The sequence below is a fragment of the Micromonospora sp. NPDC048063 genome (assembly GCF_043202855.1).
GTDB lineage: Bacteria > Actinomycetota > Actinomycetes > Mycobacteriales > Micromonosporaceae > Micromonospora.
The window spans coordinates 207,727-320,559 of the sequence record NZ_JBIDBG010000002.1; the positions used below are offsets into that span (position 1 = coordinate 207,727).

At 72.9% G+C, this 112,833-nt stretch carries 100 protein-coding genes and 1 pseudogene (2 of these 101 cut by a window edge); 55 read left to right on the plus strand and 46 right to left on the minus strand.

Going from position 1 to position 112,833, the window contains the following annotated elements; genetic code table 11:
- Both ybaK and ACGFZ2_RS05750 read right to left on the minus strand, forming a co-directional pair.
- Window positions 1–335 carry the 5' portion of a Cys-tRNA(Pro) deacylase gene (ybaK, locus tag ACGFZ2_RS05745; protein WP_350704052.1) on the minus strand. Its footprint begins 145 nt before the window's first position, so the window shows 335 of its 480 coding nt (coding positions 1–335); its start codon is at window positions 333–335; its stop codon lies beyond the left edge, outside the window.
- Between the two features lie 50 nt (window positions 336–385).
- Window positions 386–1,609 carry a methyltransferase domain-containing protein gene (locus ACGFZ2_RS05750; RefSeq protein ID WP_393450584.1) on the minus strand — a complete coding sequence of 408 codons (1,224 nt, stop codon included), beginning with the start codon at window positions 1,607–1,609 and terminating at the stop codon, window positions 386–388.
- 249 nt (window positions 1,610–1,858) lie between these two features.
- Here ACGFZ2_RS05750 and groES point away from each other — a divergent pair, with 249 nt between their 5' ends.
- On the plus strand, window positions 1,859–2,173 hold the full coding sequence (gene groES, locus ACGFZ2_RS05755; protein ID WP_088998427.1) for a co-chaperone GroES: 315 nt from the start codon (window positions 1,859–1,861) through the stop codon (window positions 2,171–2,173).
- A gap of 70 nt (window positions 2,174–2,243) precedes the next feature.
- Complete coding sequence (groL, locus tag ACGFZ2_RS05760; protein WP_393261531.1) at window positions 2,244–3,890, plus strand: chaperonin GroEL; 1,647 nt, start codon at window positions 2,244–2,246, stop codon at window positions 3,888–3,890.
- Between the two features lie 151 nt (window positions 3,891–4,041).
- Here groL and ACGFZ2_RS05765 read toward each other — a convergent pair whose 3' ends face one another.
- Window positions 4,042–4,425 carry a WhiB family transcriptional regulator gene (locus tag ACGFZ2_RS05765; RefSeq protein ID WP_393450587.1) on the minus strand — a complete coding sequence of 128 codons (384 nt, stop codon included), beginning with the start codon at window positions 4,423–4,425 and terminating at the stop codon, window positions 4,042–4,044.
- A 253-nt stretch (window positions 4,426–4,678) separates the two neighbouring features.
- On the opposite strand from ACGFZ2_RS05765, the gene ACGFZ2_RS05770 reads away from it, so the two are divergent.
- A complete protein-coding gene (locus tag ACGFZ2_RS05770) occupies window positions 4,679–5,512 on the plus strand; it encodes a response regulator transcription factor (RefSeq protein WP_393450590.1) in 834 nt (277 codons plus the stop codon).
- Between the two features lie 185 nt (window positions 5,513–5,697).
- On the opposite strand, the gene ACGFZ2_RS05775 is transcribed toward ACGFZ2_RS05770, so the two are convergent.
- Window positions 5,698–6,108, minus strand: a complete 411-nt coding sequence (locus ACGFZ2_RS05775) for a DUF5319 domain-containing protein (protein WP_393450593.1) — start codon at window positions 6,106–6,108, stop codon at window positions 5,698–5,700.
- 185 nt (window positions 6,109–6,293) lie between these two features.
- On the opposite strand from ACGFZ2_RS05775, the gene guaB reads away from it, so the two are divergent.
- From guaB to ACGFZ2_RS05795, 4 genes are all read left to right on the plus strand, one after another.
- Window positions 6,294–7,856: an IMP dehydrogenase gene (gene guaB / locus ACGFZ2_RS05780; protein WP_350704041.1), complete on the plus strand. Its 1,563-nt coding sequence runs from the start codon at window positions 6,294–6,296 to the stop codon at window positions 7,854–7,856.
- Between the two features lie 29 nt (window positions 7,857–7,885).
- A complete protein-coding gene (locus tag ACGFZ2_RS05785; RefSeq protein WP_350704039.1) occupies window positions 7,886–9,004 on the plus strand; it encodes a GuaB3 family IMP dehydrogenase-related protein in 1,119 nt (372 codons plus the stop codon).
- A gap of 49 nt (window positions 9,005–9,053) precedes the next feature.
- On the plus strand, window positions 9,054–10,478 hold the full coding sequence (locus ACGFZ2_RS05790) for a M1 family metallopeptidase (RefSeq protein WP_393450599.1): 1,425 nt from the start codon (window positions 9,054–9,056) through the stop codon (window positions 10,476–10,478).
- Window positions 10,479–10,585: 107 nt separating this feature from the next.
- Window positions 10,586–12,049, plus strand: coding sequence for a M1 family metallopeptidase (locus ACGFZ2_RS05795; protein ID WP_393450602.1), 1,464 nt, complete (start codon window positions 10,586–10,588; stop codon window positions 12,047–12,049).
- 6 nt (window positions 12,050–12,055) lie between these two features.
- Here the strand turns inward: ACGFZ2_RS05795 and ACGFZ2_RS05800 are convergent, their stop codons facing one another.
- Window positions 12,056–13,183 carry an LCP family protein gene (locus tag ACGFZ2_RS05800; RefSeq protein WP_393450605.1) on the minus strand — a complete coding sequence of 376 codons (1,128 nt, stop codon included), beginning with the start codon at window positions 13,181–13,183 and terminating at the stop codon, window positions 12,056–12,058.
- 135 nt (window positions 13,184–13,318) lie between these two features.
- Here ACGFZ2_RS05800 and ACGFZ2_RS05805 point away from each other — a divergent pair, with 135 nt between their 5' ends.
- Window positions 13,319–15,016: an FAD-dependent oxidoreductase gene (locus ACGFZ2_RS05805; protein WP_393450608.1), complete on the plus strand. Its 1,698-nt coding sequence runs from the start codon at window positions 13,319–13,321 to the stop codon at window positions 15,014–15,016.
- Between the two features lie 144 nt (window positions 15,017–15,160).
- Complete coding sequence (gene guaA, locus ACGFZ2_RS05810) at window positions 15,161–16,714, plus strand: glutamine-hydrolyzing GMP synthase (RefSeq protein ID WP_393450611.1); 1,554 nt, start codon at window positions 15,161–15,163, stop codon at window positions 16,712–16,714.
- A gap of 7 nt (window positions 16,715–16,721) precedes the next feature.
- Here the strand turns inward: guaA and ACGFZ2_RS05815 are convergent, their stop codons facing one another.
- The gene (locus ACGFZ2_RS05815) at window positions 16,722–17,054 is read right to left on the minus strand and encodes a PspC domain-containing protein (protein WP_393450614.1); all 333 of its coding nucleotides are present in this window, start codon (window positions 17,052–17,054) and stop codon (window positions 16,722–16,724) included.
- Between the two features lie 144 nt (window positions 17,055–17,198).
- Between ACGFZ2_RS05815 and ACGFZ2_RS05820 the strand changes: the two genes are divergently transcribed.
- From ACGFZ2_RS05820 to ACGFZ2_RS05830, 3 genes are all read left to right on the plus strand, one after another.
- The gene (locus tag ACGFZ2_RS05820; protein WP_393261507.1) at window positions 17,199–18,146 is read left to right on the plus strand and encodes an NUDIX domain-containing protein; all 948 of its coding nucleotides are present in this window, start codon (window positions 17,199–17,201) and stop codon (window positions 18,144–18,146) included.
- Between the two features lie 122 nt (window positions 18,147–18,268).
- Window positions 18,269–19,177, plus strand: coding sequence for an NUDIX hydrolase (locus ACGFZ2_RS05825; protein WP_393261699.1), 909 nt, complete (start codon window positions 18,269–18,271; stop codon window positions 19,175–19,177).
- Window positions 19,178–19,601: 424 nt separating this feature from the next.
- On the plus strand, window positions 19,602–20,519 hold the full coding sequence (locus ACGFZ2_RS05830; RefSeq protein ID WP_393261504.1) for a CDP-alcohol phosphatidyltransferase family protein: 918 nt from the start codon (window positions 19,602–19,604) through the stop codon (window positions 20,517–20,519).
- A gap of 71 nt (window positions 20,520–20,590) precedes the next feature.
- On the opposite strand, the gene ACGFZ2_RS05835 is transcribed toward ACGFZ2_RS05830, so the two are convergent.
- From ACGFZ2_RS05835 to ACGFZ2_RS05845, 3 genes and pseudogenes are all read right to left on the minus strand, one after another.
- Window positions 20,591–21,844, minus strand: coding sequence for a phosphatidylserine decarboxylase (locus ACGFZ2_RS05835; protein WP_393450617.1), 1,254 nt, complete (start codon window positions 21,842–21,844; stop codon window positions 20,591–20,593).
- A gap of 520 nt (window positions 21,845–22,364) precedes the next feature.
- Window positions 22,365–22,607 (minus strand): annotated as a pseudogene (locus tag ACGFZ2_RS05840) (hypothetical protein); the annotation flags it as partial.
- On the minus strand, window positions 22,604–24,265 hold the full coding sequence (locus ACGFZ2_RS05845) for a PspC domain-containing protein (RefSeq protein WP_393450620.1): 1,662 nt from the start codon (window positions 24,263–24,265) through the stop codon (window positions 22,604–22,606). The gene ACGFZ2_RS05845 and the pseudogene ACGFZ2_RS05840, both read right to left, overlap by 4 nt.
- Window positions 24,266–24,437: 172 nt before the next feature.
- On the opposite strand from ACGFZ2_RS05845, the gene ACGFZ2_RS05850 reads away from it, so the two are divergent.
- From ACGFZ2_RS05850 to ACGFZ2_RS05860, 3 genes are all read left to right on the plus strand, one after another.
- Window positions 24,438–25,703 (plus strand): PspC domain-containing protein, encoded by a 1,266-nt coding sequence (locus tag ACGFZ2_RS05850; protein ID WP_393261495.1) that lies wholly within the window; start codon window positions 24,438–24,440, stop codon window positions 25,701–25,703.
- Window positions 25,703–26,389, plus strand: coding sequence for a response regulator transcription factor (locus ACGFZ2_RS05855; RefSeq protein WP_350704013.1), 687 nt, complete (start codon window positions 25,703–25,705; stop codon window positions 26,387–26,389). Before ACGFZ2_RS05850 ends, ACGFZ2_RS05855 begins: the two co-directional genes overlap by 1 nt.
- Window positions 26,390–26,578: 189 nt before the next feature.
- Complete coding sequence (locus ACGFZ2_RS05860) at window positions 26,579–27,736, plus strand: Cys-Gln thioester bond-forming surface protein (protein ID WP_393450623.1); 1,158 nt, start codon at window positions 26,579–26,581, stop codon at window positions 27,734–27,736.
- A 76-nt stretch (window positions 27,737–27,812) separates the two neighbouring features.
- Here ACGFZ2_RS05860 and ACGFZ2_RS05865 read toward each other — a convergent pair whose 3' ends face one another.
- Window positions 27,813–28,547: a PIG-L deacetylase family protein gene (locus tag ACGFZ2_RS05865; RefSeq protein WP_393261488.1), complete on the minus strand. Its 735-nt coding sequence runs from the start codon at window positions 28,545–28,547 to the stop codon at window positions 27,813–27,815.
- A gap of 429 nt (window positions 28,548–28,976) precedes the next feature.
- Here ACGFZ2_RS05865 and ACGFZ2_RS05870 point away from each other — a divergent pair, with 429 nt between their 5' ends.
- The 5 genes from ACGFZ2_RS05870 to ACGFZ2_RS05890 all read left to right on the plus strand — a co-directional run bounded on the left by ACGFZ2_RS05870 (window position 28,977) and on the right by ACGFZ2_RS05890 (window position 34,801).
- On the plus strand, window positions 28,977–30,620 hold the full coding sequence (locus tag ACGFZ2_RS05870; RefSeq protein WP_393450626.1) for an ABC transporter substrate-binding protein: 1,644 nt from the start codon (window positions 28,977–28,979) through the stop codon (window positions 30,618–30,620).
- 146 nt (window positions 30,621–30,766) lie between these two features.
- Entirely contained in the window at window positions 30,767–31,693 is a 927-nt protein-coding gene (locus tag ACGFZ2_RS05875; protein WP_357455435.1) for an ABC transporter permease, read from the plus strand.
- A 75-nt stretch (window positions 31,694–31,768) separates the two neighbouring features.
- Window positions 31,769–32,746 (plus strand): ABC transporter permease, encoded by a 978-nt coding sequence (locus ACGFZ2_RS05880; protein ID WP_350704004.1) that lies wholly within the window; start codon window positions 31,769–31,771, stop codon window positions 32,744–32,746.
- Between the two features lie 26 nt (window positions 32,747–32,772).
- Complete coding sequence (locus ACGFZ2_RS05885; RefSeq protein WP_393261696.1) at window positions 32,773–33,795, plus strand: ABC transporter ATP-binding protein; 1,023 nt, start codon at window positions 32,773–32,775, stop codon at window positions 33,793–33,795.
- Window positions 33,788–34,801, plus strand: a complete 1,014-nt coding sequence (locus ACGFZ2_RS05890; protein WP_393450629.1) for an ABC transporter ATP-binding protein — start codon at window positions 33,788–33,790, stop codon at window positions 34,799–34,801. Before ACGFZ2_RS05885 ends, ACGFZ2_RS05890 begins: the two co-directional genes overlap by 8 nt.
- A gap of 137 nt (window positions 34,802–34,938) precedes the next feature.
- Here ACGFZ2_RS05890 and ACGFZ2_RS05895 read toward each other — a convergent pair whose 3' ends face one another.
- Together ACGFZ2_RS05895 and ACGFZ2_RS05900 are read right to left on the minus strand one after the other, a co-directional pair.
- Window positions 34,939–35,328, minus strand: a complete 390-nt coding sequence (locus tag ACGFZ2_RS05895) for a chorismate mutase (RefSeq protein WP_393261478.1) — start codon at window positions 35,326–35,328, stop codon at window positions 34,939–34,941.
- A gap of 265 nt (window positions 35,329–35,593) precedes the next feature.
- The gene (locus tag ACGFZ2_RS05900; protein WP_393261475.1) at window positions 35,594–37,444 is read right to left on the minus strand and encodes a bifunctional metallophosphatase/5'-nucleotidase; all 1,851 of its coding nucleotides are present in this window, start codon (window positions 37,442–37,444) and stop codon (window positions 35,594–35,596) included.
- A 331-nt stretch (window positions 37,445–37,775) separates the two neighbouring features.
- Here ACGFZ2_RS05900 and pcrA point away from each other — a divergent pair, with 331 nt between their 5' ends.
- A complete protein-coding gene (gene pcrA / locus ACGFZ2_RS05905; RefSeq protein WP_393261472.1) occupies window positions 37,776–40,181 on the plus strand; it encodes a DNA helicase PcrA in 2,406 nt (801 codons plus the stop codon).
- Between the two features lie 58 nt (window positions 40,182–40,239).
- Here the strand turns inward: pcrA and ACGFZ2_RS05910 are convergent, their stop codons facing one another.
- Window positions 40,240–40,989, minus strand: coding sequence for a M23 family metallopeptidase (locus ACGFZ2_RS05910; RefSeq protein ID WP_393261469.1), 750 nt, complete (start codon window positions 40,987–40,989; stop codon window positions 40,240–40,242).
- A gap of 296 nt (window positions 40,990–41,285) precedes the next feature.
- The gene (locus ACGFZ2_RS05915) at window positions 41,286–41,981 is read right to left on the minus strand and encodes a M23 family metallopeptidase (protein ID WP_393261466.1); all 696 of its coding nucleotides are present in this window, start codon (window positions 41,979–41,981) and stop codon (window positions 41,286–41,288) included.
- A gap of 441 nt (window positions 41,982–42,422) precedes the next feature.
- On the opposite strand from ACGFZ2_RS05915, the gene ACGFZ2_RS05920 reads away from it, so the two are divergent.
- The 3 genes from ACGFZ2_RS05920 to sucD all read left to right on the plus strand — a co-directional run bounded on the left by ACGFZ2_RS05920 (window position 42,423) and on the right by sucD (window position 45,395).
- On the plus strand, window positions 42,423–42,827 hold the full coding sequence (locus ACGFZ2_RS05920; RefSeq protein ID WP_350684229.1) for a cobalamin B12-binding domain-containing protein: 405 nt from the start codon (window positions 42,423–42,425) through the stop codon (window positions 42,825–42,827).
- 499 nt (window positions 42,828–43,326) lie between these two features.
- The gene (gene sucC / locus ACGFZ2_RS05925) at window positions 43,327–44,505 is read left to right on the plus strand and encodes an ADP-forming succinate--CoA ligase subunit beta (RefSeq protein ID WP_350684228.1); all 1,179 of its coding nucleotides are present in this window, start codon (window positions 43,327–43,329) and stop codon (window positions 44,503–44,505) included.
- A 2-nt stretch (window positions 44,506–44,507) separates the two neighbouring features.
- Window positions 44,508–45,395 (plus strand): succinate--CoA ligase subunit alpha, encoded by an 888-nt coding sequence (sucD, locus tag ACGFZ2_RS05930; RefSeq protein ID WP_393450632.1) that lies wholly within the window; start codon window positions 44,508–44,510, stop codon window positions 45,393–45,395.
- A 46-nt stretch (window positions 45,396–45,441) separates the two neighbouring features.
- Here sucD and ACGFZ2_RS05935 read toward each other — a convergent pair whose 3' ends face one another.
- Entirely contained in the window at window positions 45,442–45,708 is a 267-nt protein-coding gene (locus tag ACGFZ2_RS05935) for a hypothetical protein (RefSeq protein ID WP_357694308.1), read from the minus strand.
- A 156-nt stretch (window positions 45,709–45,864) separates the two neighbouring features.
- Between ACGFZ2_RS05935 and ACGFZ2_RS05940 the strand changes: the two genes are divergently transcribed.
- Complete coding sequence (locus ACGFZ2_RS05940; protein ID WP_393450635.1) at window positions 45,865–47,169, plus strand: DUF6350 family protein; 1,305 nt, start codon at window positions 45,865–45,867, stop codon at window positions 47,167–47,169.
- Window positions 47,170–47,233: 64 nt separating this feature from the next.
- Here the strand turns inward: ACGFZ2_RS05940 and ACGFZ2_RS05945 are convergent, their stop codons facing one another.
- Together ACGFZ2_RS05945 and ACGFZ2_RS05950 are read right to left on the minus strand one after the other, a co-directional pair.
- Window positions 47,234–47,896, minus strand: a complete 663-nt coding sequence (locus ACGFZ2_RS05945) for a hypothetical protein (protein ID WP_393450638.1) — start codon at window positions 47,894–47,896, stop codon at window positions 47,234–47,236.
- A gap of 20 nt (window positions 47,897–47,916) precedes the next feature.
- Window positions 47,917–48,219 carry a CD225/dispanin family protein gene (locus ACGFZ2_RS05950; protein ID WP_393261458.1) on the minus strand — a complete coding sequence of 101 codons (303 nt, stop codon included), beginning with the start codon at window positions 48,217–48,219 and terminating at the stop codon, window positions 47,917–47,919.
- A gap of 182 nt (window positions 48,220–48,401) precedes the next feature.
- Here ACGFZ2_RS05950 and purN point away from each other — a divergent pair, with 182 nt between their 5' ends.
- Together purN and purH are read left to right on the plus strand one after the other, a co-directional pair.
- Window positions 48,402–49,022, plus strand: a complete 621-nt coding sequence (purN, locus tag ACGFZ2_RS05955; protein ID WP_393261457.1) for a phosphoribosylglycinamide formyltransferase — start codon at window positions 48,402–48,404, stop codon at window positions 49,020–49,022.
- Window positions 49,019–50,590 (plus strand): bifunctional phosphoribosylaminoimidazolecarboxamide formyltransferase/IMP cyclohydrolase, encoded by a 1,572-nt coding sequence (gene purH / locus ACGFZ2_RS05960; RefSeq protein ID WP_393450641.1) that lies wholly within the window; start codon window positions 49,019–49,021, stop codon window positions 50,588–50,590. Before purN ends, purH begins: the two co-directional genes overlap by 4 nt.
- Before the next feature lie 137 nt (window positions 50,591–50,727).
- On the opposite strand, the gene ACGFZ2_RS05965 is transcribed toward purH, so the two are convergent.
- The 5 genes from ACGFZ2_RS05965 to ACGFZ2_RS05985 form a co-directional block, all read right to left on the minus strand.
- Window positions 50,728–51,756 carry an ABC transporter ATP-binding protein gene (locus ACGFZ2_RS05965; protein WP_393450644.1) on the minus strand — a complete coding sequence of 343 codons (1,029 nt, stop codon included), beginning with the start codon at window positions 51,754–51,756 and terminating at the stop codon, window positions 50,728–50,730.
- Window positions 51,740–52,777: an ABC transporter ATP-binding protein gene (locus tag ACGFZ2_RS05970; RefSeq protein WP_393261449.1), complete on the minus strand. Its 1,038-nt coding sequence runs from the start codon at window positions 52,775–52,777 to the stop codon at window positions 51,740–51,742. Before ACGFZ2_RS05970 ends, ACGFZ2_RS05965 begins: the two co-directional genes overlap by 17 nt.
- Window positions 52,778–52,890: 113 nt before the next feature.
- Window positions 52,891–53,847 (minus strand): ABC transporter permease, encoded by a 957-nt coding sequence (locus ACGFZ2_RS05975; RefSeq protein WP_393261445.1) that lies wholly within the window; start codon window positions 53,845–53,847, stop codon window positions 52,891–52,893.
- 63 nt (window positions 53,848–53,910) lie between these two features.
- A complete protein-coding gene (locus ACGFZ2_RS05980; RefSeq protein WP_393450647.1) occupies window positions 53,911–54,849 on the minus strand; it encodes an ABC transporter permease in 939 nt (312 codons plus the stop codon).
- Window positions 54,850–54,934: 85 nt separating this feature from the next.
- Window positions 54,935–56,539: an ABC transporter substrate-binding protein gene (locus ACGFZ2_RS05985; protein WP_393450649.1), complete on the minus strand. Its 1,605-nt coding sequence runs from the start codon at window positions 56,537–56,539 to the stop codon at window positions 54,935–54,937.
- Between the two features lie 429 nt (window positions 56,540–56,968).
- Between ACGFZ2_RS05985 and ACGFZ2_RS05990 the strand changes: the two genes are divergently transcribed.
- Both ACGFZ2_RS05990 and mdh read left to right on the plus strand, forming a co-directional pair.
- The gene (locus ACGFZ2_RS05990; protein WP_393261439.1) at window positions 56,969–57,829 is read left to right on the plus strand and encodes a bifunctional methylenetetrahydrofolate dehydrogenase/methenyltetrahydrofolate cyclohydrolase; all 861 of its coding nucleotides are present in this window, start codon (window positions 56,969–56,971) and stop codon (window positions 57,827–57,829) included.
- A 185-nt stretch (window positions 57,830–58,014) separates the two neighbouring features.
- Window positions 58,015–58,965, plus strand: coding sequence for a malate dehydrogenase (gene mdh, locus ACGFZ2_RS05995; RefSeq protein ID WP_393450652.1), 951 nt, complete (start codon window positions 58,015–58,017; stop codon window positions 58,963–58,965).
- A 59-nt stretch (window positions 58,966–59,024) separates the two neighbouring features.
- On the opposite strand, the gene ACGFZ2_RS06000 is transcribed toward mdh, so the two are convergent.
- A complete protein-coding gene (locus tag ACGFZ2_RS06000; protein WP_393450655.1) occupies window positions 59,025–59,831 on the minus strand; it encodes an MBL fold metallo-hydrolase in 807 nt (268 codons plus the stop codon).
- Between the two features lie 137 nt (window positions 59,832–59,968).
- On the opposite strand from ACGFZ2_RS06000, the gene ACGFZ2_RS06005 reads away from it, so the two are divergent.
- The 3 genes from ACGFZ2_RS06005 to ACGFZ2_RS06015 all read left to right on the plus strand — a co-directional run bounded on the left by ACGFZ2_RS06005 (window position 59,969) and on the right by ACGFZ2_RS06015 (window position 63,044).
- The gene (locus ACGFZ2_RS06005) at window positions 59,969–61,186 is read left to right on the plus strand and encodes an NADP-dependent isocitrate dehydrogenase (RefSeq protein WP_350703963.1); all 1,218 of its coding nucleotides are present in this window, start codon (window positions 59,969–59,971) and stop codon (window positions 61,184–61,186) included.
- 241 nt (window positions 61,187–61,427) lie between these two features.
- Window positions 61,428–62,414, plus strand: coding sequence for a LysR family transcriptional regulator (locus ACGFZ2_RS06010; protein ID WP_393450658.1), 987 nt, complete (start codon window positions 61,428–61,430; stop codon window positions 62,412–62,414).
- Window positions 62,415–62,519: 105 nt separating this feature from the next.
- Window positions 62,520–63,044: a DapH/DapD/GlmU-related protein gene (locus ACGFZ2_RS06015; protein WP_393450661.1), complete on the plus strand. Its 525-nt coding sequence runs from the start codon at window positions 62,520–62,522 to the stop codon at window positions 63,042–63,044.
- 347 nt (window positions 63,045–63,391) lie between these two features.
- Here ACGFZ2_RS06015 and galT read toward each other — a convergent pair whose 3' ends face one another.
- From galT to ACGFZ2_RS06040, 5 genes are all read right to left on the minus strand, one after another.
- Window positions 63,392–64,519, minus strand: a complete 1,128-nt coding sequence (galT, locus tag ACGFZ2_RS06020) for a galactose-1-phosphate uridylyltransferase (RefSeq protein WP_393261428.1) — start codon at window positions 64,517–64,519, stop codon at window positions 63,392–63,394.
- A complete protein-coding gene (locus tag ACGFZ2_RS06025; protein WP_393261426.1) occupies window positions 64,516–65,331 on the minus strand; it encodes a DeoR/GlpR family DNA-binding transcription regulator in 816 nt (271 codons plus the stop codon). The genes galT and ACGFZ2_RS06025 overlap by 4 nt, the downstream gene beginning before the upstream one ends.
- 127 nt (window positions 65,332–65,458) lie before the next feature.
- The gene (gene cysC / locus ACGFZ2_RS06030; RefSeq protein WP_393450664.1) at window positions 65,459–66,988 is read right to left on the minus strand and encodes an adenylyl-sulfate kinase; all 1,530 of its coding nucleotides are present in this window, start codon (window positions 66,986–66,988) and stop codon (window positions 65,459–65,461) included.
- Between the two features lie 114 nt (window positions 66,989–67,102).
- On the minus strand, window positions 67,103–67,657 hold the full coding sequence (locus ACGFZ2_RS06035) for a DM13 domain-containing protein (RefSeq protein ID WP_393450667.1): 555 nt from the start codon (window positions 67,655–67,657) through the stop codon (window positions 67,103–67,105).
- A gap of 87 nt (window positions 67,658–67,744) precedes the next feature.
- Window positions 67,745–69,259 carry a glycosyltransferase family 2 protein gene (locus ACGFZ2_RS06040; protein WP_393450670.1) on the minus strand — a complete coding sequence of 505 codons (1,515 nt, stop codon included), beginning with the start codon at window positions 69,257–69,259 and terminating at the stop codon, window positions 67,745–67,747.
- Between the two features lie 223 nt (window positions 69,260–69,482).
- Here ACGFZ2_RS06040 and ACGFZ2_RS06045 point away from each other — a divergent pair, with 223 nt between their 5' ends.
- The 5 genes from ACGFZ2_RS06045 (at window position 69,483) to ACGFZ2_RS06065 (ending at window position 73,675) form a co-directional block, all read left to right on the plus strand.
- On the plus strand, window positions 69,483–70,397 hold the full coding sequence (locus tag ACGFZ2_RS06045) for an ABC transporter ATP-binding protein (RefSeq protein WP_350703954.1): 915 nt from the start codon (window positions 69,483–69,485) through the stop codon (window positions 70,395–70,397).
- Entirely contained in the window at window positions 70,390–71,268 is an 879-nt protein-coding gene (locus ACGFZ2_RS06050; protein WP_363701158.1) for an ABC transporter permease, read from the plus strand. The genes ACGFZ2_RS06045 and ACGFZ2_RS06050 overlap by 8 nt, the downstream gene beginning before the upstream one ends.
- Window positions 71,265–72,221, plus strand: coding sequence for an ABC transporter ATP-binding protein (locus ACGFZ2_RS06055; RefSeq protein ID WP_393261419.1), 957 nt, complete (start codon window positions 71,265–71,267; stop codon window positions 72,219–72,221). The genes ACGFZ2_RS06050 and ACGFZ2_RS06055 overlap by 4 nt, the downstream gene beginning before the upstream one ends.
- A 2-nt stretch (window positions 72,222–72,223) precedes the next feature.
- Window positions 72,224–72,934 carry an ABC transporter permease gene (locus tag ACGFZ2_RS06060; RefSeq protein WP_393261418.1) on the plus strand — a complete coding sequence of 237 codons (711 nt, stop codon included), beginning with the start codon at window positions 72,224–72,226 and terminating at the stop codon, window positions 72,932–72,934.
- 114 nt (window positions 72,935–73,048) lie between these two features.
- Window positions 73,049–73,675, plus strand: a complete 627-nt coding sequence (locus ACGFZ2_RS06065; RefSeq protein ID WP_393450673.1) for a hypothetical protein — start codon at window positions 73,049–73,051, stop codon at window positions 73,673–73,675.
- Window positions 73,676–73,711: 36 nt separating this feature from the next.
- Here the strand turns inward: ACGFZ2_RS06065 and valS are convergent, their stop codons facing one another.
- Complete coding sequence (gene valS, locus ACGFZ2_RS06070) at window positions 73,712–76,276, minus strand: valine--tRNA ligase (RefSeq protein ID WP_393450676.1); 2,565 nt, start codon at window positions 76,274–76,276, stop codon at window positions 73,712–73,714.
- Between the two features lie 65 nt (window positions 76,277–76,341).
- On the opposite strand from valS, the gene ACGFZ2_RS06075 reads away from it, so the two are divergent.
- Complete coding sequence (locus ACGFZ2_RS06075; RefSeq protein WP_393450679.1) at window positions 76,342–76,992, plus strand: nitroreductase family protein; 651 nt, start codon at window positions 76,342–76,344, stop codon at window positions 76,990–76,992.
- A gap of 63 nt (window positions 76,993–77,055) precedes the next feature.
- Here the strand turns inward: ACGFZ2_RS06075 and ACGFZ2_RS06080 are convergent, their stop codons facing one another.
- The 5 genes from ACGFZ2_RS06080 to ACGFZ2_RS06100 all read right to left on the minus strand — a co-directional run bounded on the left by ACGFZ2_RS06080 (window position 77,056) and on the right by ACGFZ2_RS06100 (window position 84,461).
- Window positions 77,056–78,633, minus strand: coding sequence for a trypsin-like serine protease (locus tag ACGFZ2_RS06080; protein ID WP_393450682.1), 1,578 nt, complete (start codon window positions 78,631–78,633; stop codon window positions 77,056–77,058).
- 136 nt (window positions 78,634–78,769) lie between these two features.
- The gene (locus ACGFZ2_RS06085) at window positions 78,770–80,638 is read right to left on the minus strand and encodes an ABC transporter ATP-binding protein (protein WP_393450685.1); all 1,869 of its coding nucleotides are present in this window, start codon (window positions 80,636–80,638) and stop codon (window positions 78,770–78,772) included.
- Window positions 80,635–82,455 (minus strand): ABC transporter ATP-binding protein, encoded by a 1,821-nt coding sequence (locus ACGFZ2_RS06090; protein WP_393450688.1) that lies wholly within the window; start codon window positions 82,453–82,455, stop codon window positions 80,635–80,637. The genes ACGFZ2_RS06085 and ACGFZ2_RS06090 overlap by 4 nt, the downstream gene beginning before the upstream one ends.
- Window positions 82,456–82,503: 48 nt before the next feature.
- The gene (locus ACGFZ2_RS06095; protein WP_393450691.1) at window positions 82,504–83,004 is read right to left on the minus strand and encodes a methylated-DNA--[protein]-cysteine S-methyltransferase; all 501 of its coding nucleotides are present in this window, start codon (window positions 83,002–83,004) and stop codon (window positions 82,504–82,506) included.
- Window positions 83,001–84,461 carry an AlkA N-terminal domain-containing protein gene (locus tag ACGFZ2_RS06100; protein WP_393450693.1) on the minus strand — a complete coding sequence of 487 codons (1,461 nt, stop codon included), beginning with the start codon at window positions 84,459–84,461 and terminating at the stop codon, window positions 83,001–83,003. The genes ACGFZ2_RS06095 and ACGFZ2_RS06100 overlap by 4 nt, the downstream gene beginning before the upstream one ends.
- A gap of 142 nt (window positions 84,462–84,603) precedes the next feature.
- Between ACGFZ2_RS06100 and ACGFZ2_RS06105 the strand changes: the two genes are divergently transcribed.
- Complete coding sequence (locus tag ACGFZ2_RS06105) at window positions 84,604–85,086, plus strand: hypothetical protein (RefSeq protein WP_393450696.1); 483 nt, start codon at window positions 84,604–84,606, stop codon at window positions 85,084–85,086.
- Between the two features lie 110 nt (window positions 85,087–85,196).
- A complete protein-coding gene (locus tag ACGFZ2_RS06110) occupies window positions 85,197–85,931 on the plus strand; it encodes a Type 1 glutamine amidotransferase-like domain-containing protein (protein ID WP_393450699.1) in 735 nt (244 codons plus the stop codon).
- A 3-nt stretch (window positions 85,932–85,934) separates the two neighbouring features.
- Here the strand turns inward: ACGFZ2_RS06110 and ACGFZ2_RS06115 are convergent, their stop codons facing one another.
- Window positions 85,935–86,423, minus strand: a complete 489-nt coding sequence (locus ACGFZ2_RS06115; RefSeq protein ID WP_393450702.1) for an exonuclease — start codon at window positions 86,421–86,423, stop codon at window positions 85,935–85,937.
- A gap of 204 nt (window positions 86,424–86,627) precedes the next feature.
- Between ACGFZ2_RS06115 and ychF the strand changes: the two genes are divergently transcribed.
- From ychF to ACGFZ2_RS06150, 7 genes are all read left to right on the plus strand, one after another.
- Entirely contained in the window at window positions 86,628–87,713 is a 1,086-nt protein-coding gene (gene ychF / locus ACGFZ2_RS06120) for a redox-regulated ATPase YchF (protein WP_350703927.1), read from the plus strand.
- 300 nt (window positions 87,714–88,013) lie between these two features.
- Window positions 88,014–88,229, plus strand: a complete 216-nt coding sequence (locus tag ACGFZ2_RS06125; protein ID WP_393450705.1) for a hypothetical protein — start codon at window positions 88,014–88,016, stop codon at window positions 88,227–88,229.
- A gap of 506 nt (window positions 88,230–88,735) precedes the next feature.
- Complete coding sequence (locus ACGFZ2_RS06130; protein ID WP_393450707.1) at window positions 88,736–89,533, plus strand: M55 family metallopeptidase; 798 nt, start codon at window positions 88,736–88,738, stop codon at window positions 89,531–89,533.
- A gap of 184 nt (window positions 89,534–89,717) precedes the next feature.
- Window positions 89,718–90,179: a hypothetical protein gene (locus tag ACGFZ2_RS06135; RefSeq protein ID WP_393261387.1), complete on the plus strand. Its 462-nt coding sequence runs from the start codon at window positions 89,718–89,720 to the stop codon at window positions 90,177–90,179.
- On the plus strand, window positions 90,166–90,726 hold the full coding sequence (locus ACGFZ2_RS06140; protein ID WP_393450710.1) for a DUF3995 domain-containing protein: 561 nt from the start codon (window positions 90,166–90,168) through the stop codon (window positions 90,724–90,726). Before ACGFZ2_RS06135 ends, ACGFZ2_RS06140 begins: the two co-directional genes overlap by 14 nt.
- Window positions 90,723–91,733, plus strand: coding sequence for a hypothetical protein (locus ACGFZ2_RS06145; RefSeq protein WP_393450713.1), 1,011 nt, complete (start codon window positions 90,723–90,725; stop codon window positions 91,731–91,733). The genes ACGFZ2_RS06140 and ACGFZ2_RS06145 overlap by 4 nt, the downstream gene beginning before the upstream one ends.
- A gap of 5 nt (window positions 91,734–91,738) precedes the next feature.
- Window positions 91,739–92,254, plus strand: a complete 516-nt coding sequence (locus ACGFZ2_RS06150; RefSeq protein WP_393450716.1) for a pyridoxamine 5'-phosphate oxidase family protein — start codon at window positions 91,739–91,741, stop codon at window positions 92,252–92,254.
- A 493-nt stretch (window positions 92,255–92,747) separates the two neighbouring features.
- Here ACGFZ2_RS06150 and ACGFZ2_RS06155 read toward each other — a convergent pair whose 3' ends face one another.
- The 3 genes from ACGFZ2_RS06155 to ACGFZ2_RS06165 all read right to left on the minus strand — a co-directional run bounded on the left by ACGFZ2_RS06155 (window position 92,748) and on the right by ACGFZ2_RS06165 (window position 94,847).
- Entirely contained in the window at window positions 92,748–93,110 is a 363-nt protein-coding gene (locus ACGFZ2_RS06155) for a PH domain-containing protein (RefSeq protein WP_091103067.1), read from the minus strand.
- Between the two features lie 34 nt (window positions 93,111–93,144).
- Window positions 93,145–93,882, minus strand: a complete 738-nt coding sequence (locus ACGFZ2_RS06160) for a class I SAM-dependent methyltransferase (RefSeq protein ID WP_393450718.1) — start codon at window positions 93,880–93,882, stop codon at window positions 93,145–93,147.
- Between the two features lie 80 nt (window positions 93,883–93,962).
- Window positions 93,963–94,847 carry a LysR family transcriptional regulator gene (locus tag ACGFZ2_RS06165; protein ID WP_393261694.1) on the minus strand — a complete coding sequence of 295 codons (885 nt, stop codon included), beginning with the start codon at window positions 94,845–94,847 and terminating at the stop codon, window positions 93,963–93,965.
- Window positions 94,848–94,933: 86 nt separating this feature from the next.
- Here ACGFZ2_RS06165 and ACGFZ2_RS06170 point away from each other — a divergent pair, with 86 nt between their 5' ends.
- Together ACGFZ2_RS06170 and ACGFZ2_RS06175 are read left to right on the plus strand one after the other, a co-directional pair.
- Window positions 94,934–95,131: a hypothetical protein gene (locus tag ACGFZ2_RS06170; RefSeq protein ID WP_393450721.1), complete on the plus strand. Its 198-nt coding sequence runs from the start codon at window positions 94,934–94,936 to the stop codon at window positions 95,129–95,131.
- Window positions 95,128–95,520 (plus strand): VOC family protein, encoded by a 393-nt coding sequence (locus ACGFZ2_RS06175; RefSeq protein ID WP_393450724.1) that lies wholly within the window; start codon window positions 95,128–95,130, stop codon window positions 95,518–95,520. Before ACGFZ2_RS06170 ends, ACGFZ2_RS06175 begins: the two co-directional genes overlap by 4 nt.
- A gap of 12 nt (window positions 95,521–95,532) precedes the next feature.
- Here the strand turns inward: ACGFZ2_RS06175 and ACGFZ2_RS06180 are convergent, their stop codons facing one another.
- Window positions 95,533–95,838 (minus strand): 4a-hydroxytetrahydrobiopterin dehydratase, encoded by a 306-nt coding sequence (locus ACGFZ2_RS06180; RefSeq protein ID WP_350703912.1) that lies wholly within the window; start codon window positions 95,836–95,838, stop codon window positions 95,533–95,535.
- A 183-nt stretch (window positions 95,839–96,021) separates the two neighbouring features.
- Between ACGFZ2_RS06180 and ACGFZ2_RS06185 the strand changes: the two genes are divergently transcribed.
- Window positions 96,022–96,462 carry a (deoxy)nucleoside triphosphate pyrophosphohydrolase gene (locus ACGFZ2_RS06185; protein WP_393261374.1) on the plus strand — a complete coding sequence of 147 codons (441 nt, stop codon included), beginning with the start codon at window positions 96,022–96,024 and terminating at the stop codon, window positions 96,460–96,462.
- Window positions 96,463–96,538: 76 nt separating this feature from the next.
- Here ACGFZ2_RS06185 and ACGFZ2_RS06190 read toward each other — a convergent pair whose 3' ends face one another.
- From ACGFZ2_RS06190 to ACGFZ2_RS06215, 6 genes are all read right to left on the minus strand, one after another.
- Window positions 96,539–97,636, minus strand: a complete 1,098-nt coding sequence (locus ACGFZ2_RS06190; protein WP_393261372.1) for a succinate dehydrogenase/fumarate reductase iron-sulfur subunit — start codon at window positions 97,634–97,636, stop codon at window positions 96,539–96,541.
- Window positions 97,636–99,588: a fumarate reductase/succinate dehydrogenase flavoprotein subunit gene (locus ACGFZ2_RS06195; RefSeq protein ID WP_393450727.1), complete on the minus strand. Its 1,953-nt coding sequence runs from the start codon at window positions 99,586–99,588 to the stop codon at window positions 97,636–97,638. The genes ACGFZ2_RS06190 and ACGFZ2_RS06195 overlap by 1 nt, the downstream gene beginning before the upstream one ends.
- Before the next feature lie 13 nt (window positions 99,589–99,601).
- On the minus strand, window positions 99,602–100,408 hold the full coding sequence (locus tag ACGFZ2_RS06200; RefSeq protein ID WP_350703904.1) for a hypothetical protein: 807 nt from the start codon (window positions 100,406–100,408) through the stop codon (window positions 99,602–99,604).
- Window positions 100,409–100,762: 354 nt separating this feature from the next.
- Window positions 100,763–102,193, minus strand: coding sequence for a TldD/PmbA family protein (locus ACGFZ2_RS06205; RefSeq protein ID WP_393261368.1), 1,431 nt, complete (start codon window positions 102,191–102,193; stop codon window positions 100,763–100,765).
- 61 nt (window positions 102,194–102,254) lie between these two features.
- Window positions 102,255–103,691 (minus strand): TldD/PmbA family protein, encoded by a 1,437-nt coding sequence (locus ACGFZ2_RS06210; protein WP_393450730.1) that lies wholly within the window; start codon window positions 103,689–103,691, stop codon window positions 102,255–102,257.
- Window positions 103,692–103,774: 83 nt separating this feature from the next.
- Window positions 103,775–104,323 (minus strand): Uma2 family endonuclease, encoded by a 549-nt coding sequence (locus ACGFZ2_RS06215; protein ID WP_393450733.1) that lies wholly within the window; start codon window positions 104,321–104,323, stop codon window positions 103,775–103,777.
- 273 nt (window positions 104,324–104,596) lie between these two features.
- Between ACGFZ2_RS06215 and ACGFZ2_RS06220 the strand changes: the two genes are divergently transcribed.
- The 5 genes from ACGFZ2_RS06220 (at window position 104,597) to ACGFZ2_RS06240 (ending at window position 110,716) form a co-directional block, all read left to right on the plus strand.
- On the plus strand, window positions 104,597–105,652 hold the full coding sequence (locus ACGFZ2_RS06220; protein ID WP_393261689.1) for an ABC transporter ATP-binding protein: 1,056 nt from the start codon (window positions 104,597–104,599) through the stop codon (window positions 105,650–105,652).
- Complete coding sequence (locus ACGFZ2_RS06225) at window positions 105,649–106,815, plus strand: dipeptide ABC transporter ATP-binding protein (protein WP_393450736.1); 1,167 nt, start codon at window positions 105,649–105,651, stop codon at window positions 106,813–106,815. Before ACGFZ2_RS06220 ends, ACGFZ2_RS06225 begins: the two co-directional genes overlap by 4 nt.
- Window positions 106,812–107,819 carry an ABC transporter permease gene (locus tag ACGFZ2_RS06230; RefSeq protein ID WP_393450739.1) on the plus strand — a complete coding sequence of 336 codons (1,008 nt, stop codon included), beginning with the start codon at window positions 106,812–106,814 and terminating at the stop codon, window positions 107,817–107,819. The genes ACGFZ2_RS06225 and ACGFZ2_RS06230 overlap by 4 nt, the downstream gene beginning before the upstream one ends.
- Before the next feature lie 9 nt (window positions 107,820–107,828).
- Entirely contained in the window at window positions 107,829–108,815 is a 987-nt protein-coding gene (locus ACGFZ2_RS06235) for an ABC transporter permease (RefSeq protein ID WP_393261362.1), read from the plus strand.
- Between the two features lie 158 nt (window positions 108,816–108,973).
- Window positions 108,974–110,716, plus strand: a complete 1,743-nt coding sequence (locus ACGFZ2_RS06240) for an ABC transporter substrate-binding protein (protein ID WP_393450742.1) — start codon at window positions 108,974–108,976, stop codon at window positions 110,714–110,716.
- A gap of 137 nt (window positions 110,717–110,853) precedes the next feature.
- Here the strand turns inward: ACGFZ2_RS06240 and ACGFZ2_RS06245 are convergent, their stop codons facing one another.
- A protein-coding gene (locus ACGFZ2_RS06245; RefSeq protein ID WP_393450745.1) for a prolyl oligopeptidase family serine peptidase crosses the window boundary here: on the minus strand, window positions 110,854–112,833 show its 3' portion. Its footprint extends 162 nt past the window's final position; 1,980 of the gene's 2,142 nt are visible here — the last part of the coding sequence; its start codon lies beyond the right edge, outside the window — the gene reads right to left on this strand; it ends in the stop codon at window positions 110,854–110,856.

Genomic DNA, 112,833 nt, shown 5'->3' on the forward strand with positions numbered 1-112,833 from the left:
CGCCGGCGCTGGCCGAGCGGGCTGATCCCGCCGCGCACGTAGCCGGTGACCCGTTCGGCCACCGCCCGGTCGGCCATGGCGGCCCGCTTGCCGCCGACCGCCGCGGCGAGCGCCTTGAGGTCCAGCTCGCCGGTGACCGGCACGACCGCCACGGTCAGCGCGCCGTCGACCTCGGCGACCAGCGACTTGAACACCCGCTCCGGCGGCACCCCCAGCGCCGCCGCGACCAGCGCGCCGTAGTTCGGCGCGTCGGGGGAGACGTCGTACGGATGCGTGCTGTGGGCGATCTTCCGCTTCGTCAGCAGCGCGGTCGCCGGAGTGCCCTGTCCCGCCATGACCGTCAAGTTAACCCGGGCCCGGGTGGCCCGCGAGCCGATAAGGCCGGCTACCCGACCGGCCGGCAGACCAGCGCCGTCGGCGCCCCGGCGACCCGGGTCAGCACCAGGCTGGCCGCCTCGTCGCCGGCCAGCCGCAGGTCCCGCCGCAGCTTCTCCGGCTCCAGCGCGGAGCCGCGCTTGAGGATCTCCACCCGCCCGACCCGGCGGTCCCGCAGCAGCGCCCGCAGCCGCTTGAGCGAGAACGGCAGCACGTCGGTGACCTCCAGGCAGCGGGCGAACGGGGTCGCCGCCGGGGCGTCCGCGTAGAGGTAGGCGATGCTCGGGTCGGCCAGCGTCGCGTCGAGGGCACCCGCCAGCTCCGCGACCAGGTGCGCGCGGACCACCGCCGGGTCCGGGTCGTACAGGAAGCGGCGGACCGGCCCGACCGGCGCCTCGGCGTCGCCGGAGCCGGTCACCTGATAGGAGGGGACCCTTCCTCTACCGGAGGCGTTAACAGGGGGCCCTTCCTTACCGCGCAGCAGGGTGGCCCGGCGGGGGACCTCGGCGAGCCGGCCGCACCACAGCGCCGCCTCGACCAGGTCGCCGTCCGCGCTCACCCACTCCGCCTCGGCGCCCGCGGGGATCAGCGCGTGGTCGATCCCGGGCGCCACCTTCACCACCGTGTACGGCACCCGCGCGGCCAGGCCGACGACGAAGTCCCAGGGCGGGGAGTAGGCGTTCGGGTCGAAGACCCGCCGCCCGGTGCCCGCCTTCCGCCGCGCCGGGTCGCAGAACACCCCGTCGACCCGGCTGACGTCGAACGCCGTGGCGTCGCCGCACTCCACCGTGAACAGTTCGGCCAGCCCGGCCGCCTCCGCGTTGGCGGCGGCCATCGCGGCGGTCACCGGGTCGGCCTCCACCCCGTACACCCGGATGCCGGCCCGGGCGGCGGCGAGCGCGTCCGCGCCGAGGCCGCACCCGAGGTCGGCCAGGGTGCGCACGCCGGCGGCGCGCAGCCGGCGCGCGCGCCGCGCCGCGACGGTGCCGCGGGTGGCCTGCTCCAGCCCGGCCCGGGTCAGGAACATCCCCGCCGCCGCCGGCCCGAACTTGCCGACCGCCCGGCGGCGCAGCTCGGCCTGGGTGAGTGCGGCCGCCGCCAGCGCGGGCGGCATTCCGGCCGAGCGGAGCGCGGCCGCCGCGGCCAGCGGGTCGCTGCCGGCCACCCGCGCGGCCGCGTCGAGCGCGACCGACCCCTCGGGCGTACGCAGGGCGGCGAACTGGTCGAGGTCCACGCGGTCATTCTGGCCGCCCGGCCCGACGCGCCGGCCGGCGGGTTGGCACTCTCCTTGACGGAGTGCTAGCCGAGGAATAACCTGCGATTAGCACTCTCACCCCGAGGGTGCCAGCTTCCGGGCTGTCAGGCCCGGGCGCTGAACGCCAGGCGGACCGGCACCCGCGACGACGGCCCCGCCCGGTGGCATGTGGCAGATTGACGCCGGTCGGCATGCCGACCGGTAACGAAACCAGTACCCCAGGAGGGTATGCCCGTGACTACCGCGACCAAGGTTGCGATCAAGCCGCTCGAGGACCGGATCGTGGTCCAGGCGAACGAGGCTGAGACCACCACGGCGTCGGGCATCGTGATCCCCGACACCGCCAAGGAGAAGCCGCAGGAGGGCACCGTCCTCGCTGTCGGCCCGGGCCGGATCGACGACAAGGGTAACCGCGTGCCGGTCGACGTCAAGGTCGGCGACACCGTCCTCTACTCGAAGTACGGCGGCACCGAGGTCAAGTACGCCGGCGAGGAGTACCTGGTGCTCTCCGCCCGCGACGTCCTCGCGGTCATCGAGAAGTAAGCAACCGATCAGTGTCGTTGCCCCGGTCCGGCTCGCCGGGCCGGGGCAACGTCGCTTCGAAGGGACATTCATGGCGAAGATCCTGAGCTTCTCGGACGACGCCCGGCACCTGCTCGAGCACGGTGTCAACGCCCTCGCGGACGCGGTCAAGGTGACCCTCGGCCCGCGCGGGCGCAACGTCGTCCTGGACAAGAAATTCGGTGCGCCCACGATCACCAACGACGGCGTGACCATCGCCAAGGAGATCGAGCTCACCAACCCGTACGAGAACCTCGGCGCGCAGCTGGTCAAGGAGGTGGCGACCAAGACCAACGACGTCGCCGGCGACGGGACCACCACCGCCACCGTGCTGGCCCAGGCGATGGTCCGCGAGGGCCTGCGCAACGTGGCCGCCGGCGCCAACCCGACCGGCCTCAAGCGGGGCATCGACGCGGCGGCCGCCAAGGTCTCCGAGGCGCTGCTCGGCCGCGCGGTCGAGGTCGCCGACAAGAAGTCGATCGCGCACGTCGCGACCATCTCCGCGCAGGACGCCACCATCGGCGAGCTGATCGCCGAGGCGATGGAGAGGGTCGGCCGCGACGGTGTCATCACCGTCGAGGAGGGCTCCGCGCTCACCACCGAGCTGGACGTCACCGAGGGCCTCCAGTTCGACAAGGGCTTCATCTCGCCGAACTTCGTCACCGACGTGGAGGGGCAGGAGTCGGTCCTGGAGGACCCGTACATCCTGATCACCACCCAGAAGATCTCGGCGATCGAGGAGCTGCTGCCGCTGCTGGAGAAGGTCCTCCAGAACAGCAAGCCGCTGCTGATCATCGCCGAGGACGTCGAGGGCCAGGCGCTGTCCACCCTGGTGGTCAACTCGATCCGCAAGACCCTCAAGGTCTGCGCGGTCAAGGCCCCGGGCTTCGGCGATCGCCGCAAGGCGATGCTCCAGGACATGGCGATCCTCACCGGCGCCGAGCTGGTCGCCCCGGAGCTGGGCTACAAGCTCGACCAGGTGGGCCTGGAGGTGCTCGGCAGCGCCCGCCGCGTGGTGGTCGACAAGGAGAACACCACGATCGTCGACGGCGGCGGCCAGGCGGGCGAGGTCGCGGACCGGGTGGCCCAGATCCGCAAGGAGATCGAGGCCTCCGACTCCGACTGGGACCGGGAGAAGCTCGCCGAGCGGCTGGCCAAGCTGTCCGGCGGCATCGCGGTCATCAAGGTCGGTGCCGCGACCGAGGTCGAGATGAAGGAGCGCAAGCACCGCATCGAGGACGCGATCGCCGCGACCAAGGCCGCGGTCGAGGAGGGCACCGTCCCGGGCGGCGGCGCCGCCCTGGCGCAGATCCTGCCGGCGCTCGACGACGACCTCGGCTTCACCGGTGACGAGAAGGTCGGCGTCTCGATCGTGCGCAAGGCGCTGGTCGAGCCGCTGCGCTGGATCGCCCAGAACGCCGGCCACGACGGCTACGTCGTGGTGCAGAAGGTCGTCGGCAAGGAGTGGGGCCACGGCCTCGACGCCGCCAGCGGCGAGTACGTCGACCTGGCGAAGTCCGGCATCCTCGACCCGGTGAAGGTGACCCGCAACGCGGTCAGCAACGCCGCGTCGATCGCCGGCCTGCTGCTCACCACGGAGAGCCTCGTGGTGGAGAAGCCGGAGAAGGCCGAGCCGGCCGCCGCCGGTGGCCACGGCCACGGCCACGGTCACGGCCACCAGCACGGCCCGGGCTTCTGACCCTCGCCGTACGCCTAGTCGGGGCGCACCGTCCGCGTGACGGTGCGCCCCGACGCCTTTCGGGGGCGGCGCGCCGTCGTGGACCGGGGACGGCGCGACGCCGCGCCCCGGGCGGGGGCGCGGCGTCGGTGTGGTCCTCGGGTGGCCGGGCTCAGGCGATCTTGCGCTGGGCCGGGACGGTCGACTTGTGCGGCCGGCCCAGGCGAGCCTCCAGGCGGGCGATGTCGACCCGGGTCTGCCGGCGGTCGGCCAGGTCCTCCCAGCCGACGGCGAGCAGCCGCAGCCGCTCCGACTCGCTGAAGCCGCCCCACACGCCGTACGGCTCCCGAACGGTGAGGGCGTGCGCGGCGCACTCGGCCCGGACGGGGCAGGTGCGGCAGACGGCCTTGGCGCCGGACTCGCGGCGCAGGCGCGACGAGCCGCGCTCGCCGTCGGGGTGGAAGAACTGTGCGCTGTCCCGGCCCCGGCAGGCACCGAGCCGCTGCCAGTCCCAGAGATCGACGATGGGTCCGGGCAGTCTACGTACGTTCGACATCAGCACCCCTCCTCCCGCGCGGCACCGCGGAGATCCATGTGAACCGGCGTCCGGGCGGCGGTCCGCGCAGGCGCGCCGTTTCCGGCCTGGATGCTCCCTACCCGAGCCTTCCCCGGCTCACACTTCTGTGATCGAAAACCTTGGGCAACTAGCGGCATATGCCCTACTTGTCGGAAAAGTTCGGAGGATTGCCGGGAACCTCCTCGCGACCGGACTCGGTCATGGTCTGCTCGTGGGCGGAGAGGAGACCACTGTGCGTACGGTTCTCGTGTGCGTTCGGACACCGCTTGCGGCGCAGCATCTGACGTCCGCGGCGGCCCGGCTCGGGCTGTCCGCCGTCGTGCGGACCGCTGTCTCCGATCCCGAGGTGATGTTGCGTCTGGCCGAGCGTCCGGCCGACGTGGTGCTGGCGGACACGGCCCTCACCCGGCCGGACAGCGCGGGCTTCGTGCGCCGGGTGCTCGCCCGCGCGCCGCAGGCCTCGGTGCTGCTGCTCGGCACCGAGGAGTCGGAGGCGGCCGCCGCCACCATCAGCGCCGGCGCCCGGGGCCTGATCCAGGGCGCGGACCACGACCTGACCAGCGCGGTCGCCAAGGCCCTGCTGCTGCTCGTCGCCCCCGGCCGGGCGACCCGGAGCCGGGTCACCGACCCGGCGCGGGACACCGCGGCGGTCGGCGGGCCCGCCCGCGCCACCCCGGCCGGCCGGCCGCCGGCCGACCCCGGCCCCGCCTGGTCGGCCCCGTCCGCAGACGGCGCGGGCGGGGCGCCGACCGTGGTGCCGGCGCAACGCGGCGACGACCCCGCCGACCCGGCCGACCCGGCCGGTGAGCCGGCGGAGGCGGTGCCCGCGGGGCAGCGGGGCGCGTCCGGCGCGCGCGGCGGCCGGTCCCAGATCGGGCTGACCGAGCGCGAGCTCCAGGTGCTGCTCGGCATGGCGGAGGGCAAGAGCAACGCCGAGATCGGCCGCGAGCTGTTCGTCTCGGAGGACACGGTGAAGACCCACGCCCGCCGGCTGTTCCGCAAGCTCGGCGCCCGGGACCGCGCGCACGCCGTGGCCGCCGGTTTCCGCGCCGGGCTGGTGGCCTGAGCCCGGAATGCCAGGCTGGTGGCCTGAGCCCGGGATGCCGGGCTGGTGGCCTGAGCCCGGCGCGCCTGGCCGATGGGCTGGCGAGCGCGGCCGCCGGCTGCCGCTCGGTGCCGAGCGCGCGGCGCCGGGCCGGTGAACTGCCGGGGGTGGCCGACGGCCGGTGCCCCCACGGCGGCGGCCGTGCCTCAGCTCTCCGTGCCGTGCTCCTCGTCCGAGCCCTCGGTCAGGGTGTCGTGCACGCCGTCCGCGTAGCCCCGGGCGTAGTCCCAGGTGACGTAGTGGTCCGGGTCGGGGTCGTAGGCCGGCTCGTGCACCCGGGGCCGCCCGGAGCTGAGCAGGTGACGCAGGTTGCCCCGGAGCAGGTCCCAGTCGAAGTAGTGCGGCTCCCGGCAGTCCTCGCACTCGATGACCAGCCCGCGCACCCCGATCGGTGCCAGCAGCGCCTGGTAGATCTCCAGGTCGGCGAGGTCCTCCAGCACGTCCTGCCGCTCGACGTCGGTCAGCGGGTCGAGCGGGGCGTCGTCGCCCGGATCGTGCAGACCGGCGGCCGGGTCGGCCGGGTCGCCGTTGAAGGGGTCGATGGGCTCGTCGTGCACCCCCTCACCGTAGACCCAACGCCGGGGCCGCGTCCGCCCCCGGGCCGTCGGTGACCTGCGCCGCCACCGGCGGGGGCAGCCCAGGTCAGTGGGTACGATGGGACGACGCGCAGTCACCCGGCGTGCGCCGGCGCCCGCCCGCGCCACCTCGCTGAAGCCCGTCCGAGCAGCTCAGGGGAGCAATAGTGGAAATTTCGCCCAGCACCGATCTGCCGACCGCCGCCGACAGCGGCGAACTGGGCGGCCACCTGCCGGAGTTGCCCGCCGGCTCGGCCCGGGTGGTCCCGCTCGGCCTGACCTTCGACGACGTGCTGCTCCAGCCGGGCGAGTCGGACGTGGTGCCCAGCCGGGTCAACACGGTGACGAAGCTGACCCGCAACATCAACCTGAGCGTCCCGCTGCTCTCCAGCGCGATGGACACGGTGACCGAGGCGCGGATGGCGATCGCGATGGCCCGCCAGGGCGGCATCGGCGTGCTGCACCGCAACCTCTCCCTGGAGGACCAGGCCCTCCAGGTCGACCTGGTCAAGCGCTCCGAGTCCGGCATGATCACCAACCCGGTGACCGCCAGCCCCAACGACACCCTGCGGGACGTCGACGCGCTCTGCGGGCGCTACCGCATCTCCGGCGTGCCCGTGGTGGACGGCGAGGGCCAGCTGGTCGGCATCGTCACCAACCGCGACATGCGCTTCGTCTCCGACCCGGCCACCCCGGTCCGCGAGATCATGACCCGCACCCCGCTGGTCACCGCCCCGGTCGGGGTGAGCAAGGACGACGCCCTGGGCCTGCTGCGCCAGCACAAGGTCGAGAAGCTGCCGATCGTCGACGAGTCGGGTCGGCTGCGCGGGCTGATCACGGTCAAGGACTTCACCAAGAGCGAGCAGTACCCGAACGCCACCAAGGACGACGCCGGCCGGCTGCGGGTCGCCGCCGCCGTCGGGGTGGGCGACGACGCGTACAAGCGGGCGCGGGCGCTGGTCGACGCGGGCGTCGACGTGCTGATCGTGGACACCGCGCACGGCCACCAGCGGGCGGTGCTGGACATGGTCCGCCAGCTCAAGAAGGACGTCACGATCGACATCGTGGGCGGCAACGTCGCCACGTACGCCGGCGCGAAGGCGCTGGTCGACGCGGGCGCCGACGGCGTGAAGGTCGGGGTCGGCCCGGGTGCCATCTGCACCACCCGGATCGTCGCCGGGGTCGGCGTACCGCAGATCACCGCGATCATGGAGGCCGCCCGCGCCGCGCGGCCGGCCGGCGTCCCCGTGATCGGCGACGGCGGCATCCAGTACTCGGGCGACATCGCCAAGGCGCTGGTCGCGGGCGCCGACACGGTGATGCTCGGCAGCCTGCTGGCCGGCTGCGAGGAGAGCCCCGGCGAGCTGATCTTCATCAACGGCAAGCAGTACAAGGCGTACCGGGGCATGGGCTCGCTCGGCGCGATGCAGTCCCGCGGGCAGGCCAAGTCCTACTCGAAGGACCGCTACTTCCAGCAGGACGTGCTCGCCGAGGACAAGCTGGTCCCCGAGGGCGTCGAGGGCCAGGTGCCCTACCGCGGCCCGCTGTCCGCCGTCGCCCACCAGCTCATCGGCGGGCTGCGCGCCGCGATGGGGTACGTCGGCGCGGAGAGCATCCCCGAGCTGCACCGCCGCGGTCAGCTCATCCGGATCACGGCGGCCGGGCTCAAGGAGAGCCACCCGCACGACATCCAGATGACGGTCGAGGCGCCCAACTACCACTCCCGCTGACCATCCCCCTGTGACAACTGGAGTCCCCCATGCGTGACGTGGTCGAGATCGGGCTGGGCAAGACCGCGCAGCGCGGCTACCACCTGGACGACATCGCCATCGTGCCGAGCCGCCGGACGCGGGACGTCGACGACGTCTCCACCGCCTGGCAGCTCGACGCGTACCAGTTCGGCATCCCCTGCGTCGGGCACCCCTCCGACGCGACGATGAGCCCGGCGTCCGCCGTCCGGCTCGGCCAGCTCGGCGGTCTCGGCGTGCTCAACGTCGAGGGCCTGTGGACCCGCTACGAGAACCCGACGAAGGTCCTGGAGGAGCTGTCCGCGCTGGGCGAGGACGCCCGTGCCACCAAGCGGCTCCAGGAGGTGTACGCGGAGCCGATCCGCCCCGACCTGATCGCCGAGCGGGTCCGTGAGCTGCGCGCCGGCGGCGGGACGGTGGCCGTCCGGGTCAGCCCGCAGCACACCCTGGCGCTGGCCCCGGTGATCCTCGACGCCGGCGTGGACATCCTGGTCATCCAGGGCACCATCGTCTCGGCCGAGCACGTCTCCACCACCGAGGAGCCGCTGAACCTCAAGGAGTTCATCGCCGACCTGGACCTCCCGGTCATCGTCGGCGGCTGCACGGACTACAAGACGGCGCTGCACCTGATGCGCACCGGCGCGGCCGGCGTGATCGTCGGCATCGGCGGCGACGACTGGTCGACCACGGACTCCGTGCTCGGCATCCGGGTGCCGATGGCGACCGCGATCGCCGACGCCGCCGCGGCCCGCCGGGACTACCTCGACGAGACCGGCGGCCGGTACGTGCACCTGATCGCCGACGGCGACATCCAGACCTCGGGCGACATCGCGAAGGCCCTCGGCTGCGGCGCGGACGCGGTGATGCTCGGCGAGCCGCTGTCGCTCTGCGCGGAGGCGCCGGCCGGCGGCGCCTGGTGGCACTCCGCCGCCAGCCACCCGTCGCTGCCCCGGGGCGCGTTCGAGGTGGCCGGCGAGCCGCTGGGGTCGATGGAGCAGCTGCTCTTCGGCCCGGCGGACGAGCCGGACGGCCAGCTCAACCTCTTCGGCGGGCTGCGCCGGGCGATGGCCAAGTGCGGCTACCGCGACCTCAAGGAGTTCCAGAAGGTCGGCCTGGTCCTCGACCGCTGACCGCACGAAGAAGCACCGCACGCACCGGTCGCGCCGATAGGCTCGGCCGGTGCGTCGTACTCCTGACCGGATCCGCCCGACGCTCGTCGCCGTGGCGGCGGCGCTCGCGCTGCTGGTCGCCTGCACCACCGATGCCGCCGACCGGCGGGGCGGGCGCGACGGCCTGCGCCCGGGCAGCGTCGACCTCGCCGACCCGTACGTGCCGGGCGCCGGCAACGGCGGGTACGACGTCTCGCACTACCGCCTGGCGGTCCGGTACGACCCGGCGAACGACCGGTTGACCGGGCGGGCGAAGGTCGTGGCGACGGCGGTGCACGGGCTGTCCCGGTTCACCCTCGACCTCGCCGGCCTCGACGTCGCCGCGGTCACGATGGGCGGCGCCCGCGCCGAGCACCGGCGCGACGGCGACGAGCTGGTGGTGACCCCGCGCCACGGGCTTCCGCAGGGCCGGCAGTTCGCGGTCGAGGTGGACTACTCGGGCGTGCCGACCGCGAAGGCCGACGGGCAGCTCGGCACCGGCGGGTTCCTGCACACCGCCGACGGCGCCATCGCGCTCGGGCAGCCCTGGTCGGCGGCCACCTGGTTCCCGGTCAACGACCACCCGTCGGACAAGGCCACGTACGACATCGAGGTGACCGTCCCGGACGGGCTGGCCGCGCTGAGCAACGGGGTGCCGGGGGAAAGGACCAGCGCCGACGGCTGGACCACCTGGCGGTGGGCCGAGCGGGCCCCGATGGCCAGCTATCTCACCACGCTGGTGATCGGCGCCTACCGGGTGCAGACCGGCACGCACGCCGGCAAGCCGATGGTCACCGCCGTGCCGGCGCGTCTGCCGGCCACCGGCCCCGAGGACGCCTCGCTCGCCCGTACCGGCGAGATCGCCGACTTCCTGGCCAGCCGGTTCGGGCCGTACCCGTTCGACGCCTACGGTGGGGTCGTGGTCACCGACGACCGGGTCGGCTACGCGCTGGAGACCCAGTCCCGGCCGGTCTACGGGCCCGGCTTCTTCCGCAACGGCCGCCCCAACCCGGGGGTGGTCGCGCACGAGCTGGCCCACCAGTGGTTCGGCAACAGCGTGACGCTGACCCGGTGGAGCGACATCTGGCTCAACGAGGGCTTCGCCAGCTACGCGGAGTGGCTGTGGGAGGAGCACGACGGCGGTCGCACCGCGCAGCGCACCTTCGAACTGGAGTACGCCGCCACCGACTGGTCCCGCCCGGTCGTCGACCCCGGACGGTCGGGGCTGTTCGGCACGGCCGTCTACAAGCGCGGGGCGCTCACCGTGCACGCGCTGCGCCGCACGGTCGGCGACGACGCGTTCTTCCGCATCCTGCGCACCTGGACGGCCGAGCGGCGGGGCGGCAACGCCACCACCGAGGACCTGGTCATCCTGGCCGAACGGGTCTCCGGGAAGTCCCTGCGCCAGCTCTTCGACGCCTGGCTCGTCGGCGACTCCGCCCCCGCCCTGCCCTGACGCGGCTCTCAGGGCCGCTCGGTAGGCTGCCGCCGGACCGGCCGGGCGCGGGTCCGGCACCGGGTCGCCGGCGGGGCAGCCGGCGGCACAGGGGAAGGGACGAGGCGATGACGCTGTCGCGGAGGCTTCTGCGCGCGGGCACCGGCCTGCTGCTGACCGGGGCGCTCGGGTTGGCCGGGTGCGGGTCGGCCGACGAACCGGCCCCGGCCCCGGCCACGGACGCCGCGTCGCCGAGCGCGGCCCGCCAGTTCAAGCCCGGGGCGGCCGGCGTCGGCGACGAATATTTCCCGACCTACGGCAACGGCGGGTACGACGTCAGCCGCTACACGGTCAAGGTCCGCTACCACCCGGAGCAGGACCGGCTCACCGGCACCACCACGCTCCAGGCGGCGGCGACGAAGGACCTGTCGGCGTTCAACCTGGACCTGGCCGGGCTGGCGGTGCGGTCGGTGACGGTGGACGGCGCCCCGGCGAAGCACAGCCGCAGGGACGACGAGCTGGTGGTCACGCCGGCCAGCGGCCTGATCGCGGGCAACGGCTTCGTCGCCGAGATCGCGTACGAGGGCGAGCCGGAGCCGCTGCGCAACGAGACCCTCGGTGTCGGGGGCTTCCTGCACACCGACGACGGCGCCATCGCGCTCGGCCAGCCCGAGTCGGCGAGCACCTGGTTCCCGGTCAACGACCACCCCTCGGACAAGGCCACCTACGACTTCGAGATCACCGTCCCGAAGGGACTGACGGCGGTCAGCAACGGCGTGCCGGCGGGGAGGAGCACGGCCGGCGACTGGACCACCTGGAAGTGGGCGGAGCGCAGCCCGATGGCGAGCTACCTCAGCACCGTCGTGATCGGAAAGTTCCGGATCACGGAGGGCGAGCACAAGGGACGGCCGGTGTTCCACGCGGTCACCACCGACCTGCCGGAGGGCGCGGCGGACCGGTCGATCGCCGACACGGTCGAGGTGGCCGACTATCTGGAGAGCGTCTTCGGGCCGTACCCGTTCGGGGCGTACGGCGGCGTGGTGATCTCCGACGCCCGGATCCGGTACGCCCTGGAGACGCAGAGCCGCCCGGTCTACTCGGCGGGCTTCTTCCGGGGCGGCGAGAACACCGGGGTGGTCGCGCACGAGCTGGCCCACCAGTGGTTCGGCAACAGCGTGTCGCTGGCGAGGTGGCAGGACATCTGGCTCAACGAGGGGCTCGCCACGTACGCCGAGTGGCTCTGGGCCGAGCACGACGGCGGGCGCACCGCCCAGCAGGCGTTCGACGACCGGTACGCCGGGTCGTCCGACCAGGTCTGGCGGACGCCGCCCGGCGAGCCGGGGGTGGCGAACCTGTTCAGCGAGTCGGTCTACCAGCGCGGCGGGATGACCGTGCACGCGCTGCGGGTGGCCGTCGGCGACAAGGCGTTCTTCGAGATCCTGCGGACGTGGGCGGCGCAGAAGCGGGACGCCAACGCCACCACGGCCGAGTTCGTCGCGCTGGCCGAGCGGGTCTCGGGCAAGAAGCTCGACGACCTCTTCGACGACTGGCTGCGCGGCACCGGGCGCCCCGCCCGGCCCGAGCCGCTGTGACGGCGGTCAGCCCTTGACGCGCAGCTCCGGGTGGGCGGCGAGGTACGCGTCCGCCCGGCCGGCGCGCAGCTCGGTGAGGAACTTCCGGCCGGTCGGCTCAAGCTGCTCGCCCCGGTAGGCGCTGCCCTGGCCCACCCCCTCGCCGGGCAGGCCGACCAGCACGAACCGGTCCGGCGACAGCCCGCCGAGGGCGTACGCGACGTCCACGATCCGCGGCCCGCCCGCGTAGACCAGCGTGTCGCCGAGCGCGTCCACCACCTGCTGGACGCGCTCCGGCTGCCGGGCCAGGTCCTCGTCGAGGATCTTGGTCACCAGCGCCTTGACCAACTGCTGCTGGTGGCGCTGCCGGGCGTAGTCGCCGCCGGTGATGTAGCGCTGCCGGGCGTAGTCCAGCGCCTGCCAGCCGGTGAGGTGCCGCTCGCCCTTCTCGTAGACCATCTGCGGCCCGACGTAGCCGCCGCCGCCCGGGGCGGGCTCCCGGTGCCGGCCGTCCGGGCGGCGGTGCAGCGAGACCACCCGCTGGTCGACGTAGAGGTCCACCCCGCCGAGGGTGTCCACCAGCTTGTCGAAGCCGTTGAAGGTGAGCACCGCGCCGGCATCGATGCGCAGCCCGGTGTAGCCGCTGACCGTGCTGCGCAGCAGCTCGAACCCCTGGGCGGTGCTCGGCTCCTTGGGCTTGCCCGGCACCCGGCTGCCGTAGCTCATCGCGTGGGTGAGCTTGGTCTTCCCGCCGCCGTAGCCGGCCTTCGGGAAGGCCGGGATGTCGACCAGCAGGTCGCGGGGGAGGGAGAAGAGGTACGCCCGGTCGAGCCCCTTCGGCACGTGGACCACCAGCACGGCGTCGCCGTGCGGCTCCCAGCCGGGCACGCTGACCCGGGTGTCCACCCCGACCAGCAGGAGGTTGAGCGGGCCGGTGATGCCGGCGCCGGGCGGCGCCGTGGGGCTCGGGGTGGGATCCGCGCGCGGCGTGGCGCTCGCGGTCGGCGTGGCGGCGGTCGGGCCGGTCCGCCGTGACCCGTCGTCGCCGACGAGGCGGGTGACCACCAGCACGCCGGCGGCCACCAGCACCGCCGCCGCGAGGGCGGCGAGCCCCAGCACCCACCTCGGGCGCTGCGCCCCTGTCCCCTGAGCCATGCGACACCCCCGTGTGAGACAACGTTCGGAGTCCGGGCCCGGGTTCGGGTGGGCGTCCCCGGATCGACGGACCGGAGCATGATCGCGCGGAAACCCGTGCTGGCGCGATGGCTACTCAGCGGTAATGATGCGTGCATGCGGTACGACGTGGTCGTCATCGGGTCCGGCTTCGGCGGCAGCGTCACCGCGCTCCGGCTGGCCGAGAAGGGCTATGCGGTCGGTGTGCTGGAGGCCGGGCGTCGCTTCGCCGACGACGAGTTCCCGCAGACCTCCTGGCGGCTGCGCCGTTTCCTCTGGGCGCCCCGCCTCGGCTGCTACGGCCTCCAGCGGATCACCCTGCTGCGGGCGGCCGACCGGAAGGCCGGCGGTGGGGTGCTGGTGCTCTCCGGGGCCGGGGTGGGCGGCGGCTCGCTGGTCTACGCGAACACCCTCTACGAGCCGCTGGACGCCTTCTACGCCGACCCGCAGTGGCGGGGCATCACCGACTGGCGCGACGAGTTGGCCCGCCACTACGACCAGGCGAAGCGGATGCTCGGCGTCACCGCGTACCCCGTCGTCACTCCTGCGGACCGGGCGATGCGGGCGGTGGCCGAGCGGATGGGGGTCGGGCACACCTTCCGCGCCACCCCGGTCGGCGTGCACATCGGTCGGCCCGGTCAGCGGGTCGCCGACCCCTACTTCGGCGGCGCCGGCCCGGAGCGCACCGGCTGCACGCACTGCGGCGCGTGCATGACGGGCTGCCGGTACGGCGCGAAGAACACCCTGGTCAAGAACTACCTCTGGCTGGCCGAGCGGCTCGGCGCCCGGGTGCACCCGCTGACCACGGTGACCGCCGTGCGCCCGGTCGACGGCGGCGGGTACGCGGTGCACACCGTGCGCACCGGGGCCTGGCCGCGCGCCCGGCGGCAGGTGGTCCACGCCGACCAGGTCGTCTTCGCGGCCGGCGCCCTCGGCACGCAGCGGCTGCTGCACGCGATGCGGGCCGAGGGTGCGCTGCCCGCGCTCTCGCCCCGCCTCGGCGAGCTGACCCGGACCAACTCGGAGGCGATCCTCGGCGCCTCGGTGTCCCGCCGGCGGGCCCGCGCCGACGGGCTCGACTTCACCGAGGGGGTGGCGATCACCAGCTCGTTCCACCCCGACCCGCAGACCCACGTCGAGCCGGTCCGCTACGGGCGGGGCTCGAACGCGATGGGGCTGCTCCAGTCGCTGCTGGTCGACGGCGGCCCGCACCGGGTGCGTCGCTGGCTGGGCACGCTGCTGCGCCAGCCCGGCCCGGCGGCCCGGCTGCTGTCGGTGCGCGACTGGTCGGAGCGGACGGTGATCGCCCTGGTCATGCAGTCGGCGGACAACTCGCTGACCACCCGGTTGCGGCGCGGCCCGCTGGGGCGGCGCCTGGTCTCCGGGCCGGGGCACGGCGTGCCCAACCCGACGTGGATCCCCGCGGGCAACCGGGCGGCCCGGCTGCTCGCCGAGGAGATCGGCGGCACGCCCGGCGGGGCGCTGACCGAGCCGTTCGACATCCCGATGACCGCGCACATCCTCGGCGGGGCGGTGATCGGCGCCACCCCGGCCGACGGCGTGGTCGACCCGTGGCACCGGGTCTTCGGCCACCCGGGGCTGCACGTGGTCGACGGCGCGGCGGTCTCGGCGAACCTCGGGGTGAACCCGTCGCTGACCATCACCGCCCAGGCGGAACGCGCCATGTCCTTCTGGCCCAACAAGGGCGAGGAAGACCCCCGCCCGCCCCTGGGCTCCCCGTACGCCCGGATGGACCCGGTGCCCCCGCGCCACCCGGCGGTGCCTCCGCACGCCCCCGGCGCCCTCCGCCCCTGATCTCCCGCGATCGTGCACTTTCGGCCCCCGTTGTGCGGCTTTCGGGCCGCATGTCCGGGCGAAAGTGCAAGATCACGCGCGGCGGGGGTGACGTGTGGCGGGCCGTCGTGGGCGCGGGCGTGACGGTGGGTAGGCTTTCTGCACATGAGCACGCCTCGCCCCGTCCTCGTGGTGGACTTCGGAGCCCAGTACGCCCAGCTCATCGCGCGCCGGGTGCGCGAGGCCAACGTCTACTCCGAGATCGTGCCCCACTCGATGCCCGTCGCCGAGATGCTGGCGAAGGACCCGGCCGCGATCATCCTCTCCGGTGGTCCGTCCAGCGTCTACGCGCCGGACGCCCCGCAGATCGACGCCGGCATGTTCGACTCCGGGGTGCCGGTCTTCGGCATCTGCTACGGCTTCCAGGCGATGGCCCAGGCCCTCGGCGGCACGGTGGCCCGCACCGGCAACCGCGAGTACGGCGGCACCCCGCTGCGCGCCCGCCCGGAGGCCGGCGTGCTGCTCCGCGAGTTGCCGGACGACCTGCCGGTGTGGATGAGCCACGGCGACTGCGTCACCGAGGCCCCGGCGGGCTTCGCGGTGACTGCCGAGTCGGCGGGCGCGCCGGTCGCCGCGTTCGAGGACCTGGCCGGCCGCCGGGCCGGCGTGCAGTTCCACCCGGAGGTCGGGCACACCGCGCACGGCCAGGAGATGCTGCGCCGCTTCCTCTACGACATCGCCGGCATCGCGCCGACCTGGACGCCCGAGAACATCATCGACGAGCAGGTCGCCCGGATCCGCGAGCAGGTGGGCGACAAGGAGGTCATCTGCGGCCTGAGCGGCGGGGTCGACTCGGCCGTCGCCGCCGCGCTGGTGCACCGGGCCGTCGGCGACCAGCTCACCTGCGTCTTCGTCGACCACGGCCTGCTGCGCGCGGGCGAGGCGGAGCAGGTGGAGAAGGACTACGTCGCCGCCACCGGCATCAAGCTGAAGGTGGTCGACGCCGCCGACCGGTTCCTGGGCGCGCTGGCGGGGGTGACCGACCCGGAGCAGAAGCGCAAGATCATCGGCCGGGAGTTCATCCGGGTGTTCGAGGCCGCCGCGCGGGAGATCGCCGCCCACGGCGACGTGGAGTTCCTCGTCCAGGGCACCCTCTACCCGGACGTGGTCGAGTCCGGCGGCGGCACCGGCACCGCCAACATCAAGAGCCACCACAACGTCGGCGGCCTGCCGGAGGACCTGAAGTTCAGCCTGGTCGAGCCGCTGCGCACGCTGTTCAAGGACGAGGTCCGGGCGCTCGGTCTCCAGCTCGGGCTGCCGGAGGCGATGGTCTGGCGGCACCCGTTCCCGGGTCCCGGCCTGGCGATCCGGATCATCGGCGCGGTCGACCGGGAGCGTCTCGACCTGCTCCGCCAGGCCGACCTGATCGCCCGCGAGGAGCTGACCGCCGCCGGGCTGGACCGGGGCGTCTGGCAGTTCCCGGTGGTGCTCCTGGCCGACGTGCGCAGCGTCGGGGTGCAGGGCGACGGCCGCAGCTACGGGCATCCCGTGGTGCTGCGGCCGGTCTCCAGCGAGGACGCGATGACCGCCGACTGGTCCCGGCTGCCGTACGAGGTGATCGCCCGGATCTCCACCCGGATCACCAACGAGGTCGCCGAGGTCAACCGGGTGGTGCTCGACGTCACCAGCAAGCCGCCGGGCACCATCGAGTGGGAGTGATCCGGCCTCACGCCGCCGGCGGGTAGGTCGGCGGCGTGGGCTGCGCCACGGTCGGCTGCGTGGCGGTCGGCTGCGTCGCCGTGGGCGGCGCGGCCTGCGCCGGGTGCGGCCAGGCGGGGGCGTCGGCCGGCTCCTCGGGCATCAGGAACCACATGATCGGGTACGCGAGCAACGCGACCCCGGCGGTGAGCAGGCCGGCGACCGCGAAGACCACCCGGACGAGGGTGGGGTCGACGGCGAAGTAGCGGCCGAGGCCGCTGGCCACCCCGGCGACCATCCGGTCCGTGACGGGGCGGCGGAGCTGCTTGTACGGGGGCTGGGAAGAGGCGGTGGAAGTCATGCCTCCACCATCCGCGCGGCCGACCCGGCCGACCTCGGTGACCGCCCGGAGCCTTACCCTGACCTGCCCCTGAGGCGCGAGCATTGAGTCAGGAATCTGACTCTTTTCGATGCAGGTAACCGGGGCGGGGGAGAATTTGGCCCCGTGACCACCATGCTGGAGCCGCTCCGCAGGATCGCGGCATACGCAGTTTGTGCTGATTCAGTCGGCCGAGTGTTGCTGGTCCGCGCATCGGAGCGCTCCGGCACTCCCGGCACCTGGTCGCTGCCCGGCGGGGCGGTCGATCACGGTGAGGACCCGAACCACACCGTCGTCCGCGAGACCGCCGCCGAGACCGGCCTCTCCGTCACCGTCGACGGCCTGCACGACGTGCTGGCCGACATGCGGGCGCTGCCCGACCGGGGCATCACCATCCACACCGACCGCCTGATCTACCACGTCTCCGTCCGGGGCGGGACCCTCACCGACCGGGTCGACCGGCCGACCGACCTGGCCCGCTGGTGCACCCCGGAGGAGGCCCGCGAGCTGCCGCTGCGGTCGTTCACGGCGCGCGCCCTCGGGGTGCCCGCCTCGTCCGCCGACATCGTCCCGGAGGAGCCGCCGGAGTTCCCCTCGTTCTACGCCGTGCCCGGTCCGGACGGGCTGCACCGGGCCCAGCGCTTCGCCGCGTACGCCGTGGTGACCGACCCGGACGGGCGGGTGCTGCTCACCCGGGTCTCCGACGGCTACCCGGGCGCGGGCTGCTGGCACCTGCCCGGCGGCGGCACGGACTACGGCGAGCAGCCCGGCGCGGCCCTGATCCGGGAACTGGTCGAGGAGACCGGGCAGACCGGCCGCCTCGTCGAGCTGCTCGGCGTGGCCAGCCACCGGGACGCCGCGTCCCTGGGCCCGGAGGGTTACCCGATCGACTGGCACGGCGTCCGCGCGTTCTACCGGGTCGTGGTCGACAAGCCGGCCCCGCCCACCGTCGCCGACGTCGGCGGCTCCACCTGCGAGGCCCGCTGGTTCGCCCGCGAGGAGCTGGGCGCCCTCCCCACCGACCGCCTGACCGAGGTCACCGCCGAGGCCGTCCAGGCCGCCCGCCTGGCCTGACCCGCGCGCCCCCTTCTCCCACCCGTCCGCCGATCACGAGGTTGACCGGGCGGCACGTCGGCTCCGCTGCCGCTAACCTCATGATCGACGGAGCGGGTCGGCGCGGGCGGGAGTGCGGGCGGGTGGAGGAACGGCGGCGGGTCGGGGCGTACGGGGTGTGTCGGGGCGCCGACGGTCGGGTGCTGCTGGCCCGGGGTTCGGCCTCGTGCCCGTTCCCCGGTGTCTGGCAGCTGCCGGGCGGCGGGCTGGAGCACGCGGAGGATCCCGCGCACGCCGTGGTCCGTGAGTTCGCCGAGGAGACCGGCCTCACCGTGGAGGTGACCGGGCTCCGGGCCGTGCTCGCCGACGTGGCCACGTTCCATGACTCCGGCGTCGCGGTGCACACCGACCGCCTCGTCTTCGACGTCACGCTGCGTGGCGGCGAACCGCGGCCGGAGCCGGCCGGCGGCAGCGACGAGCTGGCCTGGTTCGCCCCCGACGAGGCGGCGGCGGTGCCGCTGATGCCGTTCACCGCCGAGGTGCTCGGCCTCCCCGTCACGCCCCTGCCGGCCGGCCTGCCCCGGGCGCTGCCCCGCGAGGGCGCGCCGTCGGCCGACCGGCGGCAGCGCTTCGGGGCGTACGGGCTGGTGACCGACCCGGCCGGGCGGGTGCTGCTCGCCATGATCGCCGACGGCTACCCGGGGGCCGGCCGGTGGCACCTGCCCGGCGGCGGCACCGACCACGGGGAGCAGCCGGTCGCCGCCCTGCTGCGCGAGCTGGTCGAGGAGTCCGGTCAGCTCGGCCGGGTGGTCGAGCTGGTCGGTGTCGACAACCTCCACAACCCGGCCGCGCTGGGCCCGGAGGGGCGCCCGCTGGACTGGCACGGCATCCGGGTGGTCTACCGGGTGGCGGTCGACGCGCCGACCGAGCCGCGGGTGACGGAGCTGGCCGGGGGCTCGACCGCCCGGGCCGCCTGGTTCACCCCGGAGCAGCTCGCCGGGCTGCGGCTCACCGAGATCGCCGCCCTGGCGCTGGGCCGGCTGTCCCGCTGACGACGGTCGCCGGCCCGCGCCCGGTACGCCCGGCCGGCTGTGACATCGATGACGGTCCGTAATCGGACATCGGGGCAGGCGGCGGTCGCTCGCCGAGCCGGTGGCGAGGGCGTCCGGTACATTCGATGTGGGGTTGGTGGAGGAAATGGGCGATGGAGCCCGGGTTGGGAATAAGAGGCGGTTCGCGCGGTTTAAGGGAGATATAAGTACCGCCGGCAGCTATCGCCAATCCCCGTTCCCCTATGCGATGGTGTACTCCGCAAAATGGCTGCCGGGCCAGAAAGGTCCGGCACGAGACAGCCGGACACCCGCCCCCGTGGCGGTCAGCCGATCCGGTGATGGAGGAAACGTGCCGAGAGCCCCATGGCGCCGGCGTCGTACCACTGACAGTCCGCGCCCCGCAGGGCGTCGCTGGGCGGGCCCCTTGCGCCGCAGCAGCACGTTCGCCCGGCAGGTGCTGCTGGTCCGGGTGGGCCGCCGCGACGGCGACCTGCGTGGTGCCACCGACCTGTCGCTGCCCGAGCACCGGTACGCCGACCGGCCGCGCCGCCGCTACGGTCTGAACAGGTTCGAGCGCGGCGACGTCGCGTCGATCGCCCCGGTCAGCCCCGCCCTTCCGCCGGCGGCCCCGGTCGACGAGCCGGCGATGGCGATCCCGCTGCTCCCCGGCGAGCGGACGGTCGCCCGCCGGATGAAGTTCGCGGTGGTCAACGCCTGCACGCTCAGCAGCCTGATGCTCGGCATGCTGGCGATCTTCCTCGCCATGCAGGGTGAGGTGCGGGTGGCCGCGCTGTGCCTGATCGCCTGCGTGGTGTTCGACGGCCTCGACGGCGCGCTCGCCCGCAAGTTCGGCGTGGCCAGCCCGTTCGGCGCGCAGATGGACTCGCTGGCCGACATGTGCTCGTTCGGCCTGGCCGCCCCCGTGGTGGTCTACGCCTCGCTGGCCGGGTCGGTGTCCACCGCGGCGGCGGCGGTGGCCTGCGCCCTCGTCGCGGCGTGCGCGGCCATCCGGCTCGCCCGGTTCAACGTCTCGCCGAAGGACGGCCGGTTCTTCTGCGGCGTGCCCACCACGATGGCGGCCGCCGTCCTCGCCCTCACCGTCGCCATCGGGCTGCCGGTGCCGGGCACGGTCCAGGTCGCCGGCGTGGCGCTGCTCGCCTTCGCCATGGTCTCCAGCTTCCCGTACGCGAAGCTGGCCCGCCTGGTCAAGCTGCCGCCGTGGGTGTGGCTGGCCCCGGTGATCGGCGCGCTGGTCGACATCCGGCTCACCTTCGCCCTGATCGTGGTCGGTTACCTGGTCAGCGGCCCGGTGCTCTGGCTCCGCCAGCGTCGCACCGCCTGACCCCCCACGTACGCCGAAAGGGGCGCCGCGATCCCGCGGCGCCCCTTTCGTGTCTGCCCGTGCCCGCCGGGTCAGCGCCAGCGGGCGATGACGGTGGAGCCGCCGACCACCTTGTCGCCGGGCCCGACGAGCGGCTCGGCGGCGTCGGCCGGCAGGTAGACGTCGGTGCGCGAGCCGAACCGGATCAGCCCGAACCGCTCGCCCCTGGCCAGCAGCGCGCCGATCGGTGCCCGCTGCACGATCCGCCGGGCGATCAGGCCGGTGCGCTGCGCCACGACCACCGTGCCGTGCGCGGTGTCCAGCACCGTGTACGCGGCGACGTTGTGCTCCGCCGCCGGCTTCATCGCGTTGGCGAAGCCGCCGTCGGCGACGAAGTAGTCGACCACCTTGCCGGCGACCGGGGCGCGGTTGACGTGCACGTCCAGCACCGAGAGGAAGACCGCGACCCGCAGCCACTCGCCCTCGCCGAAGCGCTCGTCGTGCAGCCGCTGGACCGACAGCACCTGGCCGTCGGCCGCGGCGACCACCGCCGACGGGTCCTCCGGCACGTCGCGCTCCGGGTCCCGGAAGAAGGCGGCCACCGGCGCGGCGGCCAGGGCGGGGAGCAGCCAGAGCTTCGACTTCGGCCGGGCGAGCCGGGCCAGCGCGGCCAGGCCGAGCGTGATGCCGGCGGCAGCCACCCCGTTGGAGTCGATGTGCATGCCGCGGGTCAGCGGCACGCTCGACGGGCGGTGCGCCGGGGCGAGCGACGCCGCCGAGGCGGCGTCGGCCGGGGTGAAGCGGAGCCGGTACACCCGCAGCGGCGGGTTGTTGCGCAGCACCAGGTCGGCGCCGACGCCGTACAGCGCGCCCTGCCGGTCCAGCTCCGCCGCCGCGCCCGCCGTGCGTCCCGGCGTGGCGGTCGTCGCCACGCTCAGCACCGCACCGTCGGTGAGGTACTTCGTCAGGCCCTCGACGGTGCCGCGGGTCTCGTCGGCCGTGCCGGTGAACGGCTCCCCGGCGATGACCACCGCGGCGGGCTCGGCCTCGGTGAGCGTGTCGACCACGCGGACCCGGTCGGCGACCCAGCGGCCCTGGGCGGTGACGTGCTCCCGCAACGCCCCGGGGCTGGTCGACCCGGCGGGCACCAGCGTGAGGGTGTCGCCGGGCAGCAGCGCGTCGATCGCCGCGGCCAGCACCGCGGACTCCGGCGTCGCGCCGACCAGCAGGGCGGCCTTCGGGTCGTTCATCCGGGCCAGCTCGGCGACGAGGGTACGGGCGGCTCGCTCGCCGATGCGGACCGGACCGGAGCGGCCGGCGGGGCGCACGGCGGGGGACTGCGTCATGTCGGACGGGCTCCTGACGGGGTAGAGACGGGAATCGCGGCGGGACCGCCACGGCGGCGCGGTCCGGCCGGCTCGGCGGCCAGGTCGGCGCGGGCCGGCCGGCGGAGGCGAGATCTCCACCGGCCAGCATAGGCGGCTGCGGAGGCGGGCCGCACCGCTGTGGTCAGCCGCGCGGGCGCTCCTCGCCGGACGGCACGCCGCCGACCGGGCCCGGCCGGTCGTCCTCGTCGGCGGGCCGGTCCTCGACCGCGTCCGCGCGGGCGTCGGTGACCGCCTCGGTGGGCGACTCGTCGGCGTCGTCCCCGGTCCGTGGGCCGGCCGTCGGCGCGCCCGACATCGGCGCGGACACCTCCCACTCGGACGGCCCGCCCCATTCGGACCGCTGGCCCCAGTCGGACCGCCCGGTGCCCCATGCCGCCGGCTCGTCGGCCGGGGCCGGCCGGTCGAGGTCCCACCGGGTCGGGTCGACGTCGGCGGTGTGCCGGTCCGGCTCGTCACCGGCGGGTTCGGCGGCCGGCTGGGCGGAGGTGGGCCCGACGCCGTCCGGGGTGGGGGCCGCGTCCTTGCCGGTCGTGGCGGAGCGCCCGGAGCGCAGCGCGCCCACCAGGCCCAGGAGACCGATCACGATCAGCGCGCCGGCCAGGAACCAGCCGACGGGTGGCAGGGCGAGCCCGAGCAGCTTGGCGAGCAGCCACCACGCGGCGAGCCCGACGAAGATCAGCCCGAAGGCGAACGACACGATGTCGGTGCGGTGGGCCTTCACCGGGTCACCTCCAGGTTGCCGGCGTTCACGTGGACGTAGAGGCGCAGCGTGCCGCCGCCGGCGCCGTCGGCGCCCAGGTCGGTCGTTTCCCGGAGCGGGCCGTCCAGCCCGCCGGAGCGCTTGCCGAAGACGACCGCGTCTCCGGCGTTGACGTCGGTCACCGTGGTGACGTCGACGTTCGGCGGCACCACCACGGTGCACTCGCCGAAGTTGACGGAGACCGCGATCTCGGTGTTCTTCTTGTCGAAGTCGACCGCCCGCAGGTCGAGGGTCGCGTCGCCGAAGCTGTTCTCGTAGCGGACGGCGAGGTCGCGGTGGTCGGTGGGGGCCCAGGTCACGTTGCCGTCGACGCCCCGGACCCGGTCGTAGGACTCGGCCACGGTGGCCACCCCGAGGGCGGCGGCGGCCACCACGCCGAGCGCGATCAGCCACCGGGCCCGCCCGAACCAGGTGCCGACCAGCAGGCCGAGCCCGATGGTGGCCAGGGTGGCGGCGAAGTACGCCGACGCCCCGACGTCGAAGACGTCCAGCAGGTCGACGACGGCGACCACGCCGAGGGCGAGGAAGATCAGCGAGAAGGTTACCGCGCCGAGCGGGGAGCGCTCACGCGGGCGCTTCGGTGGCTTCGCCGGTCGCGGCGGCGGCGGTGGCAGCGGCGGGACGCCCGCCTGGCCGGCGTACGGGCCGTGCGGGGCGAACGGGGGCCGGTAGCCCGGCGGCAGGGGCGCGGGGCGGGCCGGTGCGCCCCCCGAGGTCGCGGCGGGCCAGCCCGACGTGGGCGCGGCCGGCGTACCCGCGGAGAAGGGGGCGGGCGCGGGCGGGACGGCCGGCGCGGGCGGGGCGGCCGGCGGCCAGGCGGGCAGCTCGGCGGTCGGCTCGGCCGGCTGGCCGGCGACCGGGAAACCAGTGGCGTGCGCGGCCGGGGCCGGGGTCCCGCCGGGGGCCACGGCCACGCTCGGCGGGGCCTGGTACGCGGCCGGCGCGGGATAGCTGACCGGCGGCACCGGGCCGGGCGGGGCGGCCGGCGCGGGCGGGACCGTACCGGCCGGCGTGGCCCCGGTGCCCCGGTTGTCCCGGTTGAGCATCAGCGCCCCGCCGATCAGGATCGTGGCGCCGAGCAGCACCGCCCGGAACGCGTCGGTGACGATGTAGCCGAAGCTGACCGCGACCAGGATGCTGAGCACGATCACGGTGATCGGGGACATGCTGGAGCGGCCCCGACCGAGCATCGACTCCACGGGGGAGGCGCTGTCCCCCTCGCCGGGGATGATCAGCCAGGCGGTGACGTAGACCAGGATGCCGATGCCGCCGAAGAAGCCGAGCACGGCGAGGAGCACCCGCCAGAGCACCGGGTCGGTGTTGGTGGCCCGGCCGATCGCCGCGCAGACGCCGGCCAGGTAGCGGCCGTCGCGGGGGCGGACCAGCCCGTACCGGGAGGTGAAGCCGACGCCGCCGGACGGCGGCTGCGGCCCGGCGCCCGGATCCACGCCCGGCCCGGCGCCGGGCGGCGGCGTCCACCCGACGGCGCCCGGCGCGGCCACCGGCGGCGGCGCCCCGGAGGCGGTGGACGCGGTCCCGTCGGCGGGCGTCGCGGCGGGCGGCGGTCCACCGGGCTGTGCCGCCCCGGGACGGGGGGACTGGGCAGCTTCCTCGGTCATGCCCTCGATCCTGCTGCCCCGACCGCCCGGACGGCCTCAGGACCTGACCCTGACCCCACCCTGAGATCCCGGCGGCCGGAATGTCGGGGGCGTCCCCGTGGTCGGGTGGCGGCGCAGCGTGTGACGATCGAACCGGCGCCGGCAGCGGACGGTCGCCCGCCCCGTGCCCGTCGTGACCAGGGAGCCTCCGATCGACGCCGTGACCCAGCCACCTCGCCTCTACCGCGCCCCCGAGCACCGGATGGCCGCCGGGGTGGCCGCCGGCATCGCCGACCACCTGGGCATCTCGGTGCGCCGGGTGCGGGTCGCCTTCATGGTGCTGCTCGGGTTGAGCGGTCTCGGCCTGCTGCTCTACGCGGCCTTCTGGGCGGTCGTGCCGCTGCGGCCCGGCGACACCGCCGCACCGCCCCGCCGGGACGTCGCCCAGCTGCTGCCGTTCGTGGCGATCGGCCTCGGCGTGCTGCTGGCGCAGATGGTGGTCTTCGACTCGGTCGGCGCGGCGGGCACCGCCGGGTGGCTCGTCGCGATCATCGCGGTCGGCGCCGGGGTGATCTGGCACCAGTCGGCCCCGGAGCGGCGGCGACAGTGGGGTGACTCCATGCCGGTGCCGTGGCTGGGCGCGGTGGTGGAGGAGAGCGACCGGCGGGCCTTCGTGCTCCGGTTCATCGGCGGCGGGGTGCTGGTCGCGGTCGGCATCATCGGCGTCGCCGCGGTCTACTCCCCGGCGCAGAACTTCGACGCGGTGCTCAACGGCGTGATCTTCGCCCTGGTCGGGCTCGCCGGGGTCGGGGTGGTGGCCGCGCCGGTGCTGTGGCGGACGTTCAACCAGCTCCGCTCGGAGCGCGAGGGGCGCATCCGCGAGCAGGAGCGGGCCGAGCTGGCCGCGATGGTGCACGACCAGGTGCTGCACACCCTGGCCCTGATCCAGCGCAACGCGGCCGACGTGAAGACGGTCCAGCGACTCGCCCGTGGGCAGGAACGCTCCCTGCGCAACTGGCTCTACAAGCCCACCGGATCGCCGACCGAGCGCTTCGCCGCCGCGCTGGAGCAGGCCGCCGCCGAGGTCGAGGACACCTTCGCGATCACCGTCGAGGCGGTGGTGGTCGGCGACCGGGAGACCGACGAGCGGGTCGGCGCGCTGGTCGCGGCCGGGCGCGAGGCGCTGGTGAACGCCGCCCGGCACGCCGGGGTGCAGACGGTCTCGCTGTACGCCGAGGTCGAGCCGGACCAGGTCAGTGTCTTCGTCCGGGACCGGGGGAAGGGCTTCGACCCGGATACGGTGGAGGATCACCGGCACGGCGTCCGGGGCTCGATCATCGGGCGGATGAAGCGGCACGGCGGCCGGGCGGAGATCCGGTCCGGGCCGGGGGAGGGGACCGAGGTCCGGTTGATCCTGCCGATCTCCCGGGACTCGTCCACGGCGGAAAGGGACAAGTGATGACCGAGCAGTCGATGGAACCGGTCGAGGGAGCGGGTGCCGGCGCGGAGCGGCTGCGGGTCTTCCTCGTCGACGACCACGCCATGTTCCGCGCGGGGGTCCGCGCCGAGCTGGGCGCGCACGTCGAGGTGGTGGGGGAGGCGAGCACGGTCGGCGAGGCGGTCACCCGGATCGCCGCCACGCTGCCCGACGTGGTGCTGCTCGACGTGCACATGCCGGACGGCGGCGGTCGCGCGGTGCTGGAGGCGATGCGGCGTACCCATCCGCAGGTCAAGTTCTTGGCATTGAGCGTCTCGGACGCGGCGGAGGACGTGATCGGGCTGATCCGGGCCGGCGCGCGGGGCTACGTCACCAAGACGATCTCCCCGGAGGAGTTGGCCGCCGCGATCCGCCGGGTGGCCGACGGCGACGCCGTGTTCAGCCCCCGGCTGGCGGGGTTCGTGCTGGACGCGTTCGCGGCCCGTCCGGACGCGCCGGTGGCCGATCCGGAGCTGGACCAGCTCACCAACCGCGAGCGCGAGGTGCTGCGGCTGCTCGCCCGGGGGTACGCCTACAAGGAGATCGCCAAGGAGCTCTACATCTCGATCAAGACGGTCGAGACGCACGTGTCGAACGTGCTGCGCAAGCTCCAGATGTCCAACAGGTACGAGTTGTCCCGCTGGGCGGCCGACCGTCGGCTCGTGTGATCCACCTCTTTTCCCCACCATTTCGGGCGGAAGCGACGAATCTGGCCGGCAGGGGCTGACAAACGATCAATTCCCGTCCCATAATGCCCCGTCGCGTTCTCGCGTGCGGGTGGTGCGAACCCGCGGGAACGGCGGCTTCGCTCACCCGCCGTTCGGCGGGTCACCCCTGGGGAGAGGTACGCGAATCTGATGTTCGGACAACGAGGACGGCGCTGGGCGCGGATCGCCCTGGCGACCGTCGCCGGTGGTGCGCTGGCGCTCGGCTTCGCCGCGCCGGCCGCCGCCGCCGAGACGACCGGCGTGGCCAAGTCGGTGGGCGTCAGTGTCAAGCTGCTGCTCGACGGAAAGCCGAAGAGCGCCGGCGCGCTGGCGCTGAAGATCGACGGGAAGCTCGTCCCGGCCTTCTGCATCGACTACCACACCAATGTGGCGATCGACGGCAGGTACAAGGAGGGCACCTGGGACGAGTCCCAGGTGAAGAACCTCGGCAAGGTGCAGTGGGTGCTCACCCACGGCTACCCGAACGCCGACTCGGCGACGCTGCTGGCCGCCGCCGGCGCCACCGTCCCGGAGAAGGCCGACGCCAAGAAGCTGCTCTACTTCGGCACCCAGACCGCCATCTGGCACTTCAGTGACGGGATCACGCTCGGTGACTGGGTCAAGGACAAGGGCCTGCTCGGCAAGCAGCAGTACGACGTGGTCAAGAAGGTCCACGACCACCTCGTCGCCAACGCCACCGACCAGCCCGAGCCGAAGGCCGAGCTGAGCGTCGACCCGGCCAGCGCCAAGGCCACGGTCGGCGACAAGGCCGGCCCGTTCACGGTCAAGGGCCCGGCCGGCGACATCGCCGTCGCGGTCAGCGGCGGCTCGGCGGTCGACGCCGAGGGCAAGCCGGTCACCACGATCACCAACGGTGGGCAGTTCTGGCTGACCGCGGACGGCGCGGGCGAGGTCGAGGCGACCGTCTCCGCCAAGGGCTCGGTCTCCTTCGGCCGGGTCTTCCTCTTCACCGGCGAGAAGGCCGCGCAGAAGCTGATCCTCGGTGGCAGCACCGGTGAGACCGTGACCGCCAAGGCCCAGGCCACCTTCGCCGCGGCCCCGACCGAGTCGCCGTCGCCGAGCGCGCCGGCCGAGTCGCCCTCGCCGAGCGTCCCGGCGGAGTCGCCGTCGCCGAGCGCCCCGGTCGAGAGCCCGGCCCCGTCGACCTCCCCCGCCAGCAACGGCGGGGACCTGCCGCTGACCGGCTCCCCGATCGCCGCCGCGATCGCGGCCGGTGTGGCGCTGCTGGCTGCGGGTGCGGTCACCGTGCTGGTGGTCCGCCGCCGCAAGCTGCGCTTCACGGCCTGACCGACGTCCGTTCCGCGGCTCCGGCCCCGGCACCCGCTCCGCGCGGTGCCGGGGCCGGACCCGTCCGGCGGTCAGGTCACCCGGTACGCAGCACGGTGAACGCCTCGGCCAGCCGGCCGGCCGGCAGCCCGGCCTCGTCGGCCGCCGTGGTGAGCTGGTCCCGAACCCAGGTCTCCACGTCCATCCGCGCGGTCTGCGAGCGGTGCGCGCGCATCGCGGCGACCTTGCGCGCGTACTGCCCGGTGACGTCGACGGTGTGGTCCGGCGCCGGGCCGCCGGCGTACCAGATCTCCCGGACCACCCACGGCTGGAGCCCCTCGGCCAGCAGCTCGGGGTGGGCGCACGGGTTGCGCGCGTCCGGGTAGACCGCGCAGGTCGTGGCCTCGCCCACGGCGAGGTGGTCGGGGTGGCCCGGCCCGGCGAGGTGTTCCCATCGGCGCAGCGGCGAGCTGGTCAGCACCCGGTCGGGCCGGTGCCGGCGGATCGCCGCGGTGACGTCCCGGCGCAGGTCGAGCGTCGGGGCGAGGGCGCCGTCGACGTACCCGTCGAGGAACTCCACCTGCCGTACGCCGACCGCGGCGGCCGCCGCCCGCTGCTCCTCCTCCCGCAGCCGGGTCACCGACCCGCGCCCGGTGCCGTCGCACCCGCCCGCCTCGCCCCGGGTGACGATCAGGTACGCGACGTCGATGCCCTCCTCCACCCAGTTGGCCGTTGTGCCCGCACAGCCGAAGTCGATATCGTCCGGATGGGCAAAAACTGCCAGCGCCCGGACGACGTCCGAAAGTGCGGGTGCGGACGCGGGGAAGCTCACAAGCGTCGAGCGTACGCCCGGGGTGTCGATCCCGCAGAACCGTGTCTTTCCTGCTCAGAGCAGTACGACCGGCACCGATCATGATCTTTTTTCAAGTATCGGCAACGTGGCAAGCAACTAACGGCTTGATAACGGCACCTTCACGGAACGGGCCGGTAAGTGTCACAGTGGCAGCACCTCACCCCTCGAGTGAGGCACTCCGTACGGCCTGACGACCACGGCCGCCGTCTGTGAACGGTGTTCCGTGGTGGTCTCGCGTGCGCGGTGCCGAGCCCGGCGGGCGGGGCGGCCCGGCGGATCGGTACAACATCTTGTCCCGTTTCACTGCGGTGAAACCGGCGTCCCGCGCTGCGGGCCGGCGGACGTGTCACCCCCTTGCGTGCGTGAAACCCACGACGGAACCAGGTTAGAAAGAGGAGGCCCCTCGGAATGAGAGTCTCGAAGCGGGCAAGCAGCGCGGTCGCGCTGGGCGCGGCGTTCGCGCTCGTCGCGTCCGGTTGCTCGAGCAGCGACAGCGACGGCGGCGACGCCGGCGCCAGCGCCGACGGCGCGATCACCATCGAGGGCACCCAGCCGGAGAACGGCCTGGTCCCGTCGAACACCACCGAGACCGGTGGCGGCAAGATCATCGACTGGATGTGGACCGGTCTGGTCGAGTACCCGAACGACGGCAGCGCTCCGCGCAACGCTCTCGCCGAGTCGATCGAGACGACCGACTCCAAGGTCTACACCATCAAGATCAAGAAGGACACGAAGTTCCACGACGGCACCGTCGTCAAGGCCAAGAACTTCGTGGACGCCTGGAACTGGGGCGCCTACTCGCCGAACGGCGCGCAGAACGGCAGCTTCTTCGCCGACATCCAGGGCTTCGGGGACGTCAACACCGAGGACCCGGACGGCGCCGAGGGCCCGCAGAAGGCCCCCGAGCCCAAGGCCAAGGAGATGTCCGGCCTGAAGGTCGTCGACGACTGGACCTTCGAGGTCACCCTCGCCGCGCCGACCGCCGTGTTCCCGACCAAGCTCGGCTACAGCACCTTCATGCCGCTGCCGGACGCGTTCTTCACCCAGGGCGCCGAGGCGTTCGGCAAGAAGCCGATCGGTAACGGCCCGGTCAAGTTCGTGTCGTGGGAAGACGACGTCCAGATCAAGCTGACGCGCTTCGACGACTACACGCTGCGCGACAAGATGAAGATCAAGGACGTCACCCTCAAGATCTACCAGGATGACACGGCGGCCTACAACGACCTGCTCGCCGGCAACATCGACTTCATGCAGCAGGTTCCGGTCTCCTCGCTCGCGGGCGACAAGTGGAAGCAGGACCTGACCGACCGGGCGATCTCCTCGACCACCCCGTCGACCGGCATCATCGCCTTCCCGATCTACGACAAGCGCTTCCAGAACGCCAAGCTGCGCAAGGCGATCTCGATGTCGATCAACCGCCAGGAGATCAGCGACAAGATCTTCTTCGGCAACCGGAAGCCGGCCGACAGCTGGGCCAACCCGCTGACCCCGGGCGCCAAGCCGGGTAACTGCACCGCCTGCCAGTTCAACGTCGACGAGGCCAAGAAGCTCCTGGCCGAGGCCGGCGGCTTCACCGGCGAGCTGGTCATGTACTACAACGCCGACGCCAGCCACAAGGAGTGGATGGAGGCCGTCGCGCAGCAGGTCAAGACCAACCTGGGCATCAACGCCCGCGCCGAGGGCATGCCGACCTTCGCGGTGTTCCGTCAGAACATCAACGCCCACAAGATGAAGGGCATGTACCGCGCCGGCTGGCAGCAGGACTACCCGGACGTCGAGAACTGGGTCAACCCGCTCTACGTGAAGGGTGGCTCCTCGAACGACGGTCTGTACAGCAACCCGCAGGTCGACGCCCTGGCCAAGGAGGCCAGCTCCGCGCCGAGCCTGGAGGCCGCGCACGAGAAGTTCGCTCAGGCGGTCGCCATCATCGACCAGGACGTTCCCACGGTCCCGATCTACTTCGGCGGCCAGCAGTCCGGTCACTCGGAGAAGATCAAGAAGCTCGAGCTGACCAACGTCGGCGAGCTGGACCTCACCTCGGTCGAGCTCTGATCCGAACGGTCTGACCCCGGGTCGGGCTCACCTACCGGTGGGCCCGACCCGGGCCGTTCCGTGAGGGAGTGTTACAACAGTCCCTCGCCACGTCCGTCATCCCCGTGTCGGCCGTCCGACGCGCCCCCTGTCTGGAGGACCACCCCATGGGCCGTTATCTGTTGAGACGGCTGCTCCAACTCATCCCGGTCTTCATCGGAACGACGTTCCTGATCTACTGGCTGGTCTGGTCGGTGCCCGGCGACCCATTCGCCGGCAAGTGCGGCGAACGCGCCTGCCCGGACGCCTACGTCAACATGATGACCGAGAAGTTCAAGCTGGATCAGTCCATTTGGGTGCAGTACGGCAACTACATGCAGAACCTGTTCCGGGGCGACTTCGGGCAGACGTTCGGCGGCCGGGAGATCGGCGACATCATCGCCACGTCGTACCCGAACACCTTGAAGCTGGCCCTGGTGGCCCTCGTCATCGAGGCGGTCATCGGCCTCACCGCGGGTGTGCTGACCGGCCTGCGCCGTAACGGCTTCCTGGACAACCTGGTCCTGGTCTCCAGCCTCTTCCTGATCGCGCTACCGATCTTCGTCATCGGCTTCGTGCTCCAGTGGGTGCTCGGCGTGCAGTGGGGCGTCATCAAGCCCACCGTCTCCAGCGAGATGCGCATCTCGGAGCTGATCGTGCCCGGCTTCGTGCTGGGTAGCGCCTCGATGGCGTACATCGCCCGGGTCGCCCGGACGAGCATCGCGGAGAACCGGCGCGCCGACTACGTCCGCACCGCGATCGCCAAGGGCCTGCCGATGCGGCGGGTGGTCGGGGTGCACCTGCTGCGCAACTCCCTCATCCCGGTGGTCACCCTGCTCGGCACCGACCTCGGTGCCCTGATGGGCGGCGCGATCGTGACCGAGGGCATCTTCCAGATCAACGGGATCGGTCGCCAGGTCTTCCGCGCGATCGTCACCAAGGAGAGCGCTACGGTTGTCTCCATCGTGGTGGTCCTGGTGCTGGTCTACCTGGTCATGAACCTCGTGGTGGACCTGCTCTACGCCGCCCTGGACCCGAGGATCCGCTATGAGTGAGCGCAGCGAACGAAACCTGGTCATTGCAGCGTGCCCGGGCACCCACGCCCGGGTCGAGCGGAGCGAGGTGCCGGCATGAGCGACCCCAGTGCCGCGTCGATCGTCAGTACGCCCCCGGCCACCGCGCCGACCGAGCTGGGCGCGCCCACCAACGCGGGCCAGCCGGAGAACGCCCGCAAGGAGAAGCCGCGCGGCCTGCTCGGCGACGCCTGGCTCATCCTGCGTCGCAAGCCGCTGTTCTGGATCTCCGCGACGTTCATCGTCATCTTCCTGGTGATGACCGCCTTCCCGTCGCTGTTCAGCTCCGGTGACCCGGCGAACGGCGACCTGAAGAACAGCCTCGTCGGCCCGTCGTCGGAAGCCTGGTTCGGCTACGACTTCCAGGGGCGCGACGTCTACGCCCGGGTGATCTACGGCGCCCGCGCCTCCATCGTGGTCTCCGTGCTCTCGGTGCTCGGCGTGCTGCTGATCGGTGGCGCGATGGGCATCATGGCCGGCTACCGGGGCGGCTGGGTGGACGCCCTGCTCTCCCGCGTCGCCGACGTCTTCTTCGGCCTGCCCTTCGTGCTGGGCGCCATCGTCATCCTGACCACCTTCAACGGGTCGGGCACGAGCAACAGCAAGGCCGAGATCATGGCCCTGGTGAGCATGTCCCTGGTCGTGCTGGGCTGGCCGGTCGTGATGCGGCTGATGCGCTCCTCGGTGCTGGCCACCAAGGAGGCCGACTACATCGTCGCCGCCCGGGCGCTGGGTGCCGGCACCGGCCGGATCATCCTCAAGCACCTGCTGCCGAACAGCCTCGCGCCGCTGCTGGTCTACGGGACGATCCTGGTCGGTTCGTTCATCGGCGCCGAGGCGACGCTCTCCTTCCTGGGCGTCGGCCTGAAGAGCCCGGTGGTCTCCTGGGGCATCATGATCAACGAGGCCCAGTCCCTCATCCGGGTCGCGCCGTACCTGCTCTTCTTCCCGGCCGCCTTCCTCGTCACCGCCGTGCTGAGCTTCGTGGTGCTCGGTGAGACGGTCCGCGAGGCCCTCGATCCGAAACTCCGCTAGGGGCGATTCAGTTGTCCGACATTCTCGTGTCCGAGCAGTCCGCGGCGGGTACCTCCGGTCGCCCCTCCGGCCGTCTGCTCGAGGTCGACGACCTCCGCGTGGAGTTCCGCACCCGGGACGGCGTCGCGAAGGTCATCAACGGGGTCACGTACCACGTCGACGCGGGGGAGACCCTCGCCGTGCTCGGCGAATCCGGCTCCGGCAAGAGCGTCACCGCGCAGACCATCATGGGCATCCTGGACACGCCGCCCGGTTTCGTCACCGGCGGCCAGGTCCGCTTCCACGGCAAGGACATGCTGAAGATGTCCTTCGAGGAGCGTCGCCGCATCCGCGGTGAGGGGATCGCCATGATCTTCCAGGACGCGCTCTCCGCGCTCAACCCGGTTTTCACCGTCGGCTTCCAGATCGCCGAGCAGTTCCGGGTGCGGCGCGGCATGAGCCGTGCCGACGCCAAGAAGCGCGCGATCGAGATGCTCGACCAGGTCAAGATCCCGAACGCCAAGGGCCGGTTCAGCAACTACCCGCACCAGTTCTCGGGTGGCATGCGGCAGCGCGCCATGATCGCGATGTCGCTGGCCCTGGACCCGGAGGTGCTGATCGCGGACGAGCCGACCACCGCGCTGGACGTGACGGTGCAGGCCCAGATCATGGACCTGCTCGCCGAGCTCCAGCGGGAGCGGCAGATGGGCATGATCCTGATCACCCACGACCTCGGTGTGGTCGCCGACGTCGCGGACCGGATCGCGGTCATGTACGCGGGGCGCATCGTCGAGGAAGCCAACGTGTACGACCTGTACGCCAAGCCGGCGCACCCGTACACGATCGGTCTGATCAACTCGATTCCCCGGCTGGACGAGAAGGGGCAGCAGCTCCGGACCATCAAGGGCCTCCCGCCGAACCTGATGAACATCCCGCCGGGCTGCCCGTTCAACCCGCGCTGCCCCATGGCGCAGCCGGTCTGCCGGGAGAAGATCCCGCCGCTGCTGCAGGTGGGTGCCGGCCGGGCCAGCGCCTGCCACTTCGCCGAGGAGCTGGTGAACCGTGACTGAGAAGATCCTCGAGGTCCGTGACCTGGTCAAGCACTACCCGGTGACCAGGGGTGTGGTCTTCAAGAAGACCATCGGCCAGGTCAAGGCGGTGGACGGGGTCTCCTTCGACCTCAGGGCCGGCGAGACCCTGGGTGTGGTCGGCGAGTCCGGCTGCGGCAAGTCGACCCTGGCCCGGGTCCTGATGAACCTGGAGCGGCCGACCTCCGGCAGCGTGCTCTACAAGGGCCAGGACATCTCCAAGCTCTCCGGCGGGGCGCTGCGGCGGCTGCGCCGGCAGATCCAGCTGGTGATGCAGGACCCGTACACCTCGCTGAACCCGCGGATGACGGTCGGCGACCTCATCGGCGAGCCGTTCGAGATCCACCCGGAGGTGGCGCCGAAGGGCAGCCGCCGGGGCAAGGTGAAGGAACTGCTCGACCTGGTGGGCCTGAACCCGGAGCACATCAACCGGTACCCGCACCAGTTCTCCGGCGGTCAGCGGCAGCGCATCGGCATCGCCCGGGCGCTCGCCCTGCGGCCCGAGATCATCGTCTGCGACGAGCCGGTGTCGGCCCTGGACGTGTCGATCCAGGCGCAGGTGATGAACCTGCTGGAGCAGCTCCAGGGCGAGTTCGGCCTGTCGTACGTGTTCATCGCGCACGACCTGTCGGTGGTCCGGCACCTGTCGGACCGGGTCGCGGTGATGTACCTCGGGAAGATCGTGGAGATCGGCACCGAGGACGAGATCTACGAGCGGCCGACCCACCCGTACACCCAGGCGCTGCTGTCGGCGGTGCCGGTGCCGGACCCGACCGTCCGCGAGAACAAGGCGATCATCCGCCTCACCGGTGACGTGCCGTCGCCGGTCAGCCCGCCCTCGGGCTGCCGGTTCCGGACCCGCTGCTGGAAGGCGCAGGACGTCTGCGCCGAGCAGGTCCCGCTGCTGGAGATCCGGTCGGGCTCGGACCACCCGAGCGCCTGCCACTTCGCCGAGAAGCGGGAGATCGTGCAGACGCACGAGGTGTGACACCCACGGGACCGCCTGCCGACGTCACCGCGACGACGGCAGGCGGTCCCGTCGTTTCCGGGGCGGGCGCGGCGGCCGGCGGCCAGGACGCGACCACCGCGCCGCACGGCCCGCCCGCCGCGCCGCCCCCGTACGCCTCACAGGGGGCCGCGGCCGGCGCGGAGCAGCAGCAGCGCGAGCTGCGTGCCGTCGGCGCCGAGGGCGACTCGGAAACGCTCCAGGATCTCCCGTTCCCGGGAGAGCACGAGCCGGGTGCCGCCGGAGGCCATCCGGGTCGCCCCGACCTCCTGAGAGAGGCGGGCCCGCTCCTGCCACAGCTCGATGAGCGCCCGGTCGATCTCGTCGATCCGTTCCCGGATCTCCACGATCCGGGCGGCCGCGCCCGGCTCCGCGGTGCCGGTGCGCGCCTCCGGCTTCGCGTCGTCGGCGCCGCCCGCCGCGTCGACCTGGCCGGATGCCCCCGGGTCGGGCCGGCCCGCCCCGGGCCGCGTCAGGCTGCCGTTGGACTCCACCACGTCTGTCATCATCGGGTACCCCTCGTCGTCAGGTGCCGGGTGCCCGGATCCCGGGACGGAAAAGCCCCGGGCTCCAGGAGCCCGGGGCTTTTCGTAGGTCTGTTGATCAGGCGCGACCCACGGCTGCCGGACTCCCGGTGCCGTAGTAAAAGTAGAAGCGCTGCCCGAACACGTCGTCGAGTATGCCGACCCAGGGCCGGCGCGCGCAAGGATTCGGCCGGACACGTGGCCGGCGGCACGGTCCCGGCGCCGTCGGCGACGCCGGGACCGTGCCCGGTCAGCCGAGGCGGGTGATGCGGTCGGCCGGCCCGGGGGCGACCGGCTCGCCGGCACCCAGGTACGCGATCAGCGCGTCGACGTCGAAGCCGGGGGCCGTGGTGCGGCCGGTGCCGGCGCGCAGCTCGGTGAAGCCGTCCCCGCCGTTGGCCAGGAAGTCGTTCGTGGTGACCCGGTAGCTGGCCGCCGGGTCGACCGGCACGCCGTCGAGCGCCAGGGCGCTCACCCGCGAGCCCGCCGGGGCGGTGGTGTCGTAGGAGTAGGTCAGCCCGGCGGAGACCTGGAGGATGCGCTGGGTGGTCTGCCCGTTGAAGCCGACGAACTGCTGCTCCAGCACGTTGCGTAGCTGGGCGCCGGTGAGGGTCTGGGTGACCACCAGGTTGTTGAACGGCTGGACGGTGAACGCCTCGCCGTACGTGATCTCACCCGGCGCCTCGCCGCCGGCGGAGGCGGCGTACGGCAGCGACGCCCGGATGCCGCCCGGGTTCATCAGCGCGATCTGCGCCCCGGCCGACCGGGTGTACGCGAGCTGCGCGTCGGCGATCACGTCACCGAGCGGGCTCTCGCCGTTGGGGCGGGCGTCGCGGACGACGTCGGCCGACACCCGTCCCACCACCCGGTTGGCGATGGGCGCCACGGCCGTCCGGTACTTGTCGGCCAGCGCCTTGGCGGCCGGGTCCACCAGGTCGGGGTTGCGCACGTACGTGCCCGGCGCGCTCTGCTGCCAGGTGCCGTCCGGGTTGCGGACGCCGTTCTCGACGACCACGTTGCGGGCGGAGATGCCGGTGAACCGGCCGGTGCGCCGGTCCAGCGAGTAGTCCACGTCGGTGATCAGCTGGCCGTTGTTGCCGGCGCTGGTGACGACGCTCTGCGCGCCGGAGGAGTTCGGCAGGGAGCAGGAGTAGAAGCGGTGCGTGTGGCCGGAGACGACCAGCCCGAACTCCGGCCGCAGGCCGCGGACGATGTCCACGATCGGGCCCGAGAAGTTCGCGCAGTCCGAGACGCCCGGGGTGGCCGGCGGCGGCGACTGCGCGCCGCCCTCGTGCACCAGCAGCACCATCGCCTTGACGCCGAAGAGCTTGAGCAGCCCGCCCCACTTGTTGGCGGTCGCCACCTCGTCGGTGAACCGCACCGAGGCGATGCCGGCCGGGTTGACGATGTCCGGGGTGCCCTCCAGGGTCACGCCGACGAAGCCGACCGGCACGCCGCCGACGAACTTCACGTCGACCGGGGGCAGGATCGGCAGCCCGGTCTTCCTGCTGACGGTGTTGGCGGCGAGGTACGTGAACTTCGCGCCGGCGAAGCCGTCCCCGTCCTGGCAGCCGTCGACCGGGTGGCAGCCGCCCTTGTTGATCCGGATCAGCTCGTCGACGCCCTCGTCGAACTCGTGGTTGCCGACCGAGCTGACCTCCAGCCCGATCTCGTCCATCAGCTCGATGGTCGGCTCGTCGTGGAAGGCGGCGCTGACCAGCGGGGTGGCGCCGATCAGGTCGCCGGCCCCGACGGTGGTGGTGACCCGCCCCTCGGCGGCGGCCTCGGCGCGCAGCCGCTTCAGCCAGGTGGCGAGGTACTCCACCCCGCCGGCCGGGGTGCCGTTGACCACCGCGCCGTTGCCGCCGGGCGGGTCGATGGCGCCGTGGAAGTCGTTGTAGCTGAGGAAGTTGCCCTTGACCTCCCCGCCCGTGGGGGTGGCGTAGGAGACCGAGACGGGGGCGAGGGCGGCCCACGGGTCGTCGGCGGGGGCCGGGGCGGGCCGGGAAGCGGTGGGCAGCGTGGCGACGACGGCCAACGCGAGGGCGGGCGCGGCGAGGTGACGCAGCGCCGCCCGACCGCGCGAACGCGGCTGAGTCATGGTCGTTCTCCCAGTCGTGTGCGGGGGAAGGAGCCGGATTTCACCGTCATCGTTCTGTACCCGGGCCGGCGGCACCAGATGGGACAGGGTGACATCTTCGTCTCAACCTGGCCCGCCCCGCCGGGTCCGCCTGGCCCGCCCCGCCGGATCCTCCTGGCCGCCCTGCCGGATCCGCCTGGCCCGCCGCGCCGGATCGGCCCGCCCGGTCGCTCGGGCGGTCGCTCGGGCGGGTCCGGGCCCTCGGCGCGGCCGGTCCGCCGATGACGGCTCGGTCGCGCCGGGGTCCACGCGGCGGGGAAGTGTCCGGCCGGCGGCATAGACTCGCCGTGCGATGCATCCTCTCTTCGACATCCCCGTGTCCCCGCCCGCGCCGGCGCCTGCCCCGACCCCGCCGCACCGGCCGGGGTCCGCCGCCGCCCGCCTCGACCCGCAGGCCCTGGTCGAGGGCCTCAACGGGCCGCAGCGCGACGCCGTCACCCACGCCGGCTCGCCGCTGCTGATCGTGGCCGGCGCCGGTTCGGGCAAGACCCGGGTGCTCACCCACCGGATCGCCTACCTGCTGGCCGCCCGGGACGTGCACCCCGGCGAGATCATCGCGATCACCTTCACCAACAAGGCCGCCGGCGAGATGAAGGAGCGCGTCGCGCACCTCGTCGGCCCGCGTGCCCGGCTGATGTGGGTGTCGACGTTCCACTCCGCGTGCGTGCGCATCCTGCGCGCCGAGCACGAGCACGCCGGGCTGAAGTCGACCTTCTCGATCTACGACGCGGACGACTCCCGCCGGCTGATGCAGATGGTCGCCCGGGAGCTCGACCTCGACCCGAAGCGCTACCCGGCGCGCGGGCTCGCCGCCCAGGTCTCCAACCTGAAGAACGAGCTGGTCGACCCGGAGGAGTTCGCCGGCCGCGCCAAGGGCCCCAACGAGCGGGCGCTGGCGGAGGCCTACACGCTCTACCAGCGGCGGCTGCGCGAGGCGCACGCGCTCGACTTCGACGACCTGATCATGACGACGGTGCACCTGCTCCAGTCCCACCCGCACGTCGCGGAGAGCTACCGCCGACGGTTCCGGCACGTGCTGGTCGACGAATACCAGGACACCAACCACGCCCAGTACGTGCTGATCAAGGAGCTGGTCTCGGGCACGGAGGGGGTCGAGCCGGCGGAGCTGTGCGTGGTCGGCGACGCCGACCAGTCCATCTACGCGTTCCGCGGCGCGACGATCCGCAACATCCTGGAGTTCGAGCGCGACTTCAGCGACGCCCGCACGATCCTGCTGGAGCAGAACTACCGCTCGACCCAGACCATTCTCAACGCCGCCAACGCCGTGATCGACCGCAACACCTCGCGCAAGCCGAAGCGGCTGTGGAGCGAGGCGGGCGCCGGCGAGCGGATCGTCGGCTACGTGGCGGACACCGAGCACGCCGAGGCCGACTGGGTGGCCCGGGAGATCGACCGGCTGGTCGACGCCGACGAGACCCGCCCCGGTGACGTGGCCGTCTTCTACCGCACCAACGCCCAGTCCCGGGTCTTCGAGGAGGTGTTCATCCGGGTCGGCCTGCCCTACAAGGTGGTCGGCGGGGTGCGCTTCTACGAGCGCAAGGAGGTCCGCGACGCGCTGGCCTACCTGCGCGCGGTGGTCAACGACGACGACACGGTCAGCCTCCGCCGGATCCTCAACACCCCCCGACGGGGCATCGGCGACCGCGCCGAGGCGTGCGTGGAGGCCCTGTCCAGCCGGGACCGGATCTCCTTCGGCGCGGCGCTGCGGCGGGCGAAGGACGCGCCGGGCATCTCCACCCGGGCGGCCAACGGCATCGCGGACTTCGTCGACCTGCTCGACGGCGCCCGCGAGCTGGCCGAGACCGGCACCCCGGAGGAGGTGCTGGAGGCGCTGCTGACCCGCTCGGGTTACCTCACCGAGCTGGAGGAGAGCCTCGACCCGCAGGACGCCGGTCGGGTCGACAACCTCCAGGAGTTGGTCAGCGTCGCCCGGGAGTACACGGAGCGGATCGAGGCGACCGGCGAGGAGGGGGAGCGGGCCACCGTGGCCGGCTTCCTGGAGCAGGTCGCGCTGGTCGCCGACGCCGACCAGGTGCCGACCGACGACCCGGACCACCAGGGTGTGGTCACCCTGATGACGCTGCACACCGCCAAGGGGCTGGAGTTCCCGGTCGTCTTCCTGACCGGCCTGGAGGACGGCGTCTTCCCGCATCTGCGCTCGCTCGGCGACACCCGGGAGCTGGAGGAGGAGCGCCGGCTGGCGTACGTGGGCATCACCCGGGCCCGCCAGCGCCTCTACCTCTCCCGGGCGGTGACCCGCTCGGCGTGGGGGCAGCCGTCCTACAACCCGCCGTCCCGGTTCCTGGAGGAGCTGCCGCCGGAGCTGGTCCGCTGGGAGCGCACCGAGGGGTCGTACACCTCGTGGGCCGGCGGGGGCGGTGGCGTCGGGGGCCGCGCGGACCGTGTGCCCGGCGGGCGCGGCGGCTTCAACGGCGGCACCCCCAAGGCCGCCCAGTTGGCGAAGCGGCTCGGCGTCGACGCCAGCCGGCTGACCACGGCGAGCGAGCTGCCGCAGGGGCCGAAGGTGTCCGCCGGCGACCGGGTCAACCACCAGCGCTACGGCCTGGGGCGGGTGCTCGCGGTGGAGGGGCACGGCCCGGGCGCCCGGGCGCAGATCGACTTCGGCGACCAGACGATGTGGCTGGTGCTGCGGCACGCGCCGATCGACAAGCTCTGAGACGGCCACGGCCCGGCCCGGCGGCGCGCCGGACCGGGCCGTCCCGGTCGGGTACGGGTCAGCAGGCCACGTCGATGCCCCGGGCGCGCAGGAACGGCGCCGGGTCGATCTGGTTCCACATCTGGCCCTGGTGGACCTCGAAGTGCAGGTGCGGCCCGGTCGAGTCGCCGGTGGAGCCCTCCAGGCCGATGGTCTCGCCGGCGCCCACCTTGTCGCCCACGCCCACCTTGGCGGTGCTGAGGTGGGCGTAGTGGGTCAGGTAGCCGTTGCCGTGGTCGACGACGACGGAGATGCCGTACCCGTCGCCGACGTCGCCGGCCTTGGTGACCGTGCCGCCGAAGGCGGCGCGGACCGGGGTGCCGGCGGGCAGCGCGAAGTCGATGCCGGCGTGCAGGGTGCCCCAGCGCGGGCCGTAGCAGGAGGTGATCGCGGCGCCCTTCATCGGGACGACCCAGCTCGGCTTCGGCTTGCTGGTCTTCTTCGGCGTCGGCTTGGCGGTGGTCGCCTTCGGGCTGGGCTTCGCCGACGGGCTGGCCGTCGTGGGGCTCGGCGTCGGGCTGGCCGGGGCGGCCGACTCGCGCGCGGACCGGTCGGCGCGGTCGGCAGCCTCGGCGCGGGCCTGCGCGTCGAGGGAGACGGCGGCCGGGACGGAGGGCTCGTCGTTGCCGGTGGCCGCGAAGGCGGCGCCGCCGAGACCGAGGCCGACCAGGGCCGCCGCGGCGACGATCACTCGGGTGCGGCCGCCGGCCCGCAGCCGGTGCCGGGCGGGGGCGTCGGGGGTGTTCTCGTTCTGAATGTCTTCCTGCACGGCGGACCTTCGCTGATCGAGGGGGCACTTGACCTCGAAATACTGGTGTCGGCGGGGTCGGCAGCGGGTAGGGGGATCGGGTCGGGACGGAGCGACGGTGGCCGGTGCCGTCCGTTAACTCCCAATTTGGGGCTTTGATAGCGATAAGTGATCATGGTCGGCCGTGGCGCCGGTCACACCCGCGCCTGTGACCCGGTAGACTTTCGCCTGTCGCCGGCCGACGAAAAACCGCCCGGATCGACAGATCCGGGCGGTCAACGGTCGGTACGTGGCGTCAGGAGGCGGCTACTTCGCCGTTAGAATGCCTCGGTTTGTAGCTTGATGTCCACGTTGCGCTCCTGGAGCCACGGCACCGGGTCGAGCGGCTCGCCCTTGACATGCACCTCCAGGTGCAGGTGGGAGCCGTAGGAGTGGCCGGTGTTGCCGACCAGGCCGAGCTGGTCGCCCGCCTTGACCTGCTGCCCCTCCTGCACGCTCAGCGCGGAGGAGTGGCCGTAGATCGCCTCGCTGCCGTCGGCGTGCTGGACGATCACGGTGTAGCCGTAGCCGCCGAACCAACCGGCCTTCGTGACCGTGCCGGCGTGGATGGCGACGTAGGGCGTGCCCTCGGCGGCGACCAGGTCGATGCCGGTGTGCAGCTTGCCCCAGCGCATGCCGTAGGGGGTGTTGAACTCGTAGTCCTGGAGGGGGAGCCGACAGACCTCGGTCTCGGCGGTCTCCTTGGCCCCGGCGCGGTCGCTGTCGCGAGAGGCGCGGTCGGCGGAGTCGGCGCGGGCCGCGGCGTCCTGGTTGACGGTCGAGGCGGCCTTGAGCTCGTCGAGGACCGACGGGCTGACGCTCTTGGCGTCCGGCATGGCTCCCGCGCCGAGAGCGACGATGCCGGCCCCGACGAACGCGGTGGTGACGACGGCGGCGTAGCGGCTACGCGGGGGGGTGGGTACGCGGCGGCGACCGCGATATCGATCGGGCTCAGACGACAGGCGCTGGCGCACGCACACCCTCCGTTGTCGGGGATCCGATGCGGCTTCCTCGACGCTCGTGAAGCTCCGATGAACGTCGGCTGGCCGCGTCGTCACCCGTCCGTGGACCTGATGACAACCGTGGACACGTTAGCCAACCACCAGGCCCGTCACAAGCCGAAGCGCCGAATTGCTACTGCGTTCTGTCCCTTTGCGTCCGTGATTGTCATGCCTCGTTCCCGTCGAACGGCGCCCCCGTAACTGCCCGTTCGTCGCGCAGCGTGACCGAACGGCGGAGTCGTCCGGCTTGACGGCGGTGATCATCTACGGCAGGCGTACCGTCTGCGGCGGCAGCCTCCCCGGGTGTCGCCGGCCGGTGTGCCGTGCGCTTCGCCGCCCGGATTTCCCGGGCCGGGCGGGGCGGGTTACCGTTCGTTCAGGTGAAGCCGCGGAGCCGGTGAAAGGGATGCGCAGATGAGCTCTCGTGTTCGGGTCGTCGTCGCCAAGCCGGGCCTGGACGGCCACGACCGTGGCGCCAAGGTCGTCGCGCGTGCCCTCCGGGACGCCGGTATGGAGGTCATCTACACCGGCCTGCACCAGACCCCGGAGCAGATCGTGGAGACCGCGATCCAGGAGGACGCCGACGCGGTCGGCCTCTCCGTGCTGTCCGGGGCGCACATGACGCTCTTCCGGCGGGTGGTGGAGCTGCTCGGCGAGCGGGACGCCCGCGACATCGTCGTCTTCGGCGGCGGCATCATTCCCGACGCGGACATCCCCGAGTTGCAGAAGCTTGGCGTTGCCAAGATCTTCACGCCGGGCGCCACCACCGCCTCGATCGTGGAGTGGGTCCGGGAGAACGTCGCGCAGCCGGTCGCCTGACTGTCGGTCGGCATCCCGCCAGAGGGCGAGGATGCGCTGTTCGCGGACTCAGGCGGTCGACGGGTCACGGACGACTCGGGCCGGTCGACGGCTGACGTCGGACAGGGGGAGGGGCCGGACGCACCCCTCACACGTCCGGCCCCTCTATGCACGATGCCCCGCCGCCACCCCTCGACCGACAGGGCATCGGCCGTCTCCCGTCGCCGCGCTGCATCAGCGCTCCGACACCTGACTCAACGACGCCCCCGCGGAGGGGTTACGCAGCCCGGACAACATCGTCCGGACGGCTGACGTCGGGGGCCGAAGTCGCGGAAAGGCCGCGCGACGCCGCCGGCTGTGCATTACCGCACACCGCGCACCCGCTCGGTTGCGGCCGGTGTCCACCTCGCTAGGCTGCGCCCAATGGCCTGTTTCAACTGATGACAGGCGTCAAACTGTTTTCCATAACGCTGGTGGCGGCGCGACGGCGCGCCGCGGAGACGGGACGGGACGCGCAAACGTGGACCTGTACGAGTACCAGGGGCGGGACCTGTTCGAGCGGCACGGCTTGCCCGTGCTCGCCGGCGGCGTCGCCACGACCCCGGAGGAGGCCCGCGCGATCGCCGAACGCCTCGGCGGTCGGGTGGTCGTCAAGGCGCAGGTGAAGGTCGGCGGCCGGGGCAAGGCCGGTGGCGTGAAGCTGGCCGAGGGCGCGGATGAGACGGTGGCCCGGGCCACCGACATCCTCGGCATGGACATCAAGGGTCACACGGTCCACAAGGTCATGATCACCGTGACCGCGGACGTGGCCGAGGAGTACTACTTCTCCTACCTGCTCGACCGGGCGAACCGCACCTTCCTCTGCATCGCCAGCGTCGCGGGCGGCATGGACATCGAGCAGGTCGCCGCCGACACCCCGGAGAAGGTCGTCAAGGCCCCGATCGACGCCAACACCGGCGTCGACGAGGCGAAGGCGCGCGAGATCGTCGCCGCCGCCGGCTTCCCGGCCGAGGTCGCCGACCAGGTCGTCGAGGTCGCCGTGGGCCTCTGGAAGGCCTTCGTCGCCGAGGACGCCACGCTGGTCGAGGTGAACCCGCTGGCCAAGACCGGCGAGGGCAAGCTGCTGCTGCTCGACGCCAAGATCACCCTGGACGAGAACGCCGGCTTCCGGCACCCGGACCACGAGGCGCTCGTCGACCAGGCCGCGGTGGACCCGCTGGAGCAGGCCGCCAAGGAGAAGGACCTCAACTACGTCAAGCTCGACGGTGAGGTCGGCATCATCGGCAACGGCGCGGGCCTGGTCATGTCGACCCTCGACGTGGTCGCGTACGCCGGCGAGCGGCACGGCGGCGTCAAGCCGGCCAACTTCCTCGACATCGGCGGCGGCGCGAGCGCCGCGGTGATGGCGAACGGGCTGGAGATCGTCCTGTCCGACCCGTCGGTGAAGAGCGTCTTCGTCAACGTCTTCGGCGGCATCACCGCCTGCGACGAGGTCGCCAACGGCATCGTGCAGGCGCTGGCCCTGCTCGAGCAGCGCGGCGAGAAGGTCACCAAGCCGCTGGTCGTCCGCCTCGACGGCAACAACGCCGAGGCCGGCCGGGCGATCCTCGACGGCGCGAACAACCCGCTGGTCCAGCGGGTGGACACGATGGATGGCGCGGCCGAGCGGGCCGCCGAGCTGGCGGCTGCGGGGGTCTGACAATGGCTATCTGGCTGACCAAGGACTCGAAGGTCATCGTCCAGGGGATGACCGGTTCCGAGGGTTCCAAGCACACCCGGCGGATGCTCGCCGCGGGCACCAACGTCGTCGGTGGCGTCAACCCGCGCAAGGCGGGCCAGACCGTCGACTTCGACGGCACCGAGCTGCCGGTCTTCGCCAGCGCCGCGGACGCGATGGCGCAGACCGGTGCCGACGTGACCGTGATCTTCGTTCCGCCGCAGTTCACCAAGGGCGCGGTCGTCGAGGCGATCGACGCCGGGATCGACCTGGCCGTGGTGATCACCGAGGGCGTGCCGGTGCACGACACCGCCGCGTTCTGGGCGTACAACGTGGCCAAGGGCGAGCGGACCCGGATCATCGGGCCGAACTGCCCGGGCATCGCCTCGCCGGGCGCCTCCAACGCCGGGATCATCCCGGCCGACATCACCGGCACCGGCCGCATCGGCCTGGTCAGCAAGAGCGGCACCCTGACCTACCAGATGATGTACGAGCTGCGCGACATCGGCTTCTCGACCTGCGTCGGCATCGGCGGTGACCCGATCATCGGCACCACCCACATCGACGCGCTGGCCGCGTTCGAGGCCGACCCGGACACCGACGCGATCGTCATGATCGGTGAGATCGGCGGCGACGCCGAGGAGCGGGCCGCCGAGTTCATCAAGGCGAACGTGACCAAGCCGGTGGTCGGCTACATCGCCGGCTTCACCGCGCCTCCCGGCAAGACCATGGGGCACGCCGGCGCGATCATCTCCGGCTCCGCCGGCACGGCCGAGGCCAAGAAGAGCGCGCTGGAGGCCGTCGGCGTCAAGGTCGGCAAGACGCCGACCGAGACCGCCAAGCTGATGCGGGAGATCATGTCCGCCGGCTGATCCAGGCTGGCGTACGACCAGGGGGCCGACCGTTCGCGGTCGGCCCTCAGTCGTTGTAGAGCGGGTAGTTGCCGCCGGCCCAGAGGATGCCGCTGCCGATGATGTTGAGCACGCCGAACGCGATCGCCAGCCAGCCGAGCACCGGCGACTGGCCGAAGCGCTTGGCGTCCCGGATCGACAGGTAGCCGAAGACGATCCCCAGGATGCCGCAGCAGAGCAGGCCGAGGATGATGCCGAGCACGCCCCAGAGCGTGGTGCGGTCCTGGCCGGCCGCGGGCGGTGGCGGCGGGGGCGGCGGGTACGGAGCGTTCACGGCTTCCCTCCGGGCGTCGGTGCCGCGACTTCGGTCGCGTCCCTGGGCCGAGGCTAGACCGGATCGGGGGCGGGAGACGGTGGATCACGGAACTCGCCGTCGCTCGGGGGCGGTATCGGACTGCCACCACGCGCGCGGCATGCCAGAGTAGACCCGATGTCCTCCGTCACCCCTGATCAGCCGAGCCGCCCCGGCGTCGAGGCCGGCACCGACGCCCGGCCGGCCGCGCCCGCCGGGCGGGGCCGGCGGGTGCCCGCGCCGCGCAGCGGCGAGCCCCCTCGCAGCCGCGCCCCGCTGGCCGTCGCCGCGGCGGTCGCCGCCGGCTGGGCGGCGCTCACCTCGTGGCTGCCGGTGGTGGTCGTGCTCTGGCTGTTCCAGCTCAGCGAGGACGCTGCCTCCGTGCCGGGCGCGCTCCGCGCCGGGCTGGCCGGCTGGCTGCTCGGGCACGGCGTCCCGCTCGACACCGGCGCCGGCCCGCTCGGGCTGGCCCCGCTGGCGCTGACCGCGTTGGTGGTCTGGCGACTGACCCGGGCCGGCGTGCACACCAGCCGGGCGATCGGCGCGCGCGGTGGGGGGTCGCCCCGGCAGGCGCTCGTCGCGGCCGGCGCGGTCGGCATCGCGTACGCGCTGATCGGCGTGCTCGCGGCGGTGCTGGCCGGTGCGGGCGGCCCCGGGGCGTCACCGGTCCGCGCCGGGGTCACCCTCGCGGTGCTGGGCACGCTCGCCGCCCTGGTCGGCTCGGTCCGGACGACCCGCGTCGCCGGCCTGCTGGCCGCGCGGTCCCCGGAGCCGCTGCGTGACGGGATCCGCACCGGGCTGGTCGCCGGGCTGCTGCTGCTCGCCGCGGGCGGCGGGGCGGCGGGGCTCGCCGTGGCCACCGGAGGCGGTGACGCCGCCGACCTCATCGGGGCCTATCGCACCGGGGTCGCCGGGCAGGCCGGGATCACCCTGGTCAGCCTCGCCTACGCGCCCAACGCCACCATCTGGTCGGTCAGCTACCTGCTCGGGCCGGGTTTCGCCGTCGGCACGGACACGGCGGTCCGCACCAGCGAGGTGTCCGTCGGCGCGCTGCCGGCCGTCCCGCTGCTGGCGGGGCTGCCGCGCGGCCCGGTCGACGGCATCGGGGCGGCCCTGCTCGCGGTGCCGGTCCTCGCCGGGATGGCGGCGGGCTGGCTGCTGGCCCGCCGGCTGCTCCGGCTCGCCGCCGACGACCGGACGCCGCTGCGTTGGGGCCCGCTGCTCGGGCCGGCGGCGCTCGCCGGGCCGGTGGCCGGCGTGCTGCTGGGCGCCGCCGCGGCGGCCTCCGCCGGGTCGCTGGGTGGCGGCCGGCTGGCCGAGGTGGGGCCCGTCGCCTGGCAGGTGGCCGGCGTGGCGACCGCGGTCATCGCGGTGGGCGCGCTGCTGGGCGCCGCCGCAACCCGGGCGCTCTCCCGCCCCGCCGACCCGCCCCGCGCCCGTTGAGGCCCGCCGGTACGCGGAAGGGGCGCCCCGGCCGAGCCGGGACGCCCCTTTCGTGCCGTGCCGGTCAGGGCTGATAGGTGACCCCGAAGATCAACAGGGCGATCTGGAGCAGGCCCAGCGCGGCGCCGATGGCGCCGCAGATCAGGCCGGCGAGGGCCTGACCCTGGTTGTCGGCCAGCCCCTGGGCGGCCTTCTGCTTGCCCATCCAGCCGGTCACCCCGGCGGCGATGCCCAGCGGGATGCCGAGATAGCAGCAGACCAGCGGGATCGACGCGATGCCGAGGATCATCGACACCAGGCCGAGGGTGTTCTGCTGCTGCCCCGGCCCCTTGCCGGCGAACCCGGCGTTCGGGTACATGGGCGGCGGCGGGTACGCCTGCTGGGCGTACGGATCCTGGTACGGCTGCTGCCCGTACGGCTGGCCGGAGGTCGGCGGCTGGCCGTACGGCTGGCCGGAGGTCGGCGGCTGCCCGTAGGGCTGGCCGGAGGTCGGCGGCTGCCCGTACGGCTGGCCGGAGGTGGGCGGCTGGCCGTAGGGCTGGCCCGAGGTGGGCGGCTGGCCGTAGGGGTTCTGCGGTGCGGCGTACGGGTCGTTCGGCTGCCCGGAGGTGGGCTGCTGACCGTACGGCGCCGCCGCCGGCGGGGCGTACGGGTCGTGGTGCGGCGCGGTCGGGTCCTGGTGCGGCTGCTGACCGTAGGGATCCTGACCGGGGTAACCGGGCTGCATGCGAACTCCTCGCAGTTCTGTCAGTAGGTGCTGGCCGAGCTGCCGCCGCCAGCCAATCCGGCGAGGCCACCGAGCAGGCAGCACACCAGAACGATCACGTACCAGCTGATGCCGACGATCAGCGCCCACTTGGACCACTTCTTCGACTCGGCGGCCGCGGCCTGGGCCCCGGCGTAGTCGCCCTGCTGCAGCAGGGTGTTCACCTTCGAGGCGTTGATGATGGCCGGGATGGCCAGCGGCCAGAAGAGGAAGATGGCGACGATCGACATCGCCATGTTGTTGTTGACCGGCGGTTGCTGCTGCGGCTGGTATCCGGGCTGCATCTCGGCGTACTCCTCATTCCACTCGACACCCCTGGGGTGCCGGATCACTGACGGGTGCGGGCCGGACGCGTGCGCCGGTCCCGAGCGACCGGCAGCGTACCCGGTTCTGCCCAATCACGTCGTCGGTGAATGTCGCGCTGCCCAGCGGATGGAACCGTCGGCCTGCCCGATAGGCTGGTCAGGTGACCGAGCCCGCGTCCGCCGCCCGCATCGTCGTCCTCGTCTCCGGCTCCGGGAGCAACCTCCAGGCCCTGCTCGACGCCTGCGCCGATCCGGCGTACGGGGCCCGGGTGGTCGCCGTCGGGGCCGACCGCGACGGCATCGCCGGGCTGGACCGGGCCGCCGCGGCGGGTGTGCCGACCTTCGTCGAGCGGGTCGCCGACCATTCCACCCGCGAGGACTGGGACGCCGCGCTGACCGCCCGCGTCGCCGAGTACCGGCCCGACCTGGTCATCTCCGCCGGCTTCCTCAAGCTGGTCGGCCCGCGCTTCCTGGCCGCCTTCGGCGACCGCTACCTGAACACGCACAACACGCTGCTGCCGGCGTTCCCCGGCATCCACGGTCCGCGCGACGCCCTCGCCTACGGCGTGAAGGTCACCGGGGCGACGTTGTTCTTCGTCGACGCCGGAATGGACACCGGCCCGATCGTCGCGCAGGTCGCCGTGCCGGTGCGCGACGACGACGACGTGGAGACGCTCACCGAGCGCATCAAGGACGCCGAGCGGCACCAGCTCGTCGAGCAGGTGGGCCGCCTGGTCCGCGAAGGTTGGACGATCACCGGAAGAAAGGTCACGGTCCCGTGAGTTCCACTCAGGACGAACGCCGCCCGATCAGGCGGGCGCTGGTCAGCGTCTACGACAAGACCGGCCTGGTCGAGCTGGCCCGGGCGCTGCACGCGGCCGGGGTGGAGATCGTCTCGACCGGCAGCACGGCCTCGACCATCGCCGAAGCCGGAGTGCCGGTGACCCCGGTGGAGGCGGTGACCGGCTTCCCGGAGATCCTCGACGGCCGGGTCAAGACGCTGCACCCGAAGGTGCACGGCGGGCTCCTCGCCGACCTGCGCAAGGACTCGCACGCCGCCCAGCTCGACGAGCACGGCATCGCGGGGATCGACCTGCTGGTCTCCAACCTCTACCCGTTCCAGGCCACGGTCGCCTCCGGCGCGGGCGTCGAGGAGTGCGTCGAGCAGATCGACATCGGCGGGCCGGCGATGGTCCGGGCGGCTGCCAAGAACCACGCCTCGGTCGCCGTGGTGACCGACCCGGCCGCGTACCCGGCCCTGCTCGCCGCGCTCGACGAGGGCGGCTTCACCCTGGCCCAGCGCCGCGTGCTGGCCGCCCAGGCGTTCGCGGTCATCGCCGAGTACGACGTGGCGGTGGCCGAGTGGTGCGCCGCCGTGCTGGCGCCCGAGCAGGACGGCTGGCCGGGCTTCGCCGGGCTGGCGCTGCGCCGCTCGGCGGTGCTGCGCTACGGCGAGAACCCGCACCAGGCGGCGGCCCTCTACGTCGACCCGTCCAGCCCCGCCGGGCTCGCCGAGGCGGAGCAGCTGCACGGCAAGGAGATGTCGTACAACAACTACGTCGACGCGGACGCCGCGTGGCGGGCGGCCAACGACTTCGCCGACCAGCCGGCGGTGGCGATCATCAAGCACGCCAACCCGTGCGGCATCGCCGTCGGCGCCGACGTGGCCGACGCGCACCGCAAGGCGCACGCCTGCGACCCGGTGTCCGCGTACGGCGGGGTGATCGCGGTCAACCGGCCGGTCTCGGTCGAGCTGGCCCGGCAGGTCTCGGAGATCTTCACCGAGGTGCTGGTGGCGCCCGGTTTCGACGAGGGCGCCGTGGAGGTTCTCCAGGGCAAGAAGAACATCCGGCTGCTGCGCGCGCCGGCCTTCGACCCGCTGCCGGCCGAGTGGCGGCAGGTCACCGGGGGCGTGCTGGTGCAGATGGCGGACCGGATCGACGCCGACGGCGACGACCCGGCCAACTGGCGACTGGCCGCGGGCGAGGCGGCCGACGAGGCGACCCTGCGTGACCTGGCCTTCGCCTGGCGGGCGGTGCGCGCGGTGAAGAGCAACGCGATCCTGCTGGCGAAGGACGGGGCGACCGTCGGCGTCGGGATGGGCCAGGTCAACCGGGTCGACTCGGCGCAGCTCGCGGTCAGCCGGGCCGGGGCGGAACGCGCCCGCGGCGCGGTCTGCGCCTCCGACGCGTTCTTCCCGTTCGCCGACGGTCCGAAGATCCTCATCGACGCGGGCGTCCGAGCGATCGTCCAGCCGGGCGGCTCGATCCGTGACGAGGAGGTGATCGCCGCTGCCAAGCAGGCCGGCGTCACCATGTACTTCACCGCCACCCGCCACTTCTTCCACTGACCCCCCAGCCCTCTACCTCCCCCGCCCCTCACCCCCTCGCTTCCCGGCGATCTTGCACTTTGTGCCCCGGCATACGGGACGAAGCACGCGATTCGCGGGCACAAAGTGCAAGATCGCGGCGGCGGGGGCGGGGTGGGTCAGGGGGTGGGGCGGAGTTCGGCGAAGTGGCACGCCGAGGGGTGCGGGTCCGCGGCGCGGAGCACCGTGTGCGGCTCCTCGCGGGCGCAGACCTCCTGGGCCTTCCAGCAGCGGGTGCGGAAATGGCAGCCGCTCGGCGGGTCGGCCGGGCTCGGCACGTCCCCGGTGAGCCGGATCATGGTGCGCCGGTCGCGGGCGTCCGGGTCCGGCACCGGCACCGCCGACAGCAGCGCCTGCGTGTACGGGTGGGTGGCCCGCTCGTAGATCTCGTCCTCGGTGCCGATCTCCACGATCTTCCCGAGGTACATCACCGCGACCCGGTCGGAGATGTGCCGGACCACCGACAGGTCGTGGGCGATGAAGACGTACGACAGGCCGAACTCGTCCTGGAGCTGCTCCAGCAGGTTGATCACCTGCGCCTGGATGGACACGTCGAGCGCGGAGACGGGCTCGTCGCAGACGATGATCTCGGGCCGCAGGGCGAGCGCCCGGGCGATGCCGATGCGCTGCCGCTGACCGCCGGAGAACTGGTGCGGGTACCGGTTGATGTGCTCCGGGTTGAGGCCGACCACGTCGAGCAGTTCCTGCACCCGCTGCCGCCGGCTGCCCTTCGGCGCCGCGTCGGGGTGGATCTCGAACGGCTCGCCGATGATGTCGCCGACCGTCATCCGTGGGTTCAGCGAGGTGTACGGGTCCTGCATGACCATCTGCATGTTGCGCCGCAGCCGGCGCAGTTCGGCGCCGGAGGCCTTGAACAGGTCCCGGCCCTCCAGGGTGGCCCGGCCCGCGGTCGGCGTCTCCAGCCGCATCAGCAGCCGGGCCAGGGTGGACTTGCCGCAGCCGGACTCGCCGACCACCCCGAGCGTCTCGCCGCGGCGCAGCTCGAAGCTGACCCCGTCGACGGCCTTGACCGCGCCGACCTGCTTCTGGAACAGCACGCCCTGGCGGATCGGGAAGTGCTTGACGAGGTTGTCGACGGCGAGGATCGTCTCGCCCCGGACCTTGGTCGGGCTAGCGGGCGCTGTCATCACGGACCTCCTGCGCGAAGTGGCACGCGCTGGTCCGGCCGTCGCCGAGGACCAGGTCGTGCGGCACCACGTCCACGCAGACCTGCTGCACGTACGGGCACCGGGGGTGGAAGGGGCAGCCGGACGGGATCCGCATCAGGTTGGGCGGCAGCCCCTTGATGGTGGAGAGCTGCTGACCCCGCACGTCCATCCGCGGGATCGACTCCAGCAGCCCCTTCGTGTACGGGTGGGCCGGCGCCCGGTACAGCGAGCGGACGTCGGCGTGCTCGACGATCCGGCCGGCGTACATGACGGCGATCCGGTCCGCGACGCCGGCGACCACGCCGAGGTCGTGGGTGATCAGGATCATCGCCATGTCGAGATCGCGACGCAGGTCGGCCAGCAGGTCCATGATCTGGGCCTGCACGGTGACGTCCAGCGCCGTGGTCGGCTCGTCGGCGATCAGCACCTTCGGGTTCATGGCCAGCGCCATCGCGATCATGACGCGCTGGCGCATGCCGCCGGAGAACTGGTGCGGGTAGTCCCCGAGCCGGTTGGCGGCGGCCGGGATCTTCACCAGGTCCATCAGCTCGACGGCCCGCCGGCGGGCGTCCGCCTTGGACATGCCCTCGCGTTGGCGCAGCGTCTCGCCGATCTGCCAGCCCACCGGGAAGACGGGGTTCAGCGCGGAGAGGGCGTCCTGGAAGATCATCGCGATCTCCTTGCCCCGCACCTGCCGGCGCTGCTCCTCCGACAGCTTCAGCAGGTCCCGACCCTGGTAGAGGATCTGACCGGAGCGGATCAGCGCCGGGGGAGTGTCGAGGATGCCCATGATCGCCTGCGCCGTGACCGACTTGCCGGAGCCGGACTCGCCGAGCACGGCGAGCGTCTCGCCGGGGTCGAGGTGGTACGAGACCCCGTTGATCACCTTGGCCACGCCCTCGCCGGTGCGGAACTCGACGTGCAGGTCCCGTACGTCCAACAGGTGCCCGCCCTCGGGTGTCGGGGAGGCCGGCGTCGGCCGGACAGCGGACTGGCTCACGGTGCCTGCCTTTCGCTCGCGACTGCGGGGCTCGCTGCGCTCACTCCTCGCGCTCGCACGGGTTCCTGCCTTTCGCTCGCGACTGCGGGGCTCGCTGCGCTCGTTCGCATCCGTCACCGCAGTTTCGGGTCGAACGCGTCGCGGATCGCGTCGCCGAGCATGATGAACGCCAGCACGGTCAGCGCGAGGAACGTCGAGGGGACGACCAGCGGGGTGGCCGACTCCCGCATGTGCACCCGGCCGGCGTCGATGTCGATGCCCCAGGAGATCGTCGGCGCCTTCAGGCCGATGCCGAGGAAGGAGAGCGTCGCCTCGGCGGCGATGAACGAGCCGAGCGCGATGGTCAGCACCACGATCGCCGGGGCGAGCGCGTTCGGCAGGATGTGCCGCAGCATGATCCGGCCGTCGCCGGCGCCGAGCATCCGGGCCGCCGCCACGTAGTCCTGCTCCTTCGCGGTGATCACCGAGGAGCGGACGACGCGGGCCGCGGTGGTCCAGCCGAGGATCGCCAGCACGAAGATCACCGCGCCGATCCGGACCGCGGAGCTGTCGCTGTTCACCCGCTTCAGCAGCACGATCGCGGCGAGCAGCAGCGGGATGCCGAGCACGATGTCGATCACCCGGGAGAGCACCGCGTCGACCCAGCGGCCGAAGTAGCCGGCGACCATCCCGACGACGAGCGCGATCAGGCCGGTGAGCAGCGCGGAGAGGGCACCGACCAGCAGCGACGCGCGGGCGCCGTAGACCGCCCGGGAGTACGTGTCGCAGCCCTGGAAGTCGTACCCGAAGATCGCCCCGCCGGACGGGCCGGCGTGCTGGCGGGCCAGCACGCAGTCGCGGGGGTCGTTCGTGGTGAACAGGCCGGGCACGGCGGCCATGGCGGCGACCAGCACCACCAGGGCGAGGCTGATCCAGAAGATCGGGTTGCGGCGCAGGTCGCGCCAGGCGTCGCCGGCCAGGCTGCGCGGCTTCTGCGGTACGCCCGCCTGACCCGGCGCGCCCGGCTCGCCCGACGGCCCCCGCCGCGCGGCCTGGTTCTCCGAAGCAGCGACAGTCTCGAAGTCACTCATGCCAGCACCTCGCTGCGCTCGGCGCCGGCACGGAACGCCGCGTTGATGATTCGTTCGCTGCGCTCACTCATAGCGGATCCTCGGGTCGAGTACGGCGTACAGGACGTCCACCACCAGGTTGGAGACGAGATAGACCACGACGAGCACGCTGACGATGCCCACCACCAGTGGGCCGTCCTCGGTGCGGATGCCGCGGAAGAGGTTGAAGCCGACACCGGGGATGTTGAACACGCCCTCGGTGATGATCGCGCCGCTCATCAGGTTGCCCAGTTCGACGCCGAGGAAGGTGACCACCGGGATGAGGGAGTTGCGCAGCACGTGGACGCTGACGATGCGCCGCCTGGCCAGCCCCTTCGAGCGGGCGGTCCGGACGTAGTCGGCGCGCAGGTTCTCCGCCACCGAGGTCCGGGTCAGCCGCAGCGCGGTGGCCAGCGAGAGGGAGCCGAGCACGATGCCGGGCAGCAGCAGCGCGTACAGGTCGGGGTCGGCGCCGGCGGTGGGCGGGAAGAGCTGCCACTTGACGCCGAGCAGGTACTGGGCGAGGGGGGCGAGCACGATCGTGGGGATGCCGAGCACCAGCAGGGTCAGCAGCAGCGTCGAGTTGTCGAAGATGCTGGCCCGCCGGATGCCGGCGAGGACACCCGCGGTGACCCCGAAGACGATGGTGACGGCCATGGCGATCAGCGCCAGCTTGACCGTGACGGGCCAGGCGGCGGCGAGGATGTCGCCGATCGAGCGCCCGGTGAGCGACTGCCCGAGGTCGCCCTGCAGGAGGTTCTTGATGTAGTCGAAGTAGCGGTAGAAGAAGCCGCCGACCCCGGTCTGGTCGAGGTGGAACTTCTCCGTCAGGTATGCCCGCTGCGCGGCCGTGACCGGGCGCTCCCCGGCCAGCGCCTGGATGGGGTCGCCCTGGCCGGCGAACATCAGCGCGTAGACGATCAGCGTGGTCCCGAAGAACGCGAGGACCATCTGGAGCAGACGCCTCAGGATGAAGCGGAACATACTTGGCAGTCTCTCTGAAAAGGGGTGAAGAGGATGGCGGGTCGGGTCACCGTCCGTCGGTGACCCGACCCGTCGTGCCGCGCTGTTACTTGACGGCCTCGATCTTCAGCAGGTCGACCCGGTCGAAGAGGTCCATCTCCACGTTCTTGACCTTGGTCGAGTGGCCGAAGTTGTTCTGGCCGTACCGCAGCGGGATGACCGGCAGGTCCTTGGCGAGCAGGTCCTCCGCCGCCTGGTACTTCTTGACCGCCTCGTCCTCGTTCGCGGCGCTGGCGCCCTCGGCGAGCAGCTTGTCGAACGCCGGGTTGCTGTAGCCGTAGTAGTTCGACGAGCCGTTGCTGCTGTACAGCGGGCCCAGGTAGTTCTCCATGGACGGGTAGTCCATGACCCAGCCCATCCGGAACAGGCCGACCGGCTGCTTGGCCTTGAGCTTGGTCAGCAGGTCCGCGAACTTCGGCTCGGCGTTGCCCACGCAGTCCACGCCCAGGTTGGCCTTGAGCTGGTTGCAGGTCGCGTCGATCCAGTCCTTGTGGCCGCCGTCGCCGTTGTAGGACAGCTCGATCTTCGCCGGGCCGCCCGCGGCCTGGTACAGCGCCTTGGCCTTGGCCGGGTCGAACTCGCCGGCCTCGCCGATGGTGTTGTCGCGGTAGCCCGCGACGACCGGCGAGACGAACGAGCGGGCGGGCTGCTGCGAGTCCTTGAAGATCGACTTGGTGATCTCGTCCCGGTCGATCGCCATCGAGATGGCCTTGCGCACGTCCGGGTTGCTGAATTCCTTCTGGAACGTCGGGAACGCCAGCACCTGGAGCGACGAGGCCGGGCTCTGCTTGAACCGGTCACCGAGGTCGGTGCCGGCCGTCGACAGGTTCTCGGTCGGGATGGTCTTGATGACGTCCAGGTTGTCCGACAGCACGTCCGCGTACGCGGCGGTCGGCTGCTGGTAGATCCGGAACTCGACGCCGGCCACCTTCGGCTTCTCGCCGGGGAAGGCGTCGTACTTCTCGACCTCGACCTTGGCGTCGTGCTGCCAGGTCCCCTTCATCCTGAACGGGCCCTGGCCCACCGGCGCCTGCTCGTACCCCTCGGCCAGCACGCCGGGCGCGGAGAACGCGGCCTTCGGCATCGGGTAGAAGGCGGTGTAGCCGAGCATGGTCTTGAACTCGCTGTACGGCTCGGAGAGCGTGACGGTGAAGGTCAGGTCGTCGACCTTCTTCAGGCCGGTCAGCGTCTTGGCCTTCGGCGTCTCGCCCTGCAGGTCCTCGTAGCCGGCGATCTTCTCGAAGAAGTAGCTCGAGTTCTGCCCGTTCGGCGCGTAGGCGCCGTAGTTCCAGGCGTCGAGGTAGTTGTCGGCGGTGACCTTCTCGCCGTTGTGGAAGGTGTAGCCGTCCTTGAGCTTGACCGTCCAGGTCGTGTTGTCCTCGGACGTCACCGACTCGGCCGCCACCTCGTACGGCTTGTTGGCCTCGTCGTAGTCGACCAGCGGGCTGAACAGGGCACTGAGCACCTGTGAGCCGCTCGTCTCATTGGTGTTGGTCGGCACCAGGTGCTGCGGTTCGGCGATCTCGATCCGCACGGCCGCGTCGGGGTTGCTCTCGCCGGATCCGCCGTCGCCGCCCGAGCCGCAGGCCACCAGGCCCAGGGTCACCGCGAGCGGGAGGGCGGTCCAGGTAGCGAGCCTGCGCACGCGCATGTAGCCTCCTCATCTCCTCACGCTGCGCAGTCAGACCCGGCGCTGGGTTTACGCTACGCAACGTTGGGCAACGGTAGGTCGCGGGTTGGCGTTCGACAACGAGCGCGTTGCGAAGCGATAACGGAGCGGGCCCCGGGGCCTTGCGGCGGCCGATCTCTCCTGCTATAGCCGTCGGGTCGACAAATGTCGCCTCACCTGCGGGCTGTCGTGAGGCGGGTGGCTGTCGCCGCCGCCTCTCGGCCCTCCCGCGCCGCCCCGTCCCTGCTGTCCGGCGCCGTCCCCGTCGCGGTCGCGGCGTCCGGATGCGGCTGTGACCGAACCCACGCGCAGTAACTCACAGTGATGAAATGCACGTCACTCTTCGTGATCGGCCGGCTGGCTGGCGCAGGTCGTCGGATCACCGGGCTTCGACCGTGAGACGATCTGGGCGTGACGGCGACGCTTCTGGACGGCAAGGCGACCGCGGCCCAGATCAAGGACGAGCTGCGGACACGGGTCAAGGCACTGGCGGAACGCGGCATCACTCCCGGGCTGGGCACCGTCCTGGTCGGCGCCGACCCCGGGTCCCAGGCGTACGTCAACGGCAAGCACCGCGACTGCGCCGAGGTGGGCATCGCCTCGATCCGCCGGGAGCTGCCGGCCGACGCCACCCAGGAGCAGGTCGACGCGGTGCTCGCCGAGCTCAACGCCGACCCGGCCTGCCACGGCTACATCGTCCAGCTGCCGCTGCCGGGTCACCTCGACACCCAGCGGGTGCTGGAGCTGATCGACCCCGACAAGGACGCCGACGGCCTGCACCCGGTCAACCTCGGCCGGCTCGTCCTCGGCTACGAGGGCCCGCTGCCCTGCACCCCGCGCGGCATCGTCGAGCTGCTCCGCCGGCACGACGTGGCGCTGCGTGGGGCGAAGGTCGCCGTGGTCGGCCGGGGCAACACGGTCGGCCGCCCGCTCGGCCTGCTGCTGACCCGGCGCAGCGAGAACGCCACCGTGACGCTGTGCCACACCGGCACCCTCGACCTCGCCGCGCACACCCGCGCCGCCGACATCGTCATCGTGGCCGCCGGGGTGCCGGGCCTGCTCACCGCCGACATGGTCACGCCGGGCGCGGTGGTGGTCGACGTGGGCATCACCCGGGTGATCGGCCCGGACGGCAAGGGCCGCTACACCGGCGACGTCGCCCCGGAGACGGCCGAGGTGGCCGGCAAGCTGGTGCCGATGCCGGGCGGCGTCGGCCCGATGACCCGCGCGATGCTGCTGACCAACGTCGTCGAGCGCGCCGAACGCGACTGAGGTGTAAGGAAGGGCACCTTCCTAACGCCTGAGGTAGAGGAAGGGTCCCTTCCTTACACCTGCGGGGGCGACTGCGCCCGCGCGTACGGCCCATCGGGGTCATAACCGTCCGCCCCTGACCGGATCGGTGCCAGGATGACTGATACGGTCCGGAAAACCGACTGGTAGCAGGGAGTGGGACGACCATGGGTAAGAAGGTCACTGTCGTCGGGGCCGGCTTCTACGGCTCCACCACCGCGCAGCGCCTGGCCGAGTACGACGTCTTCGACACCGTCGTGATCACCGACATCGTGGAGGGCAAGCCCGCGGGTCTCGCCCTGGACCTCAACCAGTCGCGCGCGGTCGAGGGCTTCGAGACCAAGGTCGTCGGCGTGACCACGGGCCCGAACGGCGAGGGCTACGAGGCGATCGAGGGCTCGGACGTCGTGGTGATCACCGCCGGCCTGCCGCGCAAGCCGGGCATGAGCCGGATGGACCTGCTGGAGACGAACGCGAAGATCGTCCGCCAGGTCTCCGAGAACGTCGCCAAGTACGCCCCGAACGCCGTCGTCATCGTCGTGTCCAACCCGCTGGACGAGATGACCGCGCTGGCCCAGCTCGCCACCCAGTTCCCGAAGAACCGGGTGCTCGGCCAGGCCGGCATGCTGGACACCGCCCGGTTCACCAACTTCGTCGCCGAGGCGCTGAGCGTACCGGTGAAGTCGGTGAAGACCCTGACCCTCGGCTCGCACGGCGACACGATGGTGCCGGTGCCGTCGAAGAGCACGGTGAACGGCAAGCCGCTGCGCGACGCGATGCCGGCCGAGCAGATCGAGGAGCTGGTCGTCAAGACCCGCAACGGCGGCGCCGAGGTGGTCGCGCTGCTCAAGACCGGCTCGGCGTACTACGCCCCGTCCGCCGCCGCCGCCCGCATGGCCAAGGCCGTCGCGGAGGACTCCGGCGAGGTCATGCCGGTCTGCGCCTGGGTCGACGGCGAGTACGGCATCTCCGGCATCTACCTGGGCGTCGAGGCGGAGATCGGGGCCGAGGGCGTCAAGCGGGTCGTCGAGACCGACCTGGACGCCGACGAGCTGGCCAGCCTGAAGGAGGCCGCCGAGGCCGTCCGCGCCAAGCAGGCCGACGTCGCCAACATGTGATCCGTCACGCGACGAGGGGGCACGCCGGTCCGCCGGCGTGCCCCCTCGTCGTCGCGCCCCTACAGCGCCACGAACGCCTCGCCGAGGTGCGGGGTGGCGAGCACCGCGGGGCCGCGCGCGGCCAGGTCGCGCAGCAGCGCCACCCGCGACGCGCAGGCCGCCGCGGCGTCCTCCTCGTGGGCGTACGCCAGCTCCGGGGCGACCAGTTGCACGGCGTGCACCAGCAGGTCGCCGGTGACCAGCAGCCGCTCGTCGTCGACCTCCAGCAGCACCGACTGGTGTCCGGGCGTGTGCCCCGGCGTCGGCAGCAGCCGTACCGTCGGATCGAGCCGCACCTCGCCGTCGACCACCCGGAGCTGGCCGGCGGCGCGTAACGGCGCGACCAGCCCGGCCGGCAGCCCGGGGTTGATGCTCTCCACGGCGGCCAGCTCGGCCCGTTGGAGCACGTAGTCGGCGTTCGGGAAGTATGGCGTGCCCGGCGAACCGGTGACCGCCCAGCCGATGTGGTCGGTGTGCAGGTGGGTGAGCACCACCGTGCGCACGTCGGCCGGGTCGATGCCGGCGGCGGCGAGTTCGGCCGGCAGCCGCCCGGGCACCGGCGCCCAGCTCGACGCGGGGGCGCCGGCCGGGCCGATCCCGGCGTCGACCAGGGTCACCGGGCCGTCCCCGGCGCGGATCGCGAAGCTGCGGAACGGCAGCCACCACCGCCCGTCGGCGGTCACCGTGGCCGGGTCCCGCCGGTCGGCCGCGCGCCAGTGTTCCGGCGTGGCGTCCGGGAACGCCTCGGCGCGGGGCTGGAAGAACGGCCCCTCGCCGTCGGTGAGCGCGGTGACCGTGATAGACCCGAGGGTGCGGCGCGGTGGCATCGGGCGATGGTGCCAGCGCGGTCCCGTGCCGTGCCACCCCGTTTTTCCGGCCGACCGAGGCCGGCTGGGGGCTGCAAGCCAGTTTCCAGTACGCTCGTACTGCTTGAGCACGAGTCCCCCGAGAGGAGCGCCGGCCGATGGCGAAGATCAAGGTAAACAACCCGGTCGTGGAGCTCGACGGCGACGAGATGACCCGGATCATCTGGAAGCAGATCCGGGAGCAGCTGATCCTGCCCTACCTCGACGTCGACCTGCACTACTACGACCTGTCGATTCAGTACCGCGACGAGACCGACGACCAGGTCACCGTGGACGCCGCCAACGCCATCAAGCAGCACGGCGTCGGCGTCAAGTGCGCGACCATCACCCCCGACGAGGCCCGGGTCGAGGAGTTCGGCCTGAAGAAGATGTGGCGGTCGCCGAACGGCACCATCCGCAACATCCTCGGCGGCGTCGTCTTCCGCGAGCCGATCATCATGTCCAACGTGCCGCGGCTGGTCCCCGGCTGGACCAAGCCGATCATCATCGGCCGGCACGCCCACGGCGACCAGTACAAGGCCACCGACTTCGTCGTCCCCGGCCCGGGCACGGTGACCATCACCTACACCCCGACCGACGGCTCCGCGCCCGTGGAGATGGAGGTCGCCAACTTCCCCGGCGGCGGCGTCGCCATGGGCATGTACAACTTCGACGAGTCGATCCGGGACTTCGCCCGCGCCTCGATGCGCTACGGCCTGGACCGCGGCTACCCGGTCTACCTGTCGACGAAGAACACCATCCTCAAGGCGTACGACGGCCGGTTCAAGGACATCTTCGCCGAGGTGTTCGAGAACGAGTTCAAGGCCGAGTTCGAGGCCGCCGGCATCAGCTACGAGCACCGGCTGATCGACGACATGGTCGCCGCCGCGCTGAAGTGGGAGGGCGGCTTCGTCTGGGCCTGCAAGAACTACGACGGTGACGTGCAGTCCGACACCGTCGCGCAGGGCTTCGGCTCGCTGGGCCTGATGACGTCGGTGCTGATGACCCCGGACGGCCGTACGGTCGAGGCCGAGGCCGCACACGGCACCGTCACCCGGCACTACCGGCAGTACCAGAAGGGCGAGAAGACCTCGACCAACCCGATCGCCTCCATCTACGCCTGGACCCGGGGCCTGGCCCACCGGGGCAAGCTGGACGGCACCCCGGCGGTCACCGAGTTCGCCAACACCCTGGAGCAGGTCATCATCGACACCGTCGAGGGCGGCCAGATGACCAAGGACCTCGCGCTGCTCATCTCGCGGGACGCCCCGTGGCTGACCACCGACGAGTTCATGAACGCCCTGGACGAGAACCTGGCGCGCAAGCTCTCCGCCTGATCCTCCAGGCGCCCCTTGGCGGCACCGTTGTGGTGCTGCCGCCGACAGGAGCCCGCCGGCACCCGCCGGCGGGCTCCTGCCCTTCCTCCCGGAGCCCTCTCCCCGCCTTCCCGATTCCTCGCACAGGAAGGGGGCGGGGTCGGGAGTGAGTCGGGTCGGGGGCTCGTCACGCCGGAGCCTGGTCGAACAACCGGCCCACGGCGAGCCACAACGATCAGTTGTGCGCGCCTAGGGTGAACCGGTGGACACCGAGGCGTTGCGATCGTTCGTCCGGGCGGCCGAGCTCGGACAGTTGCAGCGCGCGGCCGAGGAACTGGGCGTCACGCAGCAGGCAGTCTCCAAGCGAATCGCCGCCCTGGAGCGCGAGCTGGAAGTCCGTCTGTTGACACGTACCGCCCGAGGGGTCGAGCTGACGCTCGACGGTCGGGCGTTTCTCCCCCACGCGCGGAGCATCGTCGCGGGTGTCGAGCGCGCCATCACCGCGGTCAGGCCGGGCTTCCGGGCCCTTCGGATCGACGTTCTCGGCCTGCGAAGCGCGCAGGCCGTCGTTCTGCACGACTACTGGCGGTCGCATCCCGAAATCAATCTCGACGTGGTGACCCTCCGGGTCGACGACCCACGCGTGGCGGTCGCCGCCGTCGAAGCGGGCGACGTCGACGCCTCGTTCCGTTCCGTCACCGCCCTGGACGCACTGCCGCCCGACGTGCAGATGATCCACGCGTTCGACTCTCCGCTGGAACTTCTCGTCGGCCCGGGGCATCCGCTCGCCTCCGCGCGAAGACTGACGCCACCACAGTTGCGCAGGCACCGGATATGGGTGCCGGGGATCGCGCCCCGAAGCGAATGGGCGGATTTCTACGATCAGCTCACCACCGAATTCGACCTGCGCATCGACGCGGCAGGCCCGCACTTCGGCGACGAAGTGCTCCTGGACACCCTCGCGGCCTCCGCGGACGTGGCCACTCTCGTGGGGGCACGCGACCGGTACGTCTGGCCGACGAACCACGACCTACGCCGCATCCCTGTCGTGGGTCCGACCCTCGCGTACCCGATCTCTCTCATCCTCCCCAGAACGAATCCACATCCGGGGCTCCGGGGAGTCATCACCCACCTCCGAGCCCTGCCCGCGCTCCCTGGGACGGTCTGGCGCCCGTCCTGGGCGACGACGTCACGCAGCGGCGACAGCGGCAGCGCAGATGCTCGCAGGTCCCGGCCCCGACAAGGATGACCCGATCGGCTGCTGGCAGCAGTCGTCGCGTCACCAGCGCGCCCGGTGAGTCCTGTCCGGTCACCGGTACACCAGAAAGGATCCTGCATGTCCAGCGACCGTCTCATGCGCATCCACGGCGCCGAGTTCCAGGCCATGGCCGAGAGGGTCCTGCGGGTCACCGAACTCACCTCCCGCCTGAACGTCCTGCCCTTCGACGACGAAGCGGGCAGGGCGGAACTGTTCGAACAGATCTTCGGCAGGCCGCTGTCGAGGAGAGTCACGATCTATCCGCCCTTCTACACGGACCACGGCCTTCACCTGGACCTCGCGGAGCGCGTGTTCATCAACCAGAACTGCACGTTCCTGGACTACGCCGGCATCCGGCTCGGCGAGCGCGTGATGGTCGGACCAAGGGCCACGTTCATCACCGTCGGTCATCCGGTCGATCCTGCGGAGCGACGGGGGTGGCTGAGCGGCGGGCCCATCGATGTGGCGGAGAACGTGTGGATCGGCGCCGGTGCCACGATCCTTCCCGGCGTCAGCATCGGCCGTGACGCCGTGGTCGCCGCCGGCGCGGTCGTGACCGACGACGTTCCGGCGGCGAGCCTGGTGACCGGCCGGAAGGCAACCGTACGACGACGGTGGTGACGACCTGTCCGGGGCCACACCGAGCCCCGCTCACCGCCGAGTTTCCGCTGCCGACGACGCCGTGGCCAGCGACATCCGGGGCCCTGGGCATTCGGGGCGGCGGCGTGTCGGGGGTGACACGCCGCTGGCGTCACCTGCTTCGGCGCGCCTCGTTGACCTGGGTGGACGAGATGCCAGTCGCGTCCAGGAAGGTTGACCGCGGTCGCCTCGCGGCAAGCGTGCCGATCAGCCAACCTTCCCGGCTGTCGCGCACAGCCAGCCGTCCCTTCCCTGCGGGGGGCCCTGTCCCGGGCCCCCCGCGCCCTGTCTGCACCACCTTTTGCCTGACGCGCTGGTGCCACCAGACGTTAGGAAGGGGCCCTTCCTCTACCGTGGGCGTTAGGAAGGTGCCCCTCCTTTCGAACGGTGCGCAGGAGTTCGGCGGCGCGTTCCGGGGCGATGTCGTTGATGAAGACGCCCATGCCGGACTCCGAGCCGGCCAGGTACTTCAGCTTGTCCCGGGCCCGCCGGATGCTGAACAGCTGCAGGTGCAGGTGGCCCAGCTCGCGGTCGACGCGTACCGGGGCCTGGTGCCAGGCGGCGATGTAGGGCATCGGCAGGTCGAACAGCCCGTCGAAGCGGCGCAGCACGTCGAGGTAGAGCGGGCCGAAGGCGTCCCGCTCGGCGTCGTCGAGCGCCGGGATGTCCGGCACCGGCCGGTGCGGGGCCACGTGCACCTCGAACGGCCAGCGCGCCGCCGCCGGGACGTACGCGGTCCAGTGTTCGTTGGCGGCGACCACCCGGTCGCCCGCGGCCCGTTCGGCGGCGAGCACGTCGGCGTAGAGGTTGCGCCCGCCGGTGCGGTCGGCGTGCCGGCGGGCGGCGGCCAGCATCGCCCGGGTGCGTGGCGTCACGAAGGGGTACGCGTAGACCTGACCGTGCGGGTGGTGCAGCGTCACCCCGATCTCCACGCCCCGGTTCTCGAACGGGAAGACCTGCTCCACGCCGGGCAGCTCGCTCAGCACGGCGGTCCGGTCGGCGAGCGCGTCCAGCACGGTACGCACCCGGCGCGGCGGCAGGCCGGCGAAGGAGGCGTTGTGGTCGTCGGTGAAGCAGACCACCTCGCAACGGCCCCGGCCGGGCCGGACCGGGGTGAACGGCGTGATCTCGGCCGGCTCGTCGGCCACCCGGCCGCTCAGCGAGGGGAACCGGTTCTCGAAGACGGCGACGTCGTAGTCGGGGGCGGGGATCTCGCTGAGCCGACCGGCGGTGGTGGGGCAGAGCGGGCACTGGTCGGCCGGCGGGAGGAAGGTGCGGGTCTGCCGGTGCACGGCGACCGCCACCCACTCGTCGGTCAGCGGGTCGTGGCGCAGCTGCGACGCGGGCGGCGGCGGCGGCAGCTCGCGCCGGTCCGGCTGGTCGCGGACGACGTCGTCCCGCTCGTCGAAGTAGATCAGTTCGCGGCCGTCGGCCAGCTCGATCGCGGTGCGTTTCATCGCGCCACCCCCGTCGGCGTGGCCGCCCGCGCCCCGTCCGCCGCCGGCACGACCACCAGTTCGCCCACCCGGTCGCCGAGCGACCGCCGCGCCTCGGGAGGCAACCGGTCGTCGGTGACCAGCACGTGGGCGGCGGAGAGCTCGACGATGGCGGAGATGCCGACCGTGCCCCACTTGGTGTGGTCGGCGAGCACCACCAGCCGGTCGGCGGCGGCCACCAGCGCCCGGTCGGTCTCCGCCTCCATCAGGTTGGGCGTGGTGAACCCGGCCCGCTCGCTGATCCCGTGCACCCCGAGGAAGAGCAGGTCCAGGTGCAGCGACCGGATCGCGCCGACGGCCAGCGGCCCGACCAGGGCGTCGGAGGGCGTACGCACCCCGCCGGTGAGCACCACGGTCTGGTCCGGGCGGCCCCCGACGTGCAGGATCTCGGCCACCGGCAGCGAGTTGGTGACCACGGTCAGGCCCGGCACGTCGACCAGCCGGCGGGCCAGCTCGGCGGTGGTGGTGCCGGCGGACAGGGCGATCGCCGCGCCCGGCCGGACCAGTTCCGCGGCCCGCCCCGCGATGGCCGCCTTCTCCGCCAGCTGCCGCACCGACTTGGCCCGGAACCCCGGCTCGTCGGTCGAGCCGGGGCCGGCGACCGTGGCGCCGCCGTGCACCTTGGCCAGCAGGCCACGCTCGTGCAGCGCCTCCAGGTCGCGCCGGATGGTCATGTCGGAGACGCCGAACTCGACGGCCAGGTCGGTGACCCGCACCCCGCCCGTGGCGCGTACCCGGTCCAGGATGGCCGCCTGGCGCTGCTGAGCCAGCATCCGTCGCACCTCCGTGCTCCCCGCGCCCTCACGCGGTCAAACGTGTTCGAACAAAGACGAACACTAGCGCGGAGGAATGACCCACGGAAGGAACAGGGGCGGATCAACGGAAGGAAACGGGGGCGGCTCAGATGGACTGGAGCCGGGGTTCCACCCAGCCCGTCTCGGTCAGGTGGTGCAGGACGGCCTGGACCGCCTCGTCGACCGTCAGGTCACTGGTGTCGACCACCAGGTCCGCGTCGGTCGGCTCCTCGTAGGGGTCGTCGATGCCGGTCATCCCGGTGAGCAGGCCCGCCCGGGCCCGGGCGTACAGGCCCTTGCGGTCGCGCTGCTCGCAGACCTCCAGCGGGGTCGCGACGTGCACCAGCAGGAAACCGGCCCCGGCGGCCAGGGCCATCTCCCGGGCGGTCGCGCGCGCCTGTGCGTACGGGGCGATCGGGCAGCAGATGCCGACACCGCGGTGCCGGGCGATCTCGGCGGCCACCCAGCCGATCCGCCGCACGTTGAGGTCGCGGTCGGCCTTGCCGAAGCCCAGGCCGGCGGAGAGCTCCCGGCGCACCACGTCGCCGTCGAGCAGTGTGATCGTCCGGTCGCCCTGCTCGCGCAGCGCGTCGGCGAGGCCGCGCGCGATCGTCGACTTGCCGGAGCCGGAGAGCCCCGTCAGGAAGACCACCAGGCCCCGGTGCCGTCGGGGCGGACGGGCCCGGGCCAGCTCCCTCGCCACCGCCGGCGGGGTGTGCCACTCGGGCAGCGGGAAGCCCCGGTCCAGCAGGTCGTCGATCTCCGCCTGCGTCAGGGCCAGGCGCCGGTTGCGCGGCGGGATGTCCTCCCGCCAGCGCCACTGCCCGTCGCGGTTGTCGTAGGCCAGCTCGCGCGGCACCAGCACCCGCAGGCCCGCGCCCGAGAGCATCTCACCGGTGGAGAGCAGGTGCGTCACCCCGTACGCCGCCGACACCCGGGCCCGCAGCAGCGCGTCGCTGATCTCGTCGCGGCGCCGGCTGAGTGGCACGGCGACCAGCGTGGCCGGCGGCATCCGGTCCCGGGCGGCGAAGATGCCGCGCACCAGCGCCTCCGGGGGCAGCCCACCGACGCCGTCCTCGCCGACGGGGATCATCACCAGCAGGTGGGCGCCGAGGGTGCGGGCGGCGTGGGCGATCTGGGCGAGCTGCGGCCGGTGCAACGGGCGGTCGGCGACCACCCCGAGCACCCGGCCGGGCGGCAGCAGCGCGCGTACCTCCTCGGGGGTGCGGCGCAGCCGCTGGAACGGGCCGTGACCGCCGTCGCCGAGCCGGCGGACCGTGCCCCCGACACCCGCCACCCCGTCGCGGACCTGCCAGGCGTCGGCGACCTCCAGCACCGCGACCGGCGCGCCCTCGCCGTCGGTCAGCACCAGGGTGCGGCGCGCCTCGTCGCGCGGGTCCAGGCCCTGGGCGAGCGCCGAGGGCACCTGGAGCGTCACCGGCACTGGCCACGGGGTGCCGTCGGCGAGCCGGCCCCGGCGGCTCACCGAGACCAGGTCGGCGCGGGTCATGAAGCCGGTCAGCGGGGCGTACGCCCCGGTCAGCAGCAGCTCCAGGTCGGCGAGCTCGCCGGGGCGCGGCGTGTACGCCGGCGCGTCCCGGAGCACCTCGTCGGGCACCACCCAGCCGTTGCTCATCCATCCCCCAACCCGCTGACCGGCACACAGTTTCTCAGCCTGTCGGCGATCGGTCGAGAGCGCCACTCCACGCCACGCCACGCCGCGCCGCGCCGGCGGCCGGCGGCCGGCGGATCAGCGGAGCGGAGCCAGCGGTGCCGCGCCGAACGAGACGGCGAACCGCTTGCACCAGATCGAGACGCTGGTCACGCCGGTCAGGTCGACCTCGGCCGGGATGTCGTACCCCTGGTCGCCCCTGTTGCCCTTGAGCCGGCCCAGTTCGACCCACCGGCCGTCGTCGAAGACCCGCCAGCCGGCGGTGCCGGTCCGCACCGGTTGGTCGGTGAGCCAGACCCGCAGGTCCGGGCCGTTGGAGGTGGCCAGCCCGACCAGTTCCAGCCGGTGCCGCCCGTCAGGGGTACGGACGATCCGGGCGGTGCCCGAGGTGTCGTGCTCGTGGGTCACGAACTCGCCCCGGCTGATCAGGACCGGCCCGGTGGGGGAGGCCGTGGCGCCGGTGGTGGGAGCCGTCGGGCCCGGTGCCGCCTCCACGGTCGAGAGCGTCTCGTCGACCTCGTCGTCGGTGACCAGTTTCCAGGGCTGGAACCAGTAGAGGCCGAACGCCGACCCGGCGACGAGGACGACGGCCACGACCCAGGTCAACGGTGTGCGGAGCAGTCGCGTGAGCATGTGGACAGTCTGTCGGGCCAGTGCCGTCCTGTCACCGGTCGATGTCCTGCCGACCCGCCCGAGCCGGCCTCAAGCTGCCCCGGCCGGTCAGCGCCGCCTGATCCGGCGCCGCACGGCCCGGCGCAGCCGGTGCCAGAGCGCCCGCTCGTCCTCCACCACCGGGGCGGCGCCGTCGGCGGCGCAGCGCAGCAGCAGCGGCAGGCGGGCGTCCTCGGTCCAGCCGGCGCTGGTGACCCGGGCCTTCAGCGACCAGGTGCCCGCGGTGCGGCCCCCGTTGAGGGCGGTGAAGTCGATCGTGGCGGTGGCCCGGTGCACGACGTGCGCGGTGCCGTCGCCGGCGGGCACCCGCTCCGTGGCGAACGACACCGGCAGGAAAACCTCCTCGCTGGTCTGCCCGCGGCGGGCGACGACGTCCAGCCTGCTGCGGCCGAGCGCCCCGGTGAGGTCGCGCAGCTCCCGGTCCAGCCCGTCGACCGGGAGCACCAGCAGGTCCCGGCCGCCGTCCTCGGCGAAGGCGAGCGGCCGCCCGGCGGACACCAGCCGGGCGGAGACGTCGACGGTCAGCGTCCTGCCGGCCCGCTCGATGCGGTCGACGGCGCCGACGGCGCGGACGCCCGTCTCCCACTCGGCCAGCCGGCGCAGGTCCGCGACCCGGCCCTGCTCGGCGAGGTGCGCCAGCACCCGTTGCAGCGGGGGCAGGCCGGCGGCGACCTCGGGCGCGAACCGCTCCCGGATCACCCCCTGGATCTCCCGGACGACCTGCGCGAGCCACTCCTCGGGGGCGTCGAGCATCCGCCGGCCGCGTACCCGGTTGAGCATCTCGTTGCGCAGCCATCGCCGGTGCAGCCGGTCGCGCAGCGGCCCCGGCTCGGTGTGCGCGTCGACGATGTCGAGCGCCTCCCGCAGGCTGGCGTAGTACTCCGCCGGGTCCAGCCGGCTGGCCGTGACGTTCCCGGCGTCGCCGCGGCGGGCGTGGTGGTAGCAGGTGTAGTCCGACAGCACGCACGTCCGCCTCGACAGGAGGTACGACCGGACCACCATCCGGTGGTCCTCCAGGCGCCGCGGCGGCCCCTCCGGGAACCGCAGCCCGTGCTCGTCGAGGAAGGCGCGGCGGAACATCTTGTGGCAGGTGAGGCTGTCGATCAGCGGCGAGTTGGCGAGCGTGGCGTCGAACCGGTTCCGCCGGAACAGCTCGCGCGGCACGCCGCGCCCGTGCCCGGCCATCCGGCCGACCACCACGTCGGAGTCGTGGGCCCGCGCGCAGCCGTACATCCGTTCGAGCGCCTCGTCGCCGAGCCAGTCGTCGTCGTCGGCGAACAACACGTACTCGCCCCGGGCGTGCGCGACGCCGAGGTTGCGCGGCCGGGACGGCCAGCCCGAGTTCTCGATGCGCAGCACCCGGAAGTGCGGGTGCTCGGCGGCGATCTTCTCGAGCCGCTCGGGCGTGTCGTCGGTCGAGCCGTCGTCGACGAAGACCGCCTCGAACTCCGTCGCAGGCAGCGACTGGCGCAGCAGCGAGGCCACGAGTTTCTCGATGTGCGGCCCGCTGTCGTGCGTGGGAACCACCACGCTCACCTTGGGCAACGGCGTTTCGCCGGTCATGATCCTCCCCGTGTGTCGGTCGCCGGCGGACCCCGGTCCGTCCCGGCCAGCGGTGACCCCGCTCTAGAGTGGACGCATCACCGGCCGTCGAGGTTGCGGGCGGATTTCCGTGAGGTTCCCGGTCACGGGGACCGGACCCTAGGGGGCTCGGGCCGCGAGGATCAGGGGAGCGCCGGGGGCGTGCCGCTCCCAGCAGGGGCGTCGGCCTCCTACGCTGGACGTCGTGACACTGATCGCGACCGAGTCGCTGACCAAGACGTACGGGGGTGGGGTCACCGCGCTGGCCGACCTGACCGTCGCGGTCGAGCCGGGGATCATCGGACTGGTCGGCGCGAACGGCGCCGGCAAGTCCACGCTGATCAAGATCCTGCTCGGCCTCCTCGCCCCGACCAGCGGGCGGGTCCGGGTGCTCGGGCTCGACCCGACCACCGACTCCGCCGGGGTCCGCGCCCGGGTCGGCTACATGCCCGAGCACGACGCCCTGCCGCCGGACCTCTCGGCCGCCGAGCTGGTCACCCACCTCGGCCGGATCAGCGGGCTGCCGCGTACGGTCGCCCGCGAGCGGGCCTCCGAGGCGCTGCGGCACGTCGGGCTCTACGAGGAGCGCTACCGCCCGGTCGGCGGCTACTCCACCGGCATGAAGCAGCGGGTGAAGCTCGCCCAGGCCCTGGTGCACGATCCCGACCTGCTGCTGCTCGACGAGCCGACCAACGGCCTCGACCCGGCCGGCCGGGACGCCATGCTGGCCCTGGTGCACCGGATCGGCACCGAGTTCGGCATCTCCGTGCTGGTCTGCTCGCACCTGCTCGGCGAGGTGGAGCGGATCTGCGACACGCTGGTCGCCATCGACGGCGGGCGGCTGCTGCGGGCCGACCACATCTCCGCCATGACGTCGGCCACCGACGTGCTCGCCGTCGAGGTCAGCGAGGGCACCGAGGAGTTGGCCGCCCGGCTCGCCGCGCTGCGCCTGCCGGTACGCCGGGACGGGCGGCTGCTGCTCGTCGAGCTCGCCGACGACGCCACCTACGACCTCATCCTCGGCGCGGTCGCCGAGCTGGACCTGCCGCTGCACCGGCTCGACCAGCGCCGGCACCGGGTCGCCGAGCTCTTCGCCACGAGGGAGCCCAGCCATGCCTGAACCCACCGGTGTCATCCACGACATCGGCTACCAGCGCTACACCGGCCCCCGCCTGGGACGCCGGCAGGTCTTCGGCGCGCTCTACCTGCACGGGCTGCGTACGGCGTTCGGGTTCGGGCGCAGCGCCAAGGCCAAGATCTTCCCCTGGCTGGTGGTCGGCATCGTCACCGTGGTGGCCGCGGGCCTCACCGCGGTGCGCAGCCAGATCGGCGAGGCGGTGATGACGTACGCCCAGTTCGCCGACAACATGAGCTGGCTCGTCATCTTCTTCGTCGCGGTGGTCGCCCCCGAGCTGGTCTCCCGGGACCTGCGCAGCGGGGTGCTGCCGCTCTACTTCTCCCGGCCGCTGCCCCGGTCGGACTACCCGCTGGCCAAGCTGCTGGCGCTGGTGACCGCGCTCTGGCTGCTGCTCGGCGGCCCGCAGCTGGTGATGTTCCTGGGCGCCGCCTTCACCACCGACGACGGCATGCGCGGGGTCTGGAACGAGCTGCTGGACCTGCTGCCGGGCCTGCTCTACGCCGGGCTCTGGGCGGTGGTCTTCGCCTCGGTCGGCCTGCTCGTCGCGTCGCTGACCGGCAAGCGGGCGTTCGCGGCCGGCGGGATCGTGGCGGTGTTCCTGATGACCACCCCGGTCGTCGGCACCCTGTCGATCATGCCGTCCCGGACGGTCAACGAGCTGGCCTTCCTCGCCTCGCCGTCCACGCTGGTGCGGGGCGTCGGCGACTGGGCCCTCGGCGACCTGCTCCCCAAGGGACAGGAGGGGCTCATGATCGGCGACTTCGGCCCGGTCTACGCGGCCGCCGCCGTGCTGCTCGTGGCCGGCTGCGTCGCCCTGCTGCTGCTGCGATACCGGAAGGTGGCCGCCCGATGACCACGACGAGCGCCGAGCCCGCGGCGGGGGCCGCGACCGCCGCCAGCACCCTGGACCTCGCCGGCGTCTCCCGCTGGTACGGCAACGTGGTGGCGGTCAACGACGTCAGCATGACCCTCGGGCCCGGCGTCACCGGGCTGCTCGGCCCGAACGGCGCGGGCAAGACCACCCTGCTGCACATGATGGCCGGCTTCCTGGCCCCGTCGCGCGGCGCGGTGACCCTGGACGGCCGGCCCACCTGGCGCAACCCGGAGGTCTACCGCCGGTTGGGCCTGGTGAGCGAGCGGGAGGCGGTGCACACCTTCCTCAGCGCGTACGAGTTCGTGCTGGCGAGCGCGAAGCTGCACCGGCTGCCGGACCCGGCGGCGGCGGCCCGCCGGGCGATCGCCCTGGTGGAGATGGAGGGGGCGCAGGACCGCCGGATCGGCACGTACTCCAAGGGCATGCGGCAGCGCGCCCGGGTGGCCGCCGCGCTCGTGCACGAGCCGCAGGTGCTGCTGCTGGACGAGCCGTTCAACGGGATGGACCCGCGTCAGCGGCTGCACATGATGGAGCTGCTGCACCGCCTCGGCGACGCCGGCCGGACGATCCTGTTCAGCTCGCACATCCTGGAGGAGGTCGAGCAGGTCTCCGGCACCGTCCAGGTGATGGTCGCCGGCCGGCTCGCCGCCTCCGGCGACTTCCGCACCATCCGCCGGCTGATGACCAACCGGCCGCACGTCTTCGCCGTCCACTCCACCGACGACCGGGCGCTCGCCGTGGCGCTGATGGCGGAGGCGTCGGTGACCGGGGTGGAGTTGGGCCGCGCGGGGCTGACCGTGCGGGCCGGCGACTACGGCGCGTTCACCCGCGCGCTGCCGAAGATCGCCCTGGCGAAGGGCATCCGGGTGCGGCAACTGGTGCCCGAGGACGAGTCCCTGGAGAGCGTCTTCTCCTACCTGGTGGAGGCCTGAGCATGTCTACCGTTTCCTGGATCACCGCGCGGGGGCTGTTCGGGCGTCGCCGGTTCCTCCTGCTGGTGCCGCTTCCGGCGGTACTGGTGCTGCTCGCCGTGCTCTCCCGCTCGCTCGGGGTGGACCCGGGCGAGTGGGGCCCGCCGGTGCTGGTCGGCCTCGGCCTGGCCGTGGTGCTGCCGGTGGTCGCGTTGATCGTCGGCACCGGCGTGCTGGGGGCCGAGATCGACGACGGCACGGTCGTGCACATCCTGACCAAGCCGCTGCCGCGCTGGCAGATCGTGCTGCCGAAGCTGGCGGTGGCGACCGGCGTCACGGCGGTCACCGTCGCGGTGCCGCTCTACGTCGCGGGCGTGCTCGCCCATTCCGTACGCCTCGGCCTGGCGCTCGCCGCCGCCGCGGCGGTCGGGGCGCTGGCGTACTCGGCGCTGTTCGTGGCGCTGAGCCTGCTCACCCGGCGGCCCGTGCTGCTCGGCCTGGTCTACGTGCTCATCTGGGAGGGGCTGCTCGGCAACTTCGTCAGCGGCACCAAGGTCCTCTCCATCCAGCAGTACGTGATCGCCCTCGCCGATCGGCTGGCCCCCACCGGGCTGCTGGAGACCAGCGTCTCGGTGCCGGTGGCGGCGGTGATGACCGTGCTGATCAGCGTGGGCTTCACGGTGCTGGCGATCGACCGGCTCCGCTCGTTCAGCGTGGCCGGCGAGACGAGCTGACCCCCGCGTGACGGCCGTCCGGGCGGCCCGACCCCCGATGGTAGGGCTGGCCGGATGGACCGGGCCGCGCCACCCGGCGAGGCTGTGGAAGTGAGTGCGGAAGCGGGTCTGGTCATGTCGCGCGATTCCTACCCCGGTGCCGGCCGGCACTGGCTGGTCAGCCTGGCGGTCGCCGGGCTCGCGGCGGCGGCGACCACCACGGCCGCCCAGGCCAGCGGCCACTTCCACTGGTGGGCGGGGTTCGTACTGATCCCCGGGGCACTGATCGCCGCCGTCGGCGGGCCGCTGCTGGCCCGGGGCGGCGGGCGCGCCTTCGCCGGCTACGTGATCGCCTGCCTCGGCACGCTGGTGTTCGCGGTCGGGGCGCTGCTGATGTTCGGCGCCTTCGGCAGGGGCTGGCCGCTGATGGTCATCCTGCCGTGCCTGGCGGTCGCCGGCACCTACCACTGGCGGCCGGTCCACCCGCTGGCCCGGGGGTTGCACCGGGCGGTCGCCCTGCTGGCGCTGGCCGGCGCCCTGCTGCTCGGCGGGGCGCTGCAACTGACCCGCGTCGGCCTGGTCGACGTGGGGACGGCCCCGATGTGGGGCGCGTTCCTGATGCTGGCCGGGGTGATCGTGCTGGGCAACGCCGTCGAGCTGACCCGGCACCGGATGCCGTACCGACTCCAGGCGATCACCCTGCTGGTCGGCCCCGCCGTCGTCGCCTTCCTCCTCGGCCTGCGCCTGCTGCGCGGCTGGTGACCCCGCCGCGCCCCGTCGGGCGCGGCGGGGCCGCGCTCAGAAGGCGCAGGCGATCACCAGCTCGGTGGTGCGGTCGGGGAGCAGGTCCAGTTTCGTGATCCGGCCGGCGGCGCGGAGGTCGTCGGCGATCACGGTGAGCTGGTCCAGCAGGGCCGCCGGGCCGAGCGCCTCGGCCAGCGGCACCTCCGCCCGCATCGACAGTTTCCGCTCCGACTTGGCCCGGCGCACCTGGCTGAGCGCGTCCCCGGCCAGCCGCAGCAGCTCCGGCTCGCCGGCGCCCTCGATCGCCCGGCCCACCTCGTACGTGGTCGGCCAGGGCGCGCGGTGCACCGAGCCGTAGCGCCACCAGGACCAGACCTCCTCGGTCGCGTACGGCAGCACCGGGGCGAACAGCCGCAGCTGCACCGAGAGCGCGGTGGCCAGTGCCGCCCGGGCCGAGTCCGCCCCCGGCCCGGAGCCGTAGGCGCGCTCCTTCACCAGCTCGATGTAGTCGTCGCAGAACCGCCAGAAGAACGACTCGGCCGCCTGCAACGCCGCCGTGTGGTCGTACGCCTCCAACGCGGCGGTCGCGGCGGCGACCACGCCGGACAGTTCGGCGAGCATGGCGCGGTCCAGCGGCTCGGTCGCCGGGGCGCGCAACGCGTCGGCGGCGCCCAGCCCGAGGGCGAACCTCGACGCGTTGAGCAGCTTGGTGGCCAGCCGCCGGCCGACCTTGATCTGGGCCGGGTCGAAGGCGAGGTCCATGCCCGGCTTGCCGTTCGCCGCCCAGTACCGCACCGCGTCGGAGCCGTGCTGCTCCAGCAACGCCATCGGGGTGACCACGTTCCCCTTGGACTTGGACATCTTCTTGCGGTCCGGGTCCAGGATCCAGCCGGAGAGCACCGCGTCCCGCCAGGGCAGCACCCCGTGCTCCAGGTGCGAGCGGACCACGGTGGAGAAGAGCCAGGTACGGATGATCTCCTGCCCCTGCGGGCGCAGGTCCATCGGGAAGACCCGCGCGAACAGGTCCGGGTCGGTCTCCCAGCCGCCCACGATCTGCTGGGTCAGCGACGAGGTGGCCCAGGTGTCGAGCACGTCCGGGTCGCCGACGAAGCCACCCGGCCGGCCGCGCCGGGACTCCTCGAACCCGGGCGGGGCGTCGCTGGACGGGTCGACCGGCAGCGCGGACTCGTCCGGCGTGAGAGGGTGGGTGTAGTCCGGCTCGCCAGCGTCGTCGAGCCGGTACCACACCGGCACCGGCACGCCGAAGAAGCGCTGCCGGCTGACCAGCCAGTCACCGGTCAGGCCGCCCACCCAGTGCTCGTAGCGGTGCCGCATGTGCTCCGGCACCCAGCGCAGCTCCCCGCCCCGGGCCAGCAGTTCCTCGCGCAGGGCGGCGTCCCGGCCGCCGTTGCGCAGATACCACTGCCGGGTCGAGACGATCTCCAGCGGCCGGTCGCCGCGCTCGTAGAACTTCACCGGGTGGGTGATCGGGCGCGGCTCGCCGACCAGGTCGCCGCCGTCGGCGAGCAGCTGCACCAGCGTCCGCCGGGCACCGTTGACGGTCTGCCCGGCCAGCGCCGCGTAGGGCTGCGTCGGCACCCCGGCGGGCGCCTCCGGCAGCAGCCGGCCGTCCCGGCCGATCACCACCCGGGTGTCCAGCCGCAGCTCCCGCCACCAGGTCACGTCGGTCAGGTCGCCGAACGTGCAGACCATCGCGATGCCGGTGCCCTTGGCCGGGTCCGCCAGCGGGTGCGCCCGCACCGGCACCTCGACCCCGAAGACCGGCGTACGCGCGGTGCCGCCGACCAGGTCCGCGTACCGCTCGTCGCCGGGGTGGCAGACCAGCGCCACGCAGGCCGGCAGCAGCTCCGGCCGGGTGGTGTCGATCAGCACCTCGCGCCCGGCCGGCCCGGCGAACCGCAGCCGGTGGTACGCCCCGGGCCGCTCCCGGTCCTCCAGCTCCGCCTGGGCGACGGCGGTGGCGAACCCGACGTCCCACAGTGTCGGGGCCTCCGCCTGGTACGCCTCGCCCCGGGCCAGGTTGCGCAGGAACGCCCGCTGCGAGGTCGCCCGGGCCACCCGCCCGATCGTCGTGTACGTCAGCGTCCAGTCCACGGACAGCCCGAGCCGCCGCCACAGCGCCTCGAAGACCTGCTCGTCGGCGACCGTCAGCCGCTCGCACAGCTCGATGAAGTTGCGCCGGGAGACTGGCGTCGGGTCCCGGCGGGCGGCGTCGTCGACGGGGGCGGCCGGCGGCACCCACGACGGGTCGTACGGCAGCGTCGGGTCGCAGCGCACGCCGTGGACGTTCTGCACCCGGCGCTCGGTCGGCAGGCCGTTGTCGTCCCAGCCCATCGGGTAGAACACCGCCCGCCCGCGCATCCGCTGGAACCGGGCCACGATGTCGGTGTGCGTGTACGAGAAGACGTGGCCCATGTGCAGCTCGCCGGATACGGTCGGCGGCGGGGTGTCGATCGCGTACACGTCCGAGCGCTCCTTCGAGCGGTCGAACGCGTACGTGCCTTCCTCCTGCCAGCGGCGCGCCCAGGTCTCCTCGAGCCCGTCCAGGGTCGGACGCTCGGGGACGCCGGCGCGGGCCGTCCTCGCCGTATCAGTCATCCGTCGATGGTAGGCACCGGCCAACGGCCGGACCACGGGTTAACCGGCGTGCCACGATGGATGTCGTGCCGACACTCCCGCTGAGCCCCGACGAGCTGCTCACCACCACCCGCTCGGTCCGCAGGCGGCTGGACCTCACCCGGCCCGTGCCGATGGAACTGGTCCGCGAGTGCCTGGAGATCGCCCTCCAGGCGCCGTCCGGGTCGAACCGGCAGGGCTGGCAGTGGATCGTGGTGACCGACCCGGCGAAGCGGGACCTGATCGGCCGGATCTACCAGCGCGCGGCGCACGGCTACCTCGCCTCGGAGCGCTCGGCCGCCCGGCTCTTCGCCGACGACCCGGAGCGGGCCGAGGCGCAGCGCCGGGTGGGGGAGAGCGTGGCCTGGCTCGCCGACCGGATGGGGCAGGTGCCGGTGCTGCTCGTCCCGTGCATCCAGGTGGACTCCGGCGAGCTGCCGGCCGGCAACCAGGCCGGGCTCTGGGGGTCGGTCCTGCCGGCCGCGTGGAGCTACATGCTCGCCGCCCGGGCGCGCGGCCTCGGCACCGCCTGGACCACGCTGCACCTGGCGTACGAGGCGGAGGTCGCCGAGCTGCTCGGGCTGCCCGCGACCGTGCGACAGGCCGCGCTGATCCCCACCGCGTTCCACACCGGGGAGGGCTTCCGGCCGGCGCGGCGGCAGCCCCTGGACGAGGTCCTGCACGTCGACCGCTGGTGAGCCGCCGGCGCGACGGTCGATCGGCCCGGTGCCGGCGGCCCGGTCACCGGGCCGCCGGCCGGGTCAGCGGGGGACCGGGCCGCTCAGCGGGCCCTTGGTGGCCAGCCGGATCCGCAGGCCCCCGTAGGTGCGGGCGTTCGCCCGGTCGAGGATCGTGGAGACCGGGGCGTACGAGTTGCGCTCGTCCGGGTTGGTGCACGTGCCCTGCCCCGGGTCGCCGTGCGACAGGATGCCCAGCGCCTTGCCGTCGGCCTCGGTGAAGAGCGGGCCGCCGCTGTCGCCCGGGCGGGCGCAGATGCGCACGTCGATGCCGCCGCTGGTCTTGCCGATGATCTCCCCGCAGCGGGTGCCGGGCACGTAGCCGGCCCCGGCGCCCGAGTCGACGTACTGCTCGCCGGCCTTCGGCGTGTACGCCGCCCCGGTGGCGCAGACCACCCAGCCGGGCTGGATGGCGCTCCACGGCACGTGCCCGGTGATCGCCACGTCGCGGCTGCCCCCGGTGGCGCACCGGGGGTTGTCCGGCACGCACCAGTAGTTGACCAGGCTGGGCACCTGCGTGGCCCCCGCCGGGTACGCCCACCGCCCGATCGCGCCCGGCTGGTACGGCATGATCGCGTAGTCGTACGGGTAGGCGTTCTCGGCCAGCCCCGACCTCGACGACTCGACAGTCATCGGCACCTTCGGGCCGAGGAACTGGTGCCAGGTGCGGTCCACCAGTTGGTGCCGCCCCCCGACGACGCAGTGCCCCGCCGTCAGCACGTACGGGTCGCGCAGCCCGACGAGCACGTTGAAGCCCGTCGTGCAGCCGCCCACGGTGCCGTCGTCGCGCGGCACGTCCAGCCGGATGCCGCCGCGCATCGGCGCCCGCGCGCAGTCGCGCGGGTCGCAGGCCTTCTGCACCACGGTGTCGGCGACCCGGGCCTGCGCGCGGGCCGGCACCCCGGCGGCGCGCAGCGCGTCGGCCAGCCGGGGATCGTCGGCGGCGATCCGGTCGCCGGTCAGCACGACGACCTCGTTGGTCCGCTCGTCCACCACCACGTCGGCGCCGGCCGTGGCGTCGAGCGCGGTGGCCAGCCGGGTCGCCGCCTCGGTGAGCTGCCGCAGCGGGTGACGCACCGGCACCACCCGGACGTGCGCCGCGTCCGGCATGCCGGTCAGCGCCGCCCGGACCGGTTCGACGCCGGTGGCGGCGACGGTCAGCACGCCGCCGGCGGCCTGGTCCAGCCACATCCCGCCGTACGCGGCGGGGAACTCCGTGGCGAGCCGGGCGGCCAGCGGCGCGGACAGCTCCTGGAGGGCGAGCCGCCGGGCCGCCTCGCCGGCGTCGACCCGGTAGCGGTCGCGCAGGTAGGAGACCGAGGCGGGGCTGTCGGCGGCGACCTCGGCGGCCGGGCGGCCCCGGAGGGCCGCCGCCGCGCCCGGCGTGGCACCGCCTCCGGGGCGGTTGCCGAGTCCGCTGTCGGCGCGGGCCGGCGCGCCCGTCGGGGCGGCGTCGTCGCCCGGCGACGCCGGGGATTCCTGCGCGGTGGGCGTGGCCGGCGTCCGGCCGGCGTCGCCGAACGGGATCCCGGCGACCGCCGCCGCCCCCAGCGCGCAGGCGACGACCACCCCGGCCACCAGCACCCGTCGTCCGAACCGCACTCGCAACCTCCCCCGTCGCCGCCGTCGGGACGACCACCCGGTGGACGCTCCGCTCGGCGCGGTGAGTCTAGTGGCACCGGTGATCTTCGTGGGGCCCGCCGACCGGGGGCGGCGGGGGCGCCACACGGACCGTGGCTCACACCAGCGAGTCGCGCCACTGCCGGTGCAGGGCGGCGTAGCGGCCGCCGGCGGCGGCGAGCCGGCCGGGCGGGCCGTCCTCGACGATCCGGCCGCCGTCGAGCACCAGCACCCGGTCAGCCGTCTCCACCGTGGAGAGCCGGTGCGCGATCACCAGGGCGGTGCGGTCGCGCAGGACGGTGCCGAGGGCGCGCTGCACCAGCCGCTCGGTCGGCACGTCCAGCGAGGAGGTCGCCTCGTCCAGGACCAGCACCATCGGGTCGGCCAGGAACGCCCGGGCGAACGCGACGAGCTGCCGTTGCCCGGCGGAGAGCCGGCCGCCGCGCCGGTGCACCTGCGTGGCGTACCCCTCGGGGAGGGCCGCGATGAAGTCGTGCGCGCCGATCGCCCGCGCGGCGGCCTCCACGGCGGCGTCGTCGGCGCCGGGACGGCCGAACCGGATGTTCTCCGCGACCGTGCCGCCGAAGAGATGGGTCTCCTGGGTCACCAGCACCACCGCGCGGCGCAGCTCTGCGTCGGCGACCTCGCGCAGGTCGACGCCGTCCAGGCTGACCGTGCCGGCGAGCGGGTCGTGGAACCGGGCGAGCAGCTTGGCGACGGTCGACTTGCCGGCGCCGGTCGGCCCGATCAGCGCCACGGTCTGCCCGGCCGGGACGGCGAGGTCGAGCCCGGCGAGGATGGGCGCGTCCGGCCGGTAGCCGAAGGTGACCGCGCGGAAGGCGACCGCCCCGCGCCCCGGTCCGGCGGGCAGCGGCACGGGCCGGGCCGGCTCGGCCACCGAGGGCCGCTCGTCGAGCACCCCGGCCAGTTTCTCCAGGGCCGCCGTGGCCGACTGCAACGAGTTGTAGAACTGGCTCAGCTCCTGCATCGGCTCGAAGAACCGCCGCAGATAGAGCAGGAACGCGGCCAACACCCCGATCCCGGTCGCCCCGCCGAGCACCCGCCAACCGCCGTAGCAGAGCACCACCGCCACGGTCACGTTGCCGATCACCTTGATCCCCGGCGAGTACGTCGCCATCAGCCGGAACGCGTGCCGGCTCGCCACCCGGTAGTCGTCGTTGACCGCCGCGAAGATCCGCTGGTTGCGCGGCTCCCGGCGGAACGCCTGCACCGCCCGGATGCCCCGCATCGACTCCACGAAGTGGACGATGACCAGCGCCACGGTCTCCCGGGTGCGCCGCCACGCGTCCGCCGACGCCCGCGCGAACCAGCGGGACAGCCAGAACAGGAACGGGAACGCGAGCAGGGTCACCGCGGCCAGCGGCGGGTCCAGCCAGAGCAGGATGCCGGCCACCGACAGGATCGACAGCACCGCCAGCACCAGGCCGTCGATGCCGCCGCCGACCAGTTCGCCGATCGAGTCCAGGTCGCTGGTGAGCCGGGAGACCATCCGGCCGGAGGTGTACCGCTCGTGGAACGCCACCGACAGGCGCAGGAAGTGGCCGTACACCCGCTGGCGGAGGTCGAGCAGGATGGCCTGGCCGATCCGCGCGGAGAGGGTGAGGAACCCCCGGCGGGCGGCGTACTCGACGACGGTGGCGGCGGCGAACGCGGCGGCGACGGCCAGCAGCGGGCCGGGCTCGCCGGCCCGCAGCGGCGCGATGGCCCGGTCGATGCCGAGCATGACGAGGTACGGCCCGGCCATCGCGGCGGCGTTCTGGCCGAGCAGCAGCGCGACGGCCAGCCCGAGCCGGCGCCGGTGCGGGCGCAGCAGGTCGCGCAGCAGTACCCGGCTGCGGGCCCGGAGCCGGGCCACCGCCTCCGGCGCGGTGTCCTCGGCGTGGCTGCGGTCGGCGTCGGGGTCGGTGGCGACGCCGCGCCACCGGGTGAGGTCCGCCCCGCCCGGGTGGGCGGCCTCGCCGGTCACGACCGCACCAGGCCGCGACCGTCGGGCGGCGCCGGGGCCGGCTCGGCGGAGAGCACCGCGCGGTACGCCGGCACGTCGGCGAGCAGTTCGGAGTGCCGCCCGACGGCGGTGATCCGGCCCTCCTCCAGCAGCGCCACCCGGTCGGCGAGGGCGATGGTGGAGGGCCGGTGGACCACCAGCAGCGCGGTCGTGTTGCGCAGCACCCGCTTCAACGCGGCCTCTACAAGGGCCTCGGTGTGCACGTCGAGCGCGGAGAGCGGGTCGTCCAGCACGAGCAGCGCCGGCCGGCCGAGCACCGCCCGGGCCAGGGCCAGCCGCTGGCGTTGCCCGCCGGAGAGCGACAGCCCCTGCTCGCCCACCCGGGTGGCCAGCCCCCACGGCAGCTCGTACGCGAAGTCCGCCTGGGCCAGCGCGAGGGCGGCCCGGACCTCGTCCTCCCCGGCCTCCGGCCGGCCCAGGGTGAGGTTTTCCCACACCGACATGGAGAACAGCGTCGGCTCCTCGAAGGCCACCCCGACCAGCCGGCGCAGCGAGGACAGTCGCAGGTCGCGCAGGTCGTGCCCGTCCAGGGTGATCCGGCCACCGGTCACGTCGTGCAGCCGGGGCACCAGGGAGAGCAGTGTGCTCTTGCCGCAGCCGGTCGCCCCGACCAGCGCCACGGTCTCGCCCGGCTCGACGGTCAGGTCGACCTCCCGTAGCACCGGCGCCCCGGTGCCCGGGTAGCGGAACGAGACCCGCTCGAAGCGCAGTCGGCCGTGCACCTCGCCGCGGCGCAGGGCGACCGCGCCCGGGGCGTCCACGATGGCGGGCGGGCTGTCCAGCACCTCCAGCACCCGGTCGGCGGCGGTCGCCGCCTCCTGGCCGTTGGCGACGATCCAGCCCAGCGACTGCACCGGCCAGATCAGCATCAGCTGGAGGCTGACGAACGCGACCAGTTCGCCGATGGTCAGCACGCCTCCGGCGGCGGCCGCCGCGCCGGCCACCAGCACCACGCCCAGGGTCAGGTTCGGCACCAGGTCGAGCAGGGCGGAGGTGCGGGCCAGCAGCCAGCCCTTGTCGACCCCGGTGTCGTGCAGCGCCTGGGCGCCGGCCGCGAAGCGGGAGGCCAGTTCCCGCCCCCGCCCGTACGCCTTCATCGTGCGCAGCCCCTGCGCGGTTTCCTCGACCAGCGTGGCCACGTCGCCCTGCTGGTCCTGCATCCGGCGGGAGGCGGCGTGGTAGCGCCGGGCGAAGCGCCGGGTGATCAGGAACAGCGGCACCGCGCTCGCCGCCACCAGCAGCCCCAGCGCGGGGTGCAGCCGGATCAGCAGCGCCACCACGGCCAGGTAGGTCACCAGGTTGAGGACCAGGAAGAACAGGCCGAAGGAGAGGAACCGGCGCAGCACCGAGAGGTCGCTGGTGATCCGGGACAGGAGCTGGCCGGACTGCCACCGGTCGTGGAAGCTGGCCGGCAGCCGCTGCAGGTGGGCGTAGACGTCGGCGCGGATCGCCGCCTCGATCCGCATCGAGGACGACGACTGCACCCAGCGCCGGATGAAGATCAGCAGCGCCTCGACCAGGCCGAGCAGCAGCGCCAGCCCGGCCAGCCGGAACAGCCCCGCCGGGTCCTGCCGCGCGACCGGGCCGTCCACCACCCGCTGCGTGACCAGCGGTACGGCGATGCCCGCCCCGGTGGCGGCGAGACCGGCCAGCAGCAGCCAGCCGAACTCGGCCGCGTGGGGGCGCAGGTAGTGGCGCAGCCGCCAGAGGTTGCGCAGCGGATGCGGGCCGGCCTCGACCCCCCGGGGAGCCGGGTCGCCGTCGCCGTCCGCAGGCACTACCCGACGGTAGCGGCAAATGTGAATGGCGCCGCTGTCAGCTTCCCGTCACGGCCGCTCGTGTCCGAGAAGCCACTTCTTCACGTCCAGCCCCCAGCGGTAGCCGCCGAGCGTCCCGTCGGTGCGCAGCACCCGGTGGCAGGGGACGAACAGGGCGACCGCGTTGCGGGCGCAGGCCGCCGCGGCGGCGCGTACGGCCGCGGGGCGGCCGGCCAGCCCTGCGAACCCGGTGTAGGTCACCGGGTCACCCGGCTTCACCTCGCGCAGCACCTGCCAGGCGTGCGCCATGAACACGCCGCCGGTGTGCTGCTCCACCGGCACGGTGTCGATCGCGGTCAGCTCGCCGTCCAGGTAGGCCGCGACGGCGGCGGTGACCGGGCCGAGGTCGGCCCGGCGCCGCAGCGGCGCCCGCAGCGTCGGGTGCATCAGGGGGAGCAGGTGCTCGGGTTCGCCGGTGAAGCCCGCCGCCCGGACCGCCCCGTCCGGGCCGGCCACGATGCTGAGCGGCCCGGCGGGGGTGTCGACGACGGTGCTGTCGTTCATGCTCATGCTGCTCTCCAGAGTCGGATCACCGCGTACGAGCGCCAGGGGCGCCAGCGGTCGGCGTACGCGTCGAGGGTCTTCGGGTCGTCGGGCAGGCCGAGGGCGGCGGCGCCCCGGCGTACCGCGAGGTCGGTGGGGAGGAGGACGTCCGGGTCGCCGAGGGCGCGCATCGCGACGTAACCGGCGGTCCAGGGGCCGATCCCGGGCAGCGCCAGCAGCCGCCGGACGGTCTCCTCCCGGTCCCCGCCGGACGCCAGGTCCAGCGACCCGTCGGCGACGGCCCCGGCCAGGGCACGGATCGTCGCCCGCCGCCCCGCCGGCATCCCGAACACCTCGTCCGGCGCCCCAAGCACCTCCTCGGCGGTGGGGAAGCCGGCCAGCCACGGCCCAGGCCCCTCCCCGCCGTCGGAAGGGTCGGGGACGGGCGGGCGGAGGTGGTCCAGCAGGCGGGTGAGGGTGGTGCGGGCCGAGCGGACGGAGACCTGCTGGCCGACGATCGCGCGCAGGGCCATCTCGAAGCCGTCGACCGAGCGGGGGAGGCGGATGCCCGGCTCGGCGGCGACCGCCCCGGCCAGGGCCGGGTCGGCGGCGAGGGTGCCGTCGACGGCGACCGGGTCGGCGTCGAGGTCGAGCAGGCGGCGGCAGCGGGCCACCGCCGGGGCCAGGTCGCGCATGTCGGTCAACCGCAGCGTCGCGGTCACGTGCCCGTCCGCCGGGGTCAGGGTCGCCTCGCCCGGGCCGTGCGGCAGCCGCAGGCCCCGGCGGTACGTCCCGTCGCGCACCTCCTCGACGCCGGGCAGCGCGCGCAGCGCGAGGAAGTCCAGCAGCGCCCCCGCGTGCAGCGGCGGGCGGTACGCGAGCCGCAGCGTGATGGTGCCCGCCCCGCCCGGCGCGGCGCACCGGCCCCGGGCGGTACGCAGCTCGGACGGGGCCGTCCCGTACACCTCGCGGACCGTGTCGTTGAACTGCCGGACGCTGCCGAACCCGGCGGCGAACGCGATCTCCGCCATGCCCAGGCCGGTGGTCTCGATCAGGGTGCGGGCGGTCTGCGCGCGCTGCGCCCGGGCCAGGGCGAGGGGGCCGGCGCCCATCTCCGCCCGCAGCATCCGGTGCAGGTGCCGCTCGGTGTAGCCGAGCCGGGCGGCCAGCCCCGGGATACCGTCCCGGTCGACCACCCCGTCGGCGATGAGCCGCATCGCCCGGCCGACCACGTCCGCCCGGACGTCCCAGTGCGGGGAGCCGGGGGCGGCGTCCGGCCGGCACCGCCGGCAGGCGCGCAGCCCGGCGCCCTGGGCCGCCGCGGCCGAGGGGAAGAACCGGACGTTCTGCCGCTTCGGCGTCATCGCGGGGCAGGACGGCCGGCAGTAGATCCCGGTCGAGGTCACGCCGGTGTAGAACCAGCCGTCGAACCGCTGGTCGCGGCTGTCGACGGCCCGGTAGCACCGCTCGAAGTCCAATTCCACGTCACCGATGATGCCCCTGCTCGGCGCCCTCGGCTCGCGGAAATCGGACGCGGCCGTGCGGGTGGGAACGGGACGTCCGGCGCGGAAAGTGTCGGTTGTGGTCGGTACCGTCCGGGCCACCAACTCAAGAAGGGGTGCGGCAATGGCGAGCGTGGCGGGTCGGGAAGCGGCGTCGACACGGGACGGGCACCCCCCGCTGGACGACGCGGTGGTGCAGGGCTTCTACGACCGGATGCGCGCGGTCGCCCCGTCCGCCGTCGGCGCGATCGAGCGGGACCGGGCCGGTGACCCGGGGCGGGCGTTCGGCGACACCGCCTGCGGTCGGCTGGTGCGTTCGCTGGACGCCGACGGGCTCCGCGCGCTGGGCATGTGGGTGCACCACTGGTGCATGCGCTTCTACGACGACGACACCCGGGTGGCGCTGCGCCTGGTTCGGGAGATCGCCGGCCGGTCCGGGCTGGGCTGGACGGCCGACGAGGTGCGCTGGATGCTCCGCGAGTCGTACGCGGCCGGTCCCGCCGCCGACGCCCGCTTCACCCTGCCGCTCGCCGCCGCCGGGGCACTGGCCCCGGGCGCCCTGCGGATCGAGGCGGTCGTCCCGCGCCAGCCCGGCCCCCGCGACTGACCGGCGGCGCGGCAGCCCGGCCCGCGCGACCGACCGTCCGCAGCCCGGCCCGCGCGACCGACTGACGGCGCGGCAGGATGGGCGGTGCCGACACCGACGGAAGGACGACCGTGCCCGCCAGCGAACCGACCATCCTCGCCACCAGCATGGGCATCTACGCTCCCCGCCGCGAGGGCGGGGCCCGGCGGGTCAACCCCGTCTTCGACCTCGCCGCCGAGCTGGCCGGGGCCGGGCCCGAGCCGAGGCTCTGTTTCCTCAACCAGGCCGAGGGCGACCAGCCGACCACGCTGGCCCGGGTCTACGAGGCGTTCGCCGGCAGCCGGTTCCGGATGACGCACCTGGCGCTCTTCCCGATGCCGAACGTCGACGACATCCGCGCTCACCTGCTCGGCCAGGACGTGGTCTGGGTGGGCGGCGGCAGCGTCGCGAACCTCTGCGCGGTGTGGCGGGTGCACGGCCTCGGCGAGATCCTGCGGGAGTGCTGGGAGGCCGGCGTCGTGCTGGGCGGCGTCTCCGCCGGCTCGATCTGCTGGCACGCCGGCGGCGCCACCGACAGCTTCGGCACCACCCTGCGCGGCTTCACCGACGGGCTGGGCTGGCTGCCCTACGGCAACGGCGTGCACTACGACAGCGAGGAGCAGCGCCGGCCACTGATGCACCGGCTGGTCGGCGACGGCACGCTGCCGACCGCGCACTGCACCGACGACGGCACCGGCCTGCTCTACCGGGGCGAGCGGCTGGTCGAGGCGGTCGCGGACCGTCCGGGTGTCTGCGCGTACGAGGTCAGCCGCGGCCCGGACGGCAGCGTGCGGGAGACCCCGATCGGGCCGCGCCTGCTCGGCTGACTCCTACCGCTCCCGGCCGCGGCGACGCAGGACCGCGTCGAAGACCTGGGCCAGCTCGGCGGCGTCCTCCCCGGCGTGGTGGGTGTGCGGCACGTCGGTCAGGCCCAGCTCGTGCTTGATCGTGCCCTTGCGGGTACGCACCCACTCGCAGCCGGTCAGCCCCATCCAGTAGCTGCGCAGGTCGACACCGGAACCGGTGGCGCCGAACGGGCTGTGCCCGACGAACCGGGTGAAGTACCAGTGCACGAACATGCCGTCCCAGACGGCGGGGGCGGCGAGGAACACCGGGCGGCCGATCTCGCGCAGCCCGTTGACCCATCTCGCGGCGGCGCCCATCGCCTCCTCGGCCGGGGGCGCCTCCCGGAGCAGCCGGTCCCGGTCCAGCCCGGAGACGGCGAGCGCGGCCGGCACGAACTCGTCGGAGATCGGCTTCAGCTCCGTGTAGAAGGCCAGCTCCGGGCGGCCGGCGACGGCCATGCCGAGCGAGATCATGCTGTACGGCCCGGGATCGGCCCGTCCGCCTCCACGTCGACCGCGACGTACAGCTCCGGCAGCCGGCTCATCCCGCCTCCTTGGGGTCGCTCGCGCGCAACCGTGGCACCGTAACAACGGTCGGGCGATCTCCGGCGGCCGTTTTCCGCCGGTGTGGAACCTGCCTGTCCAAGGGCGGCGGCGAACGGCGTAAGCTGGCTCGTCGTGAGTCTCACCATCGGCATCGTCGGCCTGCCCAACGTCGGCAAGAGCACCCTGTTCAACGCGCTGACCAAGAACGACGTGCTCGCGGCGAACTACCCGTTCGCCACCATCGAGCCCAACGTCGGCGTTGTCGGGCTGCCGGACGAGCGGCTGCACAAGCTCGCCGAGATCTTCAGCTCGCAGAAGGTGCTGCCCGCCCCCGTGTCGTTCGTCGACATCGCCGGCCTGGTGCGCGGCGCCTCCAAGGGGCAGGGCCGGGGCAACGCGTTCCTGGCGAACATCCGCGACGCCTCGGCGATCTGCCAGGTGGTGCGGGCCTTCTCCGACCCGAACGTGGTGCACGTCGACGGCAAGGTCTCCCCGGCCGACGACATCGAGACGATCAACACCGAGCTGATCCTCGCCGACCTCCAGACCCTGGAGAAGGCGGTGCCGCGGCTGGAGAAGGAGGCCAAGCTCCGCAAGGACCGGGCCGCCGCGGTGACCGCCGCCAAGAAGGCCGTCGAGCTGCTCGACACCGGCGTCACCCTCTACGCGGGTGCCAAGGACGCGGGCATCGAGCTGGAGCACCTGCGCGAGCTGCACCTGCTCACCACGAAGCCCTTCCTGTACGTCTTCAACGTCGACGAGGCCGAGCTGGGCAACGCCGAGTTCCTCGACGAACTGCGCGCCCTGGTCGCCCCGGCCGAGGCCGTCTTCATGGACGCCAAGATCGAGTCCGAGCTGGTGGACCTGCCCGAGGAGGAGGCCCGCGAGCTGCTGGAGTCGATCGGTCAGCAGGAGCCGGGCCTGGACCAGCTCGTCCGGGTCGGCTTCCGCACGCTCGGGCTCCAGACGTACCTCACCGCCGGCCCCAAGGAGGCGCGGGCCTGGACCGTCCCGGTCGGCGCGACCGCGCCGGAGGCCGCGGGCGTCATCCACTCCGACTTCCAGCGCGGCTTCATCAAGGCCGAGGTGGTCTCCTACGCCGACCTGGTCGCCGCCGGATCGATGGCGGCGGCCAAGGCGGCGGGCAAGGTCCGCATCGAGGGCAAGGAGTACGTGATGCAGGACGGCGACGTCGTGGAGTTCCGCTTCAACGTCTGAAACCGGCCCGTTCCCGCAGGTCAGGAGGGGTGTGCCCGCGCTCTGGGGCACACCGGGGGCGCAGCCCCACGCTTCATCGACCGCCCGGCGGGTGCGCTCCTCCGAGTCCGGCATCAGGTGGCCGTACGGCGAGCAGGCGGCCGGCGGGAACTACCCGGAACGCTCGCGGATGGCAGCCGCCACCATCTGGGGGCAGCGGGACAGAGGTGCTGGATCGGCTTGTCGGCCGCTCTCCTGTGGCCCGGGTCAGCCTGCTGTCGACCCGTCGGGAGCCGACAGCGGTGTGGGCAGGAGCGGGTGGTGTCGGCGGTCGAGCCCACACCCCGCACCGAGGCACGGGGTGTGGGCTCCAGCGTCGAGACCATCAGGCGGCAGTGGACGATGGCCGGGGTGCGGCAGAGCTCATCCGGGGATGATGTCGACGCGCTTGCGGTCGGCCTTCAGCAAGAATCGGCACCCGCGAAGACCCGAGGCAGGATCGCAACAGTGTGCGTCGAACTCGAGCCCGAAGTGTGATACAGGCAGGGTCCGTCGGTGCCCCAGTCCCAGACAACCTTCGCCCACACCGCGTAGCTGCAGCGGTTGACTATTTTGGCCGTCTGGGTCGTGGCGGTGGAGCCTGAGATGTAACGCTCTACACAGTAGGGCGCATTATCGGCGTAGGCGGGCGCGGCGAGAACCGTGGCGCCCAAGCCACCGCTGACCATCGCCACAGCAAGGGCCCTCTTCGTCAAATTCTTGATCATGCTATTTCCCCGTCGATTGTGGTCAAGGCCAGCGAAGGGGTTCGCGAATCCCGCAGTGAAGATTATCAATCACATCGATCATGGGCAAGCAGGTCGGAAGGGCTCGCCCGGACGGTGGGCATGGGCCGGCGCTGACCCCGTCGGTGCAGGTCAGCGGAACGGGGGTCCGGTCGGTCACCCGGTCCGGCGAGCAGATTGTGCCGCAACTCGGGGCGCGTCGGGGAGTCGCGCTAGGGTGTGGGATGCCGAGGGTCCTGATATCAGCCGACATGGAGGGTGTCTCGGGCATCGTCCATCCCGTGGGAGACGAATCCCGAGCGGTACGACTACGAGCGCGGCCGGGCGCTGATGACCGCCGACGTCAACGCCGTCGTCGCCGGCGTGCTGGAGGCCGATCCGTCGGCGGACGTCGTCGTCGCGGACGCGCACGGACCGTTCCGCAACCTGCTGCCAGAGGATCTTGACCACCGCGCCCGGCTGATCCGCGGTCGACCGCGTCCACTGGGGATGTTGGCGGGAATCGGCGACGGCGTCGACGCGGTGCTGTTCGTCGGCTATCACGCCCGCGCGGGCGGCGGCCCCGCCGTGCTCGCCCACACGATCAGTGACGCCGTCCTGGCCGTGCGGCTCGACGGCCGGGAGGTGGGCGAGATCGGTCTCAACGCCGCGCTGGCCGGCCACCACGGCGTGCCGGTCGTCCTGCTCAGCGGCGATGAGGCCGCCTGCGCCGAGGTGCGGGAGCTGGTGCCCGGCACGTCGACCGTCGCCGTCAAGCGGGCGCTGGGCCAGGCAGCCGCCGAGGTGCTGCACCCGAAGGTCGCCCGGGACCGGCTCCGGAAGGGGGCGGCCGCTGCCATGGCCGGACGCGCAGAGGTGCCGCCCTGGACGATTACCGGGCCGGTGACCATCGAGGTGGATCTTTACAGCCCTGCCACCGTGGACACGGCGACGCTGATACCGGGGGTCACGCGTGCCCCCGGAGCGCGGACGGTCCGGTTCACCGGCCGGGACGTCGTCGAGGCGTACGGCGTGGTCCAGCTCCTCGTGCAGCTCGCCCAGGTCAAGCCCGCCTGACCGCCGGCCTCAGCCCTCCCGGCGATGGCTCAGGTCAGCGACCCCGAATACGCCGACCAGGTGGTGGACACGGCGCTGCGCGGCCTCCGGCCACGCGACCGGTAGCCGCTGTCCCTCGCGTGGGGGAGGAGGTTCCCTCATCGACGGGAGGGGGCGGGGGGCCACCGCCAATACCGTCGTATCCATGGTCAATCACGTTCGCGCCCGGCGATGGCCGGCGTATTCCCTGGCGGTGCTGTTCCTCGGGTACGCCGCGGGAAAGGCCGTCTTCGCCGCGCAGTCCCGGCTCGGGTTCCCGGGTGGTCCGGTCGTGTCCGCCGCCGAGCACGAGAGCTACGCCCGCGACGTCATGGGCGTGGCCACCGCGCAGTGGTCGGCGACCGCTACCGGGTTGTTGGCCGCGTGCCTCGCCGTCGCCACGGTGACGACGCTGGGGCGCCGGGTGCCGAGGACGATGATGCTGCTGGCGCTCGCCGGCATGCTGCTGGCCGTCGGGGCCGGCGCGATGATCATGGTCGTGGACGGCTTCGTCGGCATCGGTGTGGGCTGGCAGTGGTACCACGCGATCCTCGGGCTCGTCGTGATCGGGCTGCTCCTGGAGACGATTCGGTCCTACGCGACGGCGACGAAGCGTGTCGCGGCCTGATCGCGCGCGCTGGGGCGCGTACGGGGCGGCGGCCTGCGCCGCGGCCTACGGCTCGATGAAACTCGCGCAGGCGCTGGGGGCCAACGCGCTGGCCGACAAGGACCCGCTGCCCCCGGAGCTGCGGGAGCGGCTGCTCGCGCGAGACCCGCTGTTCGTGGCGAGCCACTGGGTGCTGGCCACCGCCGCCGTGGTCGGCGTCGTGGTCGCGCTGGCGATGCTGCGGCCCTGGCGGGCGGCCCTCCCGCGCCGCCTGCTGCTCGCGATCGCCGGGACGCTGGGAGTCTTCATGGTCGCCCGGTCGATCGGGGTGCTGGGGTTCGGCTTCGTCGGTGACGCGCTGCTGTTGACCGGAGTCCGCCCGCCGCCGGCCGAACACGCCGTGCTGGCTCGCGAACTGGCACGGTGGGACCTGCTGCTGTGGTCGCCGTTCTTCCTGCTCTGGGGGGTGTGCTGGACGGCGGCGGGATGGCGGCTGCACCGGAGGTCCACTGTGACCGGTGGTCCGGCGTCGGCGGTGGGTGCGGTGAGCCCTACCATCTCGCCATGATCACTCCGCCGTTGGCGCCCGACGTGCTCGCCCGCTACCCCGGGCTGGAGAAGCTCGGCCGCACGGCCACCAGGCTGCACCCCCGTCGCGGGGCGGTCACGGCCACCGAGAGCCACGTCGGAGGGCCGCTGCTGTGGCCGGCCGACGAGCCCTGGCCCACCTGCGCCACCCCGTGCATGGTGCAGGAGGAGGTGCCGATCCCGGCGGAGCTGTTGGCCCGGATGCGCGAGGCGGAGAGCCGCCGTACGGTGGCGCACGTGCTGGCCGACGGCGAGATCGAGCTGCACGAGGAGCTAGCGCGGCTGGTCGGCCCGGGTTTCAGCGGTTGGGGCTCGGTGAACGGCGGCCCGACGGTGGGCTACCGGTACGGGCCGCGACCCCACCCCCGGCCGAACCCGATGGTGGCGCTGGCGCAACTGCGCGCGGCGGACGTCCCCGACCTGCCCCGGCCCGGCGGGGCGGACCTGTTGCAGGTGCTGTGGTGCCCGTTCGAGCACGACACGCCGCCGTGGGGGCCGATCGTGGAGCTGCGGTGGCGGCGGGAGGCGGACGTCACCGCCACGCTGACGGAGCCGCCGCGCGGTGAGACCGGGACGGAAGGGTACGTGCCCCAGCCGTGCCGGCTGCACCCGGAGCAGATCGTCGAGTACCCGTACATCGAGGAGTTGCCGGCGGAGCTGCGGGCGCTTGCCGAGGCGGACGAGGACGAGGAGTACCTCGACACCTTCATGGCACCCGGTTGGAAGGTCGGCGGGTACGCCCGGTGGAGCCTCACGGACCTGAGCCCGACGCCGTGCCCCCGCTGCGCCGGTCCCACCACGCTGGCCCTCGTCATCGACTCCTCGGAGCACGGAGCCGACCGGTGGCGCCCGACCCGAGCGGACGGCGCACCGGACGACGACGACCCGTACGAGCCGACCGGCGTGGTCGTCGGCCGCTATGGCGCGCTGCGCATCTTCGTGTGCCTGACCTGCCCGGACGTGCCGTTCCTGCTCGACCAGCAGTGAGGCCTGTGGTGTCGACGAACCCGTGGCTGTCCGGGCCGACCCCCACCGGGCGGCTGCCGCGCGAACGCCTGGCCGAGCGCATCCTCAACCTGCTCTCGTCGCAGAACATGTGCGTGCTCGCCACCGTCGGGCCGGACGGGCCACTCGCCACGCCGGTGCGGTACTACCCGCTCGGCTTCGCGGTGCTGTTCACTGCCGCCCCGGCGTCGCCGAAGATGCGCAACATCGCGGCCGACCCCCGGGTGTCGGTCGGCATCTTCGCGCCGCTGGTGGGACTGGCCAGCAGCCGTGGCGCCCAGGTGTTCGGCTCGGCCCGGGTGCTCAGCCCCGACGATCCGGACCGGGCGCACTACTGGTCGGCGTTCCGGTGGGAGAACGAGCACGTCGAGCGGGGCCGGTCGCTGACCGAGCCGCCCCGCGACACGCTGGTGGTGGTGGAGGCGGACCGCATCGTGTACACCGAACACTGGCTGCGGCGCGAGGGCTACGCGCCCCGACAGGTCTGGCGGCGCTCGGACTGAATGCCATCCGCCGGGCTCGATCGACCCGCGACCGCGCTCGGTCAGTCGGCGGAAGATCAACGCGGCGAGGGCGAGCCAGTCGGCCGCCACCAGCAGCCTTCAGCCCGGCGTGGCGTGGTACGGCTGTGGACGGTCCCTGGTCGGGAACGGCGCGGACCGCTGTGGTGCCGCCGTCCCTCGGGGTGACGAGGAGGTGCGACGGGCGAAAGCTCGACGCCCCGGTGGCGTCGGCGCCCCCGGCCGCCACCCGTCGTCCAGACGGGACGAGTGGAACACCATGGGTGTCAGACAGGTGCGTTGGCAGCCATGGTGTTCCACTCGCGGGAGTAGCGGGACAGGCCCCGTTGTCGCCTGCGGTCAGCCGCCGGCGGGGCGGGCCGGCTCGACCTGATCGGCGGCCAGCACAGGCAGGGCGTTCGTGACCGGGCCGCCACGCTGTTCCGCCGGGCTGCCGAGGCGGAGTGTCGCGCCCTGCTCGAGTGCGCCGGCCAGCTCAGCTGATGTGGTGCAAGATCACGTTGTGCACGTGGTGGCTCTTCTGGGCGCCACGGAACTCCACCTCGTAGGTGTGCGTGCCGACGTGGATCGCGATCGCGCCGGTGGAGAAGAACGAGCCGCCCCAGGACTTGTTGCTGACCACGCTGACGCTCGTGATCTTCGAGTACGGGATGCTGGTGATGGCGTACCGCTTGCCGACGAAGGAGCGGTCCTGGATGATCACGCGCCGGTCGGTCAGGCCGATGAAGCCCGTGCCCGTGCCGACGGCGTCGTAGACGGCGATGATCTGTTCCCCCTGGAGCAGGCCGCTCTGGATCTGCTGGAACTGCTCCTTGCGGTCGTACGTCGCGTTGGCCATGACCTCACGGTAGGCCGGGCGTGCCAGCCCAAGATCACTCTCGGCGCGCCAGGACGAGGAACTCGCCGTCGCCCCGGCCCACCGGCTCTCCGCCCCAGCCGCCGTGGATCCGCTCGACTGCGAGCCCGGCGGCCCGCAGCGACCCGCGCAGCTCGTCCTCGGTGCGGAAGCGCAGGGTGGCCGAGCTGAGCAGCTCCTCGCCGTCACCGAACAGGTAGTGGTGGGTGAAGGCGACCGTGCCGCCGTCGACGGCGGTTACCTCCGTCCACGCCCGCACCATCTCGCCGCCCGGCAGGGTGATGCGCCGCCGCGAGTCGACCGGGTTCCAGCGTTCCCACCGCCGGTCCGCCGGATCGCGCGAGTCGAACGCCAACCAACCGCCGGGCACCAACGCCCGGGCCAGGTCGGCGAGGGTACGCGCCCACTCGGCGTCGTCCACGACGAACTGCGCCACGTGGCTGGTCAGCACCGCCACGTCGTACGACCGGTCCGGCAGCAGCGCCGAGGTGCCCTCGATCCAGGTCACCCGGTCCGCGCCCCGCTTGGAGCGGGCGGCGGCCAGCGAGGGGCCGGCCGGGTCGACGCCGGTGACGGTGTGGCCGGCGGCGGCCATGCCGAGGGCGAGCCGCCCGGTGCCGCAGCCCAGGTCGAGCACCCGGGCGGCGGGCGTCTCGCAGACCCGGGCCAGAAACCAGTCGTCATCGCGCGACCAGAGGCACTCGGCGTCGTAGACCCGGACCAGCCGCGGATGGTGGAACTCGCCGTGCCGCATCGACACCGATCATGCCATCCGGTGCTGGGTGCGGGCGACTTCGTTGCGGAACGACCGGCATCCGCCGAACGTGGCGCGGGTCAGCGTCCGTTCGCGTCGGTCGCGGCCCGGACGAACTCGCGGACCCGGGCCGTGGTGTTGCTCTCGCGCCAGACCAGGCCGCGCCGGATCGGGGGCGCGTCGCGGATCGGCACGTACGCCACGTCGGGGCGGGGGTAGTAGCGCCGGGTGTGCTCGCCCACGGGCAGCACGCCCCGCCCCATCGCGACCAACGTCAGCATCTCCGAGAAGGTGTTGCCGGCCGGCCCCTTCGGCACCGGCCGCCCCGACGGGGTGTGCTCGGGCGTGCGGTCGCGCTTGAACTCCACCGAGGTCACCGCCGGGTACTGCACCACCGGGTGGTCGCCGAGCACCTCCAGGGAGACGGACTCCTGCCGGGCCAGCGGGTGCCCCGCCGGCACCGCGAGCACCCGCTCCTCCTCCAGCAGCGCCGGCCCGCAGGCCATCCCGTCGAACGGGTACGCGGCCATCAGGATGTCGATCGAGCCGTCCACCAGGCTCGGCCGCGAGTTGAAGAGCTGGACCTCGTGCACCTCGACCTGGCAGTCCGGGTGGCGCTGCGCGAACAGGGCGACGGCCTTGAGCAGCACCGGGGCGGTCCACTCGCCGAGGAAGGCGACCCGCAGCCGCCCGGTGACGCCCCGCCCCGCCTCGACGGCCCGGCGTACCGCCTCGTCCATGCCGACGACCAGCGGCGCCAGGTCGTCGGCGAGCTGCCGGCCGATGGGGGTGAGCTGCACGACCCGGCTGGTGCGGGCGAACAGCGGGGCGCCGATGCGACGTTCCAGCTTCTTGACCACGTGGCTGATCCGCCCGGTCGTCACCCGCAGGCGTTCGGCCGTCCGGCCGAAGTGCAACTCCTCGGCGAGCGTCAGGAAGGTCTCCAGCTCGTGGCGTTCCAGCACGTCGGTGTCCCGTCGTTGAATCCGGCTCAACGATCGTAGTGTGATCGCGTCTTGGTCGGCCGGGCCGGTCGGCGCATCGTGGGGGCATGGAAACGACGACAGTGACCGACTACCTGGCGGGCCTCGACGCCCCGCTGCGGGAGATCGGCGAGAAGCTCCTCCCCGTCATCGAGGCGGCGCTGCCGGGCGCGACCGGGGCGGTGTGGCACGGCCACCCGGTCTGGGGCCTCGGCGACCGGCCGGGCCGGCGACCCGTCTGCCCGGTGAAGGCGTACGCCGCGTGAGCGCCGTGCGGGTCACGGGCTTCGACCACCTGGTGCTCAACGTCTCCGACGTCGAGCGGGCGTTGGGCTTCTACTGCGACGTGCTGGGCCTGGCCCCGGTGCGGGTCGACGAGTGGCGGGCGGGCAAGGTCCCGTTCCCGTCGGTACGAGTCAGCCCGGAAACCATCATCGACCTCGTCCGTCGGGACCGGGGCGAATCCAACGTCGACCACTTCTGCCTGGTGGTGGAGCCGCTGGACTGGCAGCACGCCGTCGACGCGGGGGTGTTCACAGTCCTGGCGGGACCGGTGGGCCGGTTCGGCGCGCGCGGCAGCGCCACCTCCCTCTACGTGCGGGACCCGGACGGCAACTCCGTCGAGCTGCGCTGGTACCCCCAGGACGCCGCGTAGCCGGCGCGTAGGTCAGGGCTGGGTGACAGCGCGGTACGCGTCCTCGATGCGCGCGGCCAGCAGCACCTCGCGCTCGGTCAGCGGGGCGTTGCCGTGCCCGACCTTGATGTGCGTGTGGTCGGCGCGGCGGCTGATCTCGGGCCGCAGGTGCAGTGCGTCGGCGACCACCTTCACCCGCTCGGTGAGGGCCGCGTGCTGCGTGTCGTCGATCACGAGGGTCCGTCGGATCTGCTCACCCTCCCGGGTCCAACCGGTGAGCAGGGTGAGGGCGTCGCTGAGGTAGTCGTGCTTCGCCCGGCCGTTGAACAGCACGCGCATCACCGCACCTCCCAGGCGCCGTTGCCGGCTTGTGGCCAAATCGTCGCCGTCCCGTGTCTTGTCGGTGCCCTCTAGTCTGTCGTCGCACGGTGGGTGTGTCCACGCCCACACTTCCGTCTTCTCCTGCCCTGACGGTCGGCCACGCTACCCAAACCGCCGATTGATCTGGCACGCTGGACGCCCGTGCGGACCGAACGGGCTAACGGCGGCGGGCAGGCCGAACGACGGGACCTGAGGGTCGTCGTCGGGGCGGCGATCATCAGGAACGGCAGGGTGCTCGCCTGCGCCCGGGCCGCCCCGCCAGAGGTGGCGGGCATGTGGGAGTTCCCCGGCGGCAAGGTGGAGCCGGGCGAGAGCGAGACCGCCGCGCTCGTCCGCGAGTGCGCCGAGGAACTCGCCGTACGCGTGGAAATCGGCGACCGGGTCGGCCGCAACGTCCGGATGGCGCACGGCCGCTCCGTGCTCAAGGTGTACGCGGCCCGCCTGCTGCACGGCGACCAGCCGCAGGCGCTGGAGCACTCGGCACTGCGCTGGCTCTCCGCCGACGAGTTGGACAGCGTCACCTGGCTGCCGGCCGACGCTCCCATCGTCGCCGCCCTCCGCCCGATCCTCGTGCCCGGCTGAGCCGAAGCGGACACCCGGGCGGAAACGGGACGGGGGCCGGCGGCAACAGCCGCGGCCCCCGTCATCGTCGACGCCCTCAGTGCTTGTCCTGCTCCGGGTGGGCGAAGTTCAGGTGCTCCGGCGGCAGCGGGAAGGTCACGTCCTCGCCGAACGGCGACGGCGCCGCCGCCCGGTCGAAGGTGAGCTCCGTCAGCGGAAGCCTGCCGTGGGTGTCCACGGCCGGCGCCGTCGGCTTCGGCACCTCGCGGTGCCAGTTGACGCCGCGCTGCGCCTGCACCTCGGACTGCGGGTCGTGCGAGCCGCCCGCGTGCGAGTGCACGCCCCCGTGGGCCGCGCTGCCGTGCACCGCACCGCTGGCGTGCCCGCTGGTCACGATGGTCTGAGGCACCTGACCCCTCCGGAAGATCTTGCTACCAAGCCACACGAGGGGATCGTACCTGCGGTCGACGACCCGCTCCTTCATGGGGATGATCCCGTTGTCCGTGATCTTGATGTGCTCCGGGCAGACCTCGGTGCAGCACTTGGTGATGTTGCAGAATCCGAGGCCCTGTTCGGCCTGCGCGTACTCCTTGCGGTCGGTCCTCGCGTCGAGCGGGTGCATGTCCAGCTCCGCGGCCCGGATGAAGAACCGCGGCCCGGAGAACGCCTGCTTGTTCTCCTCGTGGTCCCGGATCACGTGGCAGACGTTCTGGCACAGGAAGCACTCGATGCACTTGCGGAACTCCTGCGAGCGCTCCACGTCGACCTGCTGCATCCGGTACTCGCCCGGGGCCAGGTCGGCCGGCGGCGCGAACGCCGGGGTCTCCCGCGCCTTCTCGTAGTTGAACGAGACGTCGGTGACCAGGTCCCGGATGATCGGGAAGGTGCGCAGTGGGGTGACCGTGACCGTCTCGTCCTCCGCGAAGGTGGACATCCGGGTCATGCAGCTCAGCCGCGGCTTGCCGTTGATCTCCATCGAGCAGGAGCCGCACTTGCCGGCCTTGCAGTTCCACCGGCAGGCCAGATCCGGGGCGTCGGTGGCCTGGAGCCGGTGGATGACGTCGAGGACCACCTCGCCCTCGTTCACCTCGACCATGTAGTCCTGCAGGTCGCCGCCGTTCTCGTCGCCGCGCCAGATGCGGAACTGGCGCTTGGCGCCGGGCTTGCCGGCCCCGGGGGACTTCTGCTCCGCCATTACTTGCCCGCCTCCTCGGCCTCGGCGTCGGCGACGAGGGCGTCGAACTCGGCGAGCTCCTCGTCCGTGAGGTACTTGGCCAGCTCCGCGCGGTCGAAGAGGCCGATCAGCTCCGCGCGCATCTTCGGCAGCGGCTTGCGCTCCAGGCGCACGGTGTCGCCGTCCAGCGAGCAGACCAGGTTGACCCGGCGCCACATCGGATCCATCGCCGGGTAGTCCTCCCGGGTGTGACCGCCGCGCGACTCCTGCCGCTCCAGCGCCGCCTTCGCGGTGCACTCCGAGACCACCAGCATGTTGCGCAGGTCCAGCGCCAGGTGCCAGCCCGGGTTGTAGCGGCGGCCGCCGCTCGCGCTGACCTTGGCCACCCGCTCGCGCAGCTCCGCCAGCCGGCTCAGCGCGTCGGCCAGCTCGCCCTCGCGCCGGATGATCCCGACGAGGTCGCCCATCACCGCCTGGAGGTCCTGCTGGAGGGTGTACGGGCTCTCGCCGGTGCCCCGCTGCAACGGTGCCAGCGCGGTCTCCACCGCGGCCTCCACCGCCGCGACGTGGACCTTCGGGCGGGCCGGCAGGCTGTCGGCGTACGTGGCGGCGTGGCCGCCCGCGCGCTTGCCGAAGACCAGCAGGTCGGACAGCGAGTTGCCGCCGAGCCGGTTGGAGCCGTGCATGCCGCCGGAGACCTCACCCGCGGCGAAGAGCCCCCGCACGGTGCCGTACGCGGCGCCCGAGTCCGGGTCCACCTCCACGCCGCCCATCACGTAGTGGCAGGTCGGCCCGACCTCCATCGGCTCCTTGGTGATGTCGACGTCGGCCAGTTCCTTGAACTGGTGGTACATCGACGGCAGCCGGCGCCTGATCTCCTCGGCCGGCAGCCGGGAGGCGATGTCCAGGTAGACGCCGCCGGCGGGGGTGCCCCGGCCGGCCTTGACCTCGCTGTTGATCGCCCGGGCCACCTCGTCGCGGGGCAGCAGCTCCGGCGGGCGCCGGTTGTTGTCCGGGTCCTTGTACCAGCGATCCGCCTCGGCCTCGTTGTCCGCGTACTGCTTGCGGAAGACGTCGGGGACGTAGTCGAACATGAACCGCTTGCCGTCGGAGTTCTTCAGCACGCCGCCGTCGCCGCGCACCGACTCGGTGACCAGGATCCCCTTCACCGACACCGGCCAGACCATGCCGGTCGGGTGGAACTGGAGGAACTCCATGTTGATCAGCGTCGCGCCGGCGCGCAGGGCCAGCGCGTGCCCGTCCCCCGTGTACTCCCACGAGTTCGAGGTGACCTTGTAGGAGCGGCCGACGCCGCCGGTCGCCAGCACCACGGCCGGCGCCTCGAAGAGGACGAACTCGCCGGACTCCCGGTAGTAGCCGAACGCGCCGGCGACCCGGTCGCCGTCGAGCAGCAACTCGGTGATGGTGGTCTCGGCGAAGACCTTGATCCGGGCGTCGTACGAGCCGTGCTCCCGCTTGTCCTCCTGCTGGAGGGAGACGATCTTCTGCTGGAGGGTGCGGATCAGCTCCAGGCCGGTCCGGTCGCCGACGTGCGCCAGGCGCGGGTACTCGTGGCCGCCGAAGTTGCGCTGCGAGATCTTCCCGTCCTTGGTGCGGTCGAAGAGCGCGCCGTACGTCTCCAGCTCCCAGATCCGCTGCGGCGACTCCTTCGCGTGCAGCTCGGCCATCCGGAAGTTGTTGAGGAACTTGCCGCCGCGCATGGTGTCGCGGAAGTGCACCTGCCAGTTGTCCCGGCTGTTCACGTTGCCCATCGCGGCGGCGGCGCCGCCCTCGGCCATCACCGTGTGCGCCTTGCCGAAGAGCGACTTCGAGATGATCGCGGTCTTCTTGCCGGCGAGCCGGGCCTCGATCGCCGCGCGCAGGCCGGCGCCGCCGGCCCCGATCACGACGACGTCGTAGTGGTGTCGTTCGATTCGCGTGGTAGAGCTCGTGTGGTGGTGAGGATTGGTCATGTCAGGGGGCCCTCTAGTTGATGAACCGCAGGTCGTTGAACCAGCCCGCAGCGACCGCCATGACGTAGAAGTCCGTCAGGGCCAGGGTGCCGAGGGTGATCCAGGCGAGCTGCATGTGCCGGACGTTCAGGGCGGAGATGAAGGTCCAGGCCCGGTAGCGCACCGGGTGCTTGGAGAAGTGCTTGAGCCGCCCGCCGATGATGTGCCGGCAGGAGTGGCAGGAGATCGTGTACGCCCACAGCATGACCACGTTGCCGAGCAGGATGATGTTGCCCAGACCGAACCCGAAGCCCTTCGGCGAGTGGAAGGCCAGGATCGCGTCCCAGGTGTTGATCAGCGAGATGACGGCGGCGGCGTAGAAGAAGTAGCGGTGCAGGTTCTGGCCGAGCAGCGGGAACCGGGTCTCGCCGCCGTAGGACTGGTGCCCGTCCGGCACCGCGCACGCGGGCGGCGACAGCCAGAACGACCGGTAGTACGCCTTGCGGTAGTAGTAGCAGGTGAGGCGGAACAGCAGCAGGAACGGCAGGGTCAGCGCGGCGTCCGGGATGATCCACCAGCCGGGCAGGAAGCTGCCGAAGTGCGAGGAGCCCTCGACGCACCGTTCGGTGACGCAGGGGGAGTAGAACGGGGTCAGGTAGTGGTACGCGTCGACCCAGTAGTAGTCGTGCATGAAGACCCGGACCGTCGCGTACGCGACCCAAGCGCCGAGCCCGATCACGGTGAGCAGCGGGGCGAGCCACCAGCGATCGGTACGCAACGTCTTCGCCGCGATGGCGGCGCGCGCCCGCGCCCCCCGCGGCCTCGTTGCCGTTGATGTCATTCGAGTCGTCTCCCTGACGGGGCCCGCACGCGCGGGCGGATCAGTTTCCGGTCGGCACGCGGACCGGCGAACCCGCACCCGCTTGCCACGTCATGCGCACACCAACGACCGCGCCGGCGATACGGCGCAGCTAAGTGACACACGTTACGCCGATCTTTGCGGGCCGTCCGCGCAAGGCAGTGTCCCGTGTGTCCCGGCCGGTGGAAAGCCCCGAACGATGATCGATGTCCGGATGTTAAGAACCTCACCGGTCGCCTGTCCGTCGTACGCACGCGACTCACCCGGAAGCGTCGCCGGCCCCGACTCCGTCGTGGAGCGGGCCGCCGGGCTCCGGTCTGTGAGCGGGCCGCGGGGTCAGCCGGAGGCGCCGCCCGTGAAGTTCCAGGAGGCCAGCCGCAGCGGTGGGGCCTCCCACCAGACGCCGTCCGTCCGGTCCGGCTGGCGTACCGCCCGGCTGCCGACGCCGAGCACCGCGCCGGGACCGAGGGCTCGGGGGTAGGACTCGGTGAAGCGCAGGTCGCGGACCGCCCGGGTCACCACGCCGTCCTCCACCAGCCAGACGCCGTTGCGGGTCAGGCCCGTGACGACCAGGCTCTTCGGATCGAGCACCCGGGTGTACCAGAGGTCGCTGACCAGCAGCCCCCGCCGCACCCGACCGACCATCCCGGCGGTGTCCCCGTCGACCACCGCACCCGCCACGCCGCCGCCCGCGCCCGCCGTGCCGGCGCCCGACGTCGCCGCCGGCGCGCCGCCGGTGGCCCCGGCACCCGTCGGCCCGGCCGCGTGCAGGCGCAGGTTGCGGGGCATCGGGCCCCACGTCGCGGCGCCGGCCAGCGCGTGCCCGGTCGAGGCCGCGCCGACCTCGACGGCGGTGCGCCGGTCGTGCGCCACCGTCCGGGTGGTGCCCGCCTCGACCAGGGTCACGGCTCGCCGGGGCGTGCCCTCGACGTCGAACGGCAGCCCGGAGCCGCCGAGCGGGTCGTCGACCAGGGTGACCGCCGGGTCGAACTGGGCCGCCCCCGGCTCGGCGAAGGACTGCCGCTCGGCGTACCGCTTGCCGTTGAAGCCGAACCAGGAGAGATTCTGGAGCAGGTCGGCGACGGCGGCCGGCTCCAGCACCACCTCGTAGCGGCCGGGCGGCAACTCGACCGGGTCGGCCGCGGCGCGCGCCTTGGCCGCGGCCCGGGCGCCGAGCGCGGCGCCGTCGATATCGGCCAGCCGGTCGGCGCAGAACCGGGCCACGCCGTCGGAGCCGCCGGTGCGGGCGATGCCGTCCATCGCCGCCTCGGCGGCACGGCCCCACGCCGAGTGGCCGGCCGAATTGGCGAACGCGGAGGAACGGTGCGCCGTGCGGCAGTAGCCGGCCGCCTCCAGCCCGCCGGCCGCCGCCACGAACGCGCGCACCAGCTCGGCCCGCTCGTCCGGCTCGGCGTACGCGGTGGCCTCGTCGAAGGTCGCGGCAGTCGGCGCCGGCGCCGGCGGGGCGAGGCCCGGCCAGGCCGGGTCGGGCGGACAGAGCCGCGCCGCGGCGAGGGTGCGCTCGACCAGCGCGCGCAGCCCGTCGGCGGTGACCACGCTGCCGCTGCCGGCGGCCGTGCGCCCGCCGACGTGCAGCCGCAGCCGGACCTCGACACCGGACTCGGCCACGTTCTGGTGGATGAACGAGTTGGCGAACCGGGTCAGCGCCAGGTCGGCCCGGGTGACCACCGCCTCGGCCTGCGCGTCGGGCCCGCCGAGCCGGCGGACCAGCTCCACCACCTGACCGGCCATCTCCAGCTCACTCATGCTGCACCCTCTTCGTTCGCGACTGCGGGACTCGCTCGCTGCGCTCGCTCATTCCTCGCGCTCACGCACGAACTCCTACCCGGACGTTGCGGAAGCGGGCCGGCGCGGCCGGGTGGCCGGTGTGGCCCACCTGGCCGGGTTGGCCCTTGCCGCAGTTGGGCGTGCCCCAGGCGACGGTCTCCGAGGAGAGCATGTCCATCGAACGCCAGAAGAGGGGACCGATGCCGGTGTAGGTGGGGTTGCGCAGCATCCGCCCACGCCGGCCCTTCTTCACCTCCCAGCCGATCTCGCAGCCGAACTGGAAGTTGAGCCGCTTGTCGTCGATCGACCAGGAGCGGTTGACGTCCATCAGCACCCCGTCGTCGGTGGCGGCGACGATCTCCTCCAGGGTGTGCGGGCCGGGCTCCAGGCCCACGTTGGTCATCCGCACCATCGGCAGCCGGGCCCAGCCGTCGGCGCGTACGCTGCCGCCGTGGTCCAGGCCGGCGACGGCGGCCGAGTCCCGGCCGGCGAGCACGCCCACCCAACGCCCCTCGCGCACCGCGTCGCGCTTGACGGCCGGGGAGCCCTCGTCGTCGAAGCCGAAGCTGCCGAGCGCGCCGGGGATGGTGGGGTCGATGGTGACGTTCATCAGCTCGGAGCCGTAGCGCAGCGAGCCGAGCTGGGCCAGGTCCAACCAGGAGGTGCCGGCGAAGGCGGCCTCCCAGCCGAGGATCCGGTCCAGCTCGATGGCGTGCCCGACCGACTCGTGGATCTGCAGGGCGAGTTGCTCGCCGCCGAGGATGAGGTCGGTCTCGCCGGCGGGGCAGGGCGGCGCGGTGAGCAGCGCCCGGGCCTCCTCGGCGATCCGCGCCGCCTGCGCGGCCAGGTCGAGCGAGGTGACCAGCTCCCAGCCGGTGGTGCCGTATTGGCCTCGGTAGCTCGGGTAGGAGCGGCGCTGGGTCTCCCCGTCACCGACGACGGTGGCGGAGATGCCGCCGCCGCACTCCCGGATCCGCTGGTCGATCCGGTGCCCCTCGCTGGAGACGAACCACTTGGCCGTGTCCCAGACCTGGTAGAGGCCCTCGGCCACGTCGGCGCCGTGCTCCGCCATCGTCCGCGTGGCACCGACCAGCAGGTCGCCCTTGTCGGAGAGCGGCACGCCGAGCGGGTCCACCACGCAGGGGGACGCCCAGCTCGCGGTCACCGCCGCGGCCGGCACCAGGTCGATCGGCGGCCCCGGGACCCGCGCGCTCGCCGTGGCGATCCGCGCGGCGCGCCGGCCGGCCTCGCGGGCGGCGGCGTCGGACAGCTCCGGTACGGCGTGGAAGCCCCAGCTCGACCCGACCAGCGCGCGGACGCCCAGCCCGATGCTCTCGTCCTGGGTCAGCTCCTCGATGTCGCCGTTGCGGGCCGACATGGACTCGTAGCGGCGGTGCATCACCCGGGCGTCGGCGTATCGGGCTCCCGCGTCGAGCGCGGCCTGCACCGCGGCGGCCGCCGCGTCGAACTCGGTCACGACGGCACCACCGGGTTGCGTTGATGATTCGCTCGCTGGCGCTCGCTCATGCGCCCGACCCTAGGCGAGCCCACCGACATCCGTCAGGCGAGCAGGTCCTCCGGCCGGATCGTGACCCGTACGGGCTCGGTCAGCTCCAGCTCGTCGCCGGCCTTGGTCACCGACCGCTCGACGTAGTGGGCGCCCTGCCGCTGGTACAGGTGCATGGTCAGGTTCTCCTGCTCCACGAGGAGGTACCACTCGATGCCGGCCGCCGCGTAGTAGTGCATCTTGAGCACCTTGTCGGTAGCGGCGTTGCTCGGTGAGATGATCTCGCACACCAGCCGCACATCGCGGGCGTCGATGACGAGCACGCGGAGATCGACGTCGTTGGTGATCACAAGGTCGGGTATCGGGATGCGTCCCGGCCGGAGCCGGACGTTCACCGCTTCCAGCACGCGTAGGCCGGCTGCCCGGACCGGTGCCCGGAGCGCGGCGCGCAACTCGCCGGAGATGTTCTGGTGAAGAGGGGTGGGTCCTGGGGTCACGTGAAGGCTCCAGTCGAAGAGCTCGACGCGGTCCTGCGTCCCGCCGAGGGCGAGGTACTCCTCTTCGGTCCACGGGCCGTCGTGGCCGAACACCGCCGCGGTCATGGTCACCTCCACCTCATCGACGGGATCCTCCCGTGACTGACGCAGCCATGGTCGCACCTGAGGTGCGTCGGATGTTTCAGTTGTGGCGGTGGATGTGCTGGTGGGGGTGTCGGAGCCCGTTGCAGAGTCGTTACGCTGTGGCCCGCTGACAGCCCTCGGTTATGTAGCTTATTTTCACCCTCAGTGATTTCCTGTAGGTTCTCTTCGTCACTGAGGGAGGCGGTCGTGGGCAGTCCGGAGTCGGCGTCGTCCGGGGAACCGGGCCGCCCCAGCGTGCCGGAGCAGCGCTCCGGCCAGGATCCGTACCTGCGGGTGAGCGACCTGCGGGTCCGCTTCGACACCGAGGACGGCGTGGTGCGCGCGGTCGACGGGGTGTCCTTCGCGGTGGAGCGGGGGCGCACGCTCGGCATCGTCGGCGAGTCGGGCTCGGGCAAGAGCGTCACCTCGCTGGCCATCCTCGGCCTGCACAACGCCAAGCGGACCACCATCACCGGGGAGATCTCCGTCGGCGGGCGCCAACTGGTCGGCCTGCCGGAGGAGGAGGTACGCCGGCTGCGCGGCCGGGACATGGCGATGATCTTCCAGGACCCGCTGTCCGCGCTGCACCCGTACTTCACGGTGGGCAGGCAGATCGCCGAGGCGTACCGGGTGCACCACCCGAAGGCCGGCAAGCGCGAGGCCCGCCAGCGCGCGGTGGACATGCTGGGCCGGGTCGGCATCCCGCAGCCGGCCCGCCGCTTCGACCAGTACCCGCACGAGTTCTCCGGCGGCATGCGGCAGCGGGCGATGATCGCCATGGCGCTGGTCAACGACCCGGACCTGCTGATCGCCGACGAACCGACCACCGCCCTGGACGTGACCGTGCAGGCGCAGATCCTCGACCTGCTGGCCGACCTCCAGGCCGAGTTCCACTCCGCGATCATCATGATCACGCACGACCTGGGTGTGGTCAGCCAGGTCGCCGACGAGGTGCTGGTCATGTACGGCGGGCGGGCCGTCGAGCACGGCAGCGTCGAGCAGGTGCTCCGCCGGCCGCAGCACCCGTACACCTGGGGCCTGCTCTCCAGCGTGCCCTCCCTGCACGGCGACGCGGACGCGGACCTGGTGCCGATCAAGGGCAACCCGCCCAGCCTGATCAACCTCCCGCCCGGCTGCGCCTTCCACCCGCGCTGCCGGTACGCCGACCGCAACGGCGACCGCTCGCGCACCGAGGTCCCGGAGCTGCGCCCGGCGGGCGCGCCCGGCCACCTGGTGGCCTGTCACCTCTCCGCCGACGACCGGACCCGGTTGTACGCGGAGGACATCGCCCACGTGGGGGTTGCCCGATGAGTGTGGAGACGGTCGAGCCGCTGCTGCGGGTGCGCGGGCTGGCCAAGCACTTCCCGGTGCGCAGCGGGCTGCGGAGCACGGGCCTGGTGCGGGCCGTGGACGGGCTGGACTTCGACGTGCGCCCGGGCGAGACGCTCGGTCTGGTGGGGGAGTCCGGCTGCGGCAAGACGACGACCGGCCGGATGCTGGTCCGCCTGCTGGAGCCCAGCGCGGGGAGCATCGAGTTCGCCGGGCGGGACATCACCCACGCCGGCCGGCGTGAGCTGCGCCCGCTGCGGCAGGACCTTCAGATCATCTTCCAGGACCCGTACGCCTCGCTGAACCCCCGGCACACCGTCGGCCGGATCGTCGCGATGCCGTTGCAGGTCAACGGGATCGACCCGCCGGGCGGGATCAAGGCCCGCGTGCAGGAGCTGCTGGAGCTGGTCGGGCTGAACCCGGAGCACTACAACCGGTACCCGCACGAGTTCTCCGGCGGCCAGCGCCAGCGCATCGGCATCGCCCGCGCCCTGGCGCTGCGGCCGAAGCTGATCGTCGCCGACGAGCCGGTCTCCGCCCTGGACGTGTCGATCCAGGCGCAGGTGGTCAACCTGCTCCGCGACCTGCAGCGCGACCTGGGCCTGGCGTTCGTCTTCATCGCGCACGACCTGGCCGTGGTGCGGCACTTCTGCCAGCGGGTCGCCGTCATGTACCTCGGCAAGATCGTCGAGATCGGCGACCGGGACGACATCTACGAGCGCCCGCAGCACCCGTACACCCGGGCGCTGCTCTCGGCGATCCCGGACGTCACCAAGCTCGGCCCGGCCGGCCGGATCCGGCTGGCCGGCGACGTGCCCACCCCGCTCAACCCGCCGTCGGGCTGCCGGTTCCGCACCCGTTGCTGGAAGGCGCAGGACATCTGCGCCACCGAGGAGCCGGCGCTGGTGCCCCGCGACGGCGGAAGCCAGGCCGCGGCCTGCCACTTCCCGGAGCGGGGGCCCGTCGAGGCCGCCCCGGCCGGGCAGCCGGCGACGTCGGCCGCCGGGCCGGCGGACGGTGTGGGCGGCGAGCCGGCGGACGGCGCGGGCGGCGAGCCGGCGGACGGCGCGGGCGGCGAGCCGGCGGACGGCGTGGGCGGCGAGCCGGCGGGCACGGGTGCGGGCGTCGAGGAGGTGTCGAGATGAGCATGTCCCCGGTGGAGGGCGTGGCGCTGGCCGAGATCGACTCGGGTGGCGGCGCCGACGCGCCGAAGGAGAAGGGCTTCGTCGGCCGGTCGCCCGGCCAACTCGCCATGCTCCGGCTGCGCCGCGACCGGACGGCGATGGCCAGCGGGGCGATGCTGGTCTTCTTCGTGCTGGTGGCGCTCGCCGCGCCGCTGATCGAGGCGTTCTACGGGATCAGCCCGCGCGACCAGTTCCAGGCCAAGCTGGACGGCTTCGGCATGCCGCTGGGCTACGCCGGTGGCGTGTCGGGGGACCACTTCTTCGGGCTGGAGCCCAACCTCGGCCGGGACATCTTCATCCGGCTGGTGTACGGCCTGCGTACCTCGCTGCTGATCGCCTTCGCGGCGGCGGTGATCACGGCGGCCATCGGCATCGCGCTCGGCGCGCTCGCCGGCTACCTCGGCGGCTGGCTCGACGCGGTGATCAACTGGATCACCGACCTGACCCTGGCCATGCCGTTCCTGATCATCGCGTTGGCCCTGACCCCGACCCTGACGCTGCGCTTCTACGGCGAGCGGGACGCGGTCTCGCCCGCCTTCGGGGTCGGGGTGCTGATCGCCGTCTTCGCGATCTTCGGCTGGACCGGCACCGCCCGGCTGGTCCGCGGCCAGGTGATCGCGCTGCGCGAGCGGGAGTTCGTGGAGGCCGCCAAGGCCAGCGGCGCCGGGCTGGCGCACATGCTCTTCCGGCAACTGCTGCCGAACATCTGGGCGCCGATCCTGGTGTCGTTCTCGTTGGCGGTGCCGCAGTTCATCACCAGCGAGGCCGCGCTGTCGTTCATCGGGGTCGGGCTGACCGAGGAGACGCCGAGCTTCGGTCGGATGATCTACCAGAGCCTGGACTACCTCCAGACCGACCCGGCGTTCGTCTTCTTCCCCGGCATCACGATCTTCGCGCTCGTGTTCGCGTTCAACCTCTTCGGCGACGCGCTGCGCGACGCGCTCGACCCGAAGTCGTCCCGGTAGGGGTTTCCGATGGCGCGCTTCCTGATCAAGCGGATCTTCTCCGCGGTGCTCACCCTGTTCGCGGTGAGCGTGCTGACCTTCCTGATGTTCTTCGCGCTGCCCCGCGACCCGGTCAGCGGCATGTGCCCGAAGAACTGCAACCCCGAGCGGCTGGAGCGGGTCCGCGAGGAGTTGGGCCTGCGCGACCCGCTGATCACCCAGTACGCCGGCTACATGAAGGGCATCTTCACCGGGCGGGACCTGGGCAGCGCCCAGGGCGGCCGGTGCGACGCGCCCTGCCTGGGCTGGTCGTACGTCAACAACGAGGCGGTGCTGGACACCATCGCCCGGGTGCTGCCGGTGACGCTGAGCATCGTGATCCCGGCGGCGATCCTCTGGCTGCTGCTCGGCGTCGGCCTCGGCATGGTCTCGGCGCTGCGCCGGGGCACCTGGCTCGACCGGGCCGCGATCGGCTTCTCGCTGACCGGTGCCTCGCTGCAGCTCTACTTCGTCGGCGCGGTGCTGCTGCTGGTCTTCGTCTACAACCTGCGCCTGCTGCCCGTGCCGAGCTACACGTCGATTTTCGACAATCCCCTGAAGTGGGCCAGCGGCCTGGTGCTCTCCTGGGTCGCGCTGGCCTTCCTCTTCTCCGCCATCTACGCCCGGCTGTCGAGGGCGCAGATGCTGGAGACGCTCTCCGAGGACTTCGTGCGCACCGCGCGGGCGAAGGGCCTGGCGAAACCGAAGGTGTACGGGCGGCACGCGCTGCGCGCCGCGATCACCCCGGTGGTCACCATCGCCGGCCTGGACGTCGGGGCGGCGCTGGGCGGCACGGTGATCACCGAGACCACCTTCGGCATCCAGGGGCTGGGGCGGACCGCCGTCGAGGCGGTGCGCGCCGGCGACCTGCCCACCATCATGGCGACCGTGCTCATCTCGGCGGTCTTCGTGGTGCTCGCCAACGTGCTGGTCGACCTGCTCTACGCCGCCATCGACCCCCGCGTACGGCTCGGGTGAACCGCCCGTCCCGGCCGGCGTGCCCGCCCCGGGTGTCCGCCGGTCGGATGGCGGTGAAATTTATCGACAACTGTTACACAACTCGTAGGTTTTCTTCTTTACGATCCTCGGGACGTCGGCGTTCACGCCCGGCGGCACCTGGGTGGAGGAGGTAGGAGATGCGACCACGCGTGGCGGCCGCCGCAGGCGGCGCGATCGCTCTGGTTGTGGCATTGGGTGCGTGCTCGGAGAACACGGGCGAGGGCACCACGGTGGACACCAACCGGCAGCAGACCGGGGTCATCGCGACGGACCCGAAGGACTCCAAGGGCCCGGCGGCCGAGGTGCCGGGCGCCCAGAAGGGCGGCACCTTCACGATCATCCGGGAGACCCCCATCTCCCACCTGGACCCGCAGCGGACGTACTCGTTCGCCGGCCTGATGACGTCGCCGCTGTTCTCCCGTTACCTGACCACGTGGAAGGACGACGGCAAGGGCAGCCTGGTCCTCGTCGGCGACCTGGCCGAGACGCCGGGCACCAACGTCAACAACGACTGCAAGGTCTGGGAATTCAAGATCAAGGACGGGGTCAAGTTCGAGGACGGCCGCCCGATCACCTCCAAGGAGATCGCGTACGGCATCGCCCGCTCCTTCGACCCGGACCTGTCGGGCGGCCCCACCTACATCCAGGAGTGGCTGGCCGACAGCCCGCAGTTCGACACCAAGTGGGACTTCAAGAAGAACAAGACCTCGCTGCCCCCGGGCCTGAGCACCCCGGACGCGAAGACCCTGCGCTTCGAGTTCGCCAAGCCCCGCTGTGACCTGCCGTTCGCGGTCTCGCTGCCGACCACCGCGCCGCTGCCGGCCGACAAGGACACCGGCGTCAACCTGGACCACCAGCCGTTCTCGTCCGGTCCCTACAAGATCGCCAAGAACCAGGTCGGCGTGCAGATCACCCTGGACCGCAACCCGCACTGGGACCCGAACACCGACCCGGTGCGGCACCAGTACCCGGACCAGTTCGTCTGGAGCTTCGGCGCGACGGCCGACGCCGCGAACAACCGGGTGATCGCCGACAACGGCGCCGACCAGAGCGCCGTCGCCTTCAACTACGTGCCCGCCTCGCTGGTCGCCAAGGTCGCCAACGACCCGGCGCTCAAGGAGCGGACCATCCTCTCCCCGACGCCGAGCTCCAACCAGCTCGTCATCAACAACCAGCGGGTGAAGGACCTGAAGGTCCGCCAGGCGCTGAACTACGCCATCGACCGCGAGGGCCTGATCAAGTCCGTCGGCGGGCAGACCGTCGCCTCCCCGATGACCACGCTGATGCCGTCGTCGACGATCGGCTACAAGGCGTTCGACGCGTACCCGGCCGGCGCCAACGGCAACGTCGACAAGGCCAAGGAGTTGCTCGGCGGCCAGACGCCGGAGCTGGTCCTGGGCGTCGCGGACAACACGACCGAGCAGCAGATGGCCACCCAGCTCAAGGGCAACCTGGAGCGGGCCGGCTTCAAGATCACGGTCCGTAACATCCCGGACGACTCGAAGCTCGACGAGGTCAAGAAGAAGGACAACCCCTGGGACCTGTACATCGGTAACTGGGCGGCGGACTGGCCGAGCGGCGCCTCGATCCTGCCGGTGCTCTACGACGGCCGCACCATCAAGGCCGAGGGCAACAGCAACAGCGCGTACTTCAACGACCCGGCGATCAACGCCGAGTTCGACCGGATCCTGGCCCTGCCGCCGGGCGAGCAGGGCCCGGAGTGGGCCAAGCTCGACGAGCGGATCATGAAGGAGCACGCCCCGGTCGTGCCGCTCTACGTCGACGTGGCCTACCTCGTGCACGGCTCCAAGGCCGGCGGGGTCTTCGTCTCCAGCGTCTTCGGCTACCCGGCCTTCGTGAACGCGTACGTCAAGAAGTAACCCTCAGGCACCAACCGCACGGACGGGCCCCGGTCGACAACGTCGTCGACCGGGGCCTCCGCGCATCCGCCCCGCGCCGCCCGTCGTGTTAGGAAGGGCCCCTTCCTCTACCGCAGGCGTTAACAAGGTGCCCTTCCTTACAGGTGCCGGCGGACGAAGTCCAGCTCCAGCCTGAGCAGGCGTTCCGCGGTGCCGCCGGCGGCCATGTGGGTGGCCCCGGTCAGCGGGAGCACCGAGTGCGGCCGGCCGGTCGCCAGCAGCGCCGCCGAAAGGCGCAGGGTGTGCGCGGCCACCACGTTGTCGTCGACCAGGCCGTGCACCAGCAGCAGCGGCCGGGCCGACTCCGGATCGGTCACCGGCTCGCCGGCCAGCTCCACCAGCGAGTGGTGCGCGTAGATGTCCGTGCCGTCGTCCGGCAGGCCAAGGTAGCGCTCCGTGTACGCGGTGTCGTACAGCGCCCAGTCGGTGACCGGCGCCCCGACGATGCCGCACCGGAACAGCTCCGGGTGCCGCAGCACCGCCAGCCCCGCCAGCCAGCCGCCGAACGACCAGCCGCGCACGGCCACCCGGCCGAGATCGAGGTCGGGGTGCTTGCCAGCCAACGCGGTGAGTGCGTCCACCTGGTCGAGCAGCACGACGTCGGCCACCCGCCGGTGGATCGCCTTCTCGAAGGAGGGGGCCACGCCCGGGGTGCCGCGGTTGTCGACGGTGACCACCGCGAAGCCGGCGTCGGCCCACCACTGGCGCTCCAGCCAGGCCGAGCGGGCGGCCAGCACCTCCTGGTGCCCCGGCCCGCCGTAGACGTCCAGCAGCACCGGCAGCCGCCGCCCGGTGACGTAGTTGTCCGGGTAGAGCACCGCCGTCGGCAGCCGCCGGTCGGTGACCCGCTCCAGCAGCGGCAGCGGAGAATACGGCGGGGTCGCGGCGAGCGAACGCAGCACGCCCACCTCGCGCTCGCCCTGCCACACCGTCCACCGGGTGCCCGGGTGGTCGAGCGAGGCGCTGCCCACCACCAGGACGTTCCCGCCGACGGCGGCGGTGTGCCAGCCCGGGTCGGTGGTGATCCGGCGGGCGTCGACGCCGCCGCCGATCGTGGTGCGTACCCGGAACAGGTGCCGCTCGCTCGGCTCCCCGTCGCTCGCCTCCACCAGCAGGTCGGCCGGGCCGGTGCCGCCGGGCAGCCGCCCCACCACCCGCCGCACGTAGAGCGACGGCGGGGTGAGCAGGGTGCCGTCGGCGAAGAGGCAGCGGGCGTCGTACCCGTCGTGGGCCAGTTCCCCGCCGACCAGCACCCGGCCGTCCGGCAGGTGCGCCGGGGTGCCGGGGATCGGCTCCACCCAGCGCGGGTCGGCCAGCTCGGCGTGCACCTGCGTCTCGCCGGTACGCGGGTCGACCGCGAGCACCAGGCCGTGCTGCTGGGAACGGCGCAGCACGGTGATCAGCGGCCCGCCGTCGGCCCAGTGCACCGCGGTCAGGTACGGGTAGGTCTCCCGGTCCCAGTGCACGTCGACCCAGCCGTCGTCGAGGTCGAGCAGGTGCAGGCTGACCTCGGCGTTCGGGCCGCCCGCCCGGGGGTACGCGACCGTGGTCGGCGGGCTCGCCGGGTCGGCCGGGTCGTGCAGGTGCCAGCGGTCCAGCCGGGACTCGTCCACCCGGGCGGCCAGCACGGAGCGCCCGTCGGGCGCCCACCAGTAGCCGCGGAACCGGTCGAACTCCTCGGCCGCGATGTGCTCGGCCAACCCCCAGGTCACCCCGGAGTCCTCGCCGGCCAGCAGGGTGTCCGTGCCGTCGTGCTCGACCACCCGCAGCTGACCCCGGCGGACCCCCTCGGCGGCGTCGGTCACGTACGCCAGGCGCTGCCCGGTCGGGTCGGGCCGCGGGTCGAGCACCGGGCCGACGGTGGCCACCTCGACCACGTCACCGTGCACCAGGTCGGCCCGGAACAGCCGCCCGGCCAGCGCGAAGACCGCCACCCGGCCGGCGGCGTCCAGCGCGTACGAGCCGATGCCGGAGGCGCTCAGCCGCAGCCGCTCGCGCAGCGCGCGCTCGCCCGGGCTGAGCGCGTCGACGTCGACGTCCGCCCCGAGCAGCGCCGCCGGGTCGGCGACCAGCCGTTC

Excerpts from the sequence above, each read along its gene's own strand:
- groES (WP_088998427.1), top strand. The coding sequence starts at position 1,859 with ATGCCCGTGACTACCGCGACCAAGGTTGCGATCAAGCCGCTCGAGGAC.
- groL (WP_393261531.1), top strand. The coding sequence starts at position 2,244 with ATGGCGAAGATCCTGAGCTTCTCGGACGACGCCCGGCACCTGCTCGAG.
- ACGFZ2_RS05765 (WP_393450587.1), bottom strand. The coding sequence starts at position 4,425 with ATGTCGAACGTACGTAGACTGCCCGGACCCATCGTCGATCTCTGGGAC.
- ACGFZ2_RS05785 (WP_350704039.1), top strand. The coding sequence starts at position 7,886 with ATGCGTGACGTGGTCGAGATCGGGCTGGGCAAGACCGCGCAGCGCGGC.
- ACGFZ2_RS05795 (WP_393450602.1), top strand. The coding sequence starts at position 10,586 with ATGACGCTGTCGCGGAGGCTTCTGCGCGCGGGCACCGGCCTGCTGCTG.
- ACGFZ2_RS05800 (WP_393450605.1), bottom strand. The coding sequence starts at position 13,183 with ATGGCTCAGGGGACAGGGGCGCAGCGCCCGAGGTGGGTGCTGGGGCTC.
- ACGFZ2_RS05805 (WP_393450608.1), top strand. The coding sequence starts at position 13,319 with ATGCGGTACGACGTGGTCGTCATCGGGTCCGGCTTCGGCGGCAGCGTC.
- guaA (WP_393450611.1), top strand. The coding sequence starts at position 15,161 with ATGAGCACGCCTCGCCCCGTCCTCGTGGTGGACTTCGGAGCCCAGTAC.
- ACGFZ2_RS05815 (WP_393450614.1), bottom strand. The coding sequence starts at position 17,054 with ATGACTTCCACCGCCTCTTCCCAGCCCCCGTACAAGCAGCTCCGCCGC.
- ACGFZ2_RS05835 (WP_393450617.1), bottom strand. The coding sequence starts at position 21,844 with ATGACGCAGTCCCCCGCCGTGCGCCCCGCCGGCCGCTCCGGTCCGGTC.
- ACGFZ2_RS05845 (WP_393450620.1), bottom strand. The coding sequence starts at position 24,265 with ATGACCGAGGAAGCTGCCCAGTCCCCCCGTCCCGGGGCGGCACAGCCC.
- ACGFZ2_RS05855 (WP_350704013.1), top strand. The coding sequence starts at position 25,703 with ATGACCGAGCAGTCGATGGAACCGGTCGAGGGAGCGGGTGCCGGCGCG.
- ACGFZ2_RS05860 (WP_393450623.1), top strand. The coding sequence starts at position 26,579 with ATGTTCGGACAACGAGGACGGCGCTGGGCGCGGATCGCCCTGGCGACC.
- ACGFZ2_RS05870 (WP_393450626.1), top strand. The coding sequence starts at position 28,977 with ATGAGAGTCTCGAAGCGGGCAAGCAGCGCGGTCGCGCTGGGCGCGGCG.
- ACGFZ2_RS05875 (WP_357455435.1), top strand. The coding sequence starts at position 30,767 with ATGGGCCGTTATCTGTTGAGACGGCTGCTCCAACTCATCCCGGTCTTC.
- ACGFZ2_RS05880 (WP_350704004.1), top strand. The coding sequence starts at position 31,769 with ATGAGCGACCCCAGTGCCGCGTCGATCGTCAGTACGCCCCCGGCCACC.
- ACGFZ2_RS05895 (WP_393261478.1), bottom strand. The coding sequence starts at position 35,328 with ATGATGACAGACGTGGTGGAGTCCAACGGCAGCCTGACGCGGCCCGGG.
- ACGFZ2_RS05900 (WP_393261475.1), bottom strand. The coding sequence starts at position 37,444 with ATGACTCAGCCGCGTTCGCGCGGTCGGGCGGCGCTGCGTCACCTCGCC.
- pcrA (WP_393261472.1), top strand. The coding sequence starts at position 37,776 with ATGCATCCTCTCTTCGACATCCCCGTGTCCCCGCCCGCGCCGGCGCCT.
- ACGFZ2_RS05920 (WP_350684229.1), top strand. The coding sequence starts at position 42,423 with ATGAGCTCTCGTGTTCGGGTCGTCGTCGCCAAGCCGGGCCTGGACGGC.
- sucD (WP_393450632.1), top strand. The coding sequence starts at position 44,508 with ATGGCTATCTGGCTGACCAAGGACTCGAAGGTCATCGTCCAGGGGATG.
- ACGFZ2_RS05940 (WP_393450635.1), top strand. The coding sequence starts at position 45,865 with ATGTCCTCCGTCACCCCTGATCAGCCGAGCCGCCCCGGCGTCGAGGCC.
- ACGFZ2_RS05945 (WP_393450638.1), bottom strand. The coding sequence starts at position 47,896 with ATGCAGCCCGGTTACCCCGGTCAGGATCCCTACGGTCAGCAGCCGCAC.
- ACGFZ2_RS05950 (WP_393261458.1), bottom strand. The coding sequence starts at position 48,219 with ATGCAGCCCGGATACCAGCCGCAGCAGCAACCGCCGGTCAACAACAAC.
- ACGFZ2_RS05965 (WP_393450644.1), bottom strand. The coding sequence starts at position 51,756 with ATGACAGCGCCCGCTAGCCCGACCAAGGTCCGGGGCGAGACGATCCTC.
- ACGFZ2_RS05975 (WP_393261445.1), bottom strand. The coding sequence starts at position 53,847 with ATGAGTGACTTCGAGACTGTCGCTGCTTCGGAGAACCAGGCCGCGCGG.
- ACGFZ2_RS05980 (WP_393450647.1), bottom strand. The coding sequence starts at position 54,849 with ATGTTCCGCTTCATCCTGAGGCGTCTGCTCCAGATGGTCCTCGCGTTC.
- ACGFZ2_RS05985 (WP_393450649.1), bottom strand. The coding sequence starts at position 56,539 with ATGCGCGTGCGCAGGCTCGCTACCTGGACCGCCCTCCCGCTCGCGGTG.
- mdh (WP_393450652.1), top strand. The coding sequence starts at position 58,015 with ATGGGTAAGAAGGTCACTGTCGTCGGGGCCGGCTTCTACGGCTCCACC.
- ACGFZ2_RS06000 (WP_393450655.1), bottom strand. The coding sequence starts at position 59,831 with ATGCCACCGCGCCGCACCCTCGGGTCTATCACGGTCACCGCGCTCACC.
- ACGFZ2_RS06005 (WP_350703963.1), top strand. The coding sequence starts at position 59,969 with ATGGCGAAGATCAAGGTAAACAACCCGGTCGTGGAGCTCGACGGCGAC.
- ACGFZ2_RS06015 (WP_393450661.1), top strand. The coding sequence starts at position 62,520 with ATGCGCATCCACGGCGCCGAGTTCCAGGCCATGGCCGAGAGGGTCCTG.
- galT (WP_393261428.1), bottom strand. The coding sequence starts at position 64,519 with ATGAAACGCACCGCGATCGAGCTGGCCGACGGCCGCGAACTGATCTAC.
- ACGFZ2_RS06025 (WP_393261426.1), bottom strand. The coding sequence starts at position 65,331 with ATGCTGGCTCAGCAGCGCCAGGCGGCCATCCTGGACCGGGTACGCGCC.
- cysC (WP_393450664.1), bottom strand. The coding sequence starts at position 66,988 with ATGAGCAACGGCTGGGTGGTGCCCGACGAGGTGCTCCGGGACGCGCCG.
- ACGFZ2_RS06035 (WP_393450667.1), bottom strand. The coding sequence starts at position 67,657 with ATGCTCACGCGACTGCTCCGCACACCGTTGACCTGGGTCGTGGCCGTC.
- ACGFZ2_RS06040 (WP_393450670.1), bottom strand. The coding sequence starts at position 69,259 with ATGACCGGCGAAACGCCGTTGCCCAAGGTGAGCGTGGTGGTTCCCACG.
- ACGFZ2_RS06050 (WP_363701158.1), top strand. The coding sequence starts at position 70,390 with ATGCCTGAACCCACCGGTGTCATCCACGACATCGGCTACCAGCGCTAC.
- ACGFZ2_RS06055 (WP_393261419.1), top strand. The coding sequence starts at position 71,265 with ATGACCACGACGAGCGCCGAGCCCGCGGCGGGGGCCGCGACCGCCGCC.
- ACGFZ2_RS06060 (WP_393261418.1), top strand. The coding sequence starts at position 72,224 with ATGTCTACCGTTTCCTGGATCACCGCGCGGGGGCTGTTCGGGCGTCGC.
- ACGFZ2_RS06065 (WP_393450673.1), top strand. The coding sequence starts at position 73,049 with ATGTCGCGCGATTCCTACCCCGGTGCCGGCCGGCACTGGCTGGTCAGC.
- valS (WP_393450676.1), bottom strand. The coding sequence starts at position 76,276 with ATGACTGATACGGCGAGGACGGCCCGCGCCGGCGTCCCCGAGCGTCCG.
- ACGFZ2_RS06095 (WP_393450691.1), bottom strand. The coding sequence starts at position 83,004 with ATGAGCATGAACGACAGCACCGTCGTCGACACCCCCGCCGGGCCGCTC.
- ACGFZ2_RS06105 (WP_393450696.1), top strand. The coding sequence starts at position 84,604 with ATGGCGAGCGTGGCGGGTCGGGAAGCGGCGTCGACACGGGACGGGCAC.
- ACGFZ2_RS06115 (WP_393450702.1), bottom strand. The coding sequence starts at position 86,423 with ATGATCTCGCTCGGCATGGCCGTCGCCGGCCGCCCGGAGCTGGCCTTC.
- ACGFZ2_RS06135 (WP_393261387.1), top strand. The coding sequence starts at position 89,718 with ATGGTCAATCACGTTCGCGCCCGGCGATGGCCGGCGTATTCCCTGGCG.
- ACGFZ2_RS06145 (WP_393450713.1), top strand. The coding sequence starts at position 90,723 with ATGATCACTCCGCCGTTGGCGCCCGACGTGCTCGCCCGCTACCCCGGG.
- ACGFZ2_RS06155 (WP_091103067.1), bottom strand. The coding sequence starts at position 93,110 with ATGGCCAACGCGACGTACGACCGCAAGGAGCAGTTCCAGCAGATCCAG.
- ACGFZ2_RS06160 (WP_393450718.1), bottom strand. The coding sequence starts at position 93,882 with ATGCGGCACGGCGAGTTCCACCATCCGCGGCTGGTCCGGGTCTACGAC.
- ACGFZ2_RS06170 (WP_393450721.1), top strand. The coding sequence starts at position 94,934 with ATGGAAACGACGACAGTGACCGACTACCTGGCGGGCCTCGACGCCCCG.
- ACGFZ2_RS06180 (WP_350703912.1), bottom strand. The coding sequence starts at position 95,838 with ATGCGCGTGCTGTTCAACGGCCGGGCGAAGCACGACTACCTCAGCGAC.
- ACGFZ2_RS06190 (WP_393261372.1), bottom strand. The coding sequence starts at position 97,636 with ATGGCGGAGCAGAAGTCCCCCGGGGCCGGCAAGCCCGGCGCCAAGCGC.
- ACGFZ2_RS06195 (WP_393450727.1), bottom strand. The coding sequence starts at position 99,588 with ATGACCAATCCTCACCACCACACGAGCTCTACCACGCGAATCGAACGA.
- ACGFZ2_RS06200 (WP_350703904.1), bottom strand. The coding sequence starts at position 100,408 with ATGACATCAACGGCAACGAGGCCGCGGGGGGCGCGGGCGCGCGCCGCC.
- ACGFZ2_RS06205 (WP_393261368.1), bottom strand. The coding sequence starts at position 102,193 with ATGAGTGAGCTGGAGATGGCCGGTCAGGTGGTGGAGCTGGTCCGCCGG.
- ACGFZ2_RS06215 (WP_393450733.1), bottom strand. The coding sequence starts at position 104,323 with ATGACCGCGGCGGTGTTCGGCCACGACGGCCCGTGGACCGAAGAGGAG.
- ACGFZ2_RS06225 (WP_393450736.1), top strand. The coding sequence starts at position 105,649 with ATGAGTGTGGAGACGGTCGAGCCGCTGCTGCGGGTGCGCGGGCTGGCC.
- ACGFZ2_RS06230 (WP_393450739.1), top strand. The coding sequence starts at position 106,812 with ATGAGCATGTCCCCGGTGGAGGGCGTGGCGCTGGCCGAGATCGACTCG.
- ACGFZ2_RS06235 (WP_393261362.1), top strand. The coding sequence starts at position 107,829 with ATGGCGCGCTTCCTGATCAAGCGGATCTTCTCCGCGGTGCTCACCCTG.
- ACGFZ2_RS06240 (WP_393450742.1), top strand. The coding sequence starts at position 108,974 with ATGCGACCACGCGTGGCGGCCGCCGCAGGCGGCGCGATCGCTCTGGTT.